Source organism: Paenibacillus sp. FSL M7-1046 (assembly GCF_038007405.1).
In the GTDB taxonomy this organism is placed as follows: domain Bacteria; phylum Bacillota; class Bacilli; order Paenibacillales; family Paenibacillaceae; genus Paenibacillus_AQ.
Map to the genome: position 1 here is coordinate 2017669 of NZ_JBBOXB010000001.1, position 115343 is coordinate 2133011.

Here is a 115343-nt window from a genome sequence, read left to right on the forward strand (position 1 = left end):
TTGCGGCAACGCTTCAAGTGCTATTCTCCCTGTATTTCCTTCAAAGGTAAAATGCAAATTAAAATTATCAGGACCGTGAGAGGTATCAAAGATACGCCCCCATGACGGAGCACTGCTGGCATTCACCCACGTTTCAATCGTGAGGGAATTAGCATATATGTCCAGATCCGGAAGGGTTACGTATCCCTTACCGTCAAAATCAAGGTAATCATTGCCCCCAGACTCGGAAATATAAGGAGTATCGTTAACAGGCAGGACTTTGACCTGCGCGGTTTCCTCAAATTCCCCAAAAGCCGATTCTTTTCCTGTATAGGTCTCATTCACATTTACATAGTTAGGAGGATTTCCGCTGGATTCCGCTGGAATCAACCAGTCGCGGTACTTGATGCCTACAGTTCCGTTCCAATCCTTCTTCGGAACAAACCGGATCATTACACCGCTGCCTAACACAACAATCTTGCCCGGATCAGGAGCTACAATCGACAGCCATACGCCCGAGTTGTTTTTGTACTGCCATTGCCCGTTGGTGTTATCCACCTCGGTGATGCCAACTCCGCTTTGATTTAAATCTGAAATGTTTTTCCCCGCAGGTTCCAGCGTGTCCTCAAGAATGGTATCCAGCGGTATTGAAGTCTGTGCCTGAGCAACATAGGGTATAGCGTAAAAATTGCTAATGATCAGGATGACAACCAAAGCCATGATCAAGTGTTTTGATCCTCTTTTTATTCCCACAAATTCAGCCCCATTTTTCTAAGATGTCCTAGCTGTTCAACTATGTCTGTTCTGCCCTCCCTGGCTTAGTCTGGAAAACGCTTATAATCTAATTATCGGAATTTTAGATAGCGCTGATTATGTCGAATTTATAGAATTTATTGTTAAATTCAAAAAAAATGTTACTAATTACTCGGAGAAGCATCCGCTAGGTCCCAAAACCATTTAGTCAGGACATTTTACGCCTTCGACAAACTGCTCCATGGTGGTCAATAAGTAAACTAAAGTAGTATATACAACCTTTCTCTGCCAATAGTAAGCTTAAGTTAGCTTATAATCCCAAGATTATTATGATTAATATAGATGGGAGAATCGGATAAGGGAGTGGAGTATATGCAAGGATTGTCAGTGGCTATCTGCACGAGGAACCGGGTACAGGACCTGACACGGTGCATTCATTCTATAACTAAACAAAGCATAGGCCGGACGTATCCTATAGAGGTCATTATCATTGATGACGGAGAGATTCCCGAAGGAACCCTCAAGGGGTTCGAAGCCTTATTGGCCGGTTGCGGTTATCCCCTTTCGTACCATAGCAAAACTGAACGGGGATTATGGCTGTCCCGAATCAAGGCGGTGGAGCTGTCTACCATGGACAAGATCCTCTTCCTTGATGACGACGTCGAAATCCCCGATCATTATCTGGCCACTTTAATCCAAACCTACCTCGACCATCCGAACTGCGCAGGTGTCGGCGGGGTCGCCATCGGGATGCGCAACAGCTTCCTCGGCACGATCCGCTGTCTGCTCTCCTTCCAGCAATCTCTATCGAGCGGCAAGCTTTCCTTAAGCGGCCAGGCCGGCTCCATGTACAATTGGCATAAGGCACGGAAGATCTTCAAGACAGAGTTCCAGCACGGCTGCAACATGTCCTTCAAGAAAGAGGCCATTCAAGACCTCAAACCCGTCCCCTGGCTCCAAAGCTACAGCGTCGGTGAAGACATTCTTATGTCCCGTATCGCGCAAGGTTCCGGCCCCCTTTATATCAATCCCGAACTTAAACTTCTGCATCATGAGTCCCCGGCCTCCAGAGACAATCTTGAGAATGTAGCTTATATGAGAGTGCTGAACCATGTGCATTTGCTCAAGGATAAACGTTCGGGACCTGTCGGTTATCTCGCCCTGGTCTGGACGACGCTCTATCTGATTTTGCGGGAACAGCCTAAGAAGAATACAGCTGCCATCAGCGGCTACAAAAAAGGGCTGAGAGAAATATTTTCCAGGCAAACCGCCGGTTAATCCATCAAACCTCAGGAAGGGAGTGGCCGCATGAGTGTGAGCATTGTAGTGCCCATGTACAATTTAGAACGTTATTTAACACCTCTGCTGCTCTCACTCCTGGAACAGAGCGGGAAGAGGTTCGAGCTGATTATGGTCGATGACGGCTCAACAGACCGGACGTATGAGGTAGCCGCTGACTTCCTGGAGAAGCATCCTGATCTGCGTTCGAAGCTGATCCGCACTCCCAATTCCGGAGTGAGTGCCGCAAGAAACACCGGTTTGGCTTCAGCTTCAGGAGATTACGTGCTGTTCCTGGACGGAGACGATTACGCCGACAGCAGCCTGGTGCTGAGTATCGAGGGCGCCACGCGGTCCACGGATCCCGATGTGGTCTGCTGGGGCTACAACCTCGTCCGGGAGGATCAGTCGACAATTGTAAGCTTCACTTCCGGTCAGTCCGACACTACGGGAAGCGAGGCGCTGCAGAATATTTTTGTACACAAAAGCCTGAGAATCTGGACCGGAAGCATTGCCTTCAAGCGGAGCTTTCTCCTGGAGAACGACATCCGCTACACGGAGCGCTGTGTGAACGGAGAGGATCAGGAATTTATCTATAAAGCCTTATCCAGAGCGTCCCGGGTGATCTCGATCCCCGACGTATTGTCCTATTATGTGCAAAGGACGTCATCCATTACAGGCACGTATAATGTGAACAAATTCGATGTCGTCGCTGCCTTCAAGCGGGTGGATGAATACTTCAAAGCCCATCCCTTCAGTGAGGCCAGCACCATCTCGGAGCTCCTCCTGACCCGGGAGATGACGGAGAACTACTTTTACAATCTCAAGACCTGCCTGAACGGCACTTCGGGAATCCGCATGCGTGACCTGCTTCATGACATTGAGAAGACCTACCCTCATTTGAACCACGAGATGCTGCTCATTATGAAACGCTACAGCGGGGATGACAGACAGCTCGCTTTTAGAATCAAAGCCTTCTTAATTTCCCCGCCTTTATATGCGCGGTTGATCCACATGGACAGAAGCTGGCTCCAGTTCAAACATAAGCTCAAAACCATGATCACCAGAAAGGAAATTAAGATATGAAGAAGATGATGGTAAGCGCATATACAGAATTCAATTTGGGCGATGACTTGTTTATCAAGGTACTCTGCGAACGGTATCCGGATACCCGTTTTATGATCATTGCTCCCCGTTTATATAAGCTGGTATTCAAGGATATCAAGAACCTCAAGGTCTATGCTTCGGACTCCGTCCTGTTCCGGGGAATTAATTATGTCTTCAGAAAATTAAAGCTGCATAACAACTTTCTGCAGAGATTTCTGGGTGATCAGTCAGATGGAACCGTACATATCGGCGGGTCTATTTTTATGCAGGGAGAACACTGGGCGGAATATGTGGCGAACGCGGAAGCCATGCGCAACAAGAGCAAGCCGTATTATTTGATGGGCGCCAATTTCGGTCCCTTTACGGATGATGAGTATTACCAGGTGCACCGGCGGATTTTCCCGGAATATACCGACGTCTCTTTCAGAGAGCAATACTCCTATGATTTATTTAAGGATTTGGGCAATGTCCGAATGGCTCCGGATATTATCTTCCAGCTGAAATATAACGCAAACGAAACCTCATCCGGACAAAAACCTCCAGCGGGCCAAACGATTGCGATTTCGGTGATTAAGCCGTCGTCCAAGAACTTAAGCGGTTTTGACAACCTCTATTATGAAAAAATGAAAGCTGTTGCAGTCTATTTCATCAAGCAGGGTTATGCCGTGCATTTCATGTCATTTTGCCAGCATGAAGGCGACCAGGAAGCCATCGGGCAGATTATCGGTCTGATTCCGGCAGAATTTCAGGAGCAGACCCATGTTCACCTCTATAAAACAAACATAGATGACATCCTCGCCGCGCTGGCAGGTGCCAGCTGTATTGTCGCTTCCAGGTTCCATGCGATGATTCTCGGCTGGGTGTTTAACAAACCTGTCTTCCCGGTGGCCTACAGCAGCAAGATGGTCAATGTCATGCAGGATGCCTATTTTACCGGAAAATACACCGATTTCGCCCATTTGTCCGAGCTTACGCCGGAAGAGGTGTATGACAGTATGGCCACTAACCGGCTTGACGTGACGTTGCAGGCAAATCAGGCAGAGAAGCATTTTGAACAATTGGACGCTTATCTGTCACCGGCACCGTTTATGGAAGGGAGAAGAAGCTATGAAAGCTAAACGGAGCCTGCTGAACCTCGGCTTTGGCCTTACCAGCCAGGTAATCACAATTATTCTCGGCTTCTTCATTCCAAGACTGATTATGGTCAACTACGGCTCGGAAGCCAATGGTCTCATTGCATCCATCGTGCAGATCATCAGTTACTTCGCTCTGCTTGAAGCCGGGGTCGGTGCAGCTTCCCTGCAGGCTCTGTATAAGCCGATAGCCATCAATGACCGGGGTCATATCAATTCGATTCTCGCAGCAACCTCCAGCTATTATAAAAAAACGGGAATGTACTATTTTATCTCCGTCGTATTGCTTGCAGTCATTTATCCGCTGGTCATCCACTCGGAGATCAACAAAGTGAGCATCATGGCGATTATTTTATTCTCGGGTCTGGGCGGAGCCATCAACTATTACTTCCAGGGCAAATTCAGAATTCTGCTGATCGCCGAGGGTAAAAGCTATGTGGAGACGTCCATCGTCACCATCGCAAATATTCTGAACAATGTCGTGCGGATCATCCTGCTGCTGCAGGGTGTGAACATCATTGCCGTGCAGGCTTCGTTCTTCGTGCTCACCCTGCTGCAGATCGTCGCTTTCTATTTCTATTCGAAGAAATATTATAAGTGGATCGACCTCAGCCACAAGCCGGATTTTGCAGCCATTGGCCAGAAGAACTCGGTTATGGTGCATGAGATTTCCTATCTCATCTTCCGCAATACGGACGTGTTGATTCTGACTATATTTACGAACCTGAAGATCGTCAGCATCTACGTGATGTACAACATGATCTTCACCATTGTCGACAACATCGTCCAGACGGTCAACGGAAGCATAAAGGCCGCCTTGGGCCAGAGCTACCATGAGGGCAAAGAGGCTTTCGTGAAGTTCTATGATGCTTACGAGGTCTATTTCATGGGTCTCATCTTTGCCATTCTGACCGTTGTCTATATCATCATCCTGCCGTTCATGAAACTGTACACGGCTGGCGTCAACGATGTGAACTATATTAATGCCTGGCTGCCGGTTCTATTCGTGGTGATTAAATTGTTGACCAATGCCCGCACCACCTCCAACAATATCATTACGATTGCCGGACATTTCAGAAACACCCAGTTCCGCTCTATTATGGAGTCGGCGATCAATCTGGGGGCTTCGATCATTTTCGTCATCTTCTTCGGAATTTATGGCGTGCTGATGGGCACCATCGCCGCCCTGCTGTACCGTTCCATTGATATTGTCGTGTATGCCAGCCGGGTATTGCTGGAGCGCAGTCCATGGATCACTTTCCGCAGATGGCTGACCAATGTTGCGGTCTTCGCTGCCATCGTTTTTGTCACCACCAAGCTCGACCTCAGCATCACCTCATACACCGGTGTGATTCTGTGGGCTGTGCTGCTCGGCATCATCATCCTGCCCATCTATTTCCTGGTCGGATCGCTGATGGAACGCGAGGTATTTCTCTATACCTTGGGTTATCTCAAAGGCTTCCGTACGAAGCTCAAGCTGAAGCGCAAGGTTACGGCCGGGCAGGCTTAAGCGGAGTGGAATGTATGAGATGTGTGATGTGTGGGGGCGCGCAGGATGCGGGAGTTGCGTAAGATGAGCGCTAATTTACTGAATGCCACGCTTTAATTGCACTTTATACAACTAAAATCGGGTATTTTGGGGCGAAAAGAGAAGTAGTTGTATTCCGTACACTCAAATAGACTGACTTCGGGTAAAACGAACTGCATCGCTAGTTTTAACTGTACAAAATGCAGTTATTACTCAAAAGTCCCTGTGTAAGCACCCTATAGTTGCACTAAATACACTTATACAGACGGCGGCGCTGCAGGATTATCTTCCGGTTCGATATTTATGACAAAACATAAGCATATGCTTCCATAGCAAGTTTTGCACGAAGTACATCAATGAAGCAGATGCTAACAAAACTTTGAGGAGGGCTGAATATGGATCACAGCGAGGAATTGCAACAGGCCGGCTACCGATTACTCCATCAGCTCCATGACGATATTCAGCATTTCTCCGCCGAAGAGCTGTCACGCGAAGCCATTGTACGCCGGGGGCGGGAGATTACCAGCAAGGAAAGCACACCCGCGATCCAGGAATATCTGGCAACCTTGACCGGAGTGATCGAGGCTTATTTGGCGGGGAGAGCGGCTGAGGATGCGCTGGAGTACTATTTATTGCGCCAATTTCATATTGAATTGAATACGATTGAGGGACTGCTTACGCAGCTTGCCAGACTCAGCAGCGGAACCGGGGAATCAGAGAACCTGCTGCCTGAATCCGCCGATCCGGCTGTTTATCCGAAGGTCAGCGTCATTATCACTACTTATAATAGAAAAGACTTCCTGCATCAGGCGATTCAGAGCATTCTGCGGCAGGATTATCCCCATAAAGAAATTACCGTCATTGACGACTGTTCCAGCGATGGCACGGACGAGATGATGCACACGAATTTTGGCGGTGACCCGCGTGTCATCTTCATGCAGAATGAAACCAACAGCGGGCCGGGGAATAACCGGCGCAAGGCTTTTGCCGCTCATGGAGACGGTGAATATATTCTGTTCCTCGATGATGACGACTATCTGATTGATTCCAGTTATTTAAGCAGAGCTGTGAATTTTCACCTGACGCATCCTGAGGTATCATTTGTGGCCGCAAACGTATTTCTGGAATACTCCAAAAGCCGGAAGCTCACGATCTCCAGCCTGCAGCTGGCCAGCATTACCGGCAAAAAGGATTATTTCATGAATTTCGAGCAGAAGGGTTATCCCAAGCCTGCCTCTACACTAACCACAGTCTTCAAACGCGAAGCGCTGATGAGCATGGACATTCTGAACATGAACATGGTCAACGATGCCTCAATTTACCTGCGTGCCCTGCTGATCGGCGATGCCGGGTTCATTGATTGTTTGGCCGGGGTGTACCGGATTCATGGCAATAACATCACCTTTCATCTCAGCCAGTCGTTCCTGATCGAGAACCTGGAGGAGAAGCGGCTTATCCGCAATATGGCGATTGAACGCTACGGCTACAACAAGCAGGAAATGAACGAATGGTTCAATCACAATGTGTATGACACGATCTCTTATTACCTGATGAATTCGGCCAAAAGTCATACCGACTTCAAGTTCATGTACAGCTGGGCCAGCAGCCATTCTCCCAAAGCTTACAGCCAGCTGAAACGCCAGTTCCGCACCAAGCTGATGAAAAAACAGCTGCTGCGGGTATCCTTCGTTCGCTCGCTGCTCAACCGGTAACTTCGACTGCACCCATACTAATGTAGTAACCAGACACCTCGCGGGGTGTCTTTTTTCCGTGTAACCAGTACCCTTTATAGAATGACAAAAGCAAACAATTGCAAGACAAAAAACAGCACCCTCCTTCATCGGGAGGATGCCATTTGAACTTTGTCACACTTGCTTTATTAGCTGATCCAGCAGCTTAACCGCTGCGCCAAGCTCTGTTTTGGGGATAATGCCATAGCGGTCACCGATATGCATCTCAAAAAAGCAGGAGGTTTCCCCTGTTTCCCTCAGCGAAGACGTCAGCCCCACTCCGGTTTGCTCATACACTGTAACCAGTATCGGTTCAAGCTGCTCCTTGGCCATGGCAAAATGGACATGGAACATGTTCGAGACCGGCTGCTGCGGAAGCGTGGACACCTTATGGCAGCCGCCCAACAAAGCAGCAAGCTCCTTGGCCTCCTCATAGTATTGTCCCATCTTACCGGCTCTCTGCCGGTAATAATAGCGGGCCGGGACAATGTACGGGTAGAGGCTGACCAAGTCGCCGCCATGCCGCCGTTTCCAGATCTTCGATTCCTCTGTAAACTCCCTGCTGCCCGCGAGAATGGCACCGGCGATGCCGCCAATCCCTTTATAGAAGGAGATATATACGCTGTCAAACAGACTGCAGACTTCAGCTGCCGTCTTTCCGTAATACGGCAGCACCTCAAACAATCTCGCGCCATCGAGATGCAGGATAATGCCCTGCCCGCGGCAATAGGCGGAGATGGCTTCAAGCTCAGCATACTCCGGCAGCTGGCCGCCGATTTCGCGCTGCGGCAGCTCCAGCAGCAGACAAGCAATATCTCTTCCGATGTTCTTCACATCATCCAGTGTAATTAAGTTGTCCTTATCCGCAAGAAGCAGCGGCTCGATATGATGCAGCTCTTTAAGCCCGTCCTGCTCATGAATCTCCAGATGGCATAAAGGATGATACGCAACCGTCTTCATCCCCTTACGGTCGCACCAGATTCTAAGAGCAATTTGCTGGGCCATGGTTCCGCTGGGGAAAAAGACCGCCGTCTCCTTCCCGAGAACTTCCGCCATTTCAGCCTGAAAATTCTCGATCAGCCTGCCCCCTCCGTAAATATCGCTGTCCGTCTGTCCATCCACTCCGGCAAAGGCCTCTTTCAACACTTCAATGTCGCGTTTCCCGTGTCCGGCCAACTTCATAGCCGTGGCGTTAAAGGCTTCAAGCAGTGATTTTGTCTCACTCATCCCGGTAAATTCTCCCTTCATCTATACCTACATCTGCATCGAATACCTTAAATTATATCATTTCAGGCCAAAACTCCTGAATTTTTTGAATGTTCACGTTTTATTCCCCGTACCGAGATGAAATAAATTGACCGCTGTGCTACAATATTGAAATTGCAAAGGCAATCGCTTAGGGAGGTTTATTAAAACACCATGCTTATTATTGGTATCGCCGGCGGGACCGGTTCCGGCAAAACGACAGTAGCTCGCTCCGTCATTGACCGTCTGGGAACAGACAAAGTGACGTTCATATCTCAGGATAACTACTATAAAGACCATTCTTACCTCAGCATGGCTGAGCGCGGAGCAATCAATTACGATCATCCGCTGGCCTTCGATACGGAACTGTTGATTGAGCATCTGGATTGTCTGAAGGCCGGACAAGCTGCGTACGCTCCAGTGTATGACTTCACAGTTCATGCCCGCTCCACTGACAAGACGGTTGAGCTTGCGCCCAACAACATTGTTATTCTCGAAGGGCTGCATGTGCTTTCCGATGAGAAGCTGCGGGAACAGCTGAACATCAAGGTATTTGTAGATACAGACCCGGATGTGCGTATTCTCCGCCGGGTGCTGCGGGATATTGAAGAACGCGGCCGGACCATCCGTTCCATCCACACGCAATATCTGACGACGGTAAAGCCAATGCATGAGGCGTTTATCGAGCCTTCCAAGAAATACGCCGACCTCATCATCCCTGAAGGCGGACAGAATCAGGTTGGTATCGAGTTGTTGTCCGTATTGACCGAGAAATATCTTTCAGGCGATGAGCAGTGGAACGGAAACACGCGGTAAACAAGTGGAAACGGCTTCGCCGTCCTCTACAGGACGGTATCCGTTTCGGCGAGAAATAGAAGGATAATTTATAGTCTTATATTTTGAAATGATACGTAACAGGTACCGTCCTTTTTATAAGGAGGGTACCTGTTTTTTTGAAGTAATATCAGTAATCCATGGAATAAAAGCTCCACTTTGGCAGTGGATTCTAGTCAGGAAAGCAAATCGGCATCAAACAAACCCAGCCCAATTCACACTGTTGAGTTATATAACCTTACATCCGTATGAAATTCTCATGTTTTTTCAGCAACAAAATATAAAAAACTATACCAAATGTTATTTTATTTGACTGGTAGCGCTTTATTCAATAAAATAAGGGTTGATTATTTCCGGTTCATCCACTATGATAATGTCATCAGGTGGATTTAAAAGTTAAAGCGATTAAACTTTATAAATAATAAATACAGTAATATTGCCTTTTTACGACATTTATTTACGACAAAAGTTAAAGCGCTTATACTTTTAAGATCGAAAGGTTGGTGTGTCCGTGATTAAGAGTGAGAGCAGGCGTCGGACGTTCTACATGTATCTGTTTATTTCGCCCTGGCTTATCGGTTTCCTGGTCTTCGCGCTGTACCCCATCATGTCATCGCTTTACTACAGCTTCACCGATTACGACATTATTCACCCTCCCAGATTTATCGGCCTGGCCAACTACACTGAAATGTTTCACAATGATCTGTTCTGGAAGTCGGTAACGGTCACGCTTAGATACACCTTTATCAGTGTTCCGGTACAGATGCTGCTGGCTCTCGGCTTTGCGCTGCTGCTGCACCAGACGATTCCCCTGCGGGGCTTCTTCCGGACAGCGATGTATTTTCCCAGCATGGTGTCAGGCGTCGCGATGTCTCTACTCTGGTACTGGATCTTCAATCCACAGATTGGCCTCTTCAACTACATGCTCTCCTGGTTTGGCATTCACGGCCCGGCCTGGCTGATGAGTCCGGACACCGCACTATATGCCCTGATCATCATGTCCTTCTGGACAGCCGGATCCGGTATGATTCTCTTCCTTGCAGGGCTGCAGGGCGTGCCGTCCAGCCTAATTGAAGCCGCCAGACTGGACGGTGCGGGCCGCTTTAGAATTTTCAAGAATATTACGCTGCCGATGATCTCTCCCGTGCTGCTTTTCCAGCTGATTATGGGCCTGATCGACTCCTTCCAGGTCTTTACCCAAGCGTTCGTCATGACGCAGGGCGGTCCCAATTATTCCACCTGGTTCTATGTTTACAATCTGTACAACACCGCCTTTAAGGAATACCGGGCAGGGTACTCGTCAGCTCTGGCTTGGGTGCTGCTGATCGTTGTACTGGTGTTCACAGCCATCATTATGAAGCTGTCCAACCGTTATGTTCATTACGAAGGAGGGGAACGCCGATGAGTACCGTCAAGGCCACCAGCCCCCGGGTGCCAACTTCCCGTTCCCGGCGGAAAGCGGATCCCGTAAAGATCGCCAGCTTCATTACCTTGCTGATTACAACCTTCCTTATGCTGCTTCCGCTCTTCTTCATGGTCTCGACTTCCCTGAAATCGAAGCGGGAAATGCTGAAATTTCCGCCGACCTTTCTCCCGGAGAGCTGGGCCTGGAGCAATTACACGGAGATTTTTGATACGCTGCAGTTCGGCACACTGTATAAGAACAGCCTGATCATCGCCGGACTCACCGTCATTGGCACCCTGCTCTCCTCGGCACTGGTGGCCTACGGCTTCGCCAGATACAGAGGCCGGGGCAACCAGCTCTGGTTCGCCCTGCTGCTGAGCACGATGATGCTGCCTTATCCGGCGATCATGATCCCGCAGTTCGTGCTCTTCTCCAAAATGAACTGGATCGACACCTTCCTGCCGCTGGTCGTGCCTGCATTCTTCGGTTCCGCCTACAACATCTTCCTCTTGCGGCAATTCTTCTCTACGCTGCCCGAGGAGCTGTTCGACGCCGGACGGATCGACGGCTGCGGCGAACTGAAGATGTGGCGTACCATTGCGCTGCCGCTGTCCGCACCGGCACTGGCGACCGTCGCCATCTTCGCTTTTATTTACAGCTGGAACGATCTGCTCACACCGGTGCTCTACTTAAGCTCCTCGGACAAATTCACACTGCCGGTCGGCATGGCCTCGCTCACCTCGTCGCGGTTCCGCATCCCGCCTTGGCATCTGCTAATGGTCGCTTCCGTGCTGGCTATGGTTCCAATCGTCACCCTGTTCGCGGTGGCCCAGAAGCAGTTCGTGGAAGGCATAGTACTGACAGGCATCAAGTAATCTCCGCTGTACTCTTGGCGGCCAAATATACTTGAAATGATGGAGGGATTCGCTCATGAAAAGGAACAGTACAAGGAAGTCATTCGCCCTGCTGCTTGCAGCGTCCATGGCCTTGATGGTGATGCTGTCAGGCTGCGGAGGAGGCAAGTCGGCAGGCAATGTGGCCCCGGGAAACAAAAACACCGGAGACTCCGGCGGTTCAGAGAAGCAAGTGACCATTACCCATTACACGATTGATTCGGAAGACCGCACCTTTATCGAGAAGCTGATTCCCGATTTCGAGAAGGAGCACCCGAACATCAAGGTCAAGGTAGAGAAAGCGCCGTATGAGCAGTTTGACAGCAAGCTCCAGACACTGATTGCCGGAGGCAAATCTCCCGATGTCACCAGCCACTACGGCTACGGCGGGTTCGCGGAATATTACAACAAAGACATGCTGCTTGATCTGACCGACCTGATCGCGGAGGAAGGCTTCAAAGCCGGAGATTACCACATACCGGATAACCTGATGAAGATCTACACCGTAAACAACCGTACCTACGGCATCCCGGTCAATATGTATGTCACCCTGATGCTCTATAACAAAGATATGTTCGATGCTGCGAAGCTGTCCTATCCGCCAAGCGACTATGAAGATAAGAGCTGGACATTTGAAAAGATGGTCGAGGAAGCAAAAAAAATGACGCTCGTCTCCGACGATATCGCTAAAACACAATACGGTGTCGACTTTACCTGGGCCGAGCGGGATATGCGCCCGCTGTATTTTGGGGCGGAGCCTTACTCCGAGGACACCTGGACCAATGGCGGCGTTCCTTCCGAAACTCATTTCGATTCTCCGGAGGTTATTGCCGCATACCAAAAGCTGTTCGATCTGATCTTCAAGGATAAAGTCTCACCGAACTCCGAGTGGAGCAAAAGCGTAGCCGGCCAGAACGGCGATCCATTCGTTGCAGGCAAAATCGGCATGTCGATCGGCGGCTCGTGGAACCTTGCGGGAGCCAATGATTTCCCGTTCAACATCGGCGTGGCCGCAGTGCCATGGGGCGGCAATGACAAGGTGCGCAGCACCCTGTTCGTCGACCCGCTGATGATTCTGAAGGACTCCAAACATCCGAAGGAGGCTTTTGAATGGATTAAATTCCTGCTGACGACTGAAGTTCAGGAGAAATCGATTGAGCTGAGCGGCGGCAACCCGCCTGTGAACACCGAAGCAGCAGAAGCCTACTACAAACATTTTGACGGCATTGATCCCGAGGATGTGAAGAAGGTATACGAAGGCGCTGTTAAATATGGCTATGAATCCTACAACCACCTCATCACTAAATATTCGCAGATCAATGATATGTTCATCAATGAGCTGCAGCCTGTCGAGACCGGACACAAAACCCTTGAAGAGGTGATGCCGGTCATTCAGAAGAAAGTTACCGAAATTATTAAGAGATAAGACGTTTAGCGGATATTCCGTAAGCCTTGTATACTGGAGATAGAATATAGCTTCGGAAAATCCGCCGCAAGGAGCGCTAGCGATGAAAGTAAGTATTTTTGATGTAGCCAAAAAATCGGGATTGTCCGTTGTCACCGTCTCCCGGGTGCTGAATGGCGCCGGGACGGTGCGGGAGAATAACCGCCAGAAGGTGCTGGATGCAATCAAGGAGCTGGATTATCGGCCCAATGCGGCTGCGCGCAGCCTTGCCAGCGGCAAGACCGGGATTATCGGCCTTATCGTAACGACACTGCAGGATTCCTTCTTCGATGCCGTGGTCAAGGAGCTGAATGACGTGCTTGCCCTGCACGGCTACTACCTGGCCATCTCCATCTCGACAGGCATCGACTTCAATGAGAACCACTATCTGATTCAGGAGGACCGGGTAGATGGCCTGATTCTGCTCTCCCCGATGCAAGAAGACAATTATATCGTGGAATTGAAACGGCGGGGAATCCCCTATGTGCTGATTGATAATCAGCAGGAGGGGAATGACGCCTATTCCATCACCATTGATAACTTCAAGGGCGGCTATGCGGCGGGCAGCCATCTGCTTGAGCTTGGCCATACGTCCATCGCCCACCTCTGCGGCAATGAGATGTTCCGCAGCACACGGGAGCGGCGCGGCGGCTTCCTGCAGGCCCTGCAGGAGAAAGGGCTGGAGCCGTTTGAGATTGTCCATGGCGATTTCGATATCGGCATGGGCTATGACACCGGCAAACGCTGGCTGCAGGCGGGCAAGCTGCCCACGGCTGTATTCGCCGGGGATGACAATATCGCGTTGGGATTGATCAACGCGCTGATGGAGGCCGGCATCTCTGTGCCGGAAGAGGTGGCCATCGTCGGATATGACGACCACTATATCGCCTCACAGCTGCGCCCGCATCTGACAACTTTGCGCCAGCCGGCGGATAAGATCGGGCTTGCCGCCGCCGATATGCTGCTCAGACGCATCAACGGAAATATGAAACGCGGTGCTAACATCCGGATTGATCCGGAGCTGATTGTACGTGACTCCACCTCTTCCAGGTAGAACCGCACCTGCAATCATTCCGCCTGCGGGCTTTCGAAGCCAGTTTTGTACGAAGAGATTCAGAGAAGTGATGCTCACAAAACTTTAGGAGTGACGACCATTGACTTACTACTTGGGGATCGATGGGGGAGGAAGCAAAACCTATGCCCTGCTCTGCGATGAGCACGGCAATGTGCTTGGCAAGGGCAGGAGCGGCAACGGCAATCACCAGATTAGCGCTACGGAAGCCGCTGCGAGCATTCGCGAAGCCTCCTTCGCCGCACTGGCGGAAGCCGGGCTGCAGCTAGGCGATATCAAGCATGCTTATCTCGGGCTTGCCGGCGCCGACCGGAAGACGGATTATGATATCCTCCACCCGATGATACGCGGGATCGGATTTACAAATTATACACTCAGCGGCGACCCGATGATTGGACTAAGGGCAGGTACGGGCAGGCCTTACGGGGTCGCTCTGATCTGCGGCACAGGCACCAACGCTGCCGGACGCAATCCGCAGGGCCAGCATTATCAATGCGGCGGCTTCGATTACATGTACGGCGATTTCGGCGGCGGCGGCTCGCTGAATATAGAAGTGTTCCGCACCGTTATCCGCGCCTGGGACGGCCGGGAATCCCCCACCCTTCTAACTGCGCCGCTGCTGAAGCTGCTCGGCTATGAGCGGGTGGATGATATGTACAATGACTTTCTTGATCACGGCAAGCATGTGCCACTTGACGCTGCCCGCCTGTTGTTCCCGGCGGCCGCCGAAGGAGATGATGCGGCGCAAGCGATTCTGCAACACCAAGGCATGGAGCTGGGCAAAGCTGCCGCAGCAGTCATTCACAAGCTGGGCATGGAGAATGACACCTTCGATGTAGTGCTAGTAGGAAGCCTGCTCACCCGGGGCGACCGCGGCTGGATTCGTGGACCTATCAGCCAGGCTGTACAAGAAGCGGCTCCGCTTGCTGCTGTAGTCACCTTATCCACTGAGCCTGTGGTCGGTGCTGTCTGGTCAGCCCTGGAAAGTGACGGCCTCACCATTACCAGCGATATTTATGAGAAGATGCGTGTGTTTCAGGATTTCGAACTTATCCCTATCACAACAGGACAGGAGTGATTTATCTTGACAGCTAAGCAAGGACTGAAAATCGCCGTTATCGGCGGAGGCTCTTCGTATACACCGGAACTGGTAGAAGGATTCATTCTGCATTACAAGGAGCTTCCCGTCCGCGAGCTCTGGCTCGTGGATATTGAACAAGGACAACGCAAGTTGAACATTGTCGGCAGTCTGGCTAAACGCATGGTTGAAAAGTCCGGCCTGCCGATTGAAGTCCACCTCACCACCGACCGCCGCAAAGCCATAGAAGGTGCGGACTTCGTCAGCACACAAATCCGCGTCGGCATGCTGGATGCCCGGGGACGCGACGAATCCATACCGCTGAAATACGGCGTCATCGGCCAGGAAACGACCGGCCCCGGCGGAATGCTGAAAGCGCTGCGCACGATCCCCGTCATCCTGGACATCTGCCGGGATATCGAAGAGCTAGCGCCTGACGCCTGGCTGCTGAATTTCACCAACCCGGCAGGAATGGTGACCGAAGCCGTACTGAGATATTCGAACGTGAAGAGCATCGGCCTCTGCAATGCCCCCATCGGGCTGATCAAGGAGGTATCGGCCAAATACAACGCCGCACCCGACCGGATCTATGCCGAATTTGTCGGCCTGAATCATCTGCACTGGATCACCCGCATTGATGTCGAAGGCGAAGACAAGCTGGATGACATGCTGGCCGACACCGCCGGCTACAGTGCAAAGAATGTGCCCGCACGGGAGTGGAATCCCGAGTTCCTGCAATCGCTGCGCGCCGTGCCCTCATATTATCTGAAATATTTCTATATGACCGATGCGATGCTTGAAGAGCAGCAGAAGTCGTTCAAGGAAGGCGGAAATCGCGCCGAAGTGGTAAAGCGTGTGGAAGAAGAGCTGTTTGAGATCTACAGCAATCTGGAGCTGAAGGAGAAGCCGAAGCAGCTGGAGCAGCGCGGCGGATCCTTTTATTCCGAGGCGGCGGTGAACCTGATGCGTTCGCTGCACAACGGCACGAATGACATCCAGACCCTTAATGTCGCCAACCGCGGTATCCTTGACTTTCTTCCGGAGGATGCCAGTATCGAGGTCAACTGTGTCGTGACCAAGACCGGACCGCTGCCGCTGCCGCTGACCAGAATTCCGCAGATGGCCAAAGGGCTCATCCATGCCGTCAAAACCTACGAGCAGCTTGCAATTGATGCCGCCGTAAGCGGTGACCGCAGCCTGGCTATCCAGGCGATGGCTCACCATCCGCTGGTCCCTTCGGTCGAGGTAGCTATCGCTATGCTTGATGAAATGCTGGAAGCGAATAAGGAGTATCTGCCCAACTTCTTCCCCTCCGCAGCGGTTCCCGCTCCGGCGCAATAAGCAACCCCTCCCCTAACTCAGAAGAGACTGCTCCGCCCGCGTATGATGCAGCGGGTGAAGCAGTCTCTTCATTTTTTTAAGATGGAAGCAGGGTTTCAATGTCTATCTAGATGACCCGGTGCTTCACCCACTTCTCTCCAAGGAAACGCCGCAGGAAGATGAAGCCCCGCACGCCCCACTCGCAGTTCATCGCCAGCCATACCCCGACTATGCCCATATTAAGTACGATACCCAGGACATATCCCAGCACTACGCGGAACAGCCACATGGACAGCATCGACACCATGGAGGTGAATTTCGAGTCTCCTGCCGCTCTAAGCGCCGAAGGCGTAATGAAGCTGACCGACCACAGCGGGATCTGCGCCAGCGAATTAATCAGAAAGACAAGGAAGATATCCCCGACAATCTCGGCGGGTGGATGAAACAGCGACACCAGCGGATGAAAAAACGGAAAAATAAGCAAGCCCATCAGGACAAAGGATGCCGAAGACAACCAGAGAAACGATTTGACGAATTTCCGGGCGTCTTTTACATTCCTGCTGCCCATACATTGACCTACCACCGTAATGAGCGTCAGAGACAAGGCATTGGCGGGAATCTGCATGACCCCGGCCAGGGTAGATGAGATGGCATTCGTAGCAATCGCATAGGTGCCCAGGCTGACAATGAAGATCTGGGTCAGAATCTTACCCCCGTTAAAAAACATCTGCTCTGCGGCAAACGGCAGGCCGATCGACATGATTCTTTTGAGCATCGTCCAGTTCAAGGCCAGCAGATCGCGGATCTTCACATGCAGGCTGCTATCCAGCCGGAACAGATAGACCAGCGCGCAGACGGCCGCCAAATATCTGGATATATTAATCGCAACGGTCATGCCGAATACACCCATATGCAATCCGTTGATAAATACAAAGTTCAGCAGCACATAGACCAGGTTCATAATCAGCGAAAGCACCAGCGACGCCCTCGTCCTTCCGATTCCGCGCAGTGCGCCGCATACGGCTTCTACAACAGCAATGCCCAAATAGGACAAGCTGCTCCCGATCAGGTACGTTCTCGCATTGTCCATAACCTCCGGCGAAGCTGCACCGAACAGTACATTCAGCAGCGGACCGTGAAATACAATCCCGAACAGGCCGATGAAAAAGGCCATCATAGATACGGAGGATACCGCACCTGCAGTGGCCTTGGAGACCATAAGCTCGTTACCGCTCCCCTTATACTGGGCGACCACAACGGTCCCCCCTGTTGAAACTGCGATAAATACACTGATCAGAAAAATATTAAGCGAGTCTATCATATTCACAGCGCTGATCGCCGCCACACCGGACGAGCTGATCATCGCCGTATTCACTAGATTCAGACCAACTACAAATGCCTGATCGACCAGAAGAGGAATAAATAGTGAGATGATCTGGCGATAGTCAATGGATTCTCCGGAAAAATGCTTATCGAGAAACAGGCGGCCCTGTTTCACCTTTACCTTAGGCTCTAGCATAAACTTCACTTCTTTATATTAGAATTTGGGCCTCGTAATTCTAACATATGAAGTGCAGAAGTCAAGGAAGCTGCCGATTCTTACAGCTGTTATCCTCTTATCATAGAAGGAGAGAGAGTAAGAGTGAACGTCTTATCGAACGGGGTCATAACGTTAACCAGCACCGCCTTGCAGTTATTCTGCAGTTTCGCCTCGCGTACCGAAGTCGCCAGATGGCCCGACTCGCCCCCCGTTAGTTCAATCCAGTCCTCACCGCAGGTATAACGAAGGCTGCCGCCGCTCCAGAGATAGCAGTCCTCTTCTACAGTCTGAAGCTCTCCTGAAGTGAATTTCCCTTCCTGTCCAAAAATGAAGGACAGCTGGGTCATGACCTCCCCGGGTTCTTCACTGTGCAGCCGGATTGTCCATCCCGTGTCCGTACGCTGAACCTCTGCCTCTACTCGAAACGTCTGTTCATGCGTCAGAGGACGGCTCTGGTGCGGGAGCAAATACCAGGGGCTGACCGGCGTCCCTGATGTTTGTGGAAGAAGCACTTCAGCGACCGGGCCGTAATAGCCCTTCTTCTGCTCTCCCGCCAGGAGGTATCCTTCAGGCAGCCGGGTCATTTCCTGCATCGGCACAAATCCCGGATAAAAGTAAGAAGCCAGTTGCACGGCCAGCAGCCGCACAGCACCGTGACGGAGCGCAAAAAAAGACGGCGTCTCCGTAATCAGCGTCACGCTGGTATTTCCGTCTCTGTAACGGGCAACAGGCGCTCCGAAATCGGTATGCAGGCGGCTGTGGCTGATCCGGCCCTGATGGCCGGCGGCCTCCATATTCTGCAGATAGTCATGCCGCTGAAAATCCCCGTTCAGTATTTTCTCATATGTCACGGGAAGGGCCGCCGGTGCCTCAAACGGCTGCTGAAGCTCCGGCTCCAGCAACATCCGCACCAGCACGTTGACGGAGCAGACCCCCGGATCAGCAAGCATTCGGCCTGCCCATTCAGCCATGCCTGCGAATACAGCATCGTTGTCGGAACGGGCCAGAATCGCATACGGCAAATAATAAGGAGACAGATCGTGAACGCTTCCCAGATCCTGCCGCCCGGAATAATCGGTAACGACCTCGCCTGAAGGATGGACCAGATAGACCATCATGCGCAGGTTCAAGCGGACCGGCTCCAGCAGCTGCGGCCGGTCCAGCAAACGGGCGGCATGAATCAGCATGATGTCGCTGACTGCACTGTAGATACCGTTGCTCCGCTCCGTCCATTCTCCATCCGGGGTAATATCCATCCCTTCTGCCAGCCACTGATCCGCCCGCTGCACGGCCTCTTCCAGTCCAAACAGCTCATGCAGAAATCCAAGTGCTGCGCACAGCACCCAGCGGTGATTCGGGGTATGGCAGCCTCCAGTTAGCATGACGGGAATAGTCCGTTTAAGAAACAGCCGCATATTGTCCAGCACCGGCTGAAGCGGCACCCACTCCTGCCGGACCAGCAACTGGTACAGCTGAGCGTAGCCTACGATGACAAAGGCCGTATCCGGCGGAGAATGATAATTCGTCCAGCCCGGGGAGATGGAGCCGTCCTCATGCTGGGCGCGCAGCACAAATTCCGCCGCCAGCTGCAGCCGGCCCAGCAGCCGTTCATCCCGGTAGTACTTGGAATCGGGGTTCGCCAGTGCAGCCCCCCAATAACACATGTCGGTCGGCGTGCCGGTTGTGTGATTGACCCAGGCAACACCTGTCCCCGGATCAAGGGTCCCTCCATAATAGCGGCTCTCTTGATCAAGCACCTGCCGGGATAGTCCTTCCTCCACCGCTATGTCATTACTGTCCACCAGTTGCTTATACATTGTAATTCCCTCCAATTTAAGCATTCTGCGGCATACCTGGGCTGTGACAGCAAGTCTACAGCCGTTTCAGCTCATTTCTGATTCGTCCGGGAATTTCCGCAAACAGCTCATTCCAGGATACAAACAGATCCTCCCGGTCCGCATATTCCCATTCTTCATAAGACAGGGAGGGCGTGAACCGCCAGGTTTGCAAATAACGCCGGACCCGCTGGTCAGTCTCTTCGTCCGAAGTCAGGATTCCTCTGAAAAAGTGGCCGTAAATTAGCCCGTTCGCTCCTGCCTCATCCTGTGTGCAGGAGGAAAATTCCGGCAGCAGCTCAAAGACTTCGGGGATCGGGGACAGTGCATGCTTGCCAGGCTGGACATAAAGACCGGCCCGCGTTCCGCTTAGATTGGCGGAGCCGCGCAGCAGCCCTTTCAAGTATTTCCCGTGAAAGCTGACCTCGACATCCGCCACTTCTCCATTCTTGCCGATATAAACCCACACATGCTCCAGATCATAGAGATGCTGAATATCATAATCGTAATAAATGGCGTATTCCAGAACGGTTTCCACCTCAGGACGGCTCATTGCCAGACGGCGCCGGAAGGAAGGAGAATCCCCGTCCTCGCGCAGCACGGTTACGCCAATGCGCACCGGGAAGAACGGCTCGTTCTGATCGAACAATAAGCGCGGGGCATACAGAGCAGCCAGCTTGCGATCCTCATCATTCAGCATTTGGCCTATCCTCTGCCCGCCAGCTTAGCAGCAAGCAGGCGATGGCTTTCATGGATTTCCTCCGGCCGGCAGGCCGCCTTCAGCTCGTACACCTTGACCTGCGCCCGTTCAATCATCGGCAAATATGCGTCATAGAAATCCATATTCCCGCTGTTCACATAGGGACACCAATGGTCGGAGAGTCCAATGGTTTCATGGATATGAACGCCTACAATATCATCCATCAGCCCTTCCATTTCCCCCACGCTGTCATACAACCCCAGCCGATCCATCATAATGGCATGGCCGGTGTCATACCATATGCCCACAGGCGCCCCCTCTAAGGCCCTTATTACTGTTTTCGCTTCCGCGAGCGTCGGAATTTGCTGCGGCTTGGAGCGTGTTTCAATGCCAAAACGGATGTTTAGGCCCTTGGAAACCGCCCGGTTGCATACTATATCCAGACTTTCGATAATCGTCTGCACATAGCCGGCGCTGTATGCTTCCCGCCGTTCCAGCAGCTCCGCCCATTTGCTGCGGTAAGCTTCCGAATTCCTGCCCTGCCCGCTGTAGAGCTGCTCCAGCTCCTTGCCGATATCATTCGAAAAAGGCACTTCGCCGGGATGCACAACAACAGCTTCACCGCCGTAGCGCTGCGCATATTCGGCTGAACGGACCAGCAGCTCAACTGCCCGCTGCCTCTTCTCCTTATCCTGAAAGCCGAGCAGCACAGAATCCGTGCCATAATCGGGGTCCGCAACGTGGGGGAACGTGTTATGAACACTGGATATGCCAATCTCCCCCCGCTCGATCATCGGCTCAATCGTTGTCAGCATTTCTTTAGTGACATTATAGTTCAGCTCCACCCGCCGAAAACCGAGATCGCGGATTTCCCGCAGCATCGCGCCGCCGGCATTGTGGCGCTTAATATTCCAGCAAGTTGAGAATGAGAATGCTCCTTTGTCCTCCACAACAGTGTTCTCCTTTCTTTACCCCTTCCGGCTCAGCCCTTGACGGCACCAAGCATAACTCCGCTGACAAAATATTTCTGCAGCCACGGATATACGGCAAGGATCGGCACTGTAGCAAAGATGACTGTGGCCGCCTTGAGGCTCTCCGGTGTCAGCGCAGTCCGGTTGGCACCCTCCATCTGGGTCAGTTCAGAAACCATATTGTTCTGCACCATCTGGAACAGCTTGAGCTGGAGCGGATAAAGATCCGGATTGTTGATATACATCAATGAATCCTGGAAACCGTTCCACCTTCCCACCGCATAGAAGAGGGACAACGTGGCCATAACCGGCATGGACAGCGGCAGGACAATGCTCATCAGTGTGCGAAAATGGGAGCTGCCGTCAATTTCGGCCGATTCCTCCAGGCTGGGGGGAATGTTATTGAAGAAAGAAATCAGAATGATCAGGTTAAAGGGACTGACCAGGCCAGGCAGAATAAGCGCCCAGACCGAATTGAGCATATGCAGATCGCGGATCAGCAAATATTCAGGAATGATGCCGCCGCTGAAAAACATGGTGATGATGATAACATACATAAAAAACTTACGGCCCTTCAGTTTGCTTTTGGTCAGCGGATAGGCTGCTGCGATAGTGAAGAGCATGCACAGCACCGTGGTGGCAACCGTCAGAATAATCGTGAAAACGAGCGAGCGGATCATCGCATTGTCAGAAAATACTTTGATGTACGCATTCCAGTTCACTTCAATGGGGAAAATCGTCACTTCACCGGAAGTGATTGCCCGGTTGGAACTGAGCGACACAGCAATTACGTGCAAAAATGGAGCCAGACAGAACAGAACGAACAAGATAACACACGTAATATTGACGATATCAAATATCCGGTTTGAGGTACGTTCACTCATAGCACTCCGTCTCCTTCCTTCTTTATCATAGAATGCCGTCGCCGGTCACTTTTTTCGAAATATAGTTGGACCCGAGAATGAAGACCAGCCCCACCACCGCCTGGAACAATCCGACAACAGTAGCCAGCGTATATTGGCCGGATTCCAGACCGATCCGGTACACAAAGGTACTGAGTACATCGGAATATTCACGCACAGCTGTATTCCCGATAATGTAAGGACGGTCAAAGCCGATGCTGACCATTTTTCCGAGATTAAGGATCAGTAGAGTCACGATGGTTGGTTTAATGCTGGGAAGCGTAATATAGCGGATTTTCTTCAGCCTTGTCGCTCCATCCACTTCCGCAGCTTCAAACAGCTCCCTGTTGACACCGGTTAATGCAGCCAGATAAAGGATGGTTCCCCAACCGGCACTTTGCCAGACGCCTGTGAACAGATAAGTAATCAGCCACGGATTTTTTTCCGTCAGAAACGGAATGGGGTTGAGACCCAGACTCTCCAGCACACCGTTTATCATACCGGACTGGTTGCCGAACAATTGATAGACGATCCCCCCGATGATCACCCAGGAAATAAAATGGGGGATGTAGAGGATGGTCTGCGATATTTTTTTAAACCATACCGACCGGATTTCATACAGCATAATCGCCAGGATGATCGGAGCCGGGAAAGAGACCAGCAAATCCAGAAAATTCAGCATAAACGTATTGCGCAGGGTACTGTAGAATTCTCTCATTCCAAAGACCTCGCGGAAGGCGTCGAAGCCGATCCACTCACTGCCGCCGATTCCCTGGAACAGATTGAAATCCTTAAAAGCAATTTGCACACCATACATGGGGCCGTAACGGAAAATCACGAAATAAATAATAGGCAGCGAAAGCAGCGCGTAAAGTTGCCAATACCGTCTAAAGTATGTCGCTTTGCTCAAGTCGGTTTCCTCCTATGGAGAAAAACCGGGTGGAGCGATATCCCACCTCCCCCCGGTTTTCACTTTATTTGTTTATTTAGCCGAAAGCTCCTTAAGGCCCTGCTCCAGCTCTTGCTTCAGCTTATCTCCGCCCAGGGACATGTAATCCTTCATTTCCTGCTCGTAAATCGATTCAAATTGCTCCGGCTTAGCCATTGCCGTCTTTACAATAATCACGGCTAGTTTGTCATTGAGTGTAGTGCCGTATTGGGATTCCGCTTCAATCGGTTTGCCGAAGACGATCGGGCCGACCGTGTCGCTGTTGGCAATCGCAATCGATTGCTTCAGCATGTCTTGGTTGCGTTCCGGGAAGCCGCTTACCCATGCTTTTTCGTTAGTGGCCTGGTCGCCGATGTTTTTGCCGTTGGAGATAATGGCCATGTCACCGGCGTTGTAGATGCGGTCAACAAACTCCTGAGAGGCATCGGCTTTGACAACAGGAATGCCATCGACCAGATCATAGTTCTCTCCCTCAACGCCGCTGTACATATCAATCAGATTATTGCCGGAGGTCATCCAATCCAGGTATTTAACCGCTTCCACAGCACGCTCGCTGCTCTTCGGAATCATGATATACATACCATTGGAGGCATAGCGGGATTTAATATGCTTGTTGTCAACGTTGGCGTTGGTTAACACATCTACGGGAAGCACCTTGCTGCCTTCCACATTTTTGTAGAGATTATCCAGGGTACCATCGGCGTAGAACAAGACATCCACATCTTCCGACCAGTAGCCTATATTGCCGTTCTGGATGTCTTTGGCGAGCTGGGTTTTATTCTCGTCCAGACTGAAGTCCTTGCTGACCAGTCCTTCGTTGTAAAGCTTATTCAGAAATTGCAAAGCATCCTTGAAGCCGTCGTGAAGCGGCAGCTCATAACGTTGACTGTAGGTAAGATCGCCGTTGACCGGCTTCATGAAGGAATAGATCAGCGTTTCAAACTGGGCCGGAGCCAGCGCCATGCCCATAGGGATGTTTTTGCTGCCGAGACCGCCCGGGTCCTTCTCTTTAAACGCTTTCAAAGTAGTGTACAGCTCATCGGTCGTCTTTGGCACAGGCAAGCCCAGTTTATCGAGCCAATCCTGGCGGATGTAGGAGCTGTAGCGGCCCGTGATCGCCCGTTTGCCCGGGATTGCGTATTGCTGTCCTTCAAGCTGGCCGAATGCCAGCGTATCCTCACCAATAAACTTCTTCAGGTTCGGACCATGTTCATCGAGCAGCGCTCCGACATCCGTCAGACCGCCCTGCTGGGCGTAGCGGTAAAATACACTGGAATCATACGTAAACACGATATCGGGCACATCGGTATTGCTCGCCATCAACACATTCAGCTTCGTAACTTCCTCAGAGCGCTGAACCGGTACAAATTCGACATCAATGTTATTCGGATCACCGAACTTTTCCTGCACCAGCTTAGTTAAATAGTTGTTGGTGATCGTATGCGGTGCCGGGCTGTTGCCGCGGTCAAATACCTCCACCTTGAGGGTGACCCGCTTGGCGCTGTCCCCTTCTGCTTTCGCTCCCCCGTTTGCCGTGTTGTTTTTAGAGTCGGAGGAGCATCCGGCCAGCAGAGTTACCCCCATTACCGCAGTCAATCCGATGCCGATTGCTTTCTTCAGAACTCTTTGGTTTACGTTCACTGTCATTGTTCCATCTCCTTCGCCTTTGCAGGCTTTAATGGTGACTTTATGATCCCCGAGCCTTCAACCTATCCGTCCCTAAGCGGAATCCATCTGAGGTGCTGCTTGGCCGCTTGTTGTTCCGGGATGCCCCCAGTATTCCATAACTTTCGGCGCTCTGACAATAAACCTGTTTCGGATATTCCCCTTGCCGCAAATTCGGACTTCCGGTTTATCGGACCAACCATTTTCGTATGATAAACCGCTTTCAAAAGTCTAAAAATAAAGACCGCATCCGTGTTTGCATGCTCCTGACGGAGGTTTGCGAGCAGGAATGCGGCCCAACTACCAAGAATGAATTCAACGTTTCACCTTCTGTACCGACAAGCAGCGCCTGTCTCTGGACGCGCCTTGAACAAAAACATCTGGCCTCAAGTTCTGGAAGCTCCGCGGCCGCGCTTCAAAGAGCGGTAATCGCCCGGCGTGATTCCGGCAACCCGCTTAAATACCCTTCCGAATGTAATAGCATTCGCGTAGCCCACCTGGAGCGCGATATCCTGCAGCGAATATTCCGTCTCCAGCAGCAGCTGTTCAGCTTCCTTCATCCGCAGCTCCGTAACGAAATCAACAAATTTCATTTTAAATTCCGTTTTGAACAGATAGCTGGCATATTTGCCGGATACCTGAAACCGGTCGCTTAAATGCTTCAGCGAAAGATCGGGATTGGCAAAGTTCTCTTCAATATAATTCTTCATCTCGTTGACCATAGCCCGGTAGCTTTTGGTCTCGCTGACAGAGACATAGGTGCGGAACAAATCGGTCAAATATTCAAACAGAATGCTCTTCACTTCATCAATAGATTCGGCCTCTTCCAGCCCCTTCAAGCGTATCGAAGTATTCTCTGCCGACAGCTCGTCCTGCAGCTGCTCCGACATCACGGCCACTTCCCGGCTCAGCATCTGGAGCATAGCCTGAATTAGCGAGCGGATATCGTCGTCCTGCAGAAAATCCTGTTCAAACGCTTCAAAAATCCGCTCCAGCTGCTCCCGCCATTGGCCGCTCGACATCCGGAACTGCTTGACAAATTCGGCAATCATCTGCAGATATTTATACGTTTCAAGCAGCGGCTGGCGGGCTTCCCCGCATTCCGCCAAAGCGATGTCTTCGTGCATCAGCAGCTTGTGCTGCATTACATATTCAGCCGCTGCATAAGACTCCCGAATCGAGCCGGGACCGGCTGCAGCCGGTCCGATGCCAAAGCTGAGTAAGATACGCAAATTCTGTTCTACCCAGGAGCGGCAATCCTCGGCGAATATGCGGATTTTCCCGGTCATCTCTTCATCGCTTCCGGTAGCCAGGAAAAGAATCGCTGCCCGCTGCGTTCCGATCCACTCCGCCCAGCCTTGAAGCTCCGCACTTCGCGCCAATTCCTGAAAAACATTCATCAGGGCAAACTTGAGCGTGTTCTGGTCCCCCCTTGTATAGCGGTCCTCAAATACCTGCTCATAGCGGTTAATTTCGCTGAGCACAACCGTAAAGCGCGATGAGGAGTGGGCGCCGGTGAGCGGCGACAGCTCCTCCATCCGCTGAATGACATTGTCCAGCCGCTCGCTGTTCAGCAGATCGGTGAACAGCTTGCTGCGCTGCAGCAGCAGATTCTCCCTGCTTTTTTTATCATAATCCGTCATGTTGTTGATCAGATCCTCCAGCACCCCGTCAATGAGCATCATTTCGTCAGGCCTGTCGGTCGATTGGTCCATCCTCCGGATCTGATGGCCTTCAATCCGGTTCATAATCACCTGAATCGGTTTATAATTGCGCCGGGTAACATAGACCAGGTACAAAATCGCACATACCACCGTTCCAACGGCAATCGCCACCCAGAGATAGGAAATCACAGAAACCCAGCTGAACAGGTTTCCTGCCTTGATTCCGCTGGAGAACGTCCAGCCGAGCCTCTCCAGATAGAGCGTGTTCAAGAGCTTGCCGCTAGCGGCACCTTCGCTGTCCGAATGAGCCTGGTACACGGGCTGTCCATCGCTGCCAAAAATGGTCAGGAAGGAGAGCTGTTCGTTGACCATGCTGTCGACAAGCTGCTCAATCCCGCTCATTTTGATATTGATGACCAGCACCCCCTCCGAGCCGAAGGGAAGAGGCATCGCTTTATTGATAGTAAGCACACGTATTGGCGTACGCTGAACGAACTCAACCTTATATTCCCTGACGGGCTGCCAGCCTTCCGGCAACGCGCCGGAGGTTATACGTCTGATCCAGTCTTCGTCTATAAATCCGGAAAGCTCCTTTAAACCGGTTTCTGTTAAAACGCTTTCATTTATCTTGTCGTATAGATAGATCGATTGAATGTAGGCAGATTCGTGTGTCAGGTTGCGGAGGCTCTGGGCAACAGCATAGATTGCCCCCGTGTCCGCCTGGCCTTGATTATTAAAATAACGCTTGTAAGCATCACTGCGTTCGACAGCCTCCAGTACCGACATTTGGACCTCTTTGATACTCCGGTCCACATTATCCATGAGATAGCTGGCAGAGATACGGTCCGCTTTCTTGGTTTCCATCCGGGAAATGTCATTGATAAACACAAACGAGGCAAAAATCAGGATCGTCACGGTAAGCAAAAAGATAGGAAAATAGGATAGCAGCAATCGGCGATACCAGGTACGGAACAATAGACAACCCCCTCCACAACCGTTAGGATACCAGAACGCAGTTCGGCCGCTCGTGCGCACGCAGCTCCGAACACTTGGGTGCGCTTTCATAGACGGAGTATCCGCCCGAATTGCTGCCATTATAGCACATGCGCCCAGGGCCCGGCCAACAAGGCAAATAATGGATTAGTCAAAGCCTTTTCTCCCATACTCTCTGCATCATGACCTTCCACAAATCAAGCTTACCGTGTGCCAACGCACCGACAGAAGTACAAACTCTCCTATGGAATGAAAAAGGCGGGGTGCGCACAGCCGCAGCTGCGCAACCCCGCATACACATCCGCCTGGGCAGCTGCCGAACATAGGCTTGCTGCTGTCCAAGCGGCTTACAAACCGCTGATTTCTCTAATGTAGCGGCGCGCCTTCATCGCATATTCCAGAGGATCAGCAAGCGCCGGGTCCTGCTCCGCCTCCACCACAAACCATCCCGTATAGGAGGACGCCGCCAATTCGGCAAAGATCTCAGCAAACGCGATGCACCCGTCGCCGGGGACAGTGAACGCTCCCGCCTTCACAGCCTGCAGGAAACTGAGCCGCTCCCGCAGGACACGCCGGGTAATTTCCGGGCGGATATCCTTCAAGTGCACATGTTTAATCCGCGGCAGATGGGCACGCAGCACCTCCAAGGGATTCTCGCCGGCAAAGGCCAGATGGCCGGTATCGAACAGCAGGGAGACCTCACTGGGTTCCGTGAGTTCCATCAGCCGGGCAATCTCGGCCCCCGTCTGCACCCCCGTCCCCATGTGATGGTGATATACAAGTGTCATATCCTTGTCTGCGGCCAGTCGGCCCAGCCCGCCCAGGCCTTCCGCGAGTGCCGCCCACTCCGCTTCCGTGAACACAGGCTTGCCAGCGAACAGCGGCGTTTCCATTTGCCCTTGAATGCTCCGCCCCTGCTCGGAAACGACAATCACTTTGGCTCCCATCTCATGCAGAAAATCACGGTGCGCGCAAAAGGATTCTGCGGTCTCCTCATAAGGGCGCACAGTCAGGTACGCACTGAACCAGGCGCTGGCAATCTGAAGTCCGCGAAGCTCCAGCGCCCGGTGCAGCCGGTCCGGAGAGCGCGGATACTTATTGCCCACCTCGCTTCCCTGATATCCGGCAAGCGCCATCTCGCTGATGCACTGCTCAAAGGTATTGTCCCGTCCCAGTTCAGGCATATCGTCATTGGTCCAGGCGATGGGAGCAATCGCAAGCCGGACCGCATGTTCTTTGAACATCATCGATTCTACCCCTTCCATTTTCACTAATAGCTCTGTCAATAGCTGCGCGCCTTATCCAGCTGTCCGAGCTTTTGCCCGTAAGCGGCCTGCACGGCTTCGCTGCCGGACACTTCCGGTACACCAACATGCCACCAGGCTCCATAGCCATGTGTCATTGTCTTGGGCAGTACTTTGATGTCGATCAGCGTGGAGCGCTCCTGCCCCCGGGCTGCGTCCAAAGCGCTGCGCAGCTGCCCGGCCGTCACGGCACGAAAGGTCTTGACCCCATAGCCCGCGGCGCTGGCCGCATAGTCGATGTGCATCAGTTCGCCACTCAGCTGGCCGTCCGGGCCGCGGTGGCGGAATTCAGTCGCCATGCTGTCCAATCCTTGTTCCATCTGCAGATTGTTGATACAGCCAAACCCCGCATTGTCGAGCAGGATGACATTGATCTTCTTATTCTCCTGAAGGCTGGTTACCAGTTCCGAATGCAGCATCTGATAGCTGCCGTCGCCGACCAGGGCGTATACCTCCCGCTCAGGTTCAGCCAATTTCACGCCAAGCGCCCCGGAAATTTCATATCCCATGCACGAAAAGCCGTATTCCATATGGTAAGTATCAGCCACCGCAGAATTCCACATCCGCTGCATGTCGCCCGGCAGGCTGCCTGCCGCTCCGACGACAATAGCGTCTTCCGGGAGATATTCATTGAGTATCCCAAGTACCTGTGTTTGCGTCAGCGAAGTATTCAGCTTTGCCGCATACTCGGGGAGCTTCTCATCCAGATGTCCGGCAATTTCCGGCACAAAAAAACCTGCCGGGCGGTCCGACTCCTCTTTCACAGCTCCCTCCTTCACGGAATACTCCACGCCAGCCAGACGCTTTCGCTCCTCTGCCCATGCCCTCTTTGCCTCTATGATCTCGTCCGTATAGGCAGAGTGGTAACCGCGTTTCTCCAACGCTACAGATAATGCTTTCAAACCTTCGGCAGCATCGCAGACTACGGCAAGCGCATCCAGCTTGGCGGCATGATAGGAAGAGGCGTTGATCGTCAGAAACTCCACCTCAGGATGAGCGAACAGGCTCTTCGAGCCTGTGGTGAAATCCGTGAACCGGGTGCCGACACCGATCACCAGATCCGCAGCTTGAGCCAGCGTATTGGCGCAGCCATTGCCGGTAACGCCTATGCCGCCGAGATTGTAGGCGCAGTCGCTTGCCACCGCACTTTTTCCGGCTTGCGTCTCACCGAACGGGATGGCAAATTTCTCCGCGAAAGCGCGCAAGTCTGCTCCGGCATCCCCATACCGGACTCCGCCTCCGCAGACCAGCAAAGGCCGCTGTTTACCGGCAATAAGCTCGGCTGCCGCTTCGATTTCATCCGGGCGGGCAAGACGGGGGGCGATCCTGTGGATACGCTTGCGGAAGAAATCAAGCGGATAGTCCCAGGCTTCTCCTTGTACATCCTGCGGCAGTGCGATCGTAACCGCCCCGGTGTCGGCTTGATCGGTCAGCACCCGCATGGCGTTCAGCAGTGCTGTCATCAGCTGCTCCGGCCGGTAAATCCGGTCCCAATATTTGCTCACCGCCTTGAAGGCATCATTGACTGTGATCGACAGATTGTAGGTATGCTCCATCTGCTGCAGCACCGGATCGGGTTGACGGGTGGAAAAGGTGTCGCCGGGCAGCAGCAGGACGGGAATCTGATTCGCCGTCGCCGTCGCGGCAGCCGTCAGCATATTGGCCGAACCCGGCCCAACGGAAGCGGTACAAGCCATAATCCGCCGCCTGCGGCTCTGCTTGGCGAATGCGGTCGCCGCATGGACCATTCCCTGCTCGTTCCTTCCCTGGTAGACCGTCAGTTCACCCGGTGATTCCTGCAGCGCCTGCCCCAAGCCGAGTACATTGCCGTGGCCGAAAACTGTGAATATGCCGTGTACGAACCGCTCCGGCCCGCCGCCAAAATCCACATATTGCTGATCCAAAAATTTCACCAGCGCCTGCGCCGTCGTTAATCTGATTCGTGTCACATGAATTTCCTCCTTTCGCCCTTTTGTTACTGCCAGCGGGCAGTGACGACTTTCTTGCGTGTGTAAAATTCAACCCCGTCGCTTCCGTTCGCATGGAGATCACCGTAGAAGGAATCCTTCCAGCCAGAGAAAGGGAAAAAGGCCATCGGTGCCGGCACCCCGACATTGACACCAAGCATGCCTGACTCGATATGCTCGCGGAAATAACGCACTTTCCCGCCGTCATTCGTAAAAATACAGGCCCCATTGGCAAAACGCGAGGCATTGGCGATTTCAACCGCCTCTTCCACATCCTTGACCCGGATTACCGACAGGACAGGCGCGAAGATTTCCTCCTGCCAGATTTTCATGGCCCTGGTCACCCCGTCAAACACCGTCGGGCCGATAAAATAACCCGGTCCTTGCACAGCAGCGTCTTCCCGGCCGTCCCTGAGCAAATTCGCCCCCTCAGCCATTCCCTGTTCAATATAGACGGCCGTTTTGTCCTTATGACTTTGGCGGATGACCGGTCCAAGAAACGTATCTTCGTCCAGTCCATTACCAATGGTCATCCGGTCGCATTCGCGCAGCAGGATCGAAATCAGCTCATCAGCGGCCTCTTCCTGCACCGTTACCACAGAGCAAGCCATACAGCGCTCCCCGGCAGAGCCGAAAGCTGCGTTAACAATTTGCGTTGCGGAAGCTTCGAGGTTCGCGTCTGCCAGCACGATAGAATGATTCTTCGCCCCAGCCAGTGCCTGAACCCGCTTCAAATGCGCTGTTCCCTTTTTGTAGACATACTCGGCCACCGGCTGTGAGCCGACAAAGGAAATCGCCTTGACATCGGGATGCTCCAGCAGGCCGTTCACCACCTCATGTGCACCGTTTACCACATTGAGTACGCCCTTCGGCAGTCCGGCTTCCTCCAGCAGTTCGGCCAGACGCGCCGCCAGCAGCGGCGTGCGTTCGGAGGGCTTCAGCACAAAGGTGTTCCCACAGGCAATGGCCAGCGGGAACATCCAGCAGGGCACCATCATCGGAAAATTAAACGGAGTGATGCCGCCGACCACACCGATAGGATAGCGGTACATGCCGGACTCGATGCCTGTCGCGATATCCGGCAGCTGCCGGCCCATCATCAGCGTTGGCGCACCAGCCGCAAACTCCACACACTCGATACCGCGCTGCACCTCGCCGTAGGCCTCTTTGAAGCTTTTTCCATTCTCCAGCGTAATGGTCTTAGCCAGTTCATCCCAATTCTCCACCAAAAGCTGCTGATATTTGAATAAGATCCGCGCTCTACGCGGCACCGGCGTTTTGGACCAGTCTGCAAAAGCCGCTTTTGCCGCTGCCACAGCCCGGTCAACATCGGCTCTGCCGGAAAGCGGAACTCTGGCCAGCTCCTCACCAGTGGCCGGATTATACACCGGCTCCGTCAGCTTCGTATCTGCCTCTACCCATTGCCCGTCAATATAGTTGTTCAGCACTTGCACGCTTTGCTGTGCCATCCTGCCCACTCCTTCGTCTCTAGTGATGTGTTCCTGCTAATGTATTGCTGCATAGCTGTGCGGTCTGAGTTTAGTTTGTGTTCTCAAGCTTCTGCTGTTCTGCTTACTCTGCACCTGCAGTGATTTCCTCGTTAGATAATAAGAACGCTTCCAATTCATCCAAGGTTGGCATCGCGTCTGAGCAGCTATGCCGTGAGATGACGATCGAGGCTGAGGCGCTGCCGCGGCGCATGGCCTCGCTGACGCTTTCGCCGCGCATCAGACTGTGGATGAAGGCCGAGGCATAAGAATCTCCGGCTCCGAACGTCTTCAGCACCTTGGCAGGAAAAATGCCGCTCCGGTGCGTCTGCCCGTCTGCTGTGTAGGAGATGGAGCCGCTCCCGCCATGTTTGATGACGACCAGCTTCGCTTGATGCGAGAACCAGCGGCTGGCCGTTGCCTCATCGTCTGCGCCTGTCACATTGTACAAGCTCTCCATCATATTGAATTCCTCGCGGGTACCGATGATGCAGTCGCATTTCTCTGCGGCCAGATTATAGTAGACAGCCGTTTCTGCCGCCGATTTCCAGGTGTAAGGGCGGTAATCCAGATCAAAAAATACGGTGACGTTATGCTTGCGGGCAAATTCCAGCGCCAGAAACACCGCCTCACGGGAGGGGCTCTGCGCCAGTGCGGTGCCTGAGATCAACAGCGCTTTGGACTTCCCGATATATTCTTCCGAAATCTCCTCTGTGTTCAGCAGCAAATCCGCTGCATGGTCCCGGTACATAAGAATGCTGCATTCCTGGGGGCTTTTGATTTCTGTAAAAGCAAGCCCTGTCACCGCACCGGTCCGGTCAACCGTCACCTGGCTGTCGTCAATGCCATTGTTCTGCAGATAGGTCCGGATGAAACGGCCCATTTGGTCATCGGCAATTTTGCCGATGAAACCGGTGCGCATCCCTAACCGCGCCGTACCGATCACGATATTAGCAGGAGAGCCTCCGACATATTTGGTAAAGGTCATTGTCTCTTCCATAGGTCTTCCGGTTTCATTGGCGTTCAAATCAATACAGAGCCGGCCGACGGCGATTAAATCCAGCAGCCGTGCGGGATCAAACTGTAAACCGTTCATAGTGACGCCTCCTTGAAAAAACTTCAGAGAAAAGAATGAATAAGAAAGATGGAGTAAAATGGATGGGACGAACAGGGATCAATTAAAAATCATTAAAAACAAACATAATCATCAGGGGAGGGTAAGCGCTTAACCTAATTTTCTCCTTTAGTATAGTTTAGAAGCTCCGGTTTGGCAATCCTGAATTTGAAAGCGATACCATACTCCAAGCCTATGGGCCGCTAAAGAAGCGAAAAAAACAAAGTGGGAACCCCGAAAACATACAAAAAAAGACCTCTCCTCCGCCGCAAAGCAGGGGGACAGGTCTTCAAATAGGATTGGGCTTTACTCCGGTTGCAGTTTCTATTTCTACTTAATGCGGGGCCGGACCCGTGGAATGACGGACAACGAGTTCCGGCATCAGCATGATCTTGCGCTTGGGACTCTCCGGATTGCCGATGGATTCGTTCAGCAGAATCATGGCCTGCTCCGTCATCTCGCGCAGGGGCTGGGCGATGCTGGTCAAGGAGGGATGACAAATCTCAGCCAGCATTGTATTGTCAAAGCCCACTACAGACAGATCGCGGGGAATGGACAAGCCTGCGCCGCGTGCCTCCTTCAATACCCCGATCGCCAGCAGATCGTTGCAGGCAAATATCGCTGTCGGCCGGTGCTCTGCCGCCTGGTCCAGCATCGCTGCTGCCGCTTTGCGGCCATTCTCCAGTGTGGCCGAAGTATGTGTCATATTGGCCGGATTGTCGAAGGGAATACCTGCCGCCTTCAACGCATCAAGGAAGCCTTCCGCGCGCAGCTTGCTCCCCGGCAAATTGTCGGAGATGATGCCCAGCCTGCGATGTCCCAGGGACAGCAAATATTCCGTCGCCTGATAGCCTCCCTTATAGTCATCCACCGTGACACTGTTGCTCTCCATCATCCGGATATCGGCCGAGAACAGCACGAATGGCACATGATCGGCCAGCAGACGGCGGATCAGATCGGGATTTCCGGGATGAGAAGCGATGATCAGGCCATCCACCCGTTTGCGCAGGAGCAGTGAGATATATCTGGCCGCCTTCTCATCGCTGCGGTCCGTACTGCACACAATTAAGTCGCTCCCCTGTTCCTGGGCATAATCCTCAATGCCGCGGGCTGTCTCGGCAAAAAAGGGATTGGCGATATCGGGAATCATCAGCCCGATCGTTCCCGTCCGGCGGCTCGTCAGCGCAGAGGCCACCAGGCTCGGCTGGTAATTCAGCTCCTCCATGATCCGGTGGACCTTCTCCCGTGTCTTATCGCTGATCCGCCCGCTCTTGTTCAATACCTTGGACACCGTAGCGATTGAGACTCCCGCTTCCCGTGCCACATCATATATCGTAGGTTTCATCGTTAGTTAGCCCGCCTTTACGTTCATGCCATCTTATACCTCGATTATAGGGAACTAGGCTGACAGTGTCTATTCAGCAGTGCCGGAGACTTGAGGGCAGCAGCTGAGTTTAAAGCCAGGATAACCGCACAAGAGGAGGCCTCCGCCATGCGGAAGCCTCCTCTTGTGCCTGCCTTTTATTCTCTCTCGTCCGGTTTTTGCTGCTGCTTCCCGAACAGCCATTCATGCTCCGGATCGTTGTGAAAAACCCATGTGCGGACCGGACCCGCCATTACGTTGAGATAATAAGAATCATAGCCCGGCGGTGCGGATACCGGGTGATAGCCCTCCGGAACCAGCACGATGCTGCGGTCGGGCACGGCCATGGTCTCATCAAGGCTGCGGTCGTCGTTGTACACACGCTGCATTACAAAGCCATGGGCGGGATTCACCCGGTGATAGTAGGTCTCCTCCAGGTAGGACTCCGCCGGCAGATTATCCCGGTCATGTCTGTGCGGGGGATAGCTGGACCAGTTGCCTCCGCCCGTGCGCACCTCGACGACCAGCAGGCTCTCGGCCTCGCTCTGCTCAGGCAGGATGTTGACTACCCGGCGCGACATACTCCCATAGCCGCGGTCCTCGGCCACAGTATCGGACGGGGCGATCAGCCGCGGCGCATATTTGCCCGTCCCCGGCGCAAGACAAGCGGCCAGCTCCAGCTCCGTCAAGGCTGTAACTTCATAATGCCCTCCTGCCGGAACATACACCGCATACGGCGGCAAATCCTCAAACACAGACATACGCCCGCCGATACCGGCGAACAACTGGCCGTCTACCCTTACATCCGCCTTGCCCGCCAGCAGCACCAGGCAGATTTCGTTCCCTTCCGCGCTGCGGTTCAGCGTATCTCCAGCCTGCAGCTGAAACACTTCAAACCCTACGTATTTCCATCCGGCGCTTTCTTTGCTCACTGCCGCCACCAGCCCATCCTTGCCGGGTGCTCCGGCCTTAATGATTAGTTCGGACATCCTCACCGTCCTCCTCTCTCTTTTAAAAATATGCATGCGCTTACAAAGCCTGTATCACCGATATTCCCTCTCCGGCACACGCAGACAGCTTGACCGGAAGCCCGGTCCGGTGCGATTCCATGGCGGCCTCGGCAATCCGCTCAGCCTGCTGCCCGTCCAGACCGCAGCAGATGAGCGGCTCCTGCAGGGTGATCGCCTGTGCAAATGCGGCAACCTCATCGATGAAGGCCTGGTTGTACCGCTCCAGGAAGAAATGCTGCGGCTGATCGCGGGTGACCGAAGCCGCAGTGGATACCTCCACTGTGGTCGGGCGGCAGTTGTCGGCGGTGGCCGAGCCCTGCGAACCAAACACCTCCACCCGCTGATCATAGCCATAGACAGCCTTCCGGCTGTTATCTACGACGCAGATCGCGCCACTGGCAAAGGTCAAGGTGATGACAGCCGTGTCTACATCTCCGCAGCGCCCGAACATCGGATCGACCAGATTGGCCCCCCGGGTATACACTTCGGCTACTTCCTCGCCCATCAGGTAGCGGGCCATATCAAAGTCGTGAATTGTCATATCCATAAACATTCCGCCGGACGAACGCACATAAGCCTCGCCGGGAGGCTGCGGATCACGCGAGGTGATCTTCACAATATGCGGAATGCCCAGTTCTCCTGACTGGACCAGCTGCTTGAGCTTGCGGAAGCTGGGGTCCATACGGCGGTTGAAGCCGACCTGAAGCAGAACGCCTTCTTCCTCTGCAATTTGCAGTGCCCGGCTGGTCTGCGCCGACGACAGGCTGATCGGCTTCTCACAGAAAATATGCTTCCCGGCGCGGGCTGCCTGCTCAATCCAGCTTGCGTGGGTATCCGTCGGTGTGCAAATAAACACCGCCTCGATCTCAGGGTCATTCAGAATAGCTTCCCCATTTACAAATACGGAGCCAAGGCTCCGGCTCTCCGCCCAGGCCAGCAATTCCTCGCTCACCACAGCCTCGGCGATTGATTTCAGCTTAAACGACGGCATTACGCGCAGATTATCCGCATGCAGGCGGCCGATTCTGCCCGCCCCGATAATGCCTACTACGATTGGATTTACCATGTTCGCTTATCCTCCTTTGAGGTAAGCGCTTAACCATCCCGAGAACAGTATACTCCAAGCACCACTGAAGTCTCAAGCAAATCTTTCGCCGCCTGTAATATCGGCGGATTTCACTGCCGTTAGCTGCCGGATGCAAATCTCAGCAGTAATGCAAGGCTTCACCCAGCGCGACTAAAGCCATCGCCTGCCCGTAGGCCATAGGGGCGATAATGATCCCCTTGTAATCTTCTTTTGCCGCCCCGATCGGTGTCCCTCCTGATACACCTAGCACTGTACCTTCATCGTCAATTCTGTCCAGCACAGCCCGAATCGCTATCAGGGCCGGTTCAGCATATGCCTCCGGCAGCAGCCCCCTGCGTACACCATGCAGAATACCGGCTGCGATGGCTGCCGACCCGGATGTTTCGGTATAACTGTCCGGGACGTCCAGCAGCGTATGCCACAATCCGTCCCCGCTCTGGCAGGCCAATAAGGCCTCTGCCTGTGCATGCAGAATCTGCTGAAGGTAAGTGAAGACTCCGCTGTCCAGATAAGGGCGCATCAGCTCCAGATACTCCGGCAGGCCGAGCGTGAACCAGCCATTGCCGCGGCACCAGAACGCTTCACTGAAATTGTGCCGGCCGCCAAAGTGCCAGCCATGAAAGAACAATCCCGTCTTTTTGTCATACAAGTATTTGATATGCAGCAGCAACTGGTGGAGCGACGTTTGCCGCCATTCGGAGTTATCGTATTTAACCCCCATTTTTGCCGTGAACAAAATAGCCATAAACAGCGTGTCAATCCAGATTTCATTGTCATGGAGCGTAATTTCACTCTTGCTCGCTCCTGTTGTGACATGCTGATAGCCAAGCTCCTTCGTCCGGGGCAGATCATTCATCAGCCATTGCACCCATTCAGCGCTTAGTTCCTCCGCCTCCTCCAGCTCCATCAGCGACAGCAGCGGGGCCGTCGTATTGATGTTCCGGCTTGGCAGTCCCTTCGTAAGCTGCCGGTTCATCCACGGCTTGGCATAAGCCTGATAACGGTCGTCCCCGAAATGCTGCTCAAGCTTCTGCAGACCATACAGCCCCACGCCCTGCGGCCAGTCCCATTCCTCCATTCCGAAATCACGGGCAAAATACCCCCGCCTGCCTGCATCCTCCCCTAAGCTCTGCAATTCTGCTTCGTTGTCCGGCCGCGCAAGCTTCAGCAGCTTATCCGTCACCCGGTCCAGCTTTCCGACGATTTCGGCCTTGTTAACCCGGCTGTTGTTCATTTATAGCACTGCTCCTTTTCCTGCCTTATTTTGGGGTGTTCCCTCATCCTGCGCTGTTCCCATATTTATTCTGAACGTCCTGATCTCGTAAGGCTTGATCTGGAATGCCAAATCATCCTCCCGCCACGCCTCCTGCGGCTCCTCCATCAAATTGCATTCCTGCCAGGATTCGATGGGGTAGGCGCTCTCTATACGCACCTGAATCCGTGAACCGGCATATTCATGCAGGCGAAGCACTACATGGCTGCCATCTTCCGAGCGCTTTATGGCATCGATCAGCACATGTTTGCCCTCGATGAAGAACAGCGGCTCTCCTTCCAGTTGTCCCGGGACCGAACGCAGGGGATTATTCAGTTCCCAGGCCTCCTGGACCACCCCGCCTTCCACAAAATCGCCAACATGCGGATAAAGGGCGTAAGTGAAGGTATGCCGTCCCTGATCCTGCTCCGGATCGGGGTGAACGGCCGATTTCAGCAGCGTCAGCCGCAGCACGCTGTCTTTGATGTCATAACCATATTTGCAGTCATTGAGCAGGGCTACACCATACCCTTTCTCACTGAGATCGGCCCACTGATGACCTACCGTCTCGAAACGGGCATAATCCCAGCTCGTGTTCCAGTGCGTCGGCCGTTTGACGTTGCCGAACTGAATATCATAGGTAGCTTCCGTGGCATGGATATCGACCGGGAAGGCTGCTTTCAGCAATTGATTATGCCCATGCCAGTCGACGACTGTCCGGAAGTCAATTCTGGCCGTATCGCGGTAGAACATGATCTGCTGGGTAATCGTCGAGCGATGATAAGTCCAGACCATGAGCAGTACAGCCCGCAGCGGACCGTTCTCAATCAGCCCGCACTGCGTAAGCTGCGAGATTTCCGTCATCTTTTCCTGGTAGAAGATATCAATATCCCAGGCTTCATAATCCAGCGGCTTGTCTTCGAATACCTGAAGCACATTGCCGCGCTGTCCTTGTGCCAAGAGCTCGCGGCCGTTCCGGCGGTCACGCATCGAGGTGAAATGCCCCTGATCGTTCCAGGCCACCTCAACCAGCGGTGTGGTCAGACTGTTCGCGGCAATATCGGCAAGCTGCCCCTCTCCCTCCAAATAGGCATATTCCTCGCGCCTCCGTTCATATTGCAGAACCGCCGTGCCGAGTGCAGGCACGGAAGGAATATACACCAGACTGCCGCCATCTGCCGTCTGCTGTTGTTCCAGCAGCATCCCGGTCGCATCCCGGATGACGCCTGTATCTGCAGCTTTTCCCGGCAATTCAATATAACGCGGACGATCCCAGGTCGAGCTGTTGAGCAGTGTGAAACATTCTTGCCCGCCGGTGAAACCTCCGGTTCCTCCCCCACCGTTAATTAATGCCAGCGACCGGGCCTCCCCTTCCGCATATTCAAGGTCACTATCCTCGTATACCTCTTTAATCGATGAACCCGGGATAATGTCATGGAACTGGTTGCGCAGCAGGATCTCCCAAATCTCACGCAGTTCAGCCGCAGGATAACCGGCTTGCAGATCGCCGCGTCTCACACCGGCCAGCGTGTGCAGCCACTCCGCATCCCGCAGCAGCAGCTCCAGGCGGCGGTTGTATTTTTTATTGCGGGCTTGCGAGGTATAGGTTCCCCGGTGGCATTCGAAGTATAATTCGCCGTTCCAGGTATGCACCTGCGGTTCAGCATCCCGGATACGCTCATGCAGCCCGGCAAAATACTCCCCCGCACTGCCCATCTTAAGCTTAGGCATCCCCGGAAGCTTATCAAACCGCCGCCTAAGCTCCAGCATCTCCCGTGTAGGCCCGCCGCCTCCGTCGCCCCAGCCATAAGCAAACAGCAGATGATCATTGATGTCCTTATCCTGATACGAATTCCAAATTCCCCGCAGCAAAGCGGCAGTCATCCGGCCGTTATACGTATACGCATCCCCGTTCTTCTCAGAGGTTGTGATGAAATGCGTCAGAACTTCTGAACCGTCCATCCCCCGCCACCAGAAGGTGTCATGCGGCATCCGGTTGAACTGGTTCCAGCTGATTTTGGTCGTCATGAATGTGTCTATGCCTGACTTGCGCAAAATCTGCGGCAGCGCCCAGCTGTACCCGAACACATCAGGCAGCCATAAATACTTGCTTTCGATGCCGAACTGTTCACGAAGGTAGCGTTTGCCCGTCAAAATCTGGCGGACCAGCGACTCGCCGGACGGAATATTGCAATCTGCCTCCAGCCACATTGCCCCTTCCGCTTCCCAGCGGCCTTCCTTGATCTTACCGGAGATGCGGTGAAACAGATCAGGATAATCATGCTCCAGATAGTCATACAATTGCGGCTGCGTTTGCAGGAACTGATATTCCGGAAATTCCTCCATCAGCCGCAGTACGGTAGAGAATGAACGTGCCGTTTTCTCGCGCGTATGCTTTAGCCGCCACAGCCAGGCGACATCAATATGGGTATGTCCAACAGCTGTAATCGTCATATCAAACGTTTTGGGCATAGCATCCACCGCTTGATTCAAGCTTGCATCTGCCCGGTACAGCGAGATCATGTGCGCCTCCGAGCCGGGCTCAGACCAGTCAATTTCCCGGAAGGCATCATTCAGCGCCTTTTTCAGCCACTGCTTTTCCGGCAGGTCGCTGCCCAAATAGCGGCAGGTATCCAGCGCCGCCTGCGACATATAGAACAGATCATCAATCGTCTCATCGAGATAACCAAGCATCGCCTCGCTAATCCGGTGCTCCTGAACTACGGGCGGCCCTCCGCCCTCCAGACCGGACCACAGCCGGAAGACCAGCTCCACCGTCTGCCCGCCTAATGCATCGCCAAAGATAACCTCCCTATGGTTGGTATCAACGCCTTGATAAGGCTCTCCGTTCACAAATAGCAGAGATTCAAACCCGGAGTTGTTGAAGCTCCCCGACTTGCCGAAGTCAAATCTTCCCGCGATCTTGAAGCCCGCTTGACTCGGAGGCAGCACCGCCACGGCACGCAGCCAGACATAACGGTCACGCCCGCGCCAGAGCTCCTGCAGCCTGATCTTGCCATCAAATGATACGGCCTCCGGATAGACACCATTGGCCCCGTCCTCATCCTCCGCGAGCTCCAGTTCATTCAGCTCCAGCACCTTGCGGTATCTGTACTTTCCGATTTCCGCCTGACGCCGGATCAGCTTTTCTTCTGTTAAAAACATCATTCCCACCCCTTGTATCCGCTTTCATATCGCCACTATAGCAAACCCTCCCGATCAAAAACTACCTTATATTTGCTGGAATTCCCCTCTTATATTGCAAATCTTGCTTTTCTGCACATATAATAAATGCATATTAGAAAATAAGGCGGCGAGGGCATATGCTTGAAAGCGACCTGTTGTATGAGCAAGGGTATAGCGTACGCATCAACACTCCGGCTGATCCGCTTTTTTATTATTTTGATTATGACCAGCGGTCCCATAATATCAATATGGAGTTTCAGCATTTCCATGATTTTTATGAGATTCATATCTTACTCGATTCCAGAGCCACCCATATCATCGAAGGCAACGTGCACCCCCTTCAGCAATATGACATCGTTCTGCTTCGCCCTCACCGGCTGCATAAGACCCAGTATCCGGCAGGTCCGCCACATAAGCGGCTGATTATTAACTTTGCCGTGCCCCAAAATATACCCGGTTTAGAAACCGCTTACAAAACTATACTTCTCCCTTTTGGGGAAGAAGTGCCGATCTACCGTTTGACGGGTGAGCCGCGGAGAGCCGTGTTTGATCCCCTTAACACTATCTTCAGCTTGTCGCACAGCGCTTCGCCGCTGAACCCTGTACTGATTCACAGCCTTTTCCAGCAATTTTTATGCGCTTTGTACCAGCAGCGGGAGCGGAGCAACTATGTACTAGAAGAAATCGGGAATTCTATTATGCAAAAAATATATTCAATCACCGCGTATGTCCACAGTCACTACAATAGCGAGCTGTCTCTGGAGTTCATCTCCAGGGAGTTCTATATCAGTCCCTATTATTTATCGCACCAGTTCAAATCGGTCACCGGTTTTACACTGACCGAATATATCCAGATGACCCGGGTCCGCAATGCCCAGCAATTGCTGATCATCACCCGGCAGAAGATTTCCGACATCGCCGAGCAGTGCGGATTCAACAGCTTCTCCCAGTTCAACCGCGTATTTAATAAGCTTAGCGGCATGTCTCCATCCGCGTTCCGTAAGCATCAGGCCTCGTCCAGTCCAAGCTCAACCCTGTTGTCCTACTAAGATGAGTGAAGCTCATTTCAGCCACTGAACCCAATGAAAAAAAGCTTCTGAGCTGTCCGTAGGGACAATTCAGAAGCTTTCTTTCCTGGTATGCGGTCAAGAGGACTCGAACCTCCACGATATTGCTACCACTGGCACCTGAAGCCAGCGCGTCTGCCAATTCCGCCATGACCGCAAAGTATTGTTTATTGCAGTGCAGGAATTAATATATCATGATTTTAACAATAGGGCAAGTTAATTTTTATTTGGCATTTAAATTTTCCAATGAAAGGCCTGGCGTTTAAGACTAATATCATAGGTAGACTGCTTTCATAGCTATATATTATTACTAACGATTTCCCATTCGGTCACAGATCAATAACGAGGTGATTCTGTATGAGCAGGCCTTATGTAACGGCAACAAGCACCAACAAGCTTCATTTATTCCTCGCGGAACTGGATAGCAGAATGAAGGATTTTGAATCTCTGGACGGCGTCCTGGGCATCACCTTGAACGGCGGATTATCCCGCGGGTATGCCGACGAGTTATCGGAGATCGATTTAGTTTTCTACTTGGAGTCCTCCCCGTATGAGCTGTGGAACAGTGGGCAATCCCCTATCCCCCTAGGTATTACCAGGATCGGCAGCTATCTGTATGACATCAAGATCTCAGATCTGGAAGAAGAGCAGCATCGGTCGTGGGAGAGTGTGGCACTGTGGGATTTATCCTATGCCAAAATCCTGTACGATCCCACGGGGCAAATCGCCAAAATGATGTCAGAAAAGCTGGCGCATACACCAGAGCCGCTGCATGCCGAAGGCTTGTTATTCAATTGCTGGTGGTATTTTCGGCTGGCCGGGGATATCTGGATTCACAGAGGTGATCCCGTGCAGGGCCACTCCATGCTCAATATGGCAGCGATCCGCTTGCTGGAGGCCTTATTTATTGCCAACCATGAATATGTGCCGCATGAGAAATGGCTGGTCCACATGAGCAGAACGCTGCCATGGACTCCGGCCTGCTGGGAAACAAGACTTAAGGAGATGATGAGCACCGGGGACCTCTCCAAGGAGAGCCTGATTGTAAGACAAGCCATAATCGAGCACCTTTGGCGGGAAGTCGATTCTTATATCATCAGCAAGGAATGTCCGGGCTACAACTTGAATGTAATGCACAAAACCTTCTATGATCTGCTGAAATTTCTGCTGCCTAAAGACAGTCTCCCCATCAAGGAATGGACGGATCGCATGGGTTTATCCATGTTGTCGCGAGAACCTTTTGTCCGCTTTACCTCCGTCACGAAAGACCAAATCATTGTAGATAAGCACAAACTTCTATCCATTCAACCGGAGGAGCTAGACTCGTGGTTTGCGGCCTTAGTAGAACAAATTAAGGAGGAGTCAGAGTGAATAGCCAGCGATTATGTGATAAAGAGGTTGTTCCTACGGAAGAACAGATCTATACGTTTATTGGCGTAGAGGCCAAGCAAGCATGGATCGAACTCAGCAGCTTTGCCGAACAAAATTACGATTACCAGCCAGAACTCAATTTTGGCGGGAAAAATTATGGCTGGAACGTGAGATACCGCAGGAGCGGAAAGACCTTATTTGCTATATTTCCGGAAAAAGAGGGATTTACCGTTCTGCTTGTACTCGGGAAAAAGGAGATCGAGGCGTATACGGGCAAGATGGAAGAGTTCGGAGCATATTTCAAATCGGTGTATGAAGCTGCTGCTCAATTCCACGATGGACGATGGCTATGGATTAAAGTGCATTCTATAGATGAACTTAAGGATATTGAGCAAATGATCCTGATCAAGAAAAAAACCAAGAAGCGGGGGTGATTGGATGAACTGGAGAATTAAAGAGCGGCTGCAATTCGGAAAAGAACGGAAGCTTATCGACGGCTACTGCCACTTTGGCTTTCATAATCCACAGGGTACCCGCTATATTTTGGACCATGATACACACTGGGTTGGGGAAATCGCGACGGATACGGACACTCTGAACTGGACGGCCGGAAATCAGATCGTCAGAGAACATGTTAGGCATATCTATGCGGATATCCTCAACCCTACTTATATTACCTTTCCGGATAAGGAGACCGTTATCGTCGCCAGCAGCGGGAATAACAAAGTATTCGCAATTAACCCTGCTGCCGGAGAAGCCCGGTTGCTGATAGATGGAGCGGCTTGTGGGTTTAAGGATATTGGGAATTGTGAGTATGATTCTGCCGGCTTCTTGTGGATCAATGAAGTGACCGGCTGCCGGGTCCATAAATTTGATCTGAAAGGTAATTTAATGACTACGCTAGGAACGGGTGAACCGGGATTTCAGGCGGGCACAGTATCTTTTACACAGGTGCAGTTTAACTGGATTTATGATTTAAGACGGGGAGCGGATGGAAACCTGTATGTGCTGGACAGCAAAAACTACTGTGTGCGCAAGATTGATCCCGTTAATGAAGAAGTCACGGTGATTGCGGGAACGGGCCGCGGCGGCTACACCGGAGATGGGGGATCTGCGCTCCAGGCTACCTTCGGTTCAAGCAGCGGAGAACATTTTGACGGGCCATGGTCACTATCTCTCGACGAAGCCTCCAATCTGTATATCGGAGACACGCAAAATCATGTTGTCCGCAGGGTGGACCACAGCTCCGGGATCATCACCACCATTGCCGGAACCCCGCACATCGTTTCTCCAGCGGAGCATGTTCTGGATACTCCCGATCTCTTCAGCCTTCAGCTGCCGAGAATATGCAGCCTCGATTATTATGACGGCCAGCTGTTTGTTCCTGAATGGGACGGGGAGCTGATTATTCTGGAAAACTGCCCATGACTGTCCGGCTCAACTGCCGGTTGGAAAACGCCGCCCCTCTCCCCTCCTTGAATCCATGGTTATTCTATAGTCCGTTCCCAGGCTCTTTCTGGAGGGGTTTAGTTACGGAGAACAGTTCTATGTGGATTCAGGCCATATCCAATGTAGGGGTTGGGGCAGATGGCTTTTTATCTAATGGTCAGTTACCGCAAGACCATTGATGATTTAAAAACCAATGTCCAAGAGTTAAAAGAAAGTGTCCGCGACCTTATACAAGCGCTCAAAGAGAAGGGCTGACTACTGAACAAATCGGGGACTCGAAATTACCGAGTTCCCGGTTATCTTAATTTTCTTCCGGAAAATTAATAATAATATCGCTCAATTGTTCAGGATTTGCAACCGTATGAGAGAACTCTACCGATCCATCCATACCAATGATCCCATATTCTCCTTTATCGTAAACAAACGTTTCATCTTCAAAATAGACTAGTCGAGACATTAATTTAGGCTGCACACCCCAAAGAGTATCTATGCCTGTATTAAAAAATTTAGCCAACGGACTAGACGAGTTCTTCTGATTTGAAGCCACCATTTGACCTTCCCAAACAAGGCTCATATATCCGTTTTTCATCTCGTAATAGTAAATGCTACTATCCAAAATGAAATAGAACTTAGAATAGTCTTTTTCATTAAAAATATAGCTGTAACTATGACTTTCCGGACGCACAGAGGATGTATAAAATTCCACCCTTGGCATCCCAATAACAGCTAATCTGGCTTTAGCCAGATCGCCGCTTTTTATCTGGGTTTGAGTTTCAGGATCTGGAGAAACAAGCACAATACCGTTATTTTTTGAATCCCAATCGACAAGCACTCCGAAATTTTCACTCATGAATCGCAGAGGAACATAAACTGTGTTCCCCTTCACAAGAGGAGGCCTATCTAAGTCTAGTTTTTTGTCATTCATCATCGCAACATCACTGTTTATGACAAGACTCAATCTATCAGAGGTGGCCTTGTTAATAATTAATACTGTTTTGGACCTGCTGTCCCAATTCACCTTGTAACCCAAAGATTGAACGGTACGAATAGGAACGTAACTAATACTGTTTTTAATCAAAGGTGCAGCCAAATCAGTTAAAAAGCTTCCACCTACATTTAACTGAATAGGCTTTGCTGCACTAGCTATACTGTTTAATGAAAATAAAATAAAGAAAGTGCTAAGAATCGAAATTAATGTTTTTTTCAATTTAATCCACCCTTTACTTTTTTTAGTTGATACATCCATTTTAAGAATATTTCAGTTTAAAGTAAAGCTAAATAAAGAGAAAGTAGACCCTGTCTAATTCACAACTTTATCAGTTCGAATTTCATCAGGAATGGATTGAAGCATTCCAACTAAAAGATTTGAACTATCGTCTCGCATGCTTCTTAAGACATCTTTTGAATCCACTCTACCATAGGTTACATCTCTTGAATCTCTCGCAAGATCAAAGTAAACCTCATTTTTTTCTGGTTCAGGTCGCTTTCCATTCTCTTTTGAATACACACCTGATTTGCCTACTTCCTCTACACCCTCCCAAACTAAATAGCCTAGATCATTTTTAATCTCATAATAGGAAACTAAATTTCCCCATACGTGGTAATATCGCAAGACCTCACCTTCAGGGAAATACAACTGATGGGATGACATTTCTTTACTTGAGGATAGTTTATTTTCTCCAATCAAAGGAAGAGACAGGGCAATTTTACGAGCAGCGAGTAAATCATCGCCCTGATATAAGGTAGAATAGGTATTTATCTTATCCCAACTATGAATAATTATTTCATTTGCATCTTTAACCCATTTCACCTCTGCTTTAAAAGCTTCACTAATGAAACGTAAAGGGACCATAATCCGATTATTTTTGACTTGAACAGGGGACTCCAATTTTATTGTATTCCCTCCATATGTTACCTCTTTTTCTCCTAATTTAAGAACTAACTTATCCTGATTCACTTTTGTTGTTACAGTAACTGTTTTATTTATTGAATTCCAATTCAAATTAAGATTTAACTTTCTCAGGGAATCTAATGAGACCATGGTTATTCCATTAATTACGACAGGTGGTGAATCTGAACTGACTACTTCACTATTGATAATAAGAGTAACCGGTGATTTTGCATATATTGGTATTGAACTACACAAAAATACTAAACACATTACTAATAAAGCACTTATCATTTTTTTCATATTTCTACATACCTCCCATTTTTTAGACTCATTTATAATAGACGCAACCAAACATACAAAAGTTTTCAAAAAAATATTGCGAACGTTACGCATCTCCTCTAAATTCATTTACATGTGAGCATTTTGAAGAAGTTACCTCTTCTGTTCCTGAATGGGACGGAGAGCTGATTGTTCTGGAAAAATGCCCATGACTGTCCGGCTCAACTGCCGGTTGGAAAACACCGCCCCTCTCCCCTCCTTGAATCCATGGTTATTCTATAGTCCCGGATTATAATGAAATTACGACGTCGAATTCAATTTCGGGAGAGGTAACTATGATTAGTAGCGAAAAAGTCGGCAAACGCATCGCCATGCTCCGTAAAGAAAAACAGCTGTCCCAAGAACAATTGGCCGAACAGCTCAATGTCACGGCTCAAGCTGTCTCCAAATGGGAAACGGGGAAGTCCCTGCCCGAAACCGCCACCCTGCCTTTGCTGTCCAGTGTACTGGGTCACCCCATTGACGGCATTTTGCTGCCCCAGGAATTAGTCGTACTTTCCGCCGTATACACAGATGGCCGGGATTCCCATGATGTCACCCACTTTGTGAACCAGTTCGTGGCCGGCAACAGACTGTCCTTCACCGTCAGCGATCATATCTTCCCCGGCTGTCTGTCCGGCGACCGCTCCAAGGTGCTGATTGTCAGATATGAGACGCCTGCGGGAATCTATTCAGCTTATGCGCTGAAAGAACAGCTTCTGACGATTGATGTTCATTCCAAAGGGTATACCTCCGGCAAAAGCGGACTGGAATTTGTGTACGCCTCCTATGGAAATGAGCTGATCCACCGGAATGTTTTGAAGAAGATGCAGCATTATGAGTTCTTTCAGTGGGAGCAGTTCACGGTCAGCCACGAGCTTTTCCCAAGCCTTATCGACAATGATGGCAACGATTATCTGCTGCTCCTCTACTTGAATGCCGAGGGTATTCATGCGGTAAGTTGTGCCGAAGGTGAGCAGATTCACTACAGCCCGGACCGGACTCTCCTCTTCGCCATCCAACCGTCCCGGCAGCATTATATTGTTGAGAATGTAGGCCGACTTGGCTTCGGCCAAGGAATGGACTGCTCCTGGGCAGGAGCCTTCTATCTGTCGTTGAGCACAAGGGGGATTGAGACTACCTATGAGCAGGTGATGGGGGTGTCCGGGGCATGCTGGAGAATTTCTTTTACACCGGTGTGGGATTATAGCTCAGCCGATGCACTCGTAGCCTATGATTATTCAGCTGCTGCCCATAAAGCCTATGGTCTTACAGCCAGCCGGGCGAACCGGCTTACACCGGAAGAACGCAAACAGGAGAAGCAAAAACTAATGGACAGCATCCGGAAGCATCAGCTGCCGATAGCGATCAACCTCAGAGTTGCCCCCGAGTGGGGCGTAATTACAGGGTACTTGAACAATGGGGATACCCTGCTGTGCCGCAGCTATTTTGACGGGGAAACCTTCGAGAGTCTGCACGACGATCCAGAGTTTCAGAGCGATATGAAGGTCAGCAAGGGCTATTTATATGTGGACCATTGGCCTTATATGCTAATGCGCTTTGACAGCCAGGCTCATGTACCGCCAGCTCTGGACAACTTCTATGCTTCACTCAGGGTCAAGCTGGACTCCATGAGGGCCGATGACAATAGAGGGTACCGGCTCGGCTATAAGGCTTTGGATACCTGGTGCGAAGGTCTGCTCAGCAGCCGGTGGTACCAAGATGCAGAAACCTCTGATTTTGGACGCAGGTTCGGCGTAAACCACTTTTGCATGATGGCGCTAACCGATGCCCGTAGAAGCGCCGCAGCTTACTTAAAAGCCTCGCTGCCGCTGCTGCAGCATCCTGCCGAAGCCGGCGCGCTGGCTGAAATGGCCGGTGTGTATGAACAGATCGACGCCTTACTTGAAGGTTTTTACAAGGGAATGACCGATCCAGCTTCTATAGAGCCGGGCGTTTCCCCCCACCCGTTCTGGACGAATGAGCACCGAAGCCGGCAGGCGGAGCTACTGCAAACCGTAAGCATGCTCGAACACCGTGGAGATGAGCTGGCTAAAGAGATACTGGGGAACAGCCAGCGCCATGCGCAGTAATAAGGGGAATGCCCAAGCTGTTCCGACATTCTCAGCAGTGTTGGTGCTGCTGTAAGATCAGCATCAATCCAATCAATCATGAGCTGAACCATTTCATTCCATTCCACCATCTAAGGTTCCCTCCTCTCATTGATGATCTTAGCAAAGGCAGCGCTTGTATATTTGACCTGAATTGCAATCAGTATTTGTATTCTTTATAATACACGGAAGCTAATATTGCAGCGCAAAGGAGAAACGATATGCCGACTGATGCAGGGACGAAAGAAAATCCATGGAAATTAAAGACGCCTCCGCTAACCTCTGAATATGAAATGTATAAAGATGAAAAAGACGGCAAACCCATTATCGTCTGCACGGTAGGCAAAACCGTGCTGCATTACGACTATCGCTGCATCAATGACTTATACGCCATGCTAAAGGAGAATGGGGAATGGATGGAGCTGGGCAGCGCTGATGAGCAGAAGCCGGCAAAAGCAGGCACGGTCGAAGCCTGGGGGCGTTCTCCTGACAACCCGGTCGGCGGCTGGTACGGATTGAAAAAGGGTCTGCGCGGCAGATTCGGGATGTATATCCCTCCCTTAATGGAGGCATTAGGACTTGCAGAAGTCGAGCATCAGCCAAGGAACAACCGTATGAAGGCACTGTAAGGGATGGAATCCCTACCTTTTACCCGAATCAAGCCCTTCAACACGATCCGACTAAACAGCACGCTGCATTCCGTATGAACACATTATTCATTAATCAGCTATTCTTGGGCTGTGATGTTTGCATTTGATACTGGCATGAGATATGGCAGAAGACACCCCTAAGGGTGTCTTCTGTGCAGTACTGTATACTATTTCACCTGCTGCTGCTAAAGCCTGCATAGTACAGAGCAGACGCTTCTTTATGCCTTAAGATCCAGCACCAGCACATTCACCGAGTTAGCAGGCAGATTAAGAACAATATCGCTGCTGTTCAGTGTAATCTCCCGCTCGTCAGGCACGATTCGCTCATTGTTCTTCTGGTTTACATTAGGCACATGTACAAGCTGGGCTTCGCCGGTCAGGGTGATCAGCTTCGCGGCTGCCTCGACCTTCAAATCTTCAAGCTGCAGCTGCGTTATTTTGTCTACATCATCGGCATTCACAAGCTTTACATACACATGCTTCGCGTCTTTTGTAACCGAGTTGAAAATCTCTCTGTTGTAGGCCTCCAGCTTGTAGTCCAGCACCTTGCTGGCTGCTCTGCCGTCCGTATACGAACAGATCAGGCTCTCTCCGGTTTCACCACCGTAATTCACTGTAATCGTGTATTCCGTGTTGTCGGAAATCTCTTCATAGCTGGCTGCTCTAAGATTGCCTGCCGCCGTGCTGGAAGAGTAGTCGCCCAAGGTATAGGCTTCCACACCTTGCTTGTACACCTTCACACCGGTAGCATTGCCGCCATAGCTGATAGCATATTCGAGGACGTCCTTGTTCTCCGGTGAAATGTCAGTCAGCCCTGCGCCCACGTAGAAACCGTCCTCCCCCGCGATTCGCGAAGCAACAACCTCCACCTTGTAATCGGTCCAGCTGTCATTCAGGATGTACAGGCCGTTCAGCCCGCTGGCCTGCGCCTTAAGTACAAGCCCTTTATCCGCCTGAACGGTATACCCTGCGGAACCGGGGATGGCCTGCCAAGCCGGAGCCAGCGTCTGTGTAAAGTCCTGATCAAGCAGCACACGGCCATCCTTGTTCGACGTTACGGTCACGCGCTTCACCAGAATATCAGCATTGCCTGCCGCGACTTCAATTCCGCCATGAGGAAGAAGCGCTGCCGGTTTGCCGCTTCTATACGTAGAGAAGGAGGTTGCCAGTACTTTATTGCCCAAATATTTGGCATACAGCTGCTGCACATAATAGTTCGGGGTGAACCACACCGTCTCATCGTCGAACCAGATGCAGTCCGGTGTCCAGCGGTAGGTCCCGTCCGTCAGCACCTTGTTGAACAGCGGCGCATAGGCGGCGAGCAGAACGACATCTGCATTGTTTTCAAATCCGGTCATAACCGCTGCCTCTGCTACTGCGCCAGCCAGTGTGTTTTTGTCCGTAGAAGCATATTCCCCGACAAATACCTTGGAGGTTTCCTTCCAGTCGATGCTGCCGTCAGCGTTATACGCTCTATAGTAGTAATTATACCGGTCGGCATTCGCAAGCAGATAGTCATTGGAACGGTAGTAATGCTCATCGGCAATCGTGTCCATGTAGTTGCTCTGCTGCCCGTACCAGGTTACCGTTTCTTCAATTACTTTATGCCCGTCGGCAAAAGCCACCTCAGCCGATCCGCTGAGATTGCCGCTCAGGAACTTCCAGCCCTGTTGGTACGCATCATCGTCCGCTTGCGCGCCAACCGTGGAGATAATATGCAGCTCATGCCCCGGATAGTTTTGCTCCATATAGGCATCTATTGATGTCTTGAACACTTCAAAGTTGGCGAAGAACTCTGTACCCCAGTTCTCGTTGCCTACGCCCAGATAGCGCAGATCAAACGGAGCTTCATGGCCCATCTTGCTGCGCATGGCCGCCCATTCGTTATTCTCGAAGTCCATGCTGATGGCGAAGTCGATCAGGTCGGTAAAGTTCTTGATGTAATACTCCCGTAATTCGCCTCCGGCCGGATGGGCGTAGTCCGAACGCGCCTGGCACAGCACGCCGCAAGCCATCACCGGAAGCGGAGTTGCATTAAGGTCTTCTGCCAGCTGGAAATATTCCATATAGCCGAGGCCCATAGTCATCATGTAGCCCCATACGTTGTAATTTTCTTTGCGCAGCTCAACCGCTCCGATGGAATCCTTCCAGTCATACACATTCTCCCAAATAAATGAGCCTTCAGAGATGCAGCCGCCGGGGAAACGCAGGAATTTCGGATGCATGCCGACAAGCGCGTTCACCAGATCTTTTCTCAGCCGATAGTTCGGGTTGCCCGTATAGTTGGCGTGAGCCGACCGGGAGTGCGCTTCCTCGCCTGCCCCCCATACATCCTGCGGAACCAGGGACACCATGTCGATCGAAATTTCACCCGAAAAAGCAAGCGCCAGCTGGCCAAGAGCCGTAGCCGAACCCGTCAGCACAAGCTTGGCATCCACTCCATACTTCTTCCAGGTGTTTCCGCCCTCCACTTTCACGAATACGGAATCACTGATCGCTGACCCGTCCGCTCCCTGAAGCTGCAGCGTAATTGTACCGGCTGACTCTGCCTTCGCCCAGATCGTGAAATCGTACTTCGCGCCCGTTAGTATGGACATGGCACAATTTCCGTTGGAATCAGCAAACCCTTTGTTCTGAACCACGGCGCCATCTGCCACCGTCACATAATAAGCATTTACTTCCGGGTCCTTTACGCCAAAATGTTCATTTAGTCCGCCGCTGTGCTGCGGGAGCATCTTACCGGTATCTCCGGACCACGCGAATAAGGGCTCGCGGTTCCGGCCGGTGGAGCAGCCGCATTCCCCGGAAGTATGGGAATAGGTATCAAAAGCAAAAGATTCGAACGAGCGGTTCTGCACCAGCTCAGCATAAATTCCGCCGTCCGCTGCGTTGTTAATGTCTTCATAGAACAAGCCGTACATCACCTCGCTGACATCGAGGATTTCCTTATTCCCATGGATGGTCAGTGTATATGGAGGCAGGTCCTGCGGCAGCACTGAGACGTCGAAGCTTTTTTCCATAGAGACAGGCCCCCGGGTCAGAACTGCGGTAAGGGTTGCCGCTTGAGCAGAGCTTATTTCCTGAACCTGTCCATTATCCAGAAGCGCCGCAGGCTGGCTAGATTTCCAGCTCACTTCAACTTTTCCGCCCATCAGCGAAGCCGGCAGTGACAAGTCCTTAGTGATTATGGTCGTGGGGAAGGCAAGATACTTGTCTCTGGCCAGCCTTACGATCTCTTCATTACTCAAAGAATCGCACATCACCTCAATGACCTCGTCCATCGACAAACCCGCTTTATAAATCCGCATATCCGAGAGCGAGCCGGCAAAGTCTGCATCCGCAGCAAACTGCGAACGGCCGATAAAGTTGCTGCTGTAGTTGTCCGAATCCGTAAAGGTCGCAAACCATCTGCGCAGCTGGGCATAGTTGCCGCTGGAGGTCTGGCTGATCGAGCCGTCGGCCACGGCTTCACCGTTCACATACACCACCGGACCCGCACTGCTTAAAGTGCCGCCTTGCGTACCCGTTACCGACATGGCAATGTGCATCCACTCACCCCCGGCAAATCCTCTGCCCGGATCAACGGCCAGATCGCCGCCGGCAGACAGGGTACCGCGCAAATTACGTGTCAGGAACAGATAAGGCCCTTTCTCCCCTTTGCCAAAGTCAAAGATCCGCTCCCATACGTTAGAGCCCTTGGCAAAGTTCACCCATGCAGCAACGGTTATCCCCGTGTTGTCGCTTACATCTTGAAGCAAGTCCGCCGGAAGCCGGACATACGAGGTTCCTGCATCACCACCCGCAAACGTTGCAGCCACTCTGCCGCTCACCTCGGAGATTACCGGTGCTACCTTGCCGAAGGCCTCTCCGTTCCGCCCTTGTCCAGAGCTGTCTTTAGCGATATGGTCTGCATCCTCGAATTTGTAATGTGCAATGATTTGATCGCGGAAATTAGTCATTAGGGTCTCTCCCAACCTTTTATTTAATATAAATATGAATCAGTTTATAAAAATAAATACCATATAGCTATACTACCTCATTAGGCGGTTATTTCTCAACTTTTTTTGCCATACTCGTGGAACTAGCACAAGCCGTATCCAATCCTCTGTGTACTATAGGAGTAAATAGAACAATGAGGTGATCTGCAAATGGGCAATTCAGCAAGAGTGCGCAAGCAGGCAAAACGATTGAAGGGCCGAAAGGTCTGCATTACGCTGCATGACGGGCGTACCTATGTAGGATGGATAACCGGACTCGATCAGGGGGCGCTCATTCTCTCCAAACAGCGCAGTAACCATAAACCACGTAGAGCTTCCACCTCCCGTTCGCAAAAGGCCACAACCTCAGCATTTCTGCCGTTGCTCGGATCCTTGCTCGGAGGCTCGGGTGCCGGCGCTGCCGGACTGGGTGGGGGGCTTGGCGGACTGGGCGGACTGATGGGCGGCGGACTCCGCTTCTTCGGAATGATTCAGAAAGCTATGCCGGTGATGAAGATGGGCTACGGCATGATTAAGACAATCAGACCGTTTATGAGTGGGCTTAAGGGATTGATGGGGGGAGGAGGCGGGGTTTAGCAGCTTAGGGGCCGACCAAAGAAGAACCAGCTATTCCTTCTTTAACAAAGAACGACATCCGTTTCTGTATATATTTTCTTACAATATTAAAAAGACACCCCGGGGGTGTCTTTTTTGCGATGTATCCTGTTCACTTCATATACAGCTCAACCAGCTCATAGCATCTTTCCTTCGTGACCCCTGACTGGGTCGCTGCATATTCCAGCGGCTCCATCGTTCCGCCTTCAAATTCTGCCGCTGCCTTCGCCGCCGTTTCATCTCTTTCTGTGATCCATTTTAATTGCTTTTCTTTTAATTTGGCCATTTCATCTTTCGGAAGCTGCTGCTTGAGCACCTGGTAAATCTCATTTAGAGCCGCATCCCACCGTCCGTACTCCTTGTCCGCAGCCTCGATCATTGACGCCGTTGTCCCTTCATCAGATAAAGCCTGCAAATCCGTAAGCCCCTCTTCAATCTTATCCAGCTTCTTCAAGTAGTCCTGCTTCATCGATCCGGCGGCAGGCTCCTGCCCGATTGCAGGCGACGTTTCCTCCGGTGTGGCTTCCGGGGTTGTTACCGGGGTTGTTTCTAGCGTTGTTGCCGGTGCCTGCGCCGTTGCTGTTTGCTGCACAGTCTGATCCGGCTCTGCCGAATTTACCTTGCTGTCTGCATTATTACTGCAACCGGCAAATACTAAACTGCAGGTCAATAGAGTCAATATCATTGTTTTTCTCATTCGTCCTCACCCTATCATCGCTTTATAGTATATATCGTGTGGTTTGGCTTACCTTTTAGCAGAGGCTTATTTGTATATATTACCTGCACTGGCAGCATTGTAATCATCGCAGGTATAGTTAAAGATATACTTTCCTTCCAAAAACTAAAATAGATATACTAGAAACATGAGACAACAACAAATTCTGATCGTTGAAGATGACGAGACTATTGCCTTTGGACTTAAAGTGTTCCTGCTGCAAAAGGGTTTTGGTATCCAACATGCCGATCGGGTCAGTACCGCCAAAAATATGCTGACCGCCAGCCCCCATGATCTGATCCTGCTGGACTGGAATCTTCCTGACGGCAACGGCTATGATTTCTGCTCTTACGTCAAACAGATGTCCGATATTCCGGTAATCTTCCTGACTGTGCGGGATGACGAGCATGATATCGTGCAGGGTCTGGATATGGGAGCCGATGATTATATCGTTAAGCCGTTTCAGCTTAGTGTGGTACTTTCCCGCATCCAGGCCGTACTGCGCCGGACAGGAATCGCCGCCCCTGCGTCAGCCCGCCTCACCTGCGGAGCACTTCTGCTTGACCCGGTCAAAACGCAGGTATTCTGCAGCGGAACAGAGGTGCCGGTGACCGCCGGTGAATACCGCCTGCTGCTGCTGCTTCTGCAGAACAAGAATCAGACGCTGACCCGCAGAGTGCTGCTTGAGAAATTATGGGATGCGGACGGGGATTTTGTCAACGACAACACTTTGACCGTGATGATAAAACGGCTGCGGGAGAAATTAGGCCCTTCCTCCAGCATCAAGACGATTCGCGGCATCGGCTACCGCCTGGAGCCTGATGATGAATAGACGCAGGTACAGCCGGTTTCTCCTTCTGGCCTTCGCCGCTGCCTTGTTTGCCGGACTGGTTATGGGGATTGGCATATCCCGGCTCGTCTCGCAGGCTGAGTACACCCAAACGGCGCGGCTCACCGGGACATCCTACAGCCGCTACCCGGAGCTGGAACAGACGTTAGTACAGGGACTGCATGACGGGATTGCCGCCGATTTGCAGACCGGCACCGAACTTCTGCACCGCTATGGGTATACCCTCCACACTTTTAATAACAAGAACCGCCTGCTGATCATCACGGGAAGTGTGGGCCTGTGGATGCTCCTGTTTCTGCTGTTTGCAGCAGTTCAGTATCGATTACAAATCAAAAGAAAGGAAAGAATCGCCGGACTGACAGCCTATCTCTATTCCATTAATCAGGGACAGCACCATATTCTGCCCCGGACTGGTGAGGATGAATACTCTTTCCTGGAAGACGAATTATATAAGACTGTTGTAGAGCTGCGGCATACCCGTGAGACAGCCGTGCTGGAAAGGCAATCGCTCGCCGACAATCTGTCCGATATTGCCCATCAGATCAAGACACCGCTGACTTCTGTCTCTTTGATGGCTGAATTACTGGCAGACAGCAGGCAGAACAGTGCAGACGCCCTGTATGTGGAGAAAATCCAAAGCCAGCTAACCCGCCTGGAGCGTCTGGTATCTTCCTTGCTGACGTTGTCCAGGCTGGATGCGGGAACGCTGGAACTGCAGCAGCTTCCGGTGGATGTGTACACGATGCTGGCCAGCGCCGCTGAACCTCTGGAGAATATCCTCTCCGGCAGAAGGCAAACCTTGACCCTTCAATCCAGCCCTGCCATCAGCTACCGCGGAGATTACCATTGGAGCTCGGAAGCACTGCTCAATGTACTGATGAACTGTTCGGAGCATATCCCTACTGGCGGCAACATCACTGTATCTTACGCACAGAACCCCGTGTACACGCAAATTATAGTGGAGGATTCCGGGGCGGGATTTCCTGCGGAAGAACTTCCGCATATATTCAAACGCTTTTACAGAGGGAGCAATGCCCGCAAGGACAGCGTTGGTATCGGTCTTGCGCTGGCCCATTCCATCATTCAGCGGCAGAATGGCAGCATCCATGCGGAGAACCGGCCGGAGGGCGGGGCCCGTTTTGTCATCAAGTGGTATGCCTATTAATCTTCCACCGTCACCGGAATGTCACCGTGGGCTGGTAGAGTGGACCGTACAAAGGAGGCTCCACCCATGGAAATATTACGTTGTGAGAACTTGACGAAAGCCTACGGTTTGGAACATTCGCTCGTTACCGCCCTTGACTCCGTTCAGCTGTCGGTACAAAAAGGCGAATTCGTCGCCATTATCGGCGCTTCCGGTTCCGGCAAGTCCACTCTGCTGCATCTGCTGGGCGGCGTAGACCGCCCGACCAGCGGTACGATCATGATTGAGGACCGTAACATTGCACAGCTGAACGAAGAAGAATTAGCGGTATTCCGCAGAAGGAAGGTCGGGCTGATCTACCAGTTCTATAATCTTATTCCTGCCTTAAGTGTCCGAAAAAATATTGTACTGCCGATGCTTCTGGACGGAAGACCGCCGGATGAACAGCGGCTGCAGGACATTATCCGCAGCCTGGGATTGGAATCGCGGCTCGACCACCTGCCGGGCCAGCTGTCCGGCGGGCAGCAGCAGCGTGTGGCTATCGCCCGTTCCTTGATTTACAGACCCGCTCTTCTACTGGCGGACGAACCGACCGGAAATCTCGACAGGAAAAATACAGAGGAAACGGTCGGGTTGCTGAAATTGTCCCATCGGCAATTCAATCAGACCGTTCTGCTCATTACCCATAACGAGAAGATTGCGCTGGAAGCGGACCGGATTATCACCCTGGAAGACGGCCGCATTGTTTCCGACGAGGTGATCCGGCAATGAATACTATCATCGGAGACTACGTCCGCTCCCATCTCAAGGCGAACAAGCGCAGCACAATGTTCATCTTCACGGCCATTCTGATCGCTGCCACCTTACTCTGCGCCTCTGGTTTTCTACTTTATTCCCAGTGGCTTAACGAGGTGGATACGACCGTCAAGGACCGCGGTAATTGGCATGCCCGTTTAGGACAACCGGTTCCGGCAGAACAGCTGAAATATATTCAGCTCCATCCGCAGGTGGATGAGATCTATCTGGAATCGCAGCACCAGTCGCTACAGCTGGAGGGCACAAAGCGGCCTTATCTGAATCTGGTACAGCTGAGCGATGCCGCTTGGGAGAACAGCCCGCGTACAGGAAGACTACTGGAAGGCAGGATCCCAAAGAATAAGGGCGAGATCATCGTATCCAAATTATTTTTTGCCGAGAATCCCCAATACCAAATAGGAGACAGCCTTCAGCTTCCCATAGGGCAACGTATGCTGGATGGAAGGCCGGTGGCGGACTATGCCCCACGGCTCCAAGGTGAAACCTTTCAGCCTGCTGGTGAACAAGCCTTCATCATTACGGGAACGATCAATGAATCCTCCGTATCTTCTTATCCCTGCTACTCTGCCTATGGCTTCGCGGATATGCAGACGGCTTCACCGAAAGAGCTGTTTAACGTCTCATTGCGGCTACGTAACATCTCTGATGCTTATGAAACGGCTCCGCAGCTGGCCGGGAACATTGGCCAGAAGCCGAATGCTTCCGGAAGCTACGCCATTACTTACAATACACCGCTTCTCGCCTTGTACGGGCTCAAGGGGCCCGGTGTCCATGGCGGAATTGCCCTAACCTCCGGGTATGTACTCTCTGCCCTTCTAACGATGGGGCTGGTGATGCTCCTCTTCACCATATTGATCTACAATGCCTTTACAGTTACAACAGCAAGCCAAATCAGGCAACTGGGTATTCTCAAAAGCGTTGGTGCAACGCCGAAGCAAATTCGCCGCATTGTATTATATGAAGCCTTGGGGCTGGCCTGGATCGCCATCCCCCTGGGACTGCTGCTTGGTTACGCCGGAATGGCCGTTATTATCAAAGCCATCGACGCCCTGTTAGCCGATTCTGCGAACAACCATTTACGCATTGCATTCTCTTGGCCCATCGTAGGCATAGCAGGGGCAGCAAGCTTTGCCACCGTATTATTGTCCGCATGGACGCCTGCCCGGAAACTGGCCAAACTGCTGCCGATAGAAGCCATCCGAAATGTCCCGGCTACAAGGAAGGCGGGGAAGACACGCGAATACCGCTGGATACATAACAGACTAAGCCCTGAGGGCGGGCTTGCGTTCAGCGCCTTTGCAGCCAACAAAAAAGCCTATCGCACGACGATAATCTCGCTCACGCTGTTCATTACGCTGCTCGTAGGCTTTCAAAGCTTCGCGGTCATCTGGATAGCCGACCAGAAGCTGGCACTGGCCCAGAAACAATACACTTTCGAACTGTCCATGACCACCGTGGAGCAGCCCGATCCGGCTATGATGAAGCTGCTGTCCGGCTTGTCCGGTGTTCAGCAGCAGGTGGTGTACCGGGAGGCTGAACACTCCCTTAAATGGGATAAGCAGCGAATCCATCCGGCCTTTGCGGCTGCCGGTGGATTTCAGGACAGCTACTATCTCGGTGATTCCGGCGGCAGCTTTCCTACCGATCTGCTGCAAGAGGAGGGGCAGCCGCGAATTTTTCTGGAGCTGAAAGGACTGGATAGCGCCTCCTTTGCCGCTTACTGCGCCCAGATTGGGGTAGACGCAGCTCTATTTGCTGATCAGGCCCAGTCCAAGGCTATCGTAGTTAACCGGACCAGCGGCAATATTCCCTCTTTTATCGAAAAGTACAACATCCCGGAAACGGAGTATCTTCAGCTTGCCGCCGGTGATTCAATCACTATTGAAGAAGATCATTTCTCTGACCAGCCGCATACGGGTGGGCAGTATAAGCTTGCAATCGGTGCCGTGACCAGCCAATATCCGACGCTCGACCAGCATTACTATCCCTTGGATCTGGTGGTGATCGTGCCGATGGACACGTATGAGGGTATTGTTCAGAAACTCAGCATGGAGCGGTCGCTGGATTACCAGAGTATTACCTATAAGATGAACATTCCCCGGGAACAGCTGGCTGTGGCCCGGCAGCAGGCCAGTGAGATCCTGAATCAATACCTGCCACCTGAAGATTGGAGCATCACCACCCTGTTCAGCCGGGAGGAAAGCAACCGGAACGCCATCCGTTCCATCGAGCTGCTGGTCGGCGGCTTTGCCATCCTGCTCGGCTGCATAGGCATCACAGGTGCTTTTTCCACCGTATCCGGCAACCTTTCAGCCCGAAGACGCGAGTTCGCGATCCTTCGCAGTATGGGCTTGTCTCCCCGGGGTATGAAACGTATGCTGCGGCTGGAAGGACTATACTTTGGATTGTTGCCCTCCCTGCTATCTATACCGATTTTGACCGGCGTCTGCAGTATTATGCTGCATTACGCAATTGCCGCTACGTGGAAGGACTTTCTGGCCGGGATCCCTTGGCTTCAATTAGCAGGCTGCTTTATCCTTGCCGCAGGCAGTGTAGGACTGGCCTACCAAATCACCGGCGCAAGGATACGGCAGGAGAATGTGATTGATGCCATCAAAGATGAGAACTTGTAATCGGAGAATATACCCTATTTTGGACCTTTTATGCTGCGTTCTTTATAGAGCGTGATAAAATAGGATATCTGAATGAATGGGGCGATCAAGATAAATCAGGAGAAAGATGCAACAAAACGTTACTCCCGAAAGATAGGCCGGATGGGGAATAGCCTTGGTGTCAGTCTGCCTAAAAGCCTTGCCGAGAAAATGAATGTTGTACAAGGCGATGAAATTGAATTCATTGAGAATAATCAAGGTGAAATCGTACTGAGAAAGGTTCGGCATGCAGAACTGCCTGCTCATGTCCGTCCCGAAGTTCTGGAAGCATTTTATGATGTATTTGAAGAGGATAGAAAAATATTTGATGATCTAAGGGATCGGTAAGATGACTATTTTTCTGACCACAGAAGAAATCGTTGCAGCCCACTACTATATGATGAGAAAAATGGACGACGCAGATCAGGCGGGTATTAAGGACCCTACCTTGCTTGACTCTGCTATACATAGACCTTCGCAGAGTCTGTTTGGCGAAGATGCCTACCCCTCATTGTTTGATAAAGCAGCCGCCTTATTGGAATCTTTGGTTAAGAATCCTTGCTTTTATAATGGTAATAAACGTACGGCTTATCTCGCGGTAAAGTCTTTTTTGATGCTGAATGGATATCACCTAAAAATGGAACGTCTGCATGCGGTTGAGTTTATTGTGGATATTGCAAAGAATGAGTATTCCTTAGAAAAGATGGCTAATATTCTTCTTCAGCACTCAGTACAGAAGTAAGGATCTGTTTGGAGTATCATCAAAATTGTGACTGCATTCGTAGAAACTTATATGCTGTTATTTTCATACATATGGAGTAAGTAAAAGACACCCCTGGAGGTGTCTTTTACTAGTTTACGGTTATTCAGTTCATAGAGTGCTTCTAGTTTAGCTTCTTGAGTCCGGTGCCATCCTTCTTCACAACATCTTTGTCACTGGAATAGGTGTGCTCCAGTCACCGACAGATGTAGCATGATCGATCCGTTTCCAGGTGTCGCCAAACTCCAAGGCCGTCTTCATTACACTTGTTTGAATTCAATCGCGTTAATCTGCATGCCTGGTTTGACGAAATCAAACTTCATTTCATAGAGGCCCGCTTCCAGCTCAATCTTCACGAGCTTCAGCGTGATCCATCTGCCGTCTGTTCCATTGGTTTGAATAGTCGTCACCACTTGATCGTTTAGAGTCATATTGCTTGCACTCTGAGCCAGCTCTGTATCCGGAGACATGACGCTTGCAAAGATCCGGTATACACCCGCTTGATCAACTTTTATGAAGGTCGATCCGGCTGCAGCTGTTTGGACCACTGCATTGTCAGCTACGGTTTGTGCTTGCCCAGCGGCAAGAGCCGGATTCGCCTTGAAGGCATCAACCGTTTCTGCAATCACTTGTTCTCTGGAGAACACGGGTGCCTGCATCAGGAACTCACAAATATTGATAGCGCTGCGCTGCAGCTCTCCACGGGTCAGGGTGCCATTGTCCAGGGATTCAATCGTGTTGTCTCCCCAGACATTGGTTTCCGCACCATAGTTGCTGACAACCATATACAAGTCATTTTGTGCACGGACCATCCAGTTTGTGTTCCTCCGGTCAGCAGGACCTCCATCCACGACATCGTTCATGATCGCCCACCAGTCAGTCATCACGATGCCCTTGAAGCCCCATTCTCCGCGAAGAACCGTAGTATTCAAATCATAGTTGGATGCCGCCCAATGCCCGTTCACCGGATTATAGGAGGTCATAATCGAATTAGCTCCACCCTGTTTTACCGCGATTTCAAAACCTTTCAGATAAATCTCGCGGAGCGCCCGTTCGGACACAATCGCATCCACCTTACTGCGGTACTTCTCCTGATTGTTGCAGGCGAAATGCTTCAGTGTGGCGTTGGAGCCGCCCTTCATAATCCCGCGGGTGCAGGCTGCAGCAAAAATCCCTGAAATCAGCGGATCTTCTGAAAAATACTCAAAATTGCGCCCGTTCAATGGACTGCGGCGGATATTCAGACCCGGTCCCAGCAAGGCATCTACACTGTTGCTTAACAGCTCCCGGCCTTCCATGACATACAGCTCTTCCACCAATTCAGCATTCCAGGTTGCTGCCAGCAAGGTTCCAATGGCAACCTGTGTCGCCTTCTGCCCGCTGTCCATGCGAATGCCAGACGGGCCGTCTGCGGTACAGCCAACCGGAATTCCATAACTGAACAGCTGATCGCTTACACCACCGAAAGCCGAAGCCGTACCCGGTGTAACGAGCGGACTGCTCATGCCTTCGCCTCTGACAATCGCCGCCAGATCCTGGTCGCTAAGCTGGGCGATGAAAGCCTCCATGCTGACTTTGCCTTCATGGACATCTCTTAATTTATATCCTTGATTGCCGGTTTGCGCTAAGGTTTCAGGGAGATTGCCCTGAATGCGTTCAGCCATAGAAACCTTTTGTTTCGGCACCTCTGCATAGGTAAGTTCATAAGAGCCATCTGCTTTGCGGACTCCCGGGTGTATTCTTGTAAAGCTCTCCGTCGGCGCCAGCGCCTCTTGCAGCTGCTCCACAACCTGAAGAGCTTCCACGCTGTAACCGCTCTGTCCTTCCACGCCAACTTCAGCCAGCGCTTTAACACTGGTTCCCACGTAAAGGCGGTATGTCCCGGCTTCCAGCACATAAGCAGAAGCATGACCGGTCACTCCGGCGTCATCGTAAGAGGCCATCGAATGAACAGGGAAGCTTACAGTCAGACGCTGCGATTCACCCGGCTGGAGAAGTCGGGTCTTCACGAAGGCAGCCAAAGCTTTGGCCGGCTGGCCCAGCTTGCCTTGCGGCGCTTCATAATAGACCTGAACGACCTCTTTTCCCGCAAAGGCAGTTCCCGTATTAGATACGTTTACTTCAATAGCAATGTAGGCTTCTCCATCCTTGGTGATCACTTTGGCTTCTTCCGGCTTCACTTCAAACCGGGTATACGATAGACCGTATCCAAATTCAAATTGAACCCGCTTCGGGCAAAACGTCTCAAAATAACGATAGCCCACATAAATATCTTCCTGATAGAAGTTCTTGAGTTCATTACCGTAATTACGGGTCGAGGGATAATCCTCGATGGAATAAGCAATCGTATCGGTTAATTTACCGCTTGGTGTCACTTCTCCGGCCAGCACGTCGGCAATCGCATTGCCACCCTCCATACCGCCCTGCCAAGCATAAATCACACAAGGGATGGGGTGCGCATAACCTTCATCGTTCAACCAGCTCATATCGATAATATTGGAGACATTCAGCACAACGACGGTTTGCTCAAAATAGGCCGTCACCTGCTTCAACATCGCTTTTTCTTCATCATTTAACTGGTAGCTTCCCGGTTCGTCGGCATTATCCTGGTCTTCTCCGGCCGTACGTCCGATCACTACGATTGCTTTATTGGACTTAGCTCTTGCCTCTGATACCAGTTCATCGGTTAAAGGCATCTCCTTCTGGTGCCACGGCTCTGCAGCCCAGCCCCCGCCGCCATTATCAAAAGGGTTGCTCTCAATCCACGTTTCATATACAGCTGCCAATGGCTGGTTAATGGAAATGTTCTGTTTACTCCGAAGACCATCCAGCAGATTGGTTGTATGCGAAACATGGACACTGCCGCCCGAACCGGTTCCGCTGCGATAATAATTCACCTGGGTTCTGCCGAAAATGGCAACGTTGTCACTTGCCTGAAGCGGAAGAACTTGTCCTTCATTCTTTAACAGCACTGCACCTTCTGCGGCGACGACTCTGCTGAATTCAGCAAACCCTTCTAATGGAACTCCAAAACTTTGTGTGCTCAATGTATTCTCTCCCTATTATCATCTCTATACTTATTTCAACAACTTAATATTAATATACAAGCTCAGCTTCTATAAAAGCAAAGTTTCATCTGTTAATATTGTGAATATTCGGCTTGTTCATCCACCCAGACATTCCTAAACACCCGCTCCAGGAGCGGGTGTTTAGGAAAAGCACGAAGGGGCGCGGTCCCCGGCGGCCTGATTTTTATTTTTTACGCCGTTGTTTCGTCATCCGGTTATACATCACAAACGCAGCTATAATCGCGCCGATCATGCCGACGCTGGTCGCTGAATCATTGCCCATGCCAAACAGAAGGCACAGGTTCGTAACCACACTTCTCGTAAGCAGCGCAACCAATATCAGCATCAACGGACGCCAAATGTTATATCCTCTCATCCCTGCAACACCCCTGACCTAATTTTCACAAATCGGCAAACCCACTCAGCCTAAACCAACAATCTAATCTACTATTAGATGCTATTATAGCATAAGTAGGAATGCGCATACATTTTGGCCAGATTACAGAGCCGGGAGTAGTTAATTCCTTAGGAATAACACTTTCGCCCCCCGCCCCGCTGCAGCCTACTTCAGTATCTTGTTCAGCTCTTCCACTCTTTTCCGGCTGTCTATTCTAGCGTAGAAATAAAAAGCTATGGTGTGCAATACAACCGACAATAACAGCATTCCGGGCCACCAGGGCAGAATAACGTGAAACATATCTTGTGAAAATAACCAGACAATCAGCATTCCGCCCACTATCGTAATAATGGAGGAAATCAGAATATTCCAGAACGGCTTTAAAGTGAAATGATTCCATAAGGCATCGTACATAATTCCAAATAATACGGCCGATATTGCAGCAATCCCCGCAACATGCCACAGGTATACCATACTGATCGGTTGTTCCCTATAAAACAACGTTAACAGTAACGTTACCCATAAGGATGTCACCGTAAATACTTGAAAAAAAGAATGCTTGAACTGGCTAATCATGATATCTCCCCCTGAATTGTTTAATGTAATAGCGGCTGACAAAGTAACTGGAATGATCCGTGAGCACCACTTGAATCCTTGCGTTGTCTGTGGATGAAAACTCTTTAATATAACCCGTATTGATGATTGTTTGATTATTAATTTTCATAAAAAGGGCTGAATCCAGACTTTCGTTGACAACCTTCAACCGTTTATTGAGCAAATACCTTTCTCCGGTAATTACACGTACGCTGCACATGCGGTCTTCCGCTTCAATTACAGCAACCGTACTCCACCCGATTTGAACATGGCGGTCATTTTTCGCGTTGATCACTACAAGCTTTTTCTCTGCGGTATGAATAGCCTCTTTAATATTCCCCCAATGTTCCTTTTCCGCAGGATGGGTACTTACTTTGGCTACACCCCGGTCTAATCCTGAATCGGCTTCAAATATAACGTTCAATGCTGCGCCCTCCTTTCACAACTAATCTTATAAGCAAAACCTTGCTAAAACTATAGTATTGCGTTTTCTTGCAAAATCCTGCGGCTTTGTTGCACGGCGCGCTGCGGTGCATATGCACTGACACGAAAGGACATCCTTATGTGTGTATTTTTATGTATTTCTTTGATTTTGACAAGAACATTTGTTCGGGTTATACTTTTCCCAAGTGAGGGGGATTTGACCGTGGATATCATGGAGAAACTCGAAATTTTAACGGCTTCGGCCAAATATGATGTGGCCTGTACCTCAAGCGGATCGGACCGCAAAAGTCAGGCCGGAGGCATGGGCAATGCCGTCAGTATGGGCATCTGCCACAGCTTTGCGGCGGACGGCCGCTGCATTTCACTGCTAAAGGTGCTCATGACGAACAGCTGTGTTTATGATTGTGCGTATTGTGTCAACCGCAAATCGAATCAGACGCGCCGTGCTGCATTTACACCGGAGGAAATCGCAGACCTCACCATGCAGTTCTACCGCCGCAATTACATTGAAGGCCTGTTTCTCAGCTCCGGCATTATGCGTAACCCCGATTATACAACCGAGCAGCTGATTGCCGCTCTGGATCTGCTGCGGAACGTCCATCATTTCGGGGGCTATATCCATGTGAAGGCGATTCCCGGCGCAGATGATATATTGCTGTCCAGACTCGGCCTGCTCGCCGACCGCATGAGCGTCAACATCGAGCTGCCCTCCAAGGAGAGTCTTGGCCGGCTTGCTCCCGATAAGAGCAAACAGTCCATTCTGAAACCGATGGCCCTTATTAAAGAGAAGATAAACGAGAATTCTTCGGACATTGTCAAATACAACCATGCTCCCCGCTTCGCACCGGCCGGGCAGAGTACACAAATGATCGTAGGGGCAACACCGGATACCGATTACCAGATTCTCAACCTCACGGAAGGGTTGTACCGGAAGTATGGGCTGAAGCGTATCTTTTACTCTGCCTACACCCCCGTGGTAGAGCATTCGCTGCTGCCTTCTCTGGACACCAAACCGCCGCTCCTGCGGGAACACCGGCTCTATCAGGCTGATTGGCTGCTGCGCTTCTATGGCTTTCAGGCCAAGGAGCTGCTGGATGAAGCGGCGCCCAATTTCAATCCGCTGCTTGATCCCAAATGCAGCTGGGCCATCAATCACCGCGAACAGTTCCCGGTTGAAATCAACCGTGTGCCGTACGAAACGCTGTTGCGTGTACCGGGCATCGGCGTAAGGAGTGCTCAGCGGATTGTAAAAGCACGGCGGGCGGGAACATTGGATTTTTACGCGCTGAAGAAGCTCGGTGTCGTGCTGAAGCGCGCTCAATTTTTCATTACCTGTAAGGGAAAAATGCTGGAGGGGTTAAAAGTCGGCGAGCATACCCTGCTTCGTTCACTCATGTCCGGCCAAGAGCTGTCCCCGTTTCTACAGCCGCAGTACGAGCAGCTTTCCCTGTTCGATGACACGTATTTGGCAGCCTTGCCTGCAGCGGGAGCGGCAGCACTGAGGAAAGGAGAATCCTCCTGATGTTCAAGACGGCCGCTCTGGCCTATACCTATGACGGCAGCTTTGAGGGCCTGCTATGCTGCGTGTTCGAGAGTTATCAATGGAAAGAAACCCCGCTTACCATACATTCGGAGGGTGAGGGGCAAGGTCTGCTGCTGGAATCCAAATGGATTGAGACCGACAACGCCAAAGCAGACCGGGTGCTGCGCTCCATACCTCTGCGCATCTGTCCTGAGGCCGAAGAGCTTGTCCGTTTAGGATTCTGGACATGTACGCCAGACAAGGAACTGCTGCTGCTGAATTTTCTGTATCTCGGCTTCGCACATGGCCGCAAGGTTATGGACATGCTTGCCGATGATACCGTGAACGCCTTGCAGAAGGCAGTACAGCATCTGCGGCGGGAAGGGCATCTTTTTCTCGGTTTTGTGCGGTTTTCCGTTTACGGTCCGGTCATGGCGGCGGTGATTGAACCCCGCAACTACGTGCTCCCTGTCATTCAGGGGCATTTCTGCGACCGGTTTCAGGGCGAAAGCTTCATGATCTATGACAAGACCCATAGGATGGCGCTGATCCATCAGCCCGGCCAAGAAGCCATTATTCCACTGCAGGAATGGATACCCCCGGAGCCGGATGCGGCTGAAGAAGCCTATCGCCGCCTGTGGAAGAAATTCTATACTGCCATCGGTATCCAGGAGCGCCGCAACGACCGGCTGCGTTCCTCCCTGATGCCCAAGCGCTACTGGAAGCAACTTACGGAAATGGACGGGGGCAATGCGGCGGTACCGGTGCTCACAGCAAAACAGGCGCAAACTACACGACTGAAGAGCAAGGAGCGGCGTGAAGTGCACCAAGTAGAAACGGCTACACCATCCTTACAAGGACGGGATCCGTTTCAGGGAGAACGATAAGGACAATTTACAGTACCATTTTCTGATCACATGCGGAGAAAGGCGTTTCGCTACTAGGTAGTTTTTTTGGTGGAGGCTTACGTCTCGGTGTTCCAGAGACTTCGCTCTTCTTCCGAAGGCGTGTGTGTCCGGAAAGTGTATTCCTGGCTCTGAGTACAAACGGACCGAGTTGCACTTATTTGGGGCTTTTAGCCTGTTACAGTAGGAAAACGGACTCCAGCGCAGTTATTTTTCCATGATGGCCGCTTTTAGATAGAATGCAGAACAGATAAGGTCGTCTGGGTCCGCAAAAGAGAATAAACAGGGGGTTTACTCTCCATAGCGTCTCCTGAGTCCGTCCCTCGTAATTAAGGGGGACCTACTTTCAATATTGCTTCCCCAGAGCTCTTCCAGTTTGAAGACACACTCTAGCATATAAATCTTTAAAAAACACTCTGGAGGAGTGTTCGTGCGGCTGTAACCTGCATCCCCTGATCATTCGCGTATTTTAATCCGCTTCAGCAGAACATCTGCTCTAAAAGCACAAAGAGCACCCATCCAGGTGCTCTTGCTTATGCTTCTCCAGCTTGAAAGAGCAAGCTTGCTTCCGGGCTACCGCTCGTACCAGTACCCTGGAATGCCCCGCTCCAGCCGCATCAATGCCTCCAAATAGTAATAATCGCCCCAGATGGTGTAATCATCCGGGGAGTCGCCACCTCTAACGGAGTACGAACCATGCTTTAGCAGGCCTTCCGCTTCCTCGGCACCCTGCGTGGAATAATGCTCTGCCAGTGACTTCACTGATGCCTCCGCAGCGTCCAGAAAAAACTGGCGTTCCGGATCATCGGCATCCAGCTGCGAGGCTATCTCCAGCAGGCCGCAGGCGGCGATGGCAGAGGCGGAGCTGTCCCGTTTCGTATCCGGCCCCTGCGGAGCGTCAAAGTCCCAATAGGCTACCTGATCCTCCGGCAGATGGGCGATGAAGTAGCGGCCCAGGCGCTGCGCTGTCTCCAGCATCTCCGGGCTCTGCAGATAGCGGCTGATCAAGGCGAAGCCGTAAATGCCCCAGGCCTGCCCGCGGGTCCAGGTGGAGCCGTCGCTATACCCTTGGTGTGTTCCGCCCCGAATCGCTTCTCCGGTCGCCGGATCGAAGTAAAAGGTATGGTAGCTGGAATCATCACCGCGCACCAGAAAACGGCGGGCTTTGCGGGCATGCAGTTCTGCAGCCCGGCGGTATCTAATGTCACCGGTCTGCTCCGAAGCCCAGAGCAGCAGCGGCAGATTGAGCAGGCAGTCTATAATAATTCGCCCGCCATTCACCGGGTCCCCTTCCGGTCCCCAAGCCTGGATCAATCCCGCTTCTTCGCGCCAGCGCTTCATTAGCATGTCCGCAGCCTCCAGCGTCAATTGTCTTGCGGCGGCATCCTTCTCAATAATCCACTGCGCCTTGGAAGACAGCGAATACATAAAGCCGATATCATGATGATCGAAGATGATCTTATGGTCCATGCGGCGGCGGAAATTCTGCACGGTTTTTACCGCCTGTCCGCGATAGACGGGATCGTCACTGTATTCAGAGCACAGCCAGAGAATACCGGACCAGAAGCCTGCCGTCCACTCTGTGTTGTCATTCAGCGTATAATGCTCATCGCCTGCGCTCACATGGGGGAACCGGTCCCCGAATCTTGAGATGTTGCGTTTGGTCACGCCAAGCGCATCTTCAATCGCTTTTTTCCACATGCCAGTCATTGCTCCTTTACTAATTTCATTGAAATGTTCATCGACTCTCGTGGTGGATTAACCGGTTATTTTGCTTATATTGGCCGGGGGTGATCCCCTCATATTTTTTGAAGACGCGGATGAAGGAGTTGCTGTTCAGGAAGCCCACACGCTCCGATACCTCCTGCACGTTCAGTTCGTCCTCCTGTAATATCTTCTTGGCTTGTTCAATTCTGTACTGATTAATATAGTCGATGACATTTACCCCGGTCTGTTCCTTGAAATACTTGGAGACATAGGTAGGGTGGAAACGGAAACGCTCCGAAATGTGGGTCAGTCCCAGATTAACATCAGAATAGCTCTCATGGATGAAATCAACCAGCTGATCCTTCAGCTCCGTATTGTGGGACCGCTTGCGTTCATGAACCATTTGGCAGACCGTCTCCAGAATCCGCAGCAGTTCCGCCTCAATCTCCTCAAAGGTCTCGCAGGCAAACAGCTGGCGGATCAGCTCGTTGCGCTGAGTTAGCTCCTTCCGGTCATCGCTCTTCATCTGCTCGGTGGCCTTCAGCATGGTGCCGATCAGCTCGAACATCAGACAGCGGGCCAATTCGACAGACAAGGGCTCCCCGGCGAAATTGGTCATCAGTATCTCATTCATGACCTCGGTGGAGCGGGCATAGTTGCCCGTGGCGATATAATTGACCAGCTGCCGCTCCAGATCCAGCGGATAATACAATTCCTCTTTGGGCTGGCGGATCCGGTTCTGGTCAATAATCTGGCCAATGCCCAGAATCAGCCGGTATTCGAGCGCCTCCTCCGATTCCCGGAAGCAGGCTGCGATTTCCGCTATGGATTGGCGGATGCCGCTTACTCCCACCGAGAAATAGACCAGGAAACGCGATTGGATGAAATGCTGCGCCTCTTCGGCGGACTTGATCAACTGCGGGAGTGCCTCCCCAGCACTTCCCCGGATATTGACCAGAAAGGCAATTCTTCCGTCCATCTCGGCGGAATAGACGGGACCCACTGCGCTCATCAGCTCCTCCAGCACATTGGTTAGAATCAGATGGACGAATTGAATTTTCTTCTCCTTATCCTCCGGCTCTCTGGTGCGGAATAATCCCCCATAATTCTCGATATGCAGGAGCAGTACGGCAAAAGAATCCGTCTCCAAGCGAATGCCCAGGTGCTCCATCTCCGCAGCAAGCTCCGCTCCAGGCCGCACCCGTCCCTTCATCATTCTCGACAGGAAGCTGCTGCGCACCATTGTCTGCTGCTCTTTAAGCCTTGTAGCGAATTGATCCTGCTCTTCCCAGGCCCGGGTCAGCACGTTTTGCAGAATGCCGAATTCATCGTCCCGCTGCTCCAGCTTCACTTTGACTTTATCGGAGATGATATTCATGATCCGGCCGAGCGGCCGGTAATTTCGCCGGGTGAACCACCAGGCCGCCACGCCGCCGAGCATGAGTACGGCCGCAACCCCGGCAAAGGTGATGTTGCGGATGACCGTCAGCTTTTTGGCATAAATGCGTGTAGGAACAATAGAGACATACTGCCAGTCCTGCACATTGGAGGAAATCTGCGAGACCGTCACGGATTCACCGTTCCATTCTGCCGTTCCTGTCCTTCTTCCGGAATCTTTGTTCAACTGCAAATAAGCCTTTATAGTGTAAGGGGTTTCAATAGGTCCGGTAGAAAATAGCGTGCGCCCGTCACGGTCAAGGATGAATACTGTGCTCTCCTTGTCCAAACGCACATTATTTATAGCCTGCTGGAACCGGTCGGGGTCCAAAGTGACCACAAAGGTAGCCGGACTGTCGCCGGTTGCCTGAATAGGGAAGGGCTGGAGATAGACCAGCGTCTCCTCAATGCGCTGATCCTCACTCCGAACCTCCATTTTGCGGAACACACTTTCGCGGGATTCCTGCATCAGCCGTGTCCACTCCTGCTCGGTCACGCCGGTCCCCTCATAATAAATCTCATACAAAAAGTTCTTAGAAACCAGCGAAGAGGAGGATAACGCCACGTCGGAAGCTTTGACATAAATATATAATTCACGGATCAGTCCATTCCCGATCCGGATGGATTTGAGGTTTTTGATCAGATCAAGCCCCATCAGCCGCCATCTTGCATCCTGTTCGGAAGCGTGGTTGATGAAGCTGCTAAGCTGGGAATCAGCCATTAGCTGGCTGCTGATACTTCCGATATCTCCCATCTGGCTGTCGATGTTCTCCTGCACCTGGGACAGCAGAACCATATTTGAGCGGTTGACTTCCTCCTCCAGCAGATTGCGGGATTCCACAAAGACGGCTGCGCCGATGAGGATAGGAATGAGCAGGATTACCAGATAAGAGATACTCCAGGACAACAGGATGCTCTTCTTCTTCATGGGTCTCCTCCTCAAAAGTAAGCTTTGGCGGCAAAATTTGAATTATTCCTTAATGGCTCCAATCATAACGCCTTTGACAAAATATTTCTGCAAAAACGGATAAATGAACAGAATAGGCAGTGTGGCCACCATGACCGTTGCGTATTTCACACTTTCACCGATGGCCTCCTTGTCGCCCATTGCCGCTGCCGTCGTCATCGAATCCGTGCTGTTCTGAATCAGAATTTCCCGCAGCACCAGCTGGAGCGGATACAAATTACGGTCGCGGAGATACAGGATCGCACCAAACCAGGAGTTCCAGTGAGCCACACCATAAAATAGAATCATTACTGCAATGACCGGCATGGATAAGGGTACCACAATCCGCCAGAGGATGCGTACCTCTCCCGCACCATCAATCCTTGCCGATTCCAGCAGGCTTTCGGAAATCTCCTGAAACGAGGTGCGCATAATGATCAGATTATAGCTGCTGACCAGTCCCGGCACGATGAGAGCCAGTAAATTGTTACCCATGTGCAGCGTGTTGTTAATCAGCAGGTAAGTTGGAATAATCCCGCCGTTGAAGAACATCGTGAACACAATGGCCAGCATAATCGGATTCCGGAGCATGAAATTTTTGCGGGACAAGGTATACGCGCCAAGAATGGTGAACAGCAGATTGAGCGCCGTCCCCAGCACCACAATCACAATCGTATTCCGGTAGCCGGACAGAATGCTGGGATTGCTCAGCACCAGCTTATAGCTGTCCAGATTGAACCCTTCAGGGAAGAAGAGCAGACCGCTGTGGGCCATTAATCGCCCCGAGTCGCTAAGCGATGCATTCAGTACATGCAGCAACGGATACAAGGTGAAGATGATCAGCACGACCATCAGGAGCATATTTGCCCCGTCAAATAGCCTTTCTCCAATCGTTCTTTTTATTTTCATGGAAATCCCTCACTTTATCTTCCCAGGTGAATGTGTGCTTGCACGCCTGCATGCGCTTAACTTCACCTTTGGAGTTTAACGCGTACTAGAACAGCTTATTGTCGGATACCGCTTTGGATAGACGGTTGGCGCCAATCAGCAGGATAAAGTTGACGACCGACTGGAATAGGCCTACAGCTGTGGTGTAGCTGAACTCGGCGCTTTCACTGATCCCTTTGCGATAGACAAAAGTAGAGATGACATCCGCCGTATCGTAGACATTCGGATTATAGAGCAGGATAATCTTCTCAAATCCGATCTCCATCAACCCGCCAATGCGCAGAATAAGCAAAATGACAATCATCGGGATGATGCCCGGCAGGGTGATATGCCACACCTGACGCATCCGGCTCGCGCCGTCCACTTTAGAAGCATCGTACAGCTCGGGATTAATTCCGCTAAGGGCAGCCAAATAAATAATCGTGGAGAAGCCAAGCTCCTGCCAGATGGATGAAGCAGTGTAAATGGTGCGGAAATTGCCCGGATCACTCAGCAGGGCGCTGCTCTCGCCGCCGAAGAAGACAATAATGGAGTTAAACAGCCCGTCCCGGGACGAGAAATCCACAACCATTCCGCAGATCACCACAATAGAGATAAAATGGGGAATATATGAGACCGTCTGCACCGTGCGTTTGAACATTTCATGCCTCAGCTCATTCAGCAGCAGCGCAAGCAGAATTGGAGCCGGGAATCCGAACAACAGCTGATAGAAGCTTAAGACCAGCGTATTTTTGAGAATCCGCCAGAAATAATAACTCTGGAAAAAATCCCGAAAGTGCTGCAGCCCCACCCAATCACTGCCCCAGATTCCTTTGCCGACCGTATACTCTTTGAAGGCAATTACTGCTCCGTACATCGGCAAGTATTTAAACACGAGAAAATATAAAACCACCGGGAGGGCCATCCAATAGATCGCTTTGTTTTTTTTGTAATTCAACCAGATCAGGGAAAGCTTCTGCGGCATAGTCTCCCTCCTTTCTTAATCGTTCATGACAACATTCCCGCGGGGGCAAACATGTCCCTCCACCGCACCGCGGGCTGTCTTCCTTCTTATCTGGCGTTGTAGCGGTCTACGGCTGCCTGCTGAATTTCAATCGCCCGTTTGACGTTGAATTTGTTGATCTGCGCGGTGAACTTGTCGAAGTTCTCAATCGGCTCGGCGCCGATGACGAATTTGATGAACATTTCATCGCGGTAGGTGGTAATGTCGCTCATGATTTTGCTGTACTCGCTTGATTCCTCCGTGGTCAGACTGACTGGTGGGAGACCCACCTTGAGCGTATTGTCGCTGTATTTGGAAAAAAGCACGACCGCATCCTTCTGCTGCTGCAGCTGATAATATTGCTCGTTATACCGGTCGTCATCTTCGCCTACAAACGGATAGTTGGCAATGAAATGCTTCGCCATCGCCTGGACCACAGACAATCCGTCCGGATTCTTCAGAATCTCATCCGTATAGGTCGGATACCCGTCCTTCATCGTATAAGTTACACCCTCTACGCCAAAGTTCTTCAGCATATGGCCTTCTTCACTGAAAAAATAGTCCAGCGCCTTAACGGTTTCTTCCGGGTTCTTGTTGCTTTTCGTAATTGTGGCTCCGGCACCGCTCCACTCCCAGGACCGGCCGGTGAACATCGGCTCATCTCCCTTGTTCACAACCGGGAACTGGACGGCAGTCAGATTGGCGTCCGGTTCCTCCTCCTGCAGTGCAGGCAGATACCGGCCAATGCCGCCGCCAATATAGGCAAAGAATGCGCCAGCCTGGCTGCCCAGAATCTTGGCATCATAGGTCTTCTGATCATTTGTGGCGAAATCGGGATCAATCAGTCCTTCTTGATACCAGCGGTGGAATGTGGTCAGGAATTCCTTGAATTCTGGCTCGGTCGGCCCGAACGCTACCTTGCCGTCTTTCAGAAAGATCGTATTCGTAATTCCATAGGCTTCTAAGAAATTTGCGGCTGCTGGTCCCATCGTGGTCAGCTTTGGCGGTGCGCCGTACAACAGCGGAGCGGTGACGCCCTTCTTGTCCTTGAAGGCCTTCAGCACAGTCTCCCATTCATCCAGGGTTTCAGGCTTTTGCAGATTCAGTTCATCCAGCCAATCCTGACGGATGAACGTACCGCCGAAGGTTTTATACTCGCCCAGACGCAGATGGGGAATCGCGTAGATGTCTCCGTTATCCGCTTTCAATTGTTTCTCAACCTCGGGATTCTCCTGAAGAATCTTCTTCAAATTAGGCGCGTACTGGTCAATCAGGTCGTTCAGCCTAATAATCGTTCCGTCATTATACAACTTGGAGTAGTCGCCATACACGAACATCACATCCGGCAGCTCATTCGAAGCAAGCATGACATTAAACTGCTCGGTCTCGGCACCCACGGCGGGATGCTGGAATTCCGTCTTAATGTGGGTCTGTTTCTCCCATTCCTTAATCGCCGTGATTTCACTCATGTTCTTCAGCGTGATCGAGACATTCGTATTCAGTGACGCCCAGATCGAGATCGGTGTAGGAGCGTCCGTCTGCTCTTTTCCCGCATTCTCATTACTGCCCGAGCAGCCTGCCAGCCCCCCCATTGCGAGCAATAAGCCGGTGCCAAGCGCAATCCGTTGTTTCCATGATCTCTTCATCTTTTCACATCTCCCCCATGTGTTCGTAATAGGTCCGCTTGCTCCTTCAACTTACCGCCTCCCTGCTCTCTTGCCTATCTTCCATTCTTGCCGCGATATCGATAACTTGACTACAGCCTGTACACCACAGGAATTGTATATGGATGTTAAAAAATCGAGATTGCTTAGCATCTGAGCAAAACCTTGTAGTGAGCTCGAATGATTGTGTCTGCGAATTCACAAATGTACCCCATAGATTTAACGCGGTAAAGCGTATGGCTACACCTTACTATAAAGTGGCGCAAAAAGAAAAAAGACACCGGATGGGATGTCTTTTAAATGGTGCTCCATTTTATGCAATTCAGTGCTTTATTGCGGGCCATCTGCTGTTAGAGTTAAAAGTGGACACTCGTTAAGAGAACAGGAATAATGAGATTAACGAGGAGGTGTCCACATGAGTGGAACACGAAAAAGCTACAATGATGAATTTAAAAGACAGACGGTAAAGTACATCCAGGAGCAGACCAAGACGGTGGCGGAACTGGCCCAGGAGCTGGATATCCCCGCTAAAACCCTGCATCAATGGCTGGGCAAGTTCCGGCAGTTCCCAGACGAGCCCGTGGCCAGCGCCGAAAGGGTACGAGAACTGGAACGACAGTTGCGGGAAAAAGAACAGCAACTAGCCGATATGGCGGAGGAAATGGCCATCGTAAAAAAAGCAGTGCACATCTTCAGCAATCCAAAGAACTGAGATTTCAGTTCATCGAAGATCATCGCTCCCGGTTTCGTGTGGAGAAGATGTGCAGTGTCCTTGAGGTATCGCGGAGCGGCTATTACAAATGGAGAACGGCAAAACCAAGCCCACAAGCGACCCGAAAGGCGTTGCTTCTTCAGCGAATTACGTATCATTTTGGCGATACAGGAGGCTGCTACGGCAGTCCTAAAATCACGATTCTTCTCCAGCGCGAAGGCCACAAGATCAGTGAGCGTACCGTAGGGAAATACATGAGAGAGCTGGGCTTGCGCTCCTGTGTAGCAAAGAAATTCCGCGTAAACACGACCGACTCCAACCACACCTTACCGGTTGCACCTAATCTGCTAAACCAACAATTCTTCACCGAAAAACCAAATCAAACTTGGGTCGCGGATATCACCTACATTCCCTGCCGGGAAGGACGGATGTACCTCGCCAGCGTGCTTGACCTATGCACCCGGGAAATCGTAGGCTGGCGGCTGGACGACCGGATGACCACAGATCTGGTAATGAGCGCTCTAGAAGACGCCTACAAGGCCAAACGCCCAAAGAAAGGTCTCATTCACCATTCGGATCGAGGCTCACAGTATGCCTCAGCCGACTACCGTAAACGTTTGGTGAAATACCGCATGAAGGCCAGCATGAGCCGCAAAGGCAACTGCTACGACAATGCTTGCATTGAATCTTTTCACAGCCTATTGAAAAAAGAGTTTGTGTACTGTACCCGATTCAAAACGAAGAAACAAGCCTATGATGGCATCTACCAGTACATTGAATTTTTTTATAACCGCAAGCGAATCCATGGTGCTCTGGGCTACGTATCGCCGGTTCAGTTTGCAGCTAGATTCAAACGAAAAGCAGCCTAATTTCATTTTTTAGTGTCCACTTTCTTGACGGAGGTCCAATCTTGCTCTTAGGGCTTCATTTCATGGACCACATCCAAGATTAAGAGTATATTATCAGAATCCTGCTTACAATATTTTGTATTATACTTAAATAAAGGACGATCACCACAATGTCCGTTTTACTTATGTATAGTTTATTTTCTCAACTTATTTGGCAGCCCTACTCAAATGGTTAGGACTAACCAACAATTAATCCCAGCGAATTTCCAAAAAAGAAACATCATCACTGGCAACATGGTTATACGACGTTTCAATCATCTGTCGAAGTTCCGCGTTTTCCGGATACCTCTTCCAATTCCTGTATCCCATTAGTCCGTCCGTGAATATTTGTATACAATTCGGTCCACCGGAACCTTTTGCAAGATCCATAGTCAGAATAGAAGGTCCCTCTCCCATAACACCATGACAAGTCGACCAACGGTTCCATTGGGAAAACCCGCTTACCAAGCCTGGAATCTCAGTGCCATGATCGAAGAGACGAATAGCTGTATCTCCCAGCCAGGCTACGGTGATCTGAACCTTGTTGCTGTCAGCCGTGTAGCTAATCTTACCGCATACAAATGTAGTCTCGCTGCCCTTCAAGCGTTTCTCCTCCAGTACTTCACGGAAGAGGCCGCCAATATGCGAAGGGAGTTCATAATGGTTGATCATATTTGTAGCCGGGGCGGTCATCTGCTGCAAGCCTGAAGATAACTTGTACTTTACAACTTCGCTGTCCGCAGAATTAAAGCAATCGGATTCAGATATGAATTGCAGCAGAGAATCCCCTAGGTATTTTGCTGCTAAATTTCCGTAAAAGGACTGGCTGACCCCATCACATACACAGAACAGGATGCTGTCATCCGTTACTTTATAGGTTATATAGTCCTGTCCCATATCATCTCCCTGCCGTGTCTCTCTGGAACGGGCATAGGTGCAGCGTATGGAAAAAGGCCCTGCTTGCAGTGACGACAGAGGATATTCCAATCGTTGGTCAATCTGAAATAATCTCATCTCTATCATCACTGTCCTATCGTATCGGAGTAGACGCAGATATCTGGAAGCCTAAAGACACCATTTCGTGACTGCTGCCAGGCAGCATCATCAGAGCTCCGCTCTGCAGAGTATAAGAGAATTCAGTCATCATCTTACGGTAGCTTTCCGGAAGTGCAGAAGACATGTTTCTGAGTTTAAGCGCATAGTCATCCTTCAGATTCATTCCGGGCAGAATCCCCTTCCAGTTCCGCGGGTCGTTAACAGGTTCTTCGAGAAAATGATCATTTATAAAAATGTTCTCAATAAGCACATTCCCATCAGGTACACTCATCTCCATGATCCGTTTGGCCACCGGCTCGGGATCCTCTCCGGTATGCACGCCGTCAGTCATGTGGCAAATCAATGGAGCTGGACACTTCTGCATAAGGGGCAACTGCTCCAGAAGCAATTCCTCAGCTCTTTGAAACGCAAGTGCTGTATCCGTAAATCGCATGGGTGTAAGCTCTGGCAGCGTCGCCGTCCTGGCAATTTGATCGATCGCCTTGATGCCTCCCAGCAAGTCGTCCACCTCGTCACTGTAAGGAAGAATAGCGATCCGATAACGCGCTGCAATCCGGCTCCCCTTAGTGGAGCGGTAGACCATTTGCTTTATGGTAGAAACCAATGCTTTTTTCACTAAATCTATTCTTCTGACATTATTCATTTCCAACCCCATTGAAGCACTAACATCAATTAGATAAATAATCAATGCCGGAGTGCTTTGCGTAGCCTGTACTGTATATTTTTCCCTGAGGGCTAATCCCCCGGTTAAATCTCCAGTCATTGGTGTAGCTCCATCCTGATTATTGATCATAACCGTCGGTTCAACGACCGGTGTTTTATCGATCATTAGTTTAGAGATGTTTTCTAATTGTTTTTTCACTTCACGCGCGCTTTGAATCCTTTGATCCGGGTGCGTTACAAGTAATTTTTTGATCAGATTCACATATTCCAATGGAACCTCAGGAGAGATGAGCGCAAAGGTAGCGTGAACGGAAGAATAATATTTTCCACCGGTGAGCAGGAAATAAAGCGTGGCACCCATTGAATACAAGTCGGTCCGGAAATCCGTCTGCCCATTTTCCAATTGCTCAGGTGCTGCAAACACCAGTGTACCTAATGCAACCGTATCCTTTACCTGCCCCTTCTTGAACGTCCTTGCAATTCCGAAGTCGATCAGCTTCAAATTGTCGTATTCATCCACCATAATATTTGAAGGCTTTAGGTCACGAAAAATCACCGGTTTAGGCTGTTCATGTAAGTAATTCAGAATCTCGCACAGCTGCACGGCATATTTAAGCGCGCGCTGCACTGTTATCGGCGTCTTGTTATCCCCATATATCTCTTCAATCGTGTGCCCGTTCACATATTCCATCACCAGATAACTTCTTCCTTCAGCATCCGGCTCAAAATAATCCGCTATCTTCAGAATGTACGGGTGGGACAGATTGCTGAGAATCCGTATTTCTTCCAAAAAGCTGCTGCCATCGGTTTCAGAATCGATAATGATTTCCTTAACCGCCCAAACCTTACGATTCAATCTGGTATCCCGAACCCGGTATACAGTACCCATGCCACCTCTGGCAATAAGCTCTTCTACCAGATATCTCCCACCAAGAATCTCTCCGTATGTCAACATATTCCTTCTCCTATCCCTGGTTCAGTGCTAATAAGGGCAACGGACATTGTCCATTACCCTTCCTTCAGAAGCTGTTATTTGAATTGGCTCGCATTGTTTTTTATCGCGTTTTCCGTATCTTCATATCCCTTTACTGTTGTATCCAAGAAATTAGCATAGGAAATAATGACGTTCTTATATTCCTCAAAGCGGGGTTCCATCCCTTTAAATTTCTCACGAATGGTATTGCTTGCATCACTTTGCCAGGTGGAGGCAAGTGCGTTCATCTCCATTTTAATTTCATCCAGTCTGGCGCTGAGATTTTCATTAATGGACCGGATCGTTCCGGCAGTATTCGCTACCTCAGGTAGAGAAATTTGAATTCCTTCCGTTGACATACATGCAGCCCCCTTCTTTAATTGGTTAATTTCTTAGCAGAATTGATAATTTCACTTTGTGTATCCCGGTACATCTTGGCGCTCAGTTTTAGAAATTCGGAATATTTAAGGAGCAGATCATACATGTTCTTAAAATCCTCCTCAAACCCTTGAATCTGGGTAACATATGCCGTATTGTCGGCCCCTTTCCAAGCGGCACCCATCGCGTTTACCTCTGTGAATAACTTCTTGTATTGCGTGGCGTACTCAGACGCTTGACCATCCATCTTCTGTGCTGCTGATTCCAGCCGTGCAGGATCCACAGTAATTTTCGACATTATTTCTACTCCTTTCTGATTAAAAAAACATAAGATTTATATTAACATCAGCATGGAGCCGTTACTTAATCCCAGCTCCCTTGCCGATAGGTTAATATCAAGCACTGTAGCAGTCTCTTTATCGCAAATGACGGTATCTTCTGATCTGATATAGACCCCTCCCGACAGCTCCATGATTGCAGCTGCCAGCAAGCCTTCGATCTCGTGCAGACGAAGATCCAATGGAATGATTACATCGTGTGTCTGGCTGATTGCCGGAATATAGAGCTCAATAATGATCTTATCCAACGGGGACCTCCTCCTCCACGAGCGCACTGGCAGACAGCAGTTTCACCAGAACAGCCTTCCCGCGATGCACCACGTACCCGAAGTCGTCCCCAATCTCGCGGTACATCTCTTGGCTGAATCTGGCCGGCTTCATGTGGTACTGATCGGTAAAACCGTCTCCAATCCATATACCCTCACCTCCAGCCACATGCTCTTTAAACCAAGCTTCATAAGAGAATGTCGCGATATTAGCAGCCCGTTCAGCCAATATAAAATGAACCTGATAGGCGGCGCTCCCTTTCTCAAGCAGAACTTTCCACTTATCCTTGGCATCTACGGATAGCCTGGACAGCAAGGCCGATACCGACAGCACAATTACCGTCAGTTTATTGAATACAGGAACCGGCTGGCCTGCAGCAAGTGCATCCTTAAAGGCGTTATTCCGCAGCACCAGCATATTGAACAATTCAATAACTGCCTGCTCAGCAGCATCGCTATGGTCATTGATATAGCGGCACTTCCTCTGAAAGTCTTCCGTAAACTGTCTATTGGCATCTAGCACCAACAGCTCCGAATCAGAAGAGCCTTGCTCCGAGAGCACCTCGACCAGGCCCTGCATGAAAGTAGTCATATCATGATCGCGGCAAGCTACCAACTGAATATAGCTTTGGCTGAGTTCCATATAGGAGACCTTTAGGCTGTCTTTCTCCACCCCTACAGGAATCAATCCGTCCTTCCAGCGGTGAATATCTTTCTTGAGGAAGGCAAGATCCACCTTGTCCGGCAATATTGGTATCTGTTCGGCAGGAGTTCCCGTCCATTGTTTCGCATAGCTGCTGCAGCTGCTTCGCAATTCATTCAGCAGATTATTGCCATTTGCCTGAATATGGGCCAGCTGAAATTCATAGACGTTATCTTTCTTGAAGATGCCCCTGCCCTTCAATTTGGAAGGGTACACGCCCCCCACATTGCCGAGTACACCGGAATAATCGGATGGATCATTCAGCTGGAGCACGTAGAGCTGCTTGAAATTCTGCAAGGTTTTGTACCGTACAGCTCCCGTATTAAGTGCAGTCAGCATAAAATAAATTCCATACTTCAGGCCTTCTCTGCTAAGCAGCGAGATCATCTCTTCCTTGCCTTCAAAAAGCTCAGTAAATACAGAATAGTTATGAATGATGACTAATATAGAAGGCTCCTGTTCCGCAGATAGGCGATTATAAGAACCGAAGTCACCCCCATACGGTGAGAATATTTTCTTTCTTTGTTCTATTTTTTGCTGAAGCATCTGGAAGAGTTTATTAACCCTTTCACTGTCGTGAGAGAAGACTACATCACCCACATGCGGTGCTTCTGAGAAGGCTCCCAGCGTTTCCGAACCGAAGTCCAGAATATATATATTGATTTCTTCGGGTGTATACTGCTCTATCAAGGAGAAGATGAGTGTCGTCAGAAAGACTGTTTTGCCACTTCCGGCCGTACCATACACGATTGCATTGCCGTCCCGGGAGAGCGGAAAGGTCATGGGCAGCTGCCTCTGGTTCACCGGATCATCGACCTCGCCGATTACAGGATTAATCTCACCATAAAATGAAGGAGAGTTAGGGTACTTCTTCTTCAATTCATGCAGATAAATCACAGCAGGAATCGGCTCCAGCCACAGCGGCCGGATCTTGATGCCTTCTTCAATAGCAATGTTGGAGAGATACTCATTAATCTTGCTAATCTGCTTCTCCGGATTGGCCTGTCTGATTTTTCGTTTATTCACAGCTGCTTGCTTTACAATACGGCCCAGCGTATCAATTATCGTGAGGTTCTGATCCGGTGTACGTTCCATCCGGTCCGATGGCTCATACGGTGCGCCTGCCCATGCAGATTGCCCTAGTTCAAACAGCTCGTTAAAGCCTACCTGCACATAAAATCTGCCAGTAACGGACAATTCGGCGGCATCTGGTCTTTTGATTACATCCATACTGTCGGCCCGCTCCTGGACCTTCAATGAAATTCGGAATTTGCTATTGCTCCAAATTTGGTCGTCTACGACTCCCGCAGGCTTCTGTGTGGCTAGAATCAAATGGATGCCCAGACTTCGCCCGATCCGCGCAGCACTTACCAGCTGGTCCATAAACTCCGGCTGCTGGGTTTTAAGTTCGGCAAATTCGTCAGAAATGATAAACAAATGCTGAAGCGGTTCGGATACCTGCCCTTCCCGGTAAAGCCTTTGGTATTTATAGATATCAATGTTGCTAAGACCAAGCCGGCTATGAATATCCTGAAATATGGACTGGCGCCGTTTCAGCTCGCTTTGGATTGAAATCAGCGAACGCTTTACCGCAGCACCATCCAAATTGGTAATCGTTCCTGCAAGATGAGGAAGGCTAGAGAATGCGCTTGCCATCCCGCCACCCTTATAGTCGATAAGGATAAAGGCTACTTCATGAGGATGATAATTCACTGCCAGTGATAATATAAAGGTCATGATGAATTCACTTTTACCCGAACCAGTCATTCCGGCAATCAGCCCATGTGGACCATGGAATTTTTCATGCAGATCCAGTTGAAATAAGGCTCCTGTGGTATCCACACCAATGGGAGTTCCCAGTGACAATACCGGATCGTTATCCCTCCAGCGGGTTAAGGCGTTAAGATGCTCTATCTTTCCGACGCCAAACATATCAAGGAAGGTTAACATATCAGGCAAATTATATTTAGATCCTGACGTGTCAAGCTTGATGTTAGCCAGACGGACAGCAAGCGCAAGCTCGTTACGGATCTCATAAGGATCAGGGCGGAAAGATACAGCTTTGCCGGAAATATTATCTTTGTCAAAAATATTAGAATCTTCACCATCGCACTCAATCACCATGGAGCACTCTTTGGGAAGATGCATGAGCTGATCATAAAGATGCAAAATACTGAATCCAAGGTTCTTTTTCTGCTTTAATATTCCGTTGATTATTTCAGCTTTGCCCGCCAGTTGCTTGTCCGCAGCTATAATGACGTAATACGGCGACAACTCCCGTATTTCTTCATCAGATGAGAGCATTTCCCGGGCGGACAGCTCTTTTTCCAAATAGGTAGAAAGTTCCTTCACTTCATTTAGCTCCGTTGCGACAAACCGCAAACTGCCCTCTTCATTCCATACATGCGGCAGCCATTTCACAAATCCCCAAGTATCTTGTTCTTTTGTATCATAGAGAAAGACCAGCTTTAGTTCATCGTAGCTGTGAAGTGCGGTAAGCTGCAGGATCAGCTGTTTCGTAAGCATAACGGCGGCTTCCCTGGTGCCGATAATTCCCGCTATCCAATCCTCCGTCAATAACAGCGGCAACGGCACATTTTTCAGGAGCTTCGGTTCTTTGATAAACTCTTCTAATTCCTTCCGCAATTCATCTTCATCCAAGCTGAATCTTATTTCAGGATGCTTAATTTCTGCCTGCAGGTTAACGGTTCCCAGTCCCAGTCTAAGTGATAAAAAGTCATTATGCCTGCGGGTTCGCTCCCATAAATTACGCTTCTTTTGTTCTATGCGGCCAACGCAATCTTCTACAGTCACTAGGTTCTCATGTAGAATATCGCTTTGATAGGCACACTTATCTGCAATTTTTTGCCGGAGCTGTTCCAAATATGCCTTGTATTTCACATTTCTCTCCTGATTGCGCCGGCTTCTCCGCTTGCTCTCATGTCTTCTGGCCAAGATAGGCCATAATATTGTACCTAGCAGCATGCTCATAGACATTACTAGAGTAGGCATTGCATTTCTGACATTCCCCCCGGAACTGAGTGCATTCTGGAGGGCAAACAACCCTGTGAAAAGTGAGGCCATCCCCATGGTGATGGACGGACCCAGCATCAGCATGATTGGCAATTGTTCCATATTGCCAAGTGAAGGTGGAGGATCAATTACAAATTCCGCCTGCTGAATATCCCGCTTAAACCGGGGAGAACGGTAGAAGAATTCAGAGGAAACAGCGATCTCCTCCAATTCCTCCTCCTCAACCACAGCTGCTGTCTGCTTAACATACGGCTGAAACGCAGCTCCTTTGATTTTTAGCTGACCGTCCGGATTGTTCACGGCGATAAAATCGGGGCCAATAATAATTTTGAGACCGATAATATAAACGACATCTCCTAGTTTCAGCACTTTGCTGGTGACCCGTTTCCCATTCACAAACGTTCCGTTTGCGCTGCTCTGGTCTTGAATCGTCAGGGTAGAGCCATTGATCAACAGTTCAGCATGAAGGGATGAGGTATACTTATTGGCATAATGCAGATTACAATTCTCTGCCCGTCCAATCGTTATTTTGCTGTTTGCATGAAACTTCAGCTTCTTAAAGGTGTTTCTGTCACGGGAGACAGGCTCAGAGAAGAGCACTACATACTCATTCGTTCGGATAAGATGAATGGAGTACATGTTCATGGGTTCTATGGCAATTTCCTTAATGGTGGACTTGTTGCTGTCCAGAATAACGGCCTGTTTATTGGACTTTAGAATCCATTTCCCCTCAATGCCTTCAATGCTGATAACGTTCTCCTCATAATTCTGTTCATTTCTCTGGGTGATCCAGTATTGTCCCTTCTGTTTCTCGGGAAGAACACAAGTATAGATGACCGTGTCTTTAAGTAGTGATAGCTGCATACGTATCTTCACCCCCTATTCAAATCCACCAAATAGCCGGCACTAACTTCCTGCAGGAATACTATTTAATGAACACTGGATCAAACATGGCGAATTCCACTTTAGAAGCACCAAGACTGCTTATCGCAAATGTAATCTTATCCACATAACGTAGCGGCACAATCAAATTTTGGGGTTCTTGAGTGGACGTGTATGTGTACGATCCGTATAAGGTCGTTTGCCCGCCTTTATTTGTAAGATAAACATCTACCGTGACCGGCTGCGTGCTGACGCTTCCTAGCTTATGCTGAATTAGAGCCGCTTTCGCATTAAACTGTCTGTACTTTTCATCCAGTTGATAGGTAATCTTTGCCTGTCCCTTGCTATCCGGAGTATAGTCTCCAAGCATCGTATAGATATAATTCAAATGGGTGGTCCCGTTCTGCTCTTTAATCACAGTGCTGCCGTCGTACATAATGCTGCTCTCTGCGTTCGTATTAACCACTTCAGGGGCTCCGATCAGGAAATCGTTGCCTGCCTCAATCGTGCCGGTGGTTGCGTAAACCTTCTTGCCCGTTGAATTTAAGATTACAGTCTTCCCGTCACGGGAACGCGAAGGTGCATAACCCAGCTCAGGCAGCATATAGCTGGGAAAATAAGCGTAGCCTTGGAATGTAAAAGGTTTATTTTTACTATTCACCGTAATCTTCGCGCCATCCACCTCAACACTATTAATATTGAATAGGGCTCCCTTTAAATCTGCCGCAAATACAGTAACACCTCCGAATAATAATCCACCGCAGATAAAGCCTGAGATAAACTTCTTCATATCTATTCCTCCTAAATGTTATATGTACTTTTGTATAACTACTCTCCTGTAAGCTCTTTTAGCATGCTTCGTGCCAGCTTGTTATTGCTATCCAGTGCTTTTAGTTGTTTAGCTAGACGAATAACCTTTTCCGTATCATCTTCAACGTTGTAGGCATAAAGAATGCTATCCTCCAGCGCTTTGATTTTTTGCTTCTTCGCTACTGATTTGGCGGTTGCCGCCGGTTTAGTTGTCGGCTTCGACGTTGGTTTGGCTGTTGATTTAGCTGTCGGCTTTGGCGTTGGTTTAACCGTCGGCTGGGCTGTCGGCTTCGGTGTTGGTTTAACCGTCGGCTGGGCTGTCGGCTTCGGCGTTGGTTTAACCGTCGGCTGGGCTGTCGGCTTTGGTGTCGGCTTTTCCGTAGTTACGGGCGGCAGAGCAGCCGCCGACGGGCTGGCAGCAACCGTTGGCTGGGTTGCCGTTGGCTGCACCGTTGCTTGAGCGGCAACGTCAGCAGCCTCATTAGAGGGCTCCGATTCGCCCATCATTCCCCGTACAGTCAGACTGCCGCCGAGCACAATAGCTGCCGCCAATGCAATCAGCATTCCGAGCCGCCATTTCTTGCCTGCCGGCTGGCGCAGTTCTTCCTGCTCCGGCGCAGTTTCTTTCGAATGCTGTTCAGCCAGCAGAGACTGAATCACCTGTATGGAAACTTCGATTTCATGGCGGACAGCGGGATCAGCAACGGGACCGGCAAGCAATGCTGTGTAAGCCGCCAAGGCTCCATGTAGATCCCCTGAACTCTCCAGAATTCTTGCTCTACCCAGCGGTGCTTCATCCCATTCTGACAACTCTTCCATTGGAGTCGGACGAAGAATGGATGGGAGGGCCGCTGAAGTCATTGTTCCTTCCGCCCGGACCTCTTCGGAGGAGTCCGTGTAGCCAAGGCTGACCGATGATAAGGCAATATACCATTCTCCGAATGCCGGACATTGATATAGCGCGTCACTTTCCCATGCTTTACGGAAAAGACCCGCAACCTCGCCGCCGTAATTCTCAGTCAACACTCTATTAATTAAGGCTACTCTATCCTGATCCTCCTCCATCAACCCGGGGTCAAAATAGCTTTCACCCCATGCCGCTTCCCGAATCTCCGGATGGAACCATGCCAGCATCTCCGCGAGCAGGATGCTGCCGGAATAACGATCTGCATACTTGTTCCAAAGATGCTGATAATCACTTCTCCCGGAAGAGTATCCGGGTGATCCCATCGTCATATATTCAGGTCTGTCGAGGTGGACCGCATACATGTGCTCTATGTCGATCAGCTGAATGCATGATTTGACTAAGGGCATAATCTCATGCAGGAGTCCGGGAATCATAACGTTAGAGCCTGATAAATCCCCATGCGCCAACCCTCGCTGCTCCATGAAAGATAACACTTCAGCCAACGATCTGGCGGTATGAAGCGCCGTTTCTTGGGGAATATCTTTCTTTTCCAGTATGAGATCCATCCAGGTCGGACCATTGATCCATGGCATAAGAACAGCATACAACAGCTCCGGGTGACTTCCCAACAGCTGCACGTCCCGCTGAGGAATCAATACATCCCGTTCACAGACCTGAAGTCCATCAATCTTTGAAAAGGCCGCAAGCTGCTCTGACAAATATACATTAGAAGGCTGCCGGAAGACGGGTTTGAATACTTTCAGCGCTTTGGAAATGCCGTCTTGAATGCTGGTGAGTTTATACACCGTACCTTGCCTGCCCTCTTGGCCGTAGGGGATCTCACTCATGAGCGGATGCCCCTGAACAACATAAACCTTCCCATCAATCACTAATTCTTCATTGGTTTCTGGATTGAATGCCATCTCCTTGCATCCTTTCTACATGCGGTTCAATTCGCTGATAACCGTCCTGTACCGCCGTTCACAGCCAAATTTCCTCAGCACTTTGAGCGCCGACTCCGATTTTGATAAACAAATAGGGTAATGTCCGGTCCCCGGAAACGATATGAAAAATGGGAGTCGTCTGGCGCAAATAATTGCTCTCCATATAGTGAAGCAGCTCTCCATAAGCGGTCTCCGTACTTGCTTCATAATCGGCAAGATCACAAGTAGAAATCATCCGGTCGATGCAGAAATAACTGTGGAAATGCATATCTTCTGTCACGTCCAGATAATCCTCGTGGATAGGAATAAAAAATTCAGCATGCATCATTTCATCCAGTGGAATATTGTTTATAGAATAGAATAAGGGACCTTTAATCGTAGCCTTAAGCTTGAATACATCACTCATAAAATCGGATAGCTGCTGCTCCAGATCCTTATAGTAGAAATGATACTTTCTGGAGACAACACTGGTGTACTTTATCGAATCCTTTGGATTTACCACACTATCCCTCCTTAATGACCGGAGCAAAGATATCAATAATTCCATCTCCGTAGACGTCCAGATAGATATTGTAAAAGGGTTCCTCAAGCGTTAGCTGATAGGATTCGGCGCATGACCGCAGAACAGCGTATGACTCTTCGATATCCTCGTCGAGATCAGCGTGTCTGAGCAGCAGCCCGTCTGTAAATTTCAAAGTTTCCGTAAAGTGATAATCCTCATTTCCCTCCATCTCTACAGGTGCATTAACAGGAATGTAGAAGGAATAATCAGCCTCCCCTACGTCCAAATTCAGATTGGAAACTTGATAAATGATCGGACCTGTGCCATATAAGCCACTGCTTACAACGGAATTACGAAGCTCTCTGGCCAGCTGATGCCATTCCTCTATTTTGCAGGTTTTGGTACAACTGATGACGTTATGGAATATAATCGGAGTCCGCTTTATTTTCATGCCTTGTGTCCCCCCCGTGGCTTCTGCTGCTTCGATTTACGCTGGTTGGGTGGTTGGATATGAAAAGATTGGAACCGCCCTTTGCAATATACCAGCAGGAAGAATTCAGGCAGGAACATTGCAGTGAGATACTGAATAAGTACACTAAGCACCAAGGCAATTACAGGCTCAAAGGATGTATAACTGCTGCTATCCGCGAACATCCTAGGCACAAATCCGGCAATAACGGCTCCGAGATAAATAACAGGGAAACTTATGTACGACTTGGACCCTCCAAAATTATATAATCCTTTTTCGCCTCTTCGTAAATGACCCTTTTTTACCCGATGTACTGCCCGCCAGGTGGAGAGGATCAGAAAAAGAATTCCGCCTAACAACATCAGCAGACCGAGTGATGTCATGAACGGCTCCGCTCCCCTGTCTTCACACATAAGAAAATAAACCAAATAGATCTCAAGTGAAAATTTCAGGGAAATGAAACATAGTATATAGGCCTGAATTTTTTGATATTTGTAGGCCAATTTCTCATTATAAAATAAAAGCGCAGCCAGCAAATGGAATGCCCAGAGGACTATGTCTACAATTAAATAAATCATCCATCTCGAATCGGTGTTATCACCATAGAGAACCGCATTAAGCGAAACCGCGATCATTACAGCACTGAACACTAAGGTAGCTATAATAAATACAGATACACCATCAGGACGCAAGCGTTCACGCGCGGCTTCCTTTATTTTAGCGAAGTACTCCTCGTTATATTGCTTTAACATGTAAGCCTCCTACCAGATCAATTTGTTCAAGCCCTTTCCGATGTTTGATACAGCACCACTGATAGCGTCGCAAGTAGCATCAACGGCATCGTTAACCAAATCTTTCGTATGATCGACTACACTTTTCGGCGGCGGACCTCCGAACTTGGCATTGAGGGCAAAGTTTATAGCTACGCCTGTGGCGAGCCCCACTACAGTTCCCAAGGGTGGCACCACAAACGAGCCGATAACGGCACCAGTTGCTGCTGCACCCGCACCGGCGGCAACATCCACCGTGGTGTTTACAGCAAAAGTACCGGTGTTCTTCAAGTTAAAATCCCATTTCCCGCCGTCTCTGAATGTCTCCACAAAGTTATCTCCTACCGCCAGAACCGTCCCGGCCGCACCTAGAAACTTCCCGCCCTTAGACAAGACCGTCGTATTTTTCCAGTTAAAATCATCCCAGAGCGTCATCCCGTCTTTATAAGAAGATTTGAATACATCCTTCATGTTTTGTAATCTGTTGCTTCTTCCATTGATGAATTGTTCTACAGGAGCCAGTCTATTAAAACGGTCCATATTATCTTGGATAACTCCATGGCCATCAACATACAGAGGTATTCCGTCCCCGTTAATTAACCGGTTCACGTATCGCTTCTTGAAGGTTCCACTTTCTCCGCCTAAGAGCCGGACCAACCCGTCTCTATACTCCATATAGTGTCTGCCCGTAACCATTTCCGCATTGACGAGCTGAATGAGAATTTTCCCGTCTTTTTTAACGGTTTTAAACTGCAAATCTTTATACCGGAGTAATGTATCCGAGTTCGTAATGCCAGAGAATACATCATTCACGGCATTGCGGAAGGCCAGCAGAAAGAATGGATCGCCAGCCAATTGAGATTCATACTGGTCTATGGGGTTTGAGCTGAATGACAATCCGACTTTAACCAAATAATCTTCAATATCAAAATATTTTCCACTTTCATTCTCCACAAACTTCTTGAAATTCCCCAGCTTTTCCTGTAAATCCCCCAGCTCTTTACACAGGTTGCCTAACCGGCTGCCTACATCACTTCGCGACAGAACTCTATTGTCAATTTGACCAAGCAACCGGGAAAGTCTGCTCACTGCGTCAGATAAGTCAGAGGTGTACTTAGAAAGATGGGTTGATGCAATTTGAATAAGATTCTCATCTAGGAAAATGGTATTCAATACAGTGTCCTCCCGGCACAGACTTTATTTAGTATGCGAACTATTCTTGAGCTGCTTCATTGCTGCCTCTCTAGCTGCGATTTCTGCTGCCTCCTTCGCATCTTCTTCTTGTCTTATCGTATTTGCCGTAGATATAATATCCGACTCAATCGCTCTAAGACTTGATGCGACCCTTCCAATACTTGTTTGAATCAGTTCCATAGCATGTGTCATATGTATAGTTTCATCTGCATCCCAGCTTTTTCTCAAACTTTCCTTGTACAACTCGAGATTTTCTTTGATTGCGCCCAGAGAAACTTCATGCTGGCCGATCTCCCGGGCAATTCCACTCTCTCTTTGAACATCAATTTTCATATAATCATCCTTTCGCAGGTTAGATTAACTCCCAACCCAAATAAACACTAAATGTGACCTATGTACAAGCTTCCGTGGACCTAATGCATATACAGAATACATAAAAACTTGGTTGATTCATTATATAACCACACAATACATGCATTACTTACATTACCATCAAAAACGACATGTTAAACTGAATTTTGCATATTACGAAAAAAAAGTCCTTCGACGCAACAATAAGGCCGATAAAACCCTTCCGTTTTCCCGTCTTTATTAGAAAAACTTGAAAAACCCTTAGTTTGATATTCTTTGTTGATTTTTCACAAATATGGGGTTATAGGTTGATTAAAACTATCTTATAATGAAATTGGGCCGGGAAACTTCACCCGTTTGTGAACGCGCGTTTATTGCCCTGCCCATCATCCACTTTATAGGAGGAATGGTTATGCAATACGGTCACTTTGACGAAAAAAACAAAGAGTATCTCATTACGAAACCGAATACGCCTGCCCCTTGGGCGAACTACCTGGGCTCGCCGGAATACGGCGCCATTATCTCAGGAAACGCAGGGGGCTACAGTTTTGTAAAGTCTGGAGCCAACGGGCGGCATGTCCGCTACCATTTTAATTCAAAGGACGAGCCTGGACGCTACATTTACGTGAGAGATTTGGAGAACGGGGATTATTGGTCCGGTTCTTGGCAGCCCGTGGGTAAAGATCTGGATCAGTACAAGTCGGTATGCCATCATGGAACCGGATACACGAATATCGTCTCGGATTACGACAATATCCATACAGAATCATTGTATTATGTACCGCTGAACAAAACCTACGAGGTATGGCGCATGAAGGTCCGCAATAATGACTCCAAAGCACGGAAGCTGGCTCTCTTCGGATTTGTTGAATTAACCAACAATAACAATTACGAGCAGGATACCGTCAACCTTCAGTACACGCTGTTCATCTCCCGGACCTACTACAAAAACAATATGATCCTTCAATCCATCAATGAAAACGTTCCCGAGGATCAGAGCTGGAGATTCTTCGGTGCTGCAGGCGCAGAGGTAACCGCTTACGATGGCGACCGGGATACGTTCCTCGGCGATTACCGCAGCTACGGCAATCCGGCTTCCGTTGCAAACGGCCAATGTAGCAATTCATTAAACTACAACACCAACTCCTGCGGTGCTCTGCAGATCAACGTAGAGCTGCAGCCAGGAGAAGAGAAAGAAATCGCCTTCCTTCTGGGACAATATGATGAGAAAGGTGCGTCCGAAATTCTCAGCCACTACAAAGATTTGTCTGTCGTGGACAAGGAACTCGAAGAACTGAAGGCATTCTGGCACAGCAAACTTAACCGCTTCCAAGTCCAGACACCAAGCGATAATCTGAACAACATGATCAACACCTGGAACGCATATCAATGCTTCATCACTTTCATCTGGTCTCGTGCAGCCTCCTTCCAATACTCCGGTCTTCGTAACGGACTCGGCTATCGGGATACCGTACAGGATATTCAAGGTATCATTCATCTGGATCATGAGATGGCCCTCGAGCGTCTGAGACTGATGATTTCCGCCCAGGTCTCCAACGGCGGTGGACTTCCACTCGTGAAGTTTGATCATAACCCTGGGCATGAGGGCACACCAGACGACCCGGAATACGTACGGGAAACCGGTCATCCCCACTATCGCGCTGATGACGCCTTGTGGCTGTTCCCAACCGTCATTAAATACTTAAATGAAAGTGGCAACTGGGGCTTTACAGATGAAGTGATACCTTATTCGGATAAAGGCGAAGGCACGGTGTACGAGCATCTGCGCCAGGCACTTCAATTCAGCCTGGATCGTATGGGTGCACATGGCATGCCGGTCGGGCTTCATGCGGACTGGAACGATTGTCTGCGTCTCGGAGCCAAAGGTGAGTCGCTATTCGTCGCATTCCAGCTGTACATGGCCTTCAAAGTGTTCATGGAAATCGCGCAAAACAAGAACAAGCCGGACGACGTAAAGTGGGCACAGGGCCTGCTTGATGAGCTCGACGGGAACATTCAGAAGCATGCTTGGGAGAACGATCAGTTCGTCCGCGGATTCACCGAAGATAACTATACAATTGGCTCCTGGGAGAATGATGAAGCAAAAATCTGGCTGAATCCGCAAAGCTGGGCCGTATTAAGCGGCGCCGCCCGCCCGGAACAGGCAAAGGTCTCCATGGATAAAGTGTACGATAATCTGCGGACCGATTACGGCACCATGTTATTCTACCCGCCGTTCCGGGAATACGGCCTGCCTGTGGCTCTGATGGCCCTTTTCAACGCCTCCACCAAGGAAAACGCCGGCATCTTCAGCCAGCCGCAGGGATGGCTCATCTTAGCGGAAACCATGATTGGCAACGGTGAACGCGCGTTCGAATACTTCCTGAATTGTAGTCCGGCCAGCATGAACGATAAGGCCGAAATCCGTAAACTTGAGCCTTACGTGCATGGTCAATTCGTCGAGTCCAAAGACAGCCCGTATCAAGGCCGGGCGCATGTCCACTGGCTCACCGGCACCGCCTCGACCGTGATGGTCTCTCTGGTGGAGGGCATCATGGGGATTCAACCGCAGATGGATGGCCTTCGCATCAACCCATGTGTTCCTTCCAGCTGGAATGACTTCTCCATGGTTCGGGAATTCCGCGGCAAGAAGCTGAACATTCAGGTGGAGAACAAAAACGGCGTCCAAAAAGGGGTTACCCATATCGTCATTAACGGCGAAGAAATTCAAGGCGACCTGATCCCAATCGCCAAAATGAAAGCTGAAAACAACGTGCTAGTCATTATGGGATAACGCCCTCCTTCCATTTGATCAGCCAGCTTAGCTCATCATATATACCAGCAGCAACCTCTATCCGCTTCGGACAGAGGTTGCTTTCTTTGGCCCCTAGTGAAATATGAGATGATTGTTAGCCATTCAGTTGCGACATCAGTTCTTTCATATAACGGGTTCCATGGACTTCGTTTTTGGGGCTTACATTTTCAATCCGCGCTAAGTCCTCAGGGGTCAGCTCAATAGTTGCGGAATTTGCATTCTCCTCCAAATATTTGATTCGTTTCGTTCCCGGGATCGGCAGTGCGTGATTAGCGATCGTCCATGCGATAGCCAGTTGTGAAGGCGTGCAATTTTTCTCGATGGCGATTTCCTTGATTTTATCTACAATTTCTATATTCTTCTGGAAATTATCGCCTTGGAATCGGGGCATATATCTGCGCAGATCATTTGCATCCAAATCCTCGAATTTCCGAATTTCACCGGATATAAAACCTCTGCTTAACGGACTGTAAGCGATATGCGTAATGCCGAGCTCTCTGGCAGTGGGGAGAACGTCATCTTCAATGTCCCGGCTCCATAGAGAATATTCACTTTGCAATGCAGAAATGGGATGCACTACATGCGCACGGCGAAGCGTAGAAGCAGATGCTTCAGACAGGCCGAGACTGCGTACCTTGCCTTCTTTAACCAAGTCAGCCATAGCGCCAACGGTTTCCTCGATGGGAATATTGGGGTCTACCCTATGCTGGTAGTAGAGATCAATATAGTCTGTGCCTAACCGGCGGAGACTTTCTTCTACGGCCTTTTTTACGTAAGCGGGATGACCGTTCAAACTTTCATAGTTAGGGGTATATGCGAATTTGGTTGCAATAATTGCCTGATCCCGGCGGCCTTTGATAGCTTTCGCAAGAAGCTCCTCGTTGTGCCCATTTCCGTACACATCGGCCGTATCAAGCAGATTAACTCCGATTTCTAGCGAGCGGTGAATCGTCTTGATGGACTCCTCATCATTGGTTTCTCCATACATGCCAGGAGACATGCCCATAATTCCCAGGCCAATTATAGAAACGACTATATCGCTGTTTCCTAGTGTTCTTTGCTTCATAACTTGATACCTCTCCATCTATTCAATATTATTGTTTGCTGGCACTATCCATTTGGCTCAGCAGTTTACTTTCAGAAGGAAGTCTCCCTTTTTCTATCTCCTCGTAGATGACAAGCTTATTGTCCACTGCTTCAAGTGCTTCAGCAAGCTCGTACTGACGCCGCTGCAAATCCTCTTTATATTCGCTCAGAATCGCTTTTCTCTGCGGAATGGTTGAATCGCCGTCTAAAGCAAGGCGGACCATATGCTTCAATGTAGATATCTTCATTCCTGTTGCCCGGAAGCAGGACATCAGTCTCATCCAATCCAGGTGTTCTTGCTCAAACTGACGGTTTCCATGCTCATCTCTTTGAATATAAGGGAGCAGCCCCTCCTTCTCGTAATAACGAATTTTATGTGCAGGGCAACCTAGCCGCTCCGAAGCCTCTTTTATGGAAAAAGACATGATGGTGACACTCCTTTCATGCTCGTATTTGGATGTAATCGACCGGGTCTTTTTCAGCTTAAGGGTTAATGTGTACATTAAGGCAACCCCCCAATTTAATAGAGAACCGATAAAATTTTAATCCCATGAACCGGACATAATGACAGCAATACACAAGGAATCGGCAGAGTAGACTTTTGAACAGACTAGAGAGTATGCTTGGTGTTCATATGTTAGCATAAGGCTATTGTGTTTTTATTTATTTTTTATTCAGCGGCACATCCGTGTAATCAGCAAAGGAGACCTGTATATGAAGTTACATACCACGAAATATATTAAATTTCCTTCTGGCTTTTGGTCCGGATTACAGCAGTTAGGGATTGCTCCAAGGGATGTAGCTCGGCAAGCCGGGCTGCCGCTTACCGTAATTACTGAACCTAAAGTCACTGCCGCAGAGTATTTTGCGATCTGGCAGGCTTTTTCGGATCTCATAGGGGATATTGCCAAAGCGATCATTGGACTTGTATCTGTCTTTGAATCGGCACAATTCCCGCCTGACGTCTTGGCCACTTACCACGCCCGTGATTATCGGGATGCTCTTTGCCGCATGGCCAGGTATAAACAAATGTGTCCCCCTGAAAGGCTGCTTATCATGGAGGAGGGTGAGGAATGCACCATCGAGCTGGAGTGGCAGCATACGGAAGAGCCCGGTCCGGAGGTATTGGTCGGGATCACACTGGCGTATCTTCTGGAACTTGGGCGCCGGGGAACAGGCAAAGCGTTGAATGCACGAAGGGTCGAATTTTCGCGTCCCATGGGCGATGTGCAGACGCTGGAGGCTTATTTCGGCTGTCCAATCCAAATCGGTACCAGCGGGAACCGGCTCACACTGCGGCGCCAAGACTTGGACATTCCTTTTGCAACGTATAACGAAGAACTGCTGGAAATTTTGACACCTGTCTTAGACCGGACGCTGAATGAAAAGCAAAACACTACTTCTATTACTGAGACAGTAAAATGGATCATCAAGCGGAGCCTTATGGGAGGGCTTCTTGACATACAGTCTGTCGCAAAGGAGCTTAATATGAGCGATCGGACGCTGCAGCGCCGGCTAACTGAAGAAGCCACGAGCTTCAAGCATCTGTTAACGCAGGCCAGGCATGAGCAGGCAAGGGCATATTTGGCCGACCCGTCACTGGATATTAAAGAAGTAGCTTGCCTAGTGGGATACGAGAACCAGAATTCGTTTTACCGCGCATTCCGTATATGGGAAGGCGATACGCCCTCTCATTGGCGTTCGGAGAATGTAGGCTCTCACAATAAGTAAAATTTAAATAAATTGGCGCGTGATGCAAGAAGATTGGCGCTGTGAGCTAGTTACTGAGCCGCCCAAACAAGGTATTATAATCCCTATCGGAACGCAAGATTATTCTTGAGGTTCTATATAACTTCATTTAGGGGAAATGTATCATGGATATGGGATTACACAATAAAACAGCTTTAGTTACAGGTTCGACGAAGGGTATCGGTAAAGCCATTGCTATTGAACTGGCCAAAGAAGGCGTGAATGTACTGATTAATGGAAGAAATTACGAAGAGGTAGAACAAACGGTAAACGAAATTCGTTCGAAATTCCCGGCTACTTCTCCTCAAAATGCCACTGCAGATATTGTGGATGTTACGCAGAGAGAAGCCTTGTTTGAAAAATATCCTCATGTGGACATTTTGGTTAACAATATGGGCATATATGAAATCATGAGTTACGATGACGTAACCGATGAAATATGGGATAAATACTTCCGTACGAATGTGCTTGCTGCAAACGGATTATGTAAATTTTATCTGCCTAAAATGCTGGAAAACAATTATGGACGCATGATTTTTATCGCGAGCGAAGAAGCCGTAATGCCTTCAGGTCAAATGCCGCAATACTGCATGACCAAATCAATGCTGCTCTCACTTTCAAAAAGCTTATCAAAATTAACCATAGGAACGGAAGTGACCGTCAATACGATAATGCCTGGACCAACACTTTCTGAAAATGTGCATCAGATCATTGAGGGAGTCTACGCCGATGACAATATAACGTTCCCCGAAAAAGAGAAAAAATTCATGGCCGCAAACCTGCCTCAGTCTGAGATTCAACGGTTTATCAGACCGGTCGAAATCGGAAGACTAGCAGCTTTTATATGCAGTCCTTATGCTTCAGCATTTAAAGGTTCTCCAATCCGTATGGACGGGGGAATGGTGCCGACGATTTATTAAAGGATCACTGTGTTACAACGGGCAGCTGGCCAGATTGATCTGCTGCTCGTTGTAAATTAAACGGAATTGATATAAGAGTTCATCGTCGTACGATATCCGTGTTCAAAAGTATGTTGGCAGAAACTGTATCAATCAGCACCTTCTCTAGCTTTAGCTCTCTCCCCCTAAACACAACTGTCATACTTACGATGGAAAGCCCATAAATTCGTTATATTCATCTTGGTTCTCTAATCACATATCTTCCAAGAACGACCCATTCATTAGGAAAACACTCCTGAACTTCATCCCATCGCATCTTGGACACCTCTGGTTCAATAATTACTATCACTACAGCATATCGGGTTGCAAATTTCGGTTTATTCTCGTGAAAAACAAAACCATCCACCTCAATGGAAGAAAAAGACACCTTGATTGGTGCGGAAATCCCTAAAGAACAGGGCTTTCGCCATTCTTAATCATCGACTAGAATTTCAATCATCATCGCCGCTCCGGTCTTGAGTCCGCACACAAACGCAGCCGTCATATCCATCCCCTGCACTTGCGAATACAGCTCCAATAAAGACTCCAGTTCCTCAAAATCTCCTTCGGACAGCTTGCCTTTCCAAATTTCTATAGACTCGATGATTTGTTTGTTTAACGGGCGATAATTAGAATCTTTGGGAATAACGTGCTCGTTAGGGAACAAACTACCGTGGTATAGGGATTCGAGAATGCTTGGCATGGGGGCCTCCTTTTTGGGGCACTTAATCAGTTTCATTTATACATTACTGTCAACAGTTACGTTTTGATATTTAAGACAACTTACCCAATGAATATAATACATTTTTGTAGAAATAGATTTACCTGCTCATTTTAGTGCAAATTTAGAGGCATTCTCTACTCCATGTTGTGAAAAAAAGAATAATAAACTTCAGTTCGGTACGCATATACGTACCAAGCACAAACTCATTATACGGTACGCTTATACGTATAGTCAAGGTAAAACTCGGAACAAGTGAGGGGATTAAGGTGGGGAAAAGAGTTGTAGTAAAAATATCTGAATTGACCAATAAGCATAAGATTTCGCTGCGGCAATTGTCCAGAATATCCGATGTTCGACATGCAGCATTGAGTGAGTTAGCTAACGGGAAGAGAGAAAGTATTAGCTTCAGTCATATAGTTAAAATTGCAGAGGCTTTAAATATCGAGGATATTCGTGAGATTATTGACTTGGTTGATGCTGAAAAAGATTGAGACATAGCAACGCTTGAGATTTCTTCAATAAGAAAGGAGCATCCGCTCAATTGGATGCCCCCTATTATTTACTTTCTCAAACTATTGATCTCCCGCTCCGTTAACCCAGTAGCCTTAGCAATGGTCAATATGTCCAGATTCAAGGTCAGCATGTTCTTTGCTACCTTCTTTATACCTGCCATTTTTGCACTTCCGAGCATAGATGCCTCATCATGCAGATACTTCTGTCTGGCCTCATACAACCGTCTGGCGTCTGAATCCTGACTCACATATTGCAGGGTATCCATCGCCTTCTCCAAACCCGGCTCATTCATCTTCAGTACCTCCCAATACCTTTCAAAAACAAGAGCCAATTGATCAATCCGCCTTCAGATGGAACACTAACCTCATCCAGTTTCGGCAGCTCCAAGAAATGGACCTCAATGCCATCAATCAAAGATATCCCAGTCCGGCCTTCCGCAGGTGAAACACATTATGATACTGCTCGTTCTTCAGGAACGAATGGATTGTTTGTCTAGTGGATCATCTTTATCTGTATAGGGATTCTAGAATTTGTTAATTGTACCTCATTCCTTGATATCTTCATACTTTCCCCGGGTCTATTAGTGCCAGCAAAAATCATCATTACAGACTCTGGTTTAGTCATGACTAACAAGCTCAGTGCGATTTCCGGCTACATCGTAAGTAATCTCGAATTTTTGCCCGGTGGCGTCTTCACGTATCCGCTTGCCATCTTTTATATAATAAATGGAGGCTCCAGCCTTTTTGGCCTCTGCGACTGCATGCTGATTGGCCCTTTTCAATAACCGTTGCAATTCTTCACTTTGGGGCAGCATTAGGATAGCACCTCACTCGGATTTCGATTTTTACGGTTAAATAATTCGTCCGTATAAGCTACTCAAAGTCTTCTTCTTCATCCAAATGTCCTAAATAGTCATTATACGAATCCATCATATCAAATCCAAAACCCCAGCCAATATCCTGACTGCTCAGCATTAACCGGTTGCATCGATCTACAAACTTGTCTTCTAATTGATTGTCTACAATATGCTTTAAGGCTTGTTCATATATGCTTGCTATAGTATGGTAAAATTTTTGATCAATGTCTCCAAATGAAAGCGTGAAGTCCACTCCACATTCAACTGTAAAAATCATGATTTCTGCAATTTGCTCCTTGTTGTTTGAAACATTACTAAAATCCTTTATTGCTTTCTTCATAATCGGGTACCGCAAAATCTCCCCCTTATGATGGCCGAATTCCTTCTCAATAATTTTCTTGTACTTGGCTAAGACCTCCCCTTGATCAGGAAATAACACTGAAAAATAATGCTCCTGAATGATCGGGTATTTCTTGGCCATATTCAAGATTTCAGCTTCAAGTTCTTCCCTCGTAAGATTGTTCAAATGCTTTTTAATGGTTGAGTTTCTTAATTTCAGCATTATGATGATCTCCTTAATCCGGTGATAATTCCTAGCATTATTACTCTGCTGCTTACAAGGTATAATAATTAAAACACGAGGGCTAATCAATGGACAATTTGGAGGACAAATATAACGCGGCTCTAGCACATATTGAAGAACTTAAGCTGGAGGTCGCCCGGTTAAAAAGTCTGCTGGGGCTTACGGTTGAGGAGAATAGAACAGATTACAGATATTGAATTATAAAAGAAACTAGGTATCTATGAAGAAGTATTGAAATTCATTAAAAAGCTTGAGCGCGTAAGTATCAGATTCTCAAATAGTGATTATTCAACAATTGAAAGAGATTTATATTTATGAAACAGTATAAAAATAGCCGTTTCTCCAAAACGGAAAAACGGCTGTGATTTTTTAAAAAGAACCTACACAACACACTAAGGCTGTATAGATCTGATCTCACTTTCACTAAGCGCCGTTGCCTTAGCTACAGCTGCATAATCCATCCCCATTGCCAGTAAATTTCGAGCAACTTGTATCTTACCCTCAATAATTCCAGCGGATTTCGCCCCTTCAACCATAGATGCCTCATCATGCAAATACTTCTGTCTGGTTTCATACAATCGTCTGGCGTCTGAATCCTGACTCAAATATTGCAGGGTATCCATCGCCTTCTCCAAACCCGGCTCATTCATCATCAGTACCTCTCTCTCAGGTAAAAAGACTTGTTTTATTGTATTTTCAAGTGAAAAAGGAGTTGCACCTAATTTATAGCTCGAATCTGACTTCATGCTATTTCGGATATTCATTAATCGTATCCTTTTATCTTAATATTATAATGCCAGAAATTTACTTATCCTTAAAATCCATGTTTTTTATTATTAATATAACAGAAAATAAAATCAATAAAGAAAATCCAACTAATGACAATAGGTCAGTAATTGAAACTAACAACACACCAAATATATTTTCACCATAACCACTTTTAAACATACCAAGTTTTGCGTAACTAAGTAGTGGATGATTTAATAAAGTAAGTACAAGACTACCCAAAATGCAATAAACTAATTTCACATTTTTCCCCATTAAGACTCCCCCCCTTTTTATTATTAATACAAAACAATGATCATAGTTATTATTTATATTTTTCTGAGAAAGGACTTCTTCAACATATAACTCATTACTACAGTAATCACATGAAAAACATACCATAATTTTCCTTTGTTTGTCGATGCATAGTAAGGCCGAATGTACATAACAGGAAGCCAATAGTAGAAGATCTCCATCCTTGTTTGAAAGAGATTGTACAAAAACGCCTGGGAATTCACTGTATATCAGAGTTGCTTGCGTCCGTGATAGCTTCGGCTGTATATACTTGAAATACAAGTGAAACTGATAGGAAAATAATACGTATTACTACCAAATTCCCATTTTAATACATATATTAAAGGAGTTACTTGCTATGAAATGGTTTGGTATCATCCTTGTACTTCTATCTACGCTTGGAGTTAGCGCGATTTTTGGGTTTACGCTCTTTTCAATCTTTATAGGTATCAGCGGTGGACTTATAACTACATTTGCGATAGGAGGCTATTTAAAGTCAGTACAGAACGATTACCAAGACGAAGATATTAAGTATTAATCAAAACTATACTACCTTGTAAGTAAAGCTCCTCCTTTAATGACGGGGCTTTACTTATCATTTGTAAATAGTTATTCTTTGATATATCCTTTGCCTGCTTCCGGATTACTTACAATCCCCAGCACTACCAAGATACCCAGAACCGCATTCACGGCCGCTGTACCCTCATCTTATTTTCAAGGGCCAATTATAACCCGAATATCACACCAACAGTCTGTACGCCCAGTAGCACGGCTGCCGTCAAAGATACCCACACTATAATTACTCCATTTGTTGTTCATTTATTAATCTCCTTTACTAGTGAGGGCCATTTCAAAAAAAGTATTGGAAACGAAAAAGAACCTGCTTCTCTCCGCCGATGAAGGCAAAAAAAGACAAGTTCTTCAAGAATACGTTGACCGAGTAGTTATTCAGCCGCCCAAAGTTATCAATCGCTTTGACGCTGAAATCACATACAGGGTTTTTAGCAATGGAGCCGAGGGGAGTCGAACCCCTGTCCGAAGATAACGGCACATAAGCTTCTACGAGTGTAGTTACAGTTTTGATGTCATCCTAGAAGCCCCTTTACTCGAACCCATCGTTATTATGATCGTTTCGCCTAACCATCTCAACATTGCTTGACTGTCGATAACTAGTACTATATAGTACTAATATGAGAAAAAATATACTTAGCAATAAAGACATTGCGCTGCAATCAGCTTTCACACTGTTTCTTACCAAGGGTTTTCAAGCGACAAGCATGGACGACATAGTCACACATAGCAAAGTCTCAAAAACCAATATTTATTACTATTTTAAGAGTAAGGAGGAACTGCTCCTCACTATCGTTGGGCAGTTAATTTCACATTATGTGCAACGTATTAATCAAATCCTGTCTCAAAGTGAGACTACTGTTCTAGAAAAGTTTGAAGCGTTACTTATCATCCTAACCGATAATACGGAACAAAATAATTACCTTGGCGGCTGTCCGTTCCTAACCCTTTACACGCAAACACCTCTTGAAGCTATCGAAGTCAGAGATCGAATCAAAAGCTTTTTTGAACAGCAGTTTCAGGCCGTTGAATTGATTGTAGCCGAAGGGATTGCGAAGCAAGAATTAAAGGCAGAACTTCCTGTCAAGCAAACGGCTGCACTCATCGTCTCCTCTATTGAGGGTGCTCTTTTCTTAGCTCAAGCTTCTAATAATCCAGATATCATCAAAGCCGTTTATCCTGCTTTAGCTTCATTGCTAAAGTAATTTTTTTAGTCACATTAGTACTAATTAGTACTAAAAATAATAAAGGAGGATTTCTATAATGAATATCTTTTTAACGGGTGGAACTGGTTTTATCGGAAGACATCTGCTCTCTGAATTGGCTTCTCAGCACCAAGTTTATGTACTCGTTCGTCAAAAAAGCCGTTTGCATGCAATCGTAAACCAATTACCAACCGAGCAACAGTCTAACATTTTGCCCGTCATTGGTGATCTAACCAAATTCAGATTAGGTTTAGATGATACGGAATATAAGCAAATACTTGCCACGGATCTGATCATCCATGCAGGCGGCCCCATGAATATCGGGTTAAGCCTCAGTGAAGCAGAGCAGTCATTTCTCTATCCAGCCAAATCTCTTGTTCAGCTAGCAAAAGATATTCACTACGCAAAAGGTTTAAATCATTTCATCCATGTCGCAGGTTTCATGAGTCCTTATCATGAACAAAATGCAATGTCGGATATGGATCACCTGCTAGATAACGAACCGCCCTATGAAAAAATGAAATTTCTAGCGGACTCCTATATACGTAAATCTCTTCATCCTATGAACATCCCATTATCTACAGTTAATCCTAGTGTGGTTGTTGGGAATTCCTTCTCAGGGCAGACCGAACAGCTTGGAGGTCTTAGTATTTTAATAGACGCCGTGAGGCGAAACCTTATGCCGCTCGTTCCAGGTGGCGACGACTACTGGTTGCCCATGGTACACGTTGACCATGTTGCCTCATTCATTGCAAAACTTGCTCATACAGAAGGATTATCAAGTAATACCTACTATCTATTAGATACTAAACAAGGTAGTCCATCAATTCGAGCCTTGATTCAACTCATTGCAAAAGAACTGCAAACAGCCAAGCCCTTAGGAAGGGTATCGCTTCCGTTATTAAAAACCATTCTTGGAATAGGTGTTGGGAAGCTCCTTGGTATTCCAAAAGAGTCCATGAACTTTCTTGTAAAATCAGAATTTCCCGTCAACACTAAATTAGAAATTGAACAAACGAGTGAGATGAAATTTTCCATCGTACCATCTACACTGCCTTTTATAGTTAGCGATCTGGATTATCGGTTAAATCATTTAGGAGTGAATCGGCAGGAGGGCTTTTTTCAACGAAGAAGAACGGATTTAATCTCATTGGAAAAAGATATGCATGGCATACCTGTTATTTTTCTTCATGGGACGTTTAGCGGTGCGGATGCCCTATTGGCTATCGCAGGATCCTTAAGTGATGTTAATACATGGCTCATTGATTTGCCTGGATTTGGCCGCACTCCATACCACCATGAACCTTCTGTTATAGAAGGCTATGTAGAAAGTGTTACAGCCATGATTATCGAGTTGAACAGACCCGTTATATTGGTTGGCCATTCATTTGGCGGTTTGATTGCCGCCCGAGTCATGCAACGCCAGCCATCACTGATCCATCAGCTCATTATGCTGCAGCCTGTTTTGCATCCTGTAAAATCTAAATACAGAATTCAAGGTGTTACAAAACTCATTTTAAAATATGTGAAGCCTGCCAAACTGAAAAGAGAGCTTCTTCAAAGCAAAAATTTCATAGCATCCAGCAAATTTTTAGAGGATTATGTACATGATGTGGTTCGCGATTTAAAATCACCCCGCATCCGCACGACTAACGCCGCGGTCATGTCATCGTTAACTCAATCGAAGTCCATTCAACTGGATCCTCAGAGGTGGGATGAGACCAAAGTCAACATATTATGGGGACACATGGACAAAGCACATCATATTCCAAAGTCATATGAACACCTTGATATTACTCGTATTCCATATGGCCATCAATTTCCTATTGAACGCCCCGAACAAACGGCCCAATGGATTCGTCAGGTTTTGAAAGTATGAAGCGGTCTTTCTGGTACAAATAGCATTACATGTATCTGTTAAAATTCACCATCACTGATTCTGCTCTCTAAAACAGCAAAAACCCCGACCTCATGCGGTCGGGGTTAAGCATGGTGGAGCCGAGGGGATTTGAACCCCTGTCCGAAGATCACGGCACATAAGCTTCTACGAGTGTAGTTACAGTTTTGATGTCACTCTAGAAGCCCCCCGTAACCGGCTATACGTTGGGTCAGCCTGATTATCTTCTTCTGCTGACCCCAGGCGGAGATGAGACAGCGTATCCCACTACTTGTTAGCCCCTATCCCAGTCACATGGGCTTGAATTTATTTCTCTGCATACTATAAGAGATATCTTGTATACTCTCAGGTTTATATTCTCTATTTTCAAAAACAGCGTAATCAACTTTTATAGCTTTACCAATTAATTGTGTATAATCTTCACAAACACGTAAATAAAGCTCTCGAAAGCGTTTTAAACTAAGATAGCAATCTCTATAAAGCTCAACAAGAATTTCTGTCCCATGAGCTTCATAAATCGGAACTTTAATTTCTGTCCTTGGTTGAAGTAGCTTGGATTTTGCATCTCTATCTATCTTTTCCGCACTTACCATCTCAGCATTAATTAGTGATTGAGGTACATGTGCTGCCCAGTTCCTGAAATCCCGGAGACGATCTAACATTGTGGTATACCTAGTATCCAAGGGTTTTAACGTAGATGCAAAATTCTCTTTCTTAATGAGCTTTCTAAATGTCACATAAGAAATAGCGTCTGTTTGTGTGTCAGCAAACAAGTTTACAATTCCAAGCCCTGCCCCTGTCGTCATGTCCATATAAGAGTCATATATCTCTGAGGGTAGCTTGTCTACATATAAGCCAAATTCAATTGTTGGGCTTGAGTTTAAATCTGAATGATTATCCAACTTTTGTTTGAGTTCAGGAAGATCAAGTATAGCATCTAGAATTTATTCCATCTCTACTACATATCGTTCAAACCTTCGCATTTTTCCTGCAATGGAGATGATAATATATTCAAGGTAATATGCATAATGATTTTTAGTTGTCAGTTTGAATTGCTTATGTATATTCATACTGGTTCTCCTCTTTTAAACCTTTTTTTCTCACCCTCTGCACATGACTACTAATTTTCAGTTTGATAAATTAAACGAAGCTCTGCCGACAATTGCAACAACTCCTTCAATATATTGGAATGAGATATACTAATATTCCCATACCACAAATCGACTGTCAAAGCATTTACCTAATGAGATCTATAGACCTAATAAACGTATCCTTAACCATTGTAATATAGGAAAAGCCCTCATTGACTTACAACGCCTTAAGATCACACTCAATCTGCCCTAAAACATTAGCAGTTTCATTTACTTCATTCCACAATAACTTTCTTTTTTCTTCAATCTGTTTTGAAATATGCAGCAACTGAGTATACCCAGCGTTTATGTTCATGGCGGTTCACGCAGCACAGAATAAACCCTATTAGAGAGGCTCATGCTATTCATGGCCAGCACTGCTCAAAAACCCAGTGATATCAAGGATTTTCAACCGCAATGTACCCTTAATTATCTCCTGAAAACATGAAAAAAGACACCAGTTAAGGTGTCTTTCAGATACTCCATATGGAGCCGAGGGGAGTCGAACCCCTGTCCGAAGATAACGGCACATAAGCTTCTACGAGTGTAGTCACGGATTTGATGTCACCCTAGAAGCCCCCCGTAACCGGGTCCCCTTCGGGTCAGCCTGATTGTCTTCTTCAGCTCACCGCAGGCGGAGATGAGACAGCGTATCCCACTACTTGTTAGCCCCTATCCCTGTCACATGGGCGATGCAGGGTAGAAGCACGCACACAGTTTCTTAGGCTGCGAAAGCGTAGTTTGTTTGTTGTTTGCCGTTTAATAGGCTTTAGCGTTGATGAAGCGGACGCGTCCCCACTACTCGCTACTCATGCTCGAACTACCCCCGTCGAATCCAAGAACGGCCCCTCATTAAAAGGGCGCTTCGGATTAAGCGGACCAGCGAGCAAAAGTGATCCGATCCACAGTCTCTTCTTCAAGAAGACTGCAAAGAAGCATTAAGCTTTACTTACACAGTATAGCACATTTATCAACACTTTAACACGAAGGTTAAAGGAATTGAAGGTGGAATCTGGAACATCGGGCAATCTCCTGCCCGGGCTTATCTTGCGATCTTTTGCTTGTCGCGCAGCACACGCTGAATATCACGCTGAGCATCACGTTTTGCGGCAGAATCGCGTTTGTCGTACTCTTTCTTCCCTTTACCGAGGCCGATCAGCAGCTTGGCGTATCCGTTGCGGACGTACACCTTCAGCGGCACGATGGTGAATCCCTCACGCTTGGACTGTCCCAGCAGCTTGTGAATCTGCTCTTTATGCATCAGCAGCTTGCGCGTACGCGTCGGGTCGGTAGGATTGGAGCGGTTCCCTTGTTCAAAAGGGCTGATATGCATGTTGTGCACGAAAATCTCACCGTTTCGAATCGTCGCGAAAGCATCGCCAATATTCGCGCGTCCATTACGCAGCGACTTGATTTCTGTGCCAGTCAGCACCAAGCCTGCTTCGTAAGTATCCTCGATGTAATAATCATGGGAAGCTTTTTTGTTCTGGGCGAGCACTTTCCCGTCTGCTTTTTTACCCATGAGAGTCACTCCTTGAATCGTATTCCTAGGCAGAGATAATCAGATCGCCTTAACAAGCAGGTAAGTTTGATTATCCAAACGTCAGATCTATATTGTATCAAAAGCGCTCCGGGGAACGCAAGGAAGCAGCGCCCATTCACCATCAGGCATTTTGACATATGTATGTCAGTAAGACGCGCTTTGGAGGTAATTTATATACAATATGATGGATAAATAGAAAATACAGCCTGGCCCAACACCACGTAGGATATAAATGGGATGACGTTAATCCCAGTGTAGGGAGACTTTGACTTGGAAGTTTATGCATTCCTTTTGCGGGGAACCCCGAACATAAAATTCTTTATTAGCAAAAAGCGCTGCTCCCTTCAAGGGGAACAGCGCCTTTATCATCTCAGCTTACTCCTGAGGTTTTTTCTTCTTTTTCTTTCGGCGTACTGCGCCTTCCGCATTGCTGCCTTTGTCGCTGCGCTTAGCGGCTACCTTGTCGGAGGTCTCCACGTTGCCTGGAGTGACGGAAGGGCCAATAAACACGCCGCTCTTGTTCTTCTTCTTGCGGCGGCCCTTATCCTTGCCTTCTGCGCTTCCGCTGCGGCTCTCGAACCCGCGATCCTCCCGGCTGCTGAACCGGGTGTTCGCATCAACGCCGCGCAGCTCGCCTGCACCTTGCTCGCCTGAGCCCCCGGCTGGCGCGCCGTAGCCGCCCTTGCCGGAGCCGAAGCCGAAGCTGATGCCGCGTCCCCCGGCACCGCCTCCGGCCTCTCCGCCGCGGCCACGTCCCCCGCCGCTGCGCTCGCGCGGCGCACTGCTGCCGCCCGCTTCGCCGTTCAGGGCGGCGTAAGCCCGGCGTGCGGCCTCTGCAGGGCCGCCGCTGCCACGCTTGGCGCGTCCGCCTGCAGGCGCGCCGCTACCGGCCGCCGCGTCTGTACGCGGCGTTTCCCAGGCGCCGGTTCCCACCGCGCCGGACTTGCCTCTGCCGGCGTTCAGCGCGCCGCCTGATTTGCCCTTGCCCGCGCCGACAGCGCCGGGCTTGCCTTTACCGCCGGTGCGGCCCTTGCCGCCGGCTTTCCCGCCGGACGGCTTGCTGAAGCCGCCGGCACCCGGACGGCCGCCTTTACCGCCGCGTCCGCTATAGCTGCGATGCTCGCCCGCCGCACGCGGCTTCATGTCGACCAGCTCGAAGTCGATCGTGTGGTCGTCCATGTTGACCTTGGCGACGCGGATCTTCACCTCGTCGCCAATACGGAACACCTTCGAGGTGCGCTCGCCGATGAGCGCCATATGAGCTTCGTCGAAGTGGTAGTAATCATCGCTCAGCGCGCTGAGACGGATTAAGCCTTCGACGGTATTTTCCAGCTCGATGAACATGCCGAAGCTGGTTACACTGCTGATCATCGCCTCGAATTCCTCGCCGACCTTATCCTGCATATATTCCGCTTTCTTCAGCTGCTCCGTATCACGCTCTGCTTCCACTGCTACGCGTTCGCGTTCAGAGGACTGCTGCGCGATGTCAGGCATCCGGCTGGACAGGTAATCATGACGCTTCTGGCTTAGGGCTCCGCCGTTCTCGATCACCTCGCGCATCACACGGTGAATGACAAGGTCCGGGTACCGGCGGATCGGCGATGTGAAGTGGGAATAATATTCCGCCGCAAGTCCAAAATGGCCCGTGCTCTCCGCATCATACTTAGCCTGCTTCATGGATCGCAGCATCATCGTGCTGATGACTGTCTGCTCCTTGGTGCCTTGAATGTCCTCCAGCAGGCTCTGCAGCGCGCGGGGGTGGACAGAATTGCCGCGTCCCTTGACGTGGTAGCCAAAATTGGCGGCAAAGGCCATAAAGTTCTGCAGCTTCTCCGGGTCCGGATCTTCATGTATCCGGTAGAGGAACGGCACTTTTAGCCAGTGGAAATGCTCGGCTACCGTCTCATTGGCCGCCAGCATGAACTCTTCGATAATTTGCTCGGCTACTGAACGCTCACGTTTTACGATATCAACAGCTTTGCCGTTCTCGTCGACGATGATCTTGCTTTCTTCAAAGTCAAAATCAACCGCTCCCCGCCGCATCCGCGCATCGCGCAGCTTCATGGCCAGTTCCTTCATCAGACGGAAATCCCCGATCAGCGGACTGTACCGCTCCAGCAGCTCCGGATCTTCGTCTTCGACGATTTTGCGGACATTGGAGTAAGTCATTCTTTCTTTGGTGCGGATTACACTCGTAAAGACATCATGCTTCACGACCTTCATATGCTCATTAAATTCCATCTCACAGGACATCGTTAACCGGTCCACCTGCGGGTTCAAACTGCAAATCCCGTTAGAGAGACGGTGCGGCAGCATCGGAATTACCCGGTCCACCAGATACACGCTGCATCCGCGGTCATAAGCTTCCTTGTCGAGCTCCGAACCTTCGCGCACATAATAGCCGACGTCGGCGATATGGACGCCCAGCTTGTAATGCCCATTCTCCAGCCGCTCCACATTGACCGCATCATCCAGATCCTTGGCATCTTCACCGTCGATGGTGACAATGTTAAGCCCGCGCAAATCGCGGCGTCCCTGCTGGATAATCTCTTCATCGGTAATGGAATCCGGCGCCTGCTCCGCTTCGGTCATCACTTCAGACGGGAAAGCCTCAGGCAGCTGGTGCTTACGGATTACGGATAAAATATCAACACCCGGGTCGTCCTTATGTCCCAGAATTTCAATGATTTCCCCTTCAGCCGCAGTGCGGCCTTCCGGGTAATTTACAATGCGGACCACAACCTTCTCACCGTCAACCGCTCCCTTAAAGGACTGCTTCGGAATAAAGATATCGCGGTTAATCCGCTTGTCATCCGGCAGCACAAAACCATAGGTCTCCAGGCTTTGGAATACCCCAACAGTCTGGAGCACTCCTCTTTTCACGATCCGCACCACTTCGCCTTCCATCCGCCCGCCGGACGGGCTCTTCGAAGTAATCCGCACCAGTACGATATCCCCGTTCATCGCACCCTTTAAATCGTTGGCGTGTACATACACGTCGGGATGATCACGGTCGTCCGGGATTAGAAAAGCAAACCCCTTCGCATGTGCCTGCAGCCGTCCGCGCAATAAATCCATCCGTTCCGGCACGCCATAACGGGCATTCCGGGTCAGCACGACTCTCCCGTCCTGTTCAAGCTCCAGCAGCAAATCCTCGAACGCTTTAAACGACGCGCTATCCTGCAACTCGAAGTGGCTTACCAATTCGTCATAAGTGAGCGGTTTATAAGCGGTCTCCCGCATAAAATCAAGCAATATTTCCTGTGTTATCAAGTTAGTCACCTCGGCCCTCCGCAGCCTTCAAGCGCTGCTGGCATATATGTATGTCTTGTCCTGCTTCACCCGAAATCATTCAAGTAAAATTTACCTTTATATACTTCATACCCTAGTATACACGAAATCAATCCAGAGCATCCCTGTAATGATTATCACAAAGTTAACGCAGTCCAAAAAATTGCACCAAAAAAGCCCACGCCCCATTCTATTCAGAACAGTGCGAAGGCTTATTGTAGACGTCCTAATCAACTACAATGGCAACAACGATCGCCATAATGAAGAATCCAGCTGCCAGTGCAACCGTTACACGCTGCAGTACAAGCTCCATACCGCGTGCTTTAGTTTTACCGAAAAGATGCTCAGCACCGCCGGAGATGGCACCGGAGAGACCTGCGCTTTTCCCTTTTTGCAGAAGAACGACCGCAATCAGACCGACGGAAAAAATCAGGAGAACTACTTTCAAAAAGATATCCATTCACTTCCACCTCCTACGTCCAAGCATCACTATCTATGCTAAATTAGGTTTTACGTTTCATAAACAGCATTTTTATTTTATCATAGCTACCGTATGAATACAACCTTCTGACTACGAATCTAGTTTGGAGATACCGAGTGTCAATCTCCTATGCCTGTCTCCTGAAAAACATAAGAGTCAGCAATAACAGCGCGGAAATCACAATGATAGGAACACACATAAAGGCATAGGCAATCCCTTCCCAGCGCCCAATCACTGAAAAACTGAGCACGAGCAAGATTGCACCGCCAACCAAGCCGACAATCCCCGGATAAAACGTGAGCCCGGAATGCAGTCCCCGGATTCGTGTAAAAACTAAGCTTATGATTACAATCAGTATTCCAATCGCAATCCCTGCCACAATAGCATTCATTCAATCCACTCCTTCCAATTATCTACATTTATAGAATACCTATTCAGAGCGGCAGATGCAATTTCAAATCAAAACCACCCGTCAAACGGGTGGTTTGCTCTGAGGCTATAAGCCTCTGGTGCCGGCTAGCGTCTAAAGGCGCTGGCTTTCACTTCGTTCAAGCTACTATGCCTTTGCCTCTTTTGCCTACCCCTGAAGGGGTGCTTGGACTACCGGCTACCCCTTAAAGGGGTTTTCGTACTCTTTCACACTCAGCTTATCCAGCGCAATATCGTGACTTTCCTGCTCTTGGATGTATTTCTTAATTGTTGCCTCGTTGAGTCCTACGGTGCTTACGTAATAGCCTTCCGCCCAAAAATGACGATTTCCATACTTATACTTTAAATTTGCATGCTTATCGAAGATCATCAGCGCACTTTTCCCTTTTAGGTATCCCATAAAACTAGATACACTCATTTTCGGTGGGATACTGACCAGCATGTGGATATGATCTGGCATGAGGTGTCCCTCGATAATCTCTACCCCTTTATAGCCACAGAGTTGCTTTAGGATATCACGGATACTTTCCTTGTATTGATTGTAGATCACCTTTCGTCTATACTTTGGGGTGAATACGATATGGTATTTGCACATCCATTTGGTGTGTGCCATGCCTTCTCTGGCTTGTGCCACAAAAAACCACCTTCTCCTTTCGTTATACATAGTAGCTTGAACACTCCTATTATAACGCTCGCATCAGGTGGTTTTTTGCTATAAGCATCACTACACCACCCGCATAGCAGGTGGTTTTTTGTTTCGCACGCTTCGCGTACTCAACTGGCTAAAGCCATAATAAAAAAGAGCCTGCCGGAAACCGGCAGACTCTTTGAAAAGCTTGACTCAAAAATAATTATCTTTTGAGGTTGTAGAAGGATTTCAGGCCGTTGTATTGAGCCAATTCACCCAGTTCATCTTCGATACGAAGCAATTGGTTGTATTTAGCGATACGGTCTGTACGGGAAGGAGCACCTGTTTTGATTTGGCCGGCATTGGTTGCCACAGCGATATCAGCGATGGTGCTGTCTTCGGATTCACCGGAACGGTGAGAGATAACTGCAGTGTAACCTGCACGTTTAGCCATTTCGATAGCATCGAAAGTTTCAGTCAAAGTACCGATTTGGTTAACTTTGATCAGAATGGAGTTACCGATACCTTCTTCGATACCTTTAGCCAGACGCTCAGTGTTGGTTACGAACAAGTCATCGCCAACGAGTTGGATTTTGTTGCCGAGTTTCTCGGACAGCAATTTCCAGCCTTCCCAGTCATCTTCGGAGCAGCCATCTTCGATGGTGATGATTGGGTATTTATCAGCCCAAGAAGCGAGCAGGTCAACAAATTCAGCTGGTGTGAAGGATTTGCCTTCGCCTTCCAGGTGGTATTTGCCATCTTTGAAGAACTCAGTGGAAGCAACGTCCATACCAAGGAATACGTCAACGCCTGGTTTGTAACCGGCTTTTTCGATAGCTTCCATGATGGAGGACAATGCATCTTCGTTGGAAGTGAAGTTAGGAGCGAATCCGCCTTCGTCGCCAACTGCTGTGTTCAGGCCTTTAGCTTTCAGTACCGATTTCAGAGCGTGGAAGATTTCAGCGCCTGTACGCAGTGCTTCTTTGAAGCTAGGTGCGCCAACTGGCAGAACCATGAACTCTTGAACGTCTACGTTATTGTCGGCATGTGCGCCGCCGTTAACGATGTTCATCATTGGTACTGGAAGCTGTTTAGCGTTGAATCCGCCCAGGTATACATACAAAGGTACATCCAGAGCTGCTGCAGCAGCGCGGGCTACGGCCATGGATACAGCCAGAATTGCGTTAGCGCCGAGTTTGCCTTTGTTGTGAGTACCGTCCA

The 115343-nt window shown here is 49.6% G+C and carries 96 protein-coding genes, 1 tRNA gene, 2 other RNA genes and 3 pseudogenes (2 of these 102 only partly in view); 37 read left to right on the forward strand and 65 right to left on the reverse strand.

Translation table 11 applies throughout. The features are described 5' to 3' along the window. Nucleotides 1-699, reverse strand: the 5' portion of a protein-coding gene (locus NYE29_RS08620) for a cadherin-like beta sandwich domain-containing protein (protein ID WP_340899650.1). It extends 5547 nt beyond the left edge of the window; only the first 699 of its 6246 coding nucleotides appear in the window; the start codon lies at nucleotides 697-699; its stop codon lies off the left edge, out of view. Between the two features lie 405 nt (nucleotides 700-1104). Here NYE29_RS08620 and NYE29_RS08625 point away from each other — a divergent pair, with 405 nt between their 5' ends. The 5 genes from NYE29_RS08625 to NYE29_RS08645 all read left to right on the forward strand — a co-directional run bounded on the left by NYE29_RS08625 (nucleotide 1105) and on the right by NYE29_RS08645 (nucleotide 7490). Beyond that, nucleotides 1105-2010, forward strand: a complete 906-nt coding sequence (locus NYE29_RS08625; protein WP_340895409.1) for a glycosyltransferase family A protein — start codon at nucleotides 1105-1107, stop codon at nucleotides 2008-2010. Between the two features lie 30 nt (nucleotides 2011-2040). Next, entirely contained in the window at nucleotides 2041-3096 is a 1056-nt protein-coding gene (locus NYE29_RS08630) for a glycosyltransferase family 2 protein (RefSeq protein WP_340895410.1), read from the forward strand. After that, entirely contained in the window at nucleotides 3093-4235 is a 1143-nt protein-coding gene (locus tag NYE29_RS08635) for a polysaccharide pyruvyl transferase family protein (protein ID WP_340895412.1), read from the forward strand. Before NYE29_RS08630 ends, NYE29_RS08635 begins: the two co-directional genes overlap by 4 nt. Continuing rightward, on the forward strand, nucleotides 4225-5760 hold the full coding sequence (locus NYE29_RS08640; protein WP_340895414.1) for a lipopolysaccharide biosynthesis protein: 1536 nt from the start codon (nucleotides 4225-4227) through the stop codon (nucleotides 5758-5760). The genes NYE29_RS08635 and NYE29_RS08640 overlap by 11 nt, the downstream gene beginning before the upstream one ends. Nucleotides 5761-6173: 413 nt before the next feature. Beyond that, nucleotides 6174-7490, forward strand: coding sequence for a glycosyltransferase family 2 protein (locus tag NYE29_RS08645; RefSeq protein WP_340895415.1), 1317 nt, complete (start codon nucleotides 6174-6176; stop codon nucleotides 7488-7490). Between the two features lie 153 nt (nucleotides 7491-7643). On the opposite strand, the gene NYE29_RS08650 is transcribed toward NYE29_RS08645, so the two are convergent. Then, nucleotides 7644-8735: a threonine aldolase family protein gene (locus tag NYE29_RS08650; RefSeq protein WP_340895417.1), complete on the reverse strand. Its 1092-nt coding sequence runs from the start codon at nucleotides 8733-8735 to the stop codon at nucleotides 7644-7646. A 192-nt stretch (nucleotides 8736-8927) separates the two neighbouring features. Here NYE29_RS08650 and udk point away from each other — a divergent pair, with 192 nt between their 5' ends. The 7 genes from udk to NYE29_RS08685 all read left to right on the forward strand — a co-directional run bounded on the left by udk (nucleotide 8928) and on the right by NYE29_RS08685 (nucleotide 16820). After that, the gene (udk, locus tag NYE29_RS08655; RefSeq protein WP_038584819.1) at nucleotides 8928-9569 is read left to right on the forward strand and encodes a uridine kinase; all 642 of its coding nucleotides are present in this window, start codon (nucleotides 8928-8930) and stop codon (nucleotides 9567-9569) included. A gap of 565 nt (nucleotides 9570-10134) precedes the next feature. Next, nucleotides 10135-10992, forward strand: a complete 858-nt coding sequence (locus tag NYE29_RS08660; protein WP_340895418.1) for a carbohydrate ABC transporter permease — start codon at nucleotides 10135-10137, stop codon at nucleotides 10990-10992. Further along, nucleotides 10989-11867, forward strand: a complete 879-nt coding sequence (locus tag NYE29_RS08665; protein WP_340895420.1) for a carbohydrate ABC transporter permease — start codon at nucleotides 10989-10991, stop codon at nucleotides 11865-11867. The genes NYE29_RS08660 and NYE29_RS08665 overlap by 4 nt, the downstream gene beginning before the upstream one ends. 55 nt (nucleotides 11868-11922) lie before the next feature. Further along, nucleotides 11923-13311 (forward strand): ABC transporter substrate-binding protein, encoded by a 1389-nt coding sequence (locus NYE29_RS08670; protein ID WP_340895424.1) that lies wholly within the window; start codon nucleotides 11923-11925, stop codon nucleotides 13309-13311. Between the two features lie 82 nt (nucleotides 13312-13393). Continuing rightward, nucleotides 13394-14383: a LacI family DNA-binding transcriptional regulator gene (locus NYE29_RS08675; RefSeq protein WP_038584810.1), complete on the forward strand. Its 990-nt coding sequence runs from the start codon at nucleotides 13394-13396 to the stop codon at nucleotides 14381-14383. A gap of 100 nt (nucleotides 14384-14483) precedes the next feature. Next, nucleotides 14484-15479, forward strand: coding sequence for an N-acetylglucosamine kinase (locus NYE29_RS08680; RefSeq protein ID WP_340895426.1), 996 nt, complete (start codon nucleotides 14484-14486; stop codon nucleotides 15477-15479). Nucleotides 15480-15485: 6 nt separating this feature from the next. After that, entirely contained in the window at nucleotides 15486-16820 is a 1335-nt protein-coding gene (locus tag NYE29_RS08685) for a 6-phospho-beta-glucosidase (RefSeq protein ID WP_038584805.1), read from the forward strand. 106 nt (nucleotides 16821-16926) lie between these two features. On the opposite strand, the gene NYE29_RS08690 is transcribed toward NYE29_RS08685, so the two are convergent. The 17 genes from NYE29_RS08690 to NYE29_RS08770 all read right to left on the reverse strand — a co-directional run bounded on the left by NYE29_RS08690 (nucleotide 16927) and on the right by NYE29_RS08770 (nucleotide 41767). Next, nucleotides 16927-18318 carry an MATE family efflux transporter gene (locus tag NYE29_RS08690; RefSeq protein WP_340895428.1) on the reverse strand — a complete coding sequence of 464 codons (1392 nt, stop codon included), beginning with the start codon at nucleotides 18316-18318 and terminating at the stop codon, nucleotides 16927-16929. Nucleotides 18319-18407: 89 nt separating this feature from the next. Further along, nucleotides 18408-20156: a hypothetical protein gene (locus tag NYE29_RS08695; RefSeq protein ID WP_340895429.1), complete on the reverse strand. Its 1749-nt coding sequence runs from the start codon at nucleotides 20154-20156 to the stop codon at nucleotides 18408-18410. Between the two features lie 55 nt (nucleotides 20157-20211). Then, entirely contained in the window at nucleotides 20212-20874 is a 663-nt protein-coding gene (locus tag NYE29_RS08700) for a hypothetical protein (protein ID WP_340895431.1), read from the reverse strand. Nucleotides 20875-20879: 5 nt separating this feature from the next. After that, nucleotides 20880-21824 carry a sugar phosphate isomerase/epimerase family protein gene (locus NYE29_RS08705; RefSeq protein WP_340895432.1) on the reverse strand — a complete coding sequence of 315 codons (945 nt, stop codon included), beginning with the start codon at nucleotides 21822-21824 and terminating at the stop codon, nucleotides 20880-20882. A 32-nt stretch (nucleotides 21825-21856) separates the two neighbouring features. Then, nucleotides 21857-22729, reverse strand: coding sequence for a carbohydrate ABC transporter permease (locus NYE29_RS08710; protein ID WP_340895433.1), 873 nt, complete (start codon nucleotides 22727-22729; stop codon nucleotides 21857-21859). A 25-nt stretch (nucleotides 22730-22754) separates the two neighbouring features. Further along, on the reverse strand, nucleotides 22755-23657 hold the full coding sequence (locus tag NYE29_RS08715; RefSeq protein WP_340895436.1) for an ABC transporter permease: 903 nt from the start codon (nucleotides 23655-23657) through the stop codon (nucleotides 22755-22757). Between the two features lie 72 nt (nucleotides 23658-23729). After that, nucleotides 23730-25343 carry an extracellular solute-binding protein gene (locus NYE29_RS08720; protein ID WP_340895438.1) on the reverse strand — a complete coding sequence of 538 codons (1614 nt, stop codon included), beginning with the start codon at nucleotides 25341-25343 and terminating at the stop codon, nucleotides 23730-23732. Between the two features lie 404 nt (nucleotides 25344-25747). Further along, complete coding sequence (locus NYE29_RS08725; RefSeq protein WP_340895440.1) at nucleotides 25748-28000, reverse strand: helix-turn-helix domain-containing protein; 2253 nt, start codon at nucleotides 27998-28000, stop codon at nucleotides 25748-25750. A gap of 365 nt (nucleotides 28001-28365) precedes the next feature. Further along, nucleotides 28366-29262, reverse strand: a complete 897-nt coding sequence (gene iolE / locus NYE29_RS08730) for a myo-inosose-2 dehydratase (RefSeq protein WP_340899651.1) — start codon at nucleotides 29260-29262, stop codon at nucleotides 28366-28368. Between the two features lie 38 nt (nucleotides 29263-29300). After that, complete coding sequence (gene iolD / locus NYE29_RS08735; RefSeq protein WP_340895443.1) at nucleotides 29301-31271, reverse strand: 3D-(3,5/4)-trihydroxycyclohexane-1,2-dione acylhydrolase (decyclizing); 1971 nt, start codon at nucleotides 31269-31271, stop codon at nucleotides 29301-29303. A gap of 26 nt (nucleotides 31272-31297) precedes the next feature. Then, nucleotides 31298-32758 carry a CoA-acylating methylmalonate-semialdehyde dehydrogenase gene (locus NYE29_RS08740; RefSeq protein ID WP_340895445.1) on the reverse strand — a complete coding sequence of 487 codons (1461 nt, stop codon included), beginning with the start codon at nucleotides 32756-32758 and terminating at the stop codon, nucleotides 31298-31300. Nucleotides 32759-32861: 103 nt separating this feature from the next. Further along, nucleotides 32862-33872 (reverse strand): 5-dehydro-2-deoxygluconokinase, encoded by a 1011-nt coding sequence (gene iolC / locus NYE29_RS08745; RefSeq protein WP_340895446.1) that lies wholly within the window; start codon nucleotides 33870-33872, stop codon nucleotides 32862-32864. Nucleotides 33873-34224: 352 nt separating this feature from the next. Beyond that, nucleotides 34225-35235, reverse strand: coding sequence for a LacI family DNA-binding transcriptional regulator (locus tag NYE29_RS08750; protein ID WP_340895447.1), 1011 nt, complete (start codon nucleotides 35233-35235; stop codon nucleotides 34225-34227). 176 nt (nucleotides 35236-35411) lie between these two features. Next, complete coding sequence (iolB, locus tag NYE29_RS08755; protein ID WP_340895449.1) at nucleotides 35412-36242, reverse strand: 5-deoxy-glucuronate isomerase; 831 nt, start codon at nucleotides 36240-36242, stop codon at nucleotides 35412-35414. Nucleotides 36243-36282: 40 nt separating this feature from the next. After that, nucleotides 36283-37329, reverse strand: a complete 1047-nt coding sequence (gene iolG / locus NYE29_RS08760; protein ID WP_340895451.1) for an inositol 2-dehydrogenase — start codon at nucleotides 37327-37329, stop codon at nucleotides 36283-36285. 139 nt (nucleotides 37330-37468) lie between these two features. Continuing rightward, nucleotides 37469-38584 (reverse strand): glycoside hydrolase family 88/105 protein, encoded by a 1116-nt coding sequence (locus NYE29_RS08765; protein ID WP_340895453.1) that lies wholly within the window; start codon nucleotides 38582-38584, stop codon nucleotides 37469-37471. Further along, the gene (locus tag NYE29_RS08770) at nucleotides 38585-41767 is read right to left on the reverse strand and encodes an alpha-mannosidase (protein WP_340895455.1); all 3183 of its coding nucleotides are present in this window, start codon (nucleotides 41765-41767) and stop codon (nucleotides 38585-38587) included. A gap of 158 nt (nucleotides 41768-41925) precedes the next feature. On the opposite strand from NYE29_RS08770, the gene NYE29_RS08775 reads away from it, so the two are divergent. Continuing rightward, nucleotides 41926-42837 (forward strand): helix-turn-helix transcriptional regulator, encoded by a 912-nt coding sequence (locus NYE29_RS08775; RefSeq protein ID WP_340895458.1) that lies wholly within the window; start codon nucleotides 41926-41928, stop codon nucleotides 42835-42837. Between the two features lie 91 nt (nucleotides 42838-42928). Here the strand turns inward: NYE29_RS08775 and NYE29_RS08780 are convergent. Beyond that, a tRNA-Leu gene (locus tag NYE29_RS08780) sits at nucleotides 42929-43012 on the reverse strand. 200 nt (nucleotides 43013-43212) lie between these two features. Between NYE29_RS08780 and NYE29_RS08785 the strand changes: the two genes are divergently transcribed. The 3 genes from NYE29_RS08785 to NYE29_RS08795 are packed head-to-tail and all read left to right on the forward strand — an operon-like array spanning nucleotide 43213 to nucleotide 45654. Beyond that, nucleotides 43213-44226: a DUF4037 domain-containing protein gene (locus tag NYE29_RS08785; protein ID WP_340895461.1), complete on the forward strand. Its 1014-nt coding sequence runs from the start codon at nucleotides 43213-43215 to the stop codon at nucleotides 44224-44226. Next, entirely contained in the window at nucleotides 44223-44660 is a 438-nt protein-coding gene (locus NYE29_RS08790) for a DUF3788 domain-containing protein (RefSeq protein ID WP_340895464.1), read from the forward strand. The genes NYE29_RS08785 and NYE29_RS08790 overlap by 4 nt, the downstream gene beginning before the upstream one ends. A 4-nt stretch (nucleotides 44661-44664) precedes the next feature. Continuing rightward, nucleotides 44665-45654, forward strand: coding sequence for a hypothetical protein (locus NYE29_RS08795; RefSeq protein WP_340895466.1), 990 nt, complete (start codon nucleotides 44665-44667; stop codon nucleotides 45652-45654). Nucleotides 45655-45976: 322 nt separating this feature from the next. Here the strand turns inward: NYE29_RS08795 and NYE29_RS08800 are convergent, their stop codons facing one another. Together NYE29_RS08800 and NYE29_RS08805 are read right to left on the reverse strand one after the other, a co-directional pair. Next, nucleotides 45977-46882 carry a copper amine oxidase N-terminal domain-containing protein gene (locus NYE29_RS08800; protein WP_340895468.1) on the reverse strand — a complete coding sequence of 302 codons (906 nt, stop codon included), beginning with the start codon at nucleotides 46880-46882 and terminating at the stop codon, nucleotides 45977-45979. A 93-nt stretch (nucleotides 46883-46975) separates the two neighbouring features. Next, on the reverse strand, nucleotides 46976-47866 hold the full coding sequence (locus tag NYE29_RS08805) for a copper amine oxidase N-terminal domain-containing protein (protein WP_340895470.1): 891 nt from the start codon (nucleotides 47864-47866) through the stop codon (nucleotides 46976-46978). 314 nt (nucleotides 47867-48180) lie between these two features. Between NYE29_RS08805 and NYE29_RS08810 the strand changes: the two genes are divergently transcribed. Next, entirely contained in the window at nucleotides 48181-49977 is a 1797-nt protein-coding gene (locus NYE29_RS08810; RefSeq protein WP_340895472.1) for a helix-turn-helix transcriptional regulator, read from the forward strand. Here NYE29_RS08810 and NYE29_RS34550 read toward each other — a convergent pair. After that, a pseudogene (locus NYE29_RS34550) lies at nucleotides 49971-50087 on the reverse strand (AraC family transcriptional regulator); the annotation flags it as partial. The gene NYE29_RS08810 and the pseudogene NYE29_RS34550 overlap by 7 nt on opposite strands. Before the next feature lie 129 nt (nucleotides 50088-50216). Between NYE29_RS34550 and NYE29_RS08815 the strand changes: the two are divergent. After that, nucleotides 50217-50624, forward strand: a complete 408-nt coding sequence (locus NYE29_RS08815; RefSeq protein ID WP_076113431.1) for a DUF6855 family protein — start codon at nucleotides 50217-50219, stop codon at nucleotides 50622-50624. Nucleotides 50625-50863: 239 nt separating this feature from the next. Here NYE29_RS08815 and NYE29_RS08820 read toward each other — a convergent pair whose 3' ends face one another. Next, nucleotides 50864-54604 carry an alpha-L-arabinofuranosidase C-terminal domain-containing protein gene (locus tag NYE29_RS08820; RefSeq protein ID WP_340895474.1) on the reverse strand — a complete coding sequence of 1247 codons (3741 nt, stop codon included), beginning with the start codon at nucleotides 54602-54604 and terminating at the stop codon, nucleotides 50864-50866. Nucleotides 54605-54793: 189 nt separating this feature from the next. Here NYE29_RS08820 and NYE29_RS08825 point away from each other — a divergent pair, with 189 nt between their 5' ends. Continuing rightward, nucleotides 54794-55219 carry an LSm family protein gene (locus NYE29_RS08825; RefSeq protein WP_076113433.1) on the forward strand — a complete coding sequence of 142 codons (426 nt, stop codon included), beginning with the start codon at nucleotides 54794-54796 and terminating at the stop codon, nucleotides 55217-55219. A 130-nt stretch (nucleotides 55220-55349) separates the two neighbouring features. Here the strand turns inward: NYE29_RS08825 and NYE29_RS08830 are convergent, their stop codons facing one another. Then, nucleotides 55350-55934: a lysozyme inhibitor LprI family protein gene (locus tag NYE29_RS08830; protein ID WP_340895477.1), complete on the reverse strand. Its 585-nt coding sequence runs from the start codon at nucleotides 55932-55934 to the stop codon at nucleotides 55350-55352. 166 nt (nucleotides 55935-56100) lie between these two features. On the opposite strand from NYE29_RS08830, the gene NYE29_RS08835 reads away from it, so the two are divergent. The 6 genes from NYE29_RS08835 to NYE29_RS08860 all read left to right on the forward strand — a co-directional run bounded on the left by NYE29_RS08835 (nucleotide 56101) and on the right by NYE29_RS08860 (nucleotide 62155). Further along, nucleotides 56101-56784 (forward strand): response regulator transcription factor, encoded by a 684-nt coding sequence (locus tag NYE29_RS08835; protein WP_076113435.1) that lies wholly within the window; start codon nucleotides 56101-56103, stop codon nucleotides 56782-56784. Continuing rightward, nucleotides 56777-57967 carry a sensor histidine kinase gene (locus NYE29_RS08840; protein WP_076113436.1) on the forward strand — a complete coding sequence of 397 codons (1191 nt, stop codon included), beginning with the start codon at nucleotides 56777-56779 and terminating at the stop codon, nucleotides 57965-57967. Before NYE29_RS08835 ends, NYE29_RS08840 begins: the two co-directional genes overlap by 8 nt. A gap of 66 nt (nucleotides 57968-58033) precedes the next feature. Continuing rightward, a complete protein-coding gene (locus tag NYE29_RS08845) occupies nucleotides 58034-58717 on the forward strand; it encodes an ABC transporter ATP-binding protein (RefSeq protein ID WP_076113437.1) in 684 nt (227 codons plus the stop codon). Next, nucleotides 58714-61395, forward strand: coding sequence for an ABC transporter permease (locus tag NYE29_RS08850; RefSeq protein ID WP_340895481.1), 2682 nt, complete (start codon nucleotides 58714-58716; stop codon nucleotides 61393-61395). Before NYE29_RS08845 ends, NYE29_RS08850 begins: the two co-directional genes overlap by 4 nt. A gap of 72 nt (nucleotides 61396-61467) precedes the next feature. After that, nucleotides 61468-61761: an AbrB/MazE/SpoVT family DNA-binding domain-containing protein gene (locus NYE29_RS08855; RefSeq protein WP_076113439.1), complete on the forward strand. Its 294-nt coding sequence runs from the start codon at nucleotides 61468-61470 to the stop codon at nucleotides 61759-61761. 1 nt (nucleotide 61762) lies between these two features. After that, nucleotides 61763-62155, forward strand: a complete 393-nt coding sequence (locus NYE29_RS08860; protein WP_340895484.1) for a type II toxin-antitoxin system death-on-curing family toxin — start codon at nucleotides 61763-61765, stop codon at nucleotides 62153-62155. Between the two features lie 278 nt (nucleotides 62156-62433). Here the strand turns inward: NYE29_RS08860 and NYE29_RS08865 are convergent, their stop codons facing one another. The 4 genes from NYE29_RS08865 to NYE29_RS08880 all read right to left on the reverse strand — a co-directional run bounded on the left by NYE29_RS08865 (nucleotide 62434) and on the right by NYE29_RS08880 (nucleotide 66656). Then, nucleotides 62434-65220 carry a glycoside hydrolase family 3 C-terminal domain-containing protein gene (locus NYE29_RS08865; RefSeq protein WP_340895486.1) on the reverse strand — a complete coding sequence of 929 codons (2787 nt, stop codon included), beginning with the start codon at nucleotides 65218-65220 and terminating at the stop codon, nucleotides 62434-62436. 205 nt (nucleotides 65221-65425) lie between these two features. Next, a complete protein-coding gene (locus NYE29_RS08870) occupies nucleotides 65426-65617 on the reverse strand; it encodes a hypothetical protein (RefSeq protein WP_038584764.1) in 192 nt (63 codons plus the stop codon). A 186-nt stretch (nucleotides 65618-65803) separates the two neighbouring features. Then, on the reverse strand, nucleotides 65804-66214 hold the full coding sequence (locus NYE29_RS08875; protein WP_076113442.1) for a hypothetical protein: 411 nt from the start codon (nucleotides 66212-66214) through the stop codon (nucleotides 65804-65806). Further along, nucleotides 66207-66656 carry a LytTR family DNA-binding domain-containing protein gene (locus NYE29_RS08880; protein WP_076113443.1) on the reverse strand — a complete coding sequence of 150 codons (450 nt, stop codon included), beginning with the start codon at nucleotides 66654-66656 and terminating at the stop codon, nucleotides 66207-66209. Before NYE29_RS08880 ends, NYE29_RS08875 begins: the two co-directional genes overlap by 8 nt. Nucleotides 66657-66887: 231 nt before the next feature. Here NYE29_RS08880 and NYE29_RS08885 point away from each other — a divergent pair, with 231 nt between their 5' ends. After that, nucleotides 66888-68198, forward strand: a complete 1311-nt coding sequence (locus tag NYE29_RS08885; RefSeq protein WP_076113466.1) for a putative DNA modification/repair radical SAM protein — start codon at nucleotides 66888-66890, stop codon at nucleotides 68196-68198. Then, nucleotides 68198-69085, forward strand: coding sequence for a TIGR03915 family putative DNA repair protein (locus NYE29_RS08890; RefSeq protein WP_340895489.1), 888 nt, complete (start codon nucleotides 68198-68200; stop codon nucleotides 69083-69085). Before NYE29_RS08885 ends, NYE29_RS08890 begins: the two co-directional genes overlap by 1 nt. Before the next feature lie 591 nt (nucleotides 69086-69676). On the opposite strand, the gene NYE29_RS08895 is transcribed toward NYE29_RS08890, so the two are convergent. From NYE29_RS08895 to NYE29_RS08915, 5 genes are all read right to left on the reverse strand, one after another. Then, nucleotides 69677-70804 (reverse strand): glycoside hydrolase family 88 protein, encoded by a 1128-nt coding sequence (locus NYE29_RS08895; RefSeq protein WP_439823189.1) that lies wholly within the window; start codon nucleotides 70802-70804, stop codon nucleotides 69677-69679. A gap of 37 nt (nucleotides 70805-70841) precedes the next feature. Next, on the reverse strand, nucleotides 70842-73175 hold the full coding sequence (locus NYE29_RS08900; protein WP_076113445.1) for a helix-turn-helix domain-containing protein: 2334 nt from the start codon (nucleotides 73173-73175) through the stop codon (nucleotides 70842-70844). A gap of 42 nt (nucleotides 73176-73217) precedes the next feature. Then, a complete protein-coding gene (locus tag NYE29_RS08905; protein WP_076113446.1) occupies nucleotides 73218-74102 on the reverse strand; it encodes a carbohydrate ABC transporter permease in 885 nt (294 codons plus the stop codon). 85 nt (nucleotides 74103-74187) lie between these two features. Next, complete coding sequence (locus tag NYE29_RS08910) at nucleotides 74188-75105, reverse strand: ABC transporter permease (RefSeq protein ID WP_076113447.1); 918 nt, start codon at nucleotides 75103-75105, stop codon at nucleotides 74188-74190. Nucleotides 75106-75191: 86 nt separating this feature from the next. Next, nucleotides 75192-76769: an extracellular solute-binding protein gene (locus NYE29_RS08915; protein ID WP_340895497.1), complete on the reverse strand. Its 1578-nt coding sequence runs from the start codon at nucleotides 76767-76769 to the stop codon at nucleotides 75192-75194. A 433-nt stretch (nucleotides 76770-77202) separates the two neighbouring features. On the opposite strand from NYE29_RS08915, the gene NYE29_RS08920 reads away from it, so the two are divergent. Together NYE29_RS08920 and NYE29_RS08925 are read left to right on the forward strand one after the other, a co-directional pair. Beyond that, the gene (locus NYE29_RS08920; protein ID WP_340894705.1) at nucleotides 77203-77499 is read left to right on the forward strand and encodes a transposase; all 297 of its coding nucleotides are present in this window, start codon (nucleotides 77203-77205) and stop codon (nucleotides 77497-77499) included. Nucleotides 77500-77510: 11 nt separating this feature from the next. Beyond that, complete coding sequence (locus NYE29_RS08925; protein WP_340899653.1) at nucleotides 77511-78368, forward strand: IS3 family transposase; 858 nt, start codon at nucleotides 77511-77513, stop codon at nucleotides 78366-78368. Between the two features lie 228 nt (nucleotides 78369-78596). Here the strand turns inward: NYE29_RS08925 and NYE29_RS08930 are convergent, their stop codons facing one another. From NYE29_RS08930 to NYE29_RS08995, 14 genes and pseudogenes are all read right to left on the reverse strand, one after another. Further along, a complete protein-coding gene (locus NYE29_RS08930) occupies nucleotides 78597-79283 on the reverse strand; it encodes a hypothetical protein (RefSeq protein ID WP_144024451.1) in 687 nt (228 codons plus the stop codon). A gap of 133 nt (nucleotides 79284-79416) precedes the next feature. Next, nucleotides 79417-80205 carry a vWA domain-containing protein gene (locus tag NYE29_RS08935; RefSeq protein ID WP_340899655.1) on the reverse strand — a complete coding sequence of 263 codons (789 nt, stop codon included), beginning with the start codon at nucleotides 80203-80205 and terminating at the stop codon, nucleotides 79417-79419. Between the two features lie 111 nt (nucleotides 80206-80316). After that, nucleotides 80317-81060 (reverse strand): annotated as a pseudogene (locus NYE29_RS08940) (serine/threonine protein kinase); the annotation flags it as partial. 74 nt (nucleotides 81061-81134) lie between these two features. Then, nucleotides 81135-81437, reverse strand: coding sequence for a pore-forming ESAT-6 family protein (locus tag NYE29_RS08945; protein ID WP_340895501.1), 303 nt, complete (start codon nucleotides 81435-81437; stop codon nucleotides 81135-81137). Nucleotides 81438-81454: 17 nt separating this feature from the next. Then, the gene (locus NYE29_RS08950; protein ID WP_038584741.1) at nucleotides 81455-81754 is read right to left on the reverse strand and encodes a WXG100 family type VII secretion target; all 300 of its coding nucleotides are present in this window, start codon (nucleotides 81752-81754) and stop codon (nucleotides 81455-81457) included. Between the two features lie 36 nt (nucleotides 81755-81790). Further along, nucleotides 81791-82042, reverse strand: a complete 252-nt coding sequence (locus tag NYE29_RS08955; protein ID WP_038584738.1) for a hypothetical protein — start codon at nucleotides 82040-82042, stop codon at nucleotides 81791-81793. Continuing rightward, nucleotides 82035-86660, reverse strand: coding sequence for a type VII secretion protein EssC (gene essC, locus NYE29_RS08960; protein ID WP_340895504.1), 4626 nt, complete (start codon nucleotides 86658-86660; stop codon nucleotides 82035-82037). Before essC ends, NYE29_RS08955 begins: the two co-directional genes overlap by 8 nt. Before the next feature lie 61 nt (nucleotides 86661-86721). Then, nucleotides 86722-87468, reverse strand: coding sequence for a hypothetical protein (locus NYE29_RS08965; RefSeq protein WP_076113452.1), 747 nt, complete (start codon nucleotides 87466-87468; stop codon nucleotides 86722-86724). 38 nt (nucleotides 87469-87506) lie between these two features. Continuing rightward, nucleotides 87507-89318 (reverse strand): hypothetical protein, encoded by a 1812-nt coding sequence (locus NYE29_RS08970; RefSeq protein WP_340895508.1) that lies wholly within the window; start codon nucleotides 89316-89318, stop codon nucleotides 87507-87509. A 58-nt stretch (nucleotides 89319-89376) separates the two neighbouring features. Next, nucleotides 89377-89841, reverse strand: a complete 465-nt coding sequence (locus NYE29_RS08975) for a DUF5085 family protein (protein ID WP_340895510.1) — start codon at nucleotides 89839-89841, stop codon at nucleotides 89377-89379. Between the two features lies 1 nt (nucleotide 89842). Continuing rightward, nucleotides 89843-90292, reverse strand: coding sequence for a DUF5085 family protein (locus NYE29_RS08980; RefSeq protein ID WP_340895513.1), 450 nt, complete (start codon nucleotides 90290-90292; stop codon nucleotides 89843-89845). Further along, nucleotides 90289-91062, reverse strand: coding sequence for a hypothetical protein (locus NYE29_RS08985; RefSeq protein WP_340895516.1), 774 nt, complete (start codon nucleotides 91060-91062; stop codon nucleotides 90289-90291). The genes NYE29_RS08980 and NYE29_RS08985 overlap by 4 nt, the downstream gene beginning before the upstream one ends. A gap of 9 nt (nucleotides 91063-91071) precedes the next feature. Next, on the reverse strand, nucleotides 91072-92253 hold the full coding sequence (locus tag NYE29_RS08990) for a hypothetical protein (RefSeq protein ID WP_340895518.1): 1182 nt from the start codon (nucleotides 92251-92253) through the stop codon (nucleotides 91072-91074). A 24-nt stretch (nucleotides 92254-92277) separates the two neighbouring features. Next, a complete protein-coding gene (locus tag NYE29_RS08995) occupies nucleotides 92278-92607 on the reverse strand; it encodes a hypothetical protein (protein WP_076113457.1) in 330 nt (109 codons plus the stop codon). 430 nt (nucleotides 92608-93037) lie between these two features. Between NYE29_RS08995 and NYE29_RS09000 the strand changes: the two genes are divergently transcribed. After that, nucleotides 93038-95419 carry a GH36-type glycosyl hydrolase domain-containing protein gene (locus NYE29_RS09000; protein ID WP_340895520.1) on the forward strand — a complete coding sequence of 794 codons (2382 nt, stop codon included), beginning with the start codon at nucleotides 93038-93040 and terminating at the stop codon, nucleotides 95417-95419. A gap of 115 nt (nucleotides 95420-95534) precedes the next feature. Here the strand turns inward: NYE29_RS09000 and NYE29_RS09005 are convergent, their stop codons facing one another. Together NYE29_RS09005 and NYE29_RS09010 are read right to left on the reverse strand one after the other, a co-directional pair. After that, nucleotides 95535-96506, reverse strand: a complete 972-nt coding sequence (locus NYE29_RS09005; RefSeq protein WP_340895523.1) for an aldo/keto reductase — start codon at nucleotides 96504-96506, stop codon at nucleotides 95535-95537. Between the two features lie 28 nt (nucleotides 96507-96534). Next, complete coding sequence (locus NYE29_RS09010; RefSeq protein WP_340895526.1) at nucleotides 96535-97029, reverse strand: MerR family transcriptional regulator; 495 nt, start codon at nucleotides 97027-97029, stop codon at nucleotides 96535-96537. A gap of 211 nt (nucleotides 97030-97240) precedes the next feature. On the opposite strand from NYE29_RS09010, the gene NYE29_RS09015 reads away from it, so the two are divergent. Together NYE29_RS09015 and NYE29_RS09020 are read left to right on the forward strand one after the other, a co-directional pair. Then, the gene (locus tag NYE29_RS09015; RefSeq protein ID WP_340895528.1) at nucleotides 97241-98257 is read left to right on the forward strand and encodes an AraC family transcriptional regulator; all 1017 of its coding nucleotides are present in this window, start codon (nucleotides 97241-97243) and stop codon (nucleotides 98255-98257) included. Nucleotides 98258-98400: 143 nt separating this feature from the next. Then, nucleotides 98401-99195, forward strand: coding sequence for an SDR family NAD(P)-dependent oxidoreductase (locus NYE29_RS09020; protein WP_076113461.1), 795 nt, complete (start codon nucleotides 98401-98403; stop codon nucleotides 99193-99195). A 451-nt stretch (nucleotides 99196-99646) separates the two neighbouring features. On the opposite strand, the gene NYE29_RS09025 is transcribed toward NYE29_RS09020, so the two are convergent. After that, nucleotides 99647-99916: a DUF6809 family protein gene (locus NYE29_RS09025; protein WP_076113463.1), complete on the reverse strand. Its 270-nt coding sequence runs from the start codon at nucleotides 99914-99916 to the stop codon at nucleotides 99647-99649. A 287-nt stretch (nucleotides 99917-100203) separates the two neighbouring features. On the opposite strand from NYE29_RS09025, the gene NYE29_RS09030 reads away from it, so the two are divergent. Continuing rightward, a complete protein-coding gene (locus tag NYE29_RS09030; RefSeq protein ID WP_340895531.1) occupies nucleotides 100204-100428 on the forward strand; it encodes a helix-turn-helix domain-containing protein in 225 nt (74 codons plus the stop codon). A gap of 68 nt (nucleotides 100429-100496) precedes the next feature. Here the strand turns inward: NYE29_RS09030 and NYE29_RS34555 are convergent. The 3 genes and pseudogenes from NYE29_RS34555 to NYE29_RS09045 all read right to left on the reverse strand — a co-directional run. Next, nucleotides 100497-100932: pseudogene (locus NYE29_RS34555) on the reverse strand (Rpn family recombination-promoting nuclease/putative transposase); the annotation flags it as partial. 134 nt (nucleotides 100933-101066) lie between these two features. After that, nucleotides 101067-101264 carry a hypothetical protein gene (locus NYE29_RS09040; RefSeq protein ID WP_340895534.1) on the reverse strand — a complete coding sequence of 66 codons (198 nt, stop codon included), beginning with the start codon at nucleotides 101262-101264 and terminating at the stop codon, nucleotides 101067-101069. A 58-nt stretch (nucleotides 101265-101322) separates the two neighbouring features. Beyond that, nucleotides 101323-101868, reverse strand: a complete 546-nt coding sequence (locus NYE29_RS09045; protein ID WP_340895536.1) for a DUF6155 family protein — start codon at nucleotides 101866-101868, stop codon at nucleotides 101323-101325. 89 nt (nucleotides 101869-101957) lie between these two features. Between NYE29_RS09045 and NYE29_RS09050 the strand changes: the two genes are divergently transcribed. Further along, a complete protein-coding gene (locus tag NYE29_RS09050) occupies nucleotides 101958-102086 on the forward strand; it encodes a hypothetical protein (RefSeq protein WP_340895538.1) in 129 nt (42 codons plus the stop codon). 195 nt (nucleotides 102087-102281) lie between these two features. Here NYE29_RS09050 and NYE29_RS09055 read toward each other — a convergent pair whose 3' ends face one another. Further along, complete coding sequence (locus NYE29_RS09055) at nucleotides 102282-102653, reverse strand: Rpn family recombination-promoting nuclease/putative transposase (protein ID WP_445322159.1); 372 nt, start codon at nucleotides 102651-102653, stop codon at nucleotides 102282-102284. A gap of 40 nt (nucleotides 102654-102693) precedes the next feature. After that, complete coding sequence (locus NYE29_RS09060; RefSeq protein WP_340895543.1) at nucleotides 102694-102930, reverse strand: hypothetical protein; 237 nt, start codon at nucleotides 102928-102930, stop codon at nucleotides 102694-102696. A gap of 376 nt (nucleotides 102931-103306) precedes the next feature. Here NYE29_RS09060 and NYE29_RS09065 point away from each other — a divergent pair, with 376 nt between their 5' ends. Beyond that, nucleotides 103307-103486 (forward strand): hypothetical protein, encoded by a 180-nt coding sequence (locus NYE29_RS09065; RefSeq protein WP_340895545.1) that lies wholly within the window; start codon nucleotides 103307-103309, stop codon nucleotides 103484-103486. A 467-nt stretch (nucleotides 103487-103953) separates the two neighbouring features. On the opposite strand, the gene ssrA (NYE29_RS34560) is transcribed toward NYE29_RS09065, so the two are convergent. Beyond that, nucleotides 103954-104085: a transfer-messenger RNA gene (gene ssrA / locus NYE29_RS34560) on the reverse strand. Between the two features lie 53 nt (nucleotides 104086-104138). Here ssrA (NYE29_RS34560) and NYE29_RS09070 point away from each other — a divergent pair. Both NYE29_RS09070 and NYE29_RS09075 read left to right on the forward strand, forming a co-directional pair. Next, nucleotides 104139-104723: a TetR/AcrR family transcriptional regulator gene (locus tag NYE29_RS09070; RefSeq protein ID WP_340895547.1), complete on the forward strand. Its 585-nt coding sequence runs from the start codon at nucleotides 104139-104141 to the stop codon at nucleotides 104721-104723. Between the two features lie 58 nt (nucleotides 104724-104781). Next, complete coding sequence (locus tag NYE29_RS09075; protein WP_340895549.1) at nucleotides 104782-106602, forward strand: alpha/beta fold hydrolase; 1821 nt, start codon at nucleotides 104782-104784, stop codon at nucleotides 106600-106602. Nucleotides 106603-106910: 308 nt separating this feature from the next. On the opposite strand, the gene NYE29_RS09080 is transcribed toward NYE29_RS09075, so the two are convergent. From NYE29_RS09080 to eno, 8 genes are all read right to left on the reverse strand, one after another. After that, complete coding sequence (locus NYE29_RS09080) at nucleotides 106911-107522, reverse strand: hypothetical protein (protein ID WP_340895551.1); 612 nt, start codon at nucleotides 107520-107522, stop codon at nucleotides 106911-106913. A 712-nt stretch (nucleotides 107523-108234) separates the two neighbouring features. After that, nucleotides 108235-108599, reverse strand: a transfer-messenger RNA (tmRNA) gene (gene ssrA / locus NYE29_RS09085). A gap of 193 nt (nucleotides 108600-108792) precedes the next feature. Continuing rightward, complete coding sequence (gene smpB / locus NYE29_RS09090; RefSeq protein WP_038584698.1) at nucleotides 108793-109272, reverse strand: SsrA-binding protein SmpB; 480 nt, start codon at nucleotides 109270-109272, stop codon at nucleotides 108793-108795. A gap of 396 nt (nucleotides 109273-109668) precedes the next feature. Further along, on the reverse strand, nucleotides 109669-112566 hold the full coding sequence (gene rnr, locus NYE29_RS09095) for a ribonuclease R (protein ID WP_340899669.1): 2898 nt from the start codon (nucleotides 112564-112566) through the stop codon (nucleotides 109669-109671). Nucleotides 112567-112810: 244 nt separating this feature from the next. Beyond that, complete coding sequence (gene secG, locus NYE29_RS09100) at nucleotides 112811-113044, reverse strand: preprotein translocase subunit SecG (protein ID WP_038584695.1); 234 nt, start codon at nucleotides 113042-113044, stop codon at nucleotides 112811-112813. A gap of 148 nt (nucleotides 113045-113192) precedes the next feature. After that, a complete protein-coding gene (locus NYE29_RS09105) occupies nucleotides 113193-113456 on the reverse strand; it encodes a hypothetical protein (protein WP_340895554.1) in 264 nt (87 codons plus the stop codon). Nucleotides 113457-113672: 216 nt separating this feature from the next. Then, nucleotides 113673-114158: an IS200/IS605 family transposase gene (tnpA, locus tag NYE29_RS09110; RefSeq protein WP_438495773.1), complete on the reverse strand. Its 486-nt coding sequence runs from the start codon at nucleotides 114156-114158 to the stop codon at nucleotides 113673-113675. A gap of 187 nt (nucleotides 114159-114345) precedes the next feature. Beyond that, a protein-coding gene (eno, locus tag NYE29_RS09115) for a phosphopyruvate hydratase (RefSeq protein WP_038584689.1) crosses the window boundary here: on the reverse strand, nucleotides 114346-115343 show its 3' portion. 289 nt of this gene lie beyond the right edge of the window; the window shows 998 of its 1287 coding nt (coding positions 290-1287); its start codon lies beyond the right edge, outside the window — the gene reads right to left on this strand; the stop codon is at nucleotides 114346-114348.

What these genes read in the sequence shown, in the direction of transcription:
- NYE29_RS09015 (WP_340895528.1), top strand. Translation starts at nt 97,241, where the DNA reads ATGAAGTTACATACCACGAAATATATTAAATTTCCTTCTGGCTTTTGG.
- NYE29_RS08815 (WP_076113431.1), top strand. Translation starts at nt 50,217, where the DNA reads ATGCCGACTGATGCAGGGACGAAAGAAAATCCATGGAAATTAAAGACG.
- NYE29_RS08770 (WP_340895455.1), bottom strand. Translation starts at nt 41,767, where the DNA reads ATGTTTTTAACAGAAGAAAAGCTGATCCGGCGTCAGGCGGAAATCGGA.
- NYE29_RS09010 (WP_340895526.1), bottom strand. Translation starts at nt 97,029, where the DNA reads ATGTACACATTAACCCTTAAGCTGAAAAAGACCCGGTCGATTACATCC.
- NYE29_RS08860 (WP_340895484.1), top strand. Translation starts at nt 61,763, where the DNA reads ATGACTATTTTTCTGACCACAGAAGAAATCGTTGCAGCCCACTACTAT.
- iolC (WP_340895446.1), bottom strand. Translation starts at nt 33,872, where the DNA reads ATGAACGGTTTACAGTTTGATCCCGCACGGCTGCTGGATTTAATCGCC.
- NYE29_RS08830 (WP_340895477.1), bottom strand. Translation starts at nt 55,934, where the DNA reads ATGAGAAAAACAATGATATTGACTCTATTGACCTGCAGTTTAGTATTT.
- NYE29_RS08890 (WP_340895489.1), top strand. Translation starts at nt 68,198, where the DNA reads ATGTTCAAGACGGCCGCTCTGGCCTATACCTATGACGGCAGCTTTGAG.
- NYE29_RS08900 (WP_076113445.1), bottom strand. Translation starts at nt 73,175, where the DNA reads ATGAAGAAGAAGAGCATCCTGTTGTCCTGGAGTATCTCTTATCTGGTA.
- NYE29_RS08720 (WP_340895438.1), bottom strand. Translation starts at nt 25,343, where the DNA reads ATGACAGTGAACGTAAACCAAAGAGTTCTGAAGAAAGCAATCGGCATC.
- NYE29_RS08835 (WP_076113435.1), top strand. Translation starts at nt 56,101, where the DNA reads ATGAGACAACAACAAATTCTGATCGTTGAAGATGACGAGACTATTGCC.
- iolE (WP_340899651.1), bottom strand. Translation starts at nt 29,262, where the DNA reads ATGTTCAAAGAACATGCGGTCCGGCTTGCGATTGCTCCCATCGCCTGG.
- NYE29_RS08855 (WP_076113439.1), top strand. Translation starts at nt 61,468, where the DNA reads ATGAATGGGGCGATCAAGATAAATCAGGAGAAAGATGCAACAAAACGT.
- smpB (WP_038584698.1), bottom strand. Translation starts at nt 109,272, where the DNA reads ATGGGTAAAAAAGCAGACGGGAAAGTGCTCGCCCAGAACAAAAAAGCT.
- NYE29_RS09045 (WP_340895536.1), bottom strand. Translation starts at nt 101,868, where the DNA reads ATGCTGAAATTAAGAAACTCAACCATTAAAAAGCATTTGAACAATCTT.
- NYE29_RS08700 (WP_340895431.1), bottom strand. Translation starts at nt 20,874, where the DNA reads ATGCTGAATGATGAGGATCGCAAGCTGGCTGCTCTGTATGCCCCGCGC.
- NYE29_RS08870 (WP_038584764.1), bottom strand. Translation starts at nt 65,617, where the DNA reads ATGAGAGGATATAACATTTGGCGTCCGTTGATGCTGATATTGGTTGCG.
- NYE29_RS08810 (WP_340895472.1), top strand. Translation starts at nt 48,181, where the DNA reads ATGATTAGTAGCGAAAAAGTCGGCAAACGCATCGCCATGCTCCGTAAA.
- essC (WP_340895504.1), bottom strand. Translation starts at nt 86,660, where the DNA reads ATGCAGCTATCACTACTTAAAGACACGGTCATCTATACTTGTGTTCTT.
- NYE29_RS08935 (WP_340899655.1), bottom strand. Translation starts at nt 80,205, where the DNA reads ATGACTGGAGATTTAACCGGGGGATTAGCCCTCAGGGAAAAATATACA.
- NYE29_RS09025 (WP_076113463.1), bottom strand. Translation starts at nt 99,916, where the DNA reads ATGCCAAGCATTCTCGAATCCCTATACCACGGTAGTTTGTTCCCTAAC.
- NYE29_RS08775 (WP_340895458.1), top strand. Translation starts at nt 41,926, where the DNA reads ATGCTTGAAAGCGACCTGTTGTATGAGCAAGGGTATAGCGTACGCATC.
- NYE29_RS08630 (WP_340895410.1), top strand. Translation starts at nt 2,041, where the DNA reads ATGAGTGTGAGCATTGTAGTGCCCATGTACAATTTAGAACGTTATTTA.
- NYE29_RS09105 (WP_340895554.1), bottom strand. Translation starts at nt 113,456, where the DNA reads ATGAATGCTATTGTGGCAGGGATTGCGATTGGAATACTGATTGTAATC.
- NYE29_RS08660 (WP_340895418.1), top strand. Translation starts at nt 10,135, where the DNA reads ATGTATCTGTTTATTTCGCCCTGGCTTATCGGTTTCCTGGTCTTCGCG.
- NYE29_RS08985 (WP_340895516.1), bottom strand. Translation starts at nt 91,062, where the DNA reads ATGTTAAAGCAATATAACGAGGAGTACTTCGCTAAAATAAAGGAAGCC.
- NYE29_RS08915 (WP_340895497.1), bottom strand. Translation starts at nt 76,769, where the DNA reads ATGAAGAGATCATGGAAACAACGGATTGCGCTTGGCACCGGCTTATTG.
- NYE29_RS08895 (WP_439823189.1), bottom strand. Translation starts at nt 70,804, where the DNA reads ATGTGGAAAAAAGCGATTGAAGATGCGCTTGGCGTGACCAAACGCAAC.
- NYE29_RS08740 (WP_340895445.1), bottom strand. Translation starts at nt 32,758, where the DNA reads ATGGCACAGCAAAGCGTGCAAGTGCTGAACAACTATATTGACGGGCAA.
- NYE29_RS09065 (WP_340895545.1), top strand. Translation starts at nt 103,307, where the DNA reads ATGAAATGGTTTGGTATCATCCTTGTACTTCTATCTACGCTTGGAGTT.
- NYE29_RS08840 (WP_076113436.1), top strand. Translation starts at nt 56,777, where the DNA reads ATGAATAGACGCAGGTACAGCCGGTTTCTCCTTCTGGCCTTCGCCGCT.
- NYE29_RS08710 (WP_340895433.1), bottom strand. Translation starts at nt 22,729, where the DNA reads ATGAGTGAACGTACCTCAAACCGGATATTTGATATCGTCAATATTACG.
- NYE29_RS08885 (WP_076113466.1), top strand. Translation starts at nt 66,888, where the DNA reads ATGGAGAAACTCGAAATTTTAACGGCTTCGGCCAAATATGATGTGGCC.
- secG (WP_038584695.1), bottom strand. Translation starts at nt 113,044, where the DNA reads ATGGATATCTTTTTGAAAGTAGTTCTCCTGATTTTTTCCGTCGGTCTG.
- NYE29_RS08945 (WP_340895501.1), bottom strand. Translation starts at nt 81,437, where the DNA reads ATGTCAACGGAAGGAATTCAAATTTCTCTACCTGAGGTAGCGAATACT.
- NYE29_RS08750 (WP_340895447.1), bottom strand. Translation starts at nt 35,235, where the DNA reads ATGAAACCTACGATATATGATGTGGCACGGGAAGCGGGAGTCTCAATC.
- NYE29_RS08640 (WP_340895414.1), top strand. Translation starts at nt 4,225, where the DNA reads ATGAAAGCTAAACGGAGCCTGCTGAACCTCGGCTTTGGCCTTACCAGC.
- NYE29_RS08670 (WP_340895424.1), top strand. Translation starts at nt 11,923, where the DNA reads ATGAAAAGGAACAGTACAAGGAAGTCATTCGCCCTGCTGCTTGCAGCG.
- NYE29_RS08965 (WP_076113452.1), bottom strand. Translation starts at nt 87,468, where the DNA reads ATGAAGAAGTTTATCTCAGGCTTTATCTGCGGTGGATTATTATTCGGA.
- NYE29_RS08795 (WP_340895466.1), top strand. Translation starts at nt 44,665, where the DNA reads ATGAACTGGAGAATTAAAGAGCGGCTGCAATTCGGAAAAGAACGGAAG.
- NYE29_RS09075 (WP_340895549.1), top strand. Translation starts at nt 104,782, where the DNA reads ATGAATATCTTTTTAACGGGTGGAACTGGTTTTATCGGAAGACATCTG.
- NYE29_RS08675 (WP_038584810.1), top strand. Translation starts at nt 13,394, where the DNA reads ATGAAAGTAAGTATTTTTGATGTAGCCAAAAAATCGGGATTGTCCGTT.
- NYE29_RS09020 (WP_076113461.1), top strand. Translation starts at nt 98,401, where the DNA reads ATGGATATGGGATTACACAATAAAACAGCTTTAGTTACAGGTTCGACG.
- tnpA (WP_438495773.1), bottom strand. Translation starts at nt 114,158, where the DNA reads ATGTATAACGAAAGGAGAAGGTGGTTTTTTGTGGCACAAGCCAGAGAA.
- NYE29_RS08910 (WP_076113447.1), bottom strand. Translation starts at nt 75,105, where the DNA reads ATGCCGCAGAAGCTTTCCCTGATCTGGTTGAATTACAAAAAAAACAAA.
- NYE29_RS08650 (WP_340895417.1), bottom strand. Translation starts at nt 8,735, where the DNA reads ATGAGTGAGACAAAATCACTGCTTGAAGCCTTTAACGCCACGGCTATG.
- NYE29_RS08905 (WP_076113446.1), bottom strand. Translation starts at nt 74,102, where the DNA reads ATGAAAATAAAAAGAACGATTGGAGAAAGGCTATTTGACGGGGCAAAT.
- NYE29_RS08690 (WP_340895428.1), bottom strand. Translation starts at nt 18,318, where the DNA reads ATGCTAGAGCCTAAGGTAAAGGTGAAACAGGGCCGCCTGTTTCTCGAT.
- NYE29_RS08970 (WP_340895508.1), bottom strand. Translation starts at nt 89,318, where the DNA reads ATGGCATTCAATCCAGAAACCAATGAAGAATTAGTGATTGATGGGAAG.
- NYE29_RS08625 (WP_340895409.1), top strand. Translation starts at nt 1,105, where the DNA reads ATGCAAGGATTGTCAGTGGCTATCTGCACGAGGAACCGGGTACAGGAC.
- NYE29_RS09040 (WP_340895534.1), bottom strand. Translation starts at nt 101,264, where the DNA reads ATGCTGCCCCAAAGTGAAGAATTGCAACGGTTATTGAAAAGGGCCAAT.
- NYE29_RS09000 (WP_340895520.1), top strand. Translation starts at nt 93,038, where the DNA reads ATGCAATACGGTCACTTTGACGAAAAAAACAAAGAGTATCTCATTACG.
- NYE29_RS08825 (WP_076113433.1), top strand. Translation starts at nt 54,794, where the DNA reads ATGGGCAATTCAGCAAGAGTGCGCAAGCAGGCAAAACGATTGAAGGGC.
- NYE29_RS09050 (WP_340895538.1), top strand. Translation starts at nt 101,958, where the DNA reads ATGGACAATTTGGAGGACAAATATAACGCGGCTCTAGCACATATTGAA.
- iolG (WP_340895451.1), bottom strand. Translation starts at nt 37,329, where the DNA reads ATGGTAAATCCAATCGTAGTAGGCATTATCGGGGCGGGCAGAATCGGC.
- NYE29_RS08695 (WP_340895429.1), bottom strand. Translation starts at nt 20,156, where the DNA reads ATGTATAAGCAACTGGTGGACAGTAATGACATAGCGGTGGAGGAAGGA.
- NYE29_RS08805 (WP_340895470.1), bottom strand. Translation starts at nt 47,866, where the DNA reads ATGAAAAAAATGATAAGTGCTTTATTAGTAATGTGTTTAGTATTTTTG.
- NYE29_RS08785 (WP_340895461.1), top strand. Translation starts at nt 43,213, where the DNA reads ATGAGCAGGCCTTATGTAACGGCAACAAGCACCAACAAGCTTCATTTA.
- NYE29_RS08820 (WP_340895474.1), bottom strand. Translation starts at nt 54,604, where the DNA reads ATGACTAATTTCCGCGATCAAATCATTGCACATTACAAATTCGAGGAT.
- NYE29_RS08950 (WP_038584741.1), bottom strand. Translation starts at nt 81,754, where the DNA reads ATGTCGAAAATTACTGTGGATCCTGCACGGCTGGAATCAGCAGCACAG.
- udk (WP_038584819.1), top strand. Translation starts at nt 8,928, where the DNA reads ATGCTTATTATTGGTATCGCCGGCGGGACCGGTTCCGGCAAAACGACA.
- NYE29_RS09005 (WP_340895523.1), bottom strand. Translation starts at nt 96,506, where the DNA reads ATGAAGCAAAGAACACTAGGAAACAGCGATATAGTCGTTTCTATAATT.
- NYE29_RS08850 (WP_340895481.1), top strand. Translation starts at nt 58,714, where the DNA reads ATGAATACTATCATCGGAGACTACGTCCGCTCCCATCTCAAGGCGAAC.
- NYE29_RS09060 (WP_340895543.1), bottom strand. Translation starts at nt 102,930, where the DNA reads ATGGGGAAAAATGTGAAATTAGTTTATTGCATTTTGGGTAGTCTTGTA.
- NYE29_RS08645 (WP_340895415.1), top strand. Translation starts at nt 6,174, where the DNA reads ATGGATCACAGCGAGGAATTGCAACAGGCCGGCTACCGATTACTCCAT.
- NYE29_RS08845 (WP_076113437.1), top strand. Translation starts at nt 58,034, where the DNA reads ATGGAAATATTACGTTGTGAGAACTTGACGAAAGCCTACGGTTTGGAA.
- NYE29_RS09055 (WP_445322159.1), bottom strand. Translation starts at nt 102,653, where the DNA reads ATGAATATCCGAAATAGCATGAAGTCAGATTCGAGCTATAAATTAGGT.
- NYE29_RS08765 (WP_340895453.1), bottom strand. Translation starts at nt 38,584, where the DNA reads ATGAACAACAGCCGGGTTAACAAGGCCGAAATCGTCGGAAAGCTGGAC.
- NYE29_RS08930 (WP_144024451.1), bottom strand. Translation starts at nt 79,283, where the DNA reads ATGGGACAGGACTATATAACCTATAAAGTAACGGATGACAGCATCCTG.
- NYE29_RS08920 (WP_340894705.1), top strand. Translation starts at nt 77,203, where the DNA reads ATGAGTGGAACACGAAAAAGCTACAATGATGAATTTAAAAGACAGACG.
- iolB (WP_340895449.1), bottom strand. Translation starts at nt 36,242, where the DNA reads ATGTCCGAACTAATCATTAAGGCCGGAGCACCCGGCAAGGATGGGCTG.
- NYE29_RS08980 (WP_340895513.1), bottom strand. Translation starts at nt 90,292, where the DNA reads ATGAAAATAAAGCGGACTCCGATTATATTCCATAACGTCATCAGTTGT.
- NYE29_RS08995 (WP_076113457.1), bottom strand. Translation starts at nt 92,607, where the DNA reads ATGAAAATTGATGTTCAAAGAGAGAGTGGAATTGCCCGGGAGATCGGC.
- NYE29_RS08665 (WP_340895420.1), top strand. Translation starts at nt 10,989, where the DNA reads ATGAGTACCGTCAAGGCCACCAGCCCCCGGGTGCCAACTTCCCGTTCC.
- NYE29_RS08635 (WP_340895412.1), top strand. Translation starts at nt 3,093, where the DNA reads ATGAAGAAGATGATGGTAAGCGCATATACAGAATTCAATTTGGGCGAT.
- NYE29_RS09070 (WP_340895547.1), top strand. Translation starts at nt 104,139, where the DNA reads ATGAGAAAAAATATACTTAGCAATAAAGACATTGCGCTGCAATCAGCT.
- NYE29_RS08875 (WP_076113442.1), bottom strand. Translation starts at nt 66,214, where the DNA reads ATGATTAGCCAGTTCAAGCATTCTTTTTTTCAAGTATTTACGGTGACA.